This window comes from Agarivorans sp. 1_MG-2023, assembly GCF_030548385.1.
Taxonomy (GTDB): domain Bacteria; phylum Pseudomonadota; class Gammaproteobacteria; order Enterobacterales; family Celerinatantimonadaceae; genus Agarivorans.
In genome coordinates this window covers 1-103463 of sequence record NZ_JAUOSJ010000016.1, presented here as the reverse complement: position 1 = coordinate 103463, position 103463 = coordinate 1, and the positions used below count along the sequence as shown (strand labels likewise).

The 103463-nt window shown below is 44.6% G+C and carries 104 protein-coding genes and 1 riboswitch; of the genes, 62 read left to right on the top strand and 42 right to left on the bottom strand.

Annotation, left to right across the window (positions count from 1 at the left end; all coding sequences use genetic code 11):
- The first annotated feature begins 131 nt into the window (after nucleotides 1-131).
- The 3 genes from Q4592_RS19575 to Q4592_RS19565 all read left to right on the top strand — a co-directional run bounded on the left by Q4592_RS19575 (nucleotide 132) and on the right by Q4592_RS19565 (nucleotide 1889).
- Complete coding sequence (locus Q4592_RS19575; RefSeq protein ID WP_303516339.1) at nucleotides 132-1013, top strand: YwqG family protein; 882 nt, start codon at nucleotides 132-134, stop codon at nucleotides 1011-1013.
- A gap of 58 nt (nucleotides 1014-1071) precedes the next feature.
- Nucleotides 1072-1449 (top strand): GFA family protein, encoded by a 378-nt coding sequence (locus tag Q4592_RS19570; RefSeq protein ID WP_303516338.1) that lies wholly within the window; start codon nucleotides 1072-1074, stop codon nucleotides 1447-1449.
- A 101-nt stretch (nucleotides 1450-1550) separates the two neighbouring features.
- Entirely contained in the window at nucleotides 1551-1889 is a 339-nt protein-coding gene (locus tag Q4592_RS19565; protein ID WP_303516337.1) for a hypothetical protein, read from the top strand.
- A gap of 180 nt (nucleotides 1890-2069) precedes the next feature.
- Here Q4592_RS19565 and Q4592_RS19560 read toward each other — a convergent pair whose 3' ends face one another.
- Nucleotides 2070-2246 carry a hypothetical protein gene (locus tag Q4592_RS19560; RefSeq protein ID WP_303516336.1) on the bottom strand — a complete coding sequence of 59 codons (177 nt, stop codon included), beginning with the start codon at nucleotides 2244-2246 and terminating at the stop codon, nucleotides 2070-2072.
- A gap of 343 nt (nucleotides 2247-2589) precedes the next feature.
- On the opposite strand from Q4592_RS19560, the gene Q4592_RS19555 reads away from it, so the two are divergent.
- The gene (locus tag Q4592_RS19555) at nucleotides 2590-3135 is read left to right on the top strand and encodes a DUF1287 domain-containing protein (protein ID WP_303516344.1); all 546 of its coding nucleotides are present in this window, start codon (nucleotides 2590-2592) and stop codon (nucleotides 3133-3135) included.
- A 17-nt stretch (nucleotides 3136-3152) separates the two neighbouring features.
- Here the strand turns inward: Q4592_RS19555 and Q4592_RS19550 are convergent, their stop codons facing one another.
- Nucleotides 3153-4049 (bottom strand): LysR family transcriptional regulator, encoded by an 897-nt coding sequence (locus Q4592_RS19550; protein WP_303516335.1) that lies wholly within the window; start codon nucleotides 4047-4049, stop codon nucleotides 3153-3155.
- 106 nt (nucleotides 4050-4155) lie between these two features.
- Here Q4592_RS19550 and Q4592_RS19545 point away from each other — a divergent pair, with 106 nt between their 5' ends.
- Complete coding sequence (locus tag Q4592_RS19545; protein WP_303516332.1) at nucleotides 4156-4725, top strand: NADPH-dependent FMN reductase; 570 nt, start codon at nucleotides 4156-4158, stop codon at nucleotides 4723-4725.
- A gap of 53 nt (nucleotides 4726-4778) precedes the next feature.
- On the opposite strand, the gene Q4592_RS19540 is transcribed toward Q4592_RS19545, so the two are convergent.
- The 4 genes from Q4592_RS19540 to Q4592_RS19525 form a co-directional block, all read right to left on the bottom strand.
- On the bottom strand, nucleotides 4779-5735 hold the full coding sequence (locus Q4592_RS19540; RefSeq protein WP_303516331.1) for a peptidoglycan-binding protein: 957 nt from the start codon (nucleotides 5733-5735) through the stop codon (nucleotides 4779-4781).
- A gap of 12 nt (nucleotides 5736-5747) precedes the next feature.
- The gene (locus Q4592_RS19535) at nucleotides 5748-6248 is read right to left on the bottom strand and encodes a hypothetical protein (RefSeq protein WP_303516329.1); all 501 of its coding nucleotides are present in this window, start codon (nucleotides 6246-6248) and stop codon (nucleotides 5748-5750) included.
- 97 nt (nucleotides 6249-6345) lie between these two features.
- Nucleotides 6346-7131, bottom strand: a complete 786-nt coding sequence (locus Q4592_RS19530) for an ABC transporter permease (RefSeq protein ID WP_303516327.1) — start codon at nucleotides 7129-7131, stop codon at nucleotides 6346-6348.
- Nucleotides 7132-7239: 108 nt separating this feature from the next.
- A complete protein-coding gene (locus Q4592_RS19525) occupies nucleotides 7240-8364 on the bottom strand; it encodes a GGDEF domain-containing protein (RefSeq protein ID WP_303516326.1) in 1125 nt (374 codons plus the stop codon).
- A 289-nt stretch (nucleotides 8365-8653) separates the two neighbouring features.
- On the opposite strand from Q4592_RS19525, the gene Q4592_RS19520 reads away from it, so the two are divergent.
- A complete protein-coding gene (locus tag Q4592_RS19520) occupies nucleotides 8654-9301 on the top strand; it encodes a YceH family protein (protein ID WP_303516324.1) in 648 nt (215 codons plus the stop codon).
- A 57-nt stretch (nucleotides 9302-9358) separates the two neighbouring features.
- Here Q4592_RS19520 and Q4592_RS19515 read toward each other — a convergent pair whose 3' ends face one another.
- Both Q4592_RS19515 and Q4592_RS19510 read right to left on the bottom strand, forming a co-directional pair.
- Nucleotides 9359-10501 carry an HlyD family secretion protein gene (locus Q4592_RS19515; RefSeq protein WP_303516322.1) on the bottom strand — a complete coding sequence of 381 codons (1143 nt, stop codon included), beginning with the start codon at nucleotides 10499-10501 and terminating at the stop codon, nucleotides 9359-9361.
- On the bottom strand, nucleotides 10501-10887 hold the full coding sequence (locus Q4592_RS19510; RefSeq protein WP_303516320.1) for a DUF3302 domain-containing protein: 387 nt from the start codon (nucleotides 10885-10887) through the stop codon (nucleotides 10501-10503). The genes Q4592_RS19515 and Q4592_RS19510 overlap by 1 nt, the downstream gene beginning before the upstream one ends.
- A gap of 183 nt (nucleotides 10888-11070) precedes the next feature.
- Between Q4592_RS19510 and Q4592_RS19505 the strand changes: the two genes are divergently transcribed.
- Nucleotides 11071-11997, top strand: coding sequence for an exo-alpha-sialidase (locus Q4592_RS19505; protein ID WP_303516318.1), 927 nt, complete (start codon nucleotides 11071-11073; stop codon nucleotides 11995-11997).
- A gap of 59 nt (nucleotides 11998-12056) precedes the next feature.
- Here Q4592_RS19505 and Q4592_RS19500 read toward each other — a convergent pair whose 3' ends face one another.
- The 4 genes from Q4592_RS19500 to Q4592_RS19485 all read right to left on the bottom strand — a co-directional run bounded on the left by Q4592_RS19500 (nucleotide 12057) and on the right by Q4592_RS19485 (nucleotide 15199).
- Nucleotides 12057-13058, bottom strand: coding sequence for a DUF2860 domain-containing protein (locus tag Q4592_RS19500; RefSeq protein ID WP_303516316.1), 1002 nt, complete (start codon nucleotides 13056-13058; stop codon nucleotides 12057-12059).
- 278 nt (nucleotides 13059-13336) lie between these two features.
- Nucleotides 13337-13795, bottom strand: coding sequence for an aspartate carbamoyltransferase regulatory subunit (gene pyrI, locus Q4592_RS19495; protein ID WP_303516314.1), 459 nt, complete (start codon nucleotides 13793-13795; stop codon nucleotides 13337-13339).
- Nucleotides 13795-14727 carry an aspartate carbamoyltransferase gene (gene pyrB, locus Q4592_RS19490; protein WP_303516311.1) on the bottom strand — a complete coding sequence of 311 codons (933 nt, stop codon included), beginning with the start codon at nucleotides 14725-14727 and terminating at the stop codon, nucleotides 13795-13797. Before pyrB ends, pyrI begins: the two co-directional genes overlap by 1 nt.
- Before the next feature lie 112 nt (nucleotides 14728-14839).
- Nucleotides 14840-15199, bottom strand: a complete 360-nt coding sequence (locus Q4592_RS19485; RefSeq protein ID WP_137674849.1) for a TraR/DksA family transcriptional regulator — start codon at nucleotides 15197-15199, stop codon at nucleotides 14840-14842.
- Nucleotides 15200-15517: 318 nt separating this feature from the next.
- Here Q4592_RS19485 and Q4592_RS19480 point away from each other — a divergent pair, with 318 nt between their 5' ends.
- On the top strand, nucleotides 15518-16600 hold the full coding sequence (locus Q4592_RS19480; protein WP_137674857.1) for an extracellular solute-binding protein: 1083 nt from the start codon (nucleotides 15518-15520) through the stop codon (nucleotides 16598-16600).
- Between the two features lie 65 nt (nucleotides 16601-16665).
- On the opposite strand, the gene pckA is transcribed toward Q4592_RS19480, so the two are convergent.
- From pckA to hslR, 3 genes are all read right to left on the bottom strand, one after another.
- Nucleotides 16666-18291 carry a phosphoenolpyruvate carboxykinase (ATP) gene (gene pckA, locus Q4592_RS19475; protein WP_137674848.1) on the bottom strand — a complete coding sequence of 542 codons (1626 nt, stop codon included), beginning with the start codon at nucleotides 18289-18291 and terminating at the stop codon, nucleotides 16666-16668.
- Between the two features lie 179 nt (nucleotides 18292-18470).
- Nucleotides 18471-19352: an Hsp33 family molecular chaperone HslO gene (hslO, locus tag Q4592_RS19470; RefSeq protein WP_303516308.1), complete on the bottom strand. Its 882-nt coding sequence runs from the start codon at nucleotides 19350-19352 to the stop codon at nucleotides 18471-18473.
- 12 nt (nucleotides 19353-19364) lie between these two features.
- Complete coding sequence (gene hslR / locus Q4592_RS19465) at nucleotides 19365-19760, bottom strand: ribosome-associated heat shock protein Hsp15 (protein WP_137674846.1); 396 nt, start codon at nucleotides 19758-19760, stop codon at nucleotides 19365-19367.
- 318 nt (nucleotides 19761-20078) lie between these two features.
- On the opposite strand from hslR, the gene gspC reads away from it, so the two are divergent.
- From gspC to Q4592_RS19405, 12 genes are all read left to right on the top strand, one after another.
- Complete coding sequence (gene gspC / locus Q4592_RS19460) at nucleotides 20079-20903, top strand: type II secretion system protein GspC (protein ID WP_303516306.1); 825 nt, start codon at nucleotides 20079-20081, stop codon at nucleotides 20901-20903.
- 19 nt (nucleotides 20904-20922) lie between these two features.
- Nucleotides 20923-23022, top strand: a complete 2100-nt coding sequence (gspD, locus tag Q4592_RS19455) for a type II secretion system secretin GspD (protein ID WP_303516305.1) — start codon at nucleotides 20923-20925, stop codon at nucleotides 23020-23022.
- A gap of 65 nt (nucleotides 23023-23087) precedes the next feature.
- On the top strand, nucleotides 23088-24560 hold the full coding sequence (gspE, locus tag Q4592_RS19450; RefSeq protein WP_161985205.1) for a type II secretion system ATPase GspE: 1473 nt from the start codon (nucleotides 23088-23090) through the stop codon (nucleotides 24558-24560).
- Nucleotides 24561-24568: 8 nt separating this feature from the next.
- Nucleotides 24569-25786 carry a type II secretion system inner membrane protein GspF gene (gene gspF / locus Q4592_RS19445; protein ID WP_137674842.1) on the top strand — a complete coding sequence of 406 codons (1218 nt, stop codon included), beginning with the start codon at nucleotides 24569-24571 and terminating at the stop codon, nucleotides 25784-25786.
- A gap of 40 nt (nucleotides 25787-25826) precedes the next feature.
- A complete protein-coding gene (gspG, locus tag Q4592_RS19440) occupies nucleotides 25827-26255 on the top strand; it encodes a type II secretion system major pseudopilin GspG (protein WP_303516304.1) in 429 nt (142 codons plus the stop codon).
- A gap of 1 nt (nucleotide 26256) precedes the next feature.
- On the top strand, nucleotides 26257-26850 hold the full coding sequence (gene gspH / locus Q4592_RS19435) for a type II secretion system minor pseudopilin GspH (protein WP_303516302.1): 594 nt from the start codon (nucleotides 26257-26259) through the stop codon (nucleotides 26848-26850).
- Entirely contained in the window at nucleotides 26843-27205 is a 363-nt protein-coding gene (gspI, locus tag Q4592_RS19430) for a type II secretion system minor pseudopilin GspI (RefSeq protein WP_137674839.1), read from the top strand. The genes gspH and gspI overlap by 8 nt, the downstream gene beginning before the upstream one ends.
- Complete coding sequence (gene gspJ / locus Q4592_RS19425) at nucleotides 27205-27924, top strand: type II secretion system minor pseudopilin GspJ (protein ID WP_303516299.1); 720 nt, start codon at nucleotides 27205-27207, stop codon at nucleotides 27922-27924. The genes gspI and gspJ overlap by 1 nt, the downstream gene beginning before the upstream one ends.
- Nucleotides 27924-28913: a type II secretion system minor pseudopilin GspK gene (gspK, locus tag Q4592_RS19420; RefSeq protein WP_303516298.1), complete on the top strand. Its 990-nt coding sequence runs from the start codon at nucleotides 27924-27926 to the stop codon at nucleotides 28911-28913. The genes gspJ and gspK overlap by 1 nt, the downstream gene beginning before the upstream one ends.
- Nucleotides 28910-30112, top strand: coding sequence for a type II secretion system protein GspL (gspL, locus tag Q4592_RS19415; protein ID WP_303516296.1), 1203 nt, complete (start codon nucleotides 28910-28912; stop codon nucleotides 30110-30112). Before gspK ends, gspL begins: the two co-directional genes overlap by 4 nt.
- The gene (gspM, locus tag Q4592_RS19410; protein WP_137674835.1) at nucleotides 30109-30579 is read left to right on the top strand and encodes a type II secretion system protein GspM; all 471 of its coding nucleotides are present in this window, start codon (nucleotides 30109-30111) and stop codon (nucleotides 30577-30579) included. The genes gspL and gspM overlap by 4 nt, the downstream gene beginning before the upstream one ends.
- The gene (locus Q4592_RS19405) at nucleotides 30576-31331 is read left to right on the top strand and encodes a type II secretion system protein N (RefSeq protein WP_303516294.1); all 756 of its coding nucleotides are present in this window, start codon (nucleotides 30576-30578) and stop codon (nucleotides 31329-31331) included. The genes gspM and Q4592_RS19405 overlap by 4 nt, the downstream gene beginning before the upstream one ends.
- A 36-nt stretch (nucleotides 31332-31367) precedes the next feature.
- Here Q4592_RS19405 and yrfG read toward each other — a convergent pair whose 3' ends face one another.
- Nucleotides 31368-32030 carry a GMP/IMP nucleotidase gene (gene yrfG / locus Q4592_RS19400; RefSeq protein WP_137674833.1) on the bottom strand — a complete coding sequence of 221 codons (663 nt, stop codon included), beginning with the start codon at nucleotides 32028-32030 and terminating at the stop codon, nucleotides 31368-31370.
- A gap of 75 nt (nucleotides 32031-32105) precedes the next feature.
- Between yrfG and nudE the strand changes: the two genes are divergently transcribed.
- The 3 genes from nudE (at nucleotide 32106) to Q4592_RS19385 (ending at nucleotide 34033) form a co-directional block, all read left to right on the top strand.
- On the top strand, nucleotides 32106-32669 hold the full coding sequence (gene nudE, locus Q4592_RS19395; protein WP_137674832.1) for an ADP compounds hydrolase NudE: 564 nt from the start codon (nucleotides 32106-32108) through the stop codon (nucleotides 32667-32669).
- Between the two features lie 4 nt (nucleotides 32670-32673).
- Nucleotides 32674-33489 (top strand): 3'(2'),5'-bisphosphate nucleotidase CysQ, encoded by an 816-nt coding sequence (gene cysQ / locus Q4592_RS19390; RefSeq protein ID WP_303516289.1) that lies wholly within the window; start codon nucleotides 32674-32676, stop codon nucleotides 33487-33489.
- A 136-nt stretch (nucleotides 33490-33625) separates the two neighbouring features.
- Nucleotides 33626-34033 carry a cytochrome c5 family protein gene (locus tag Q4592_RS19385; RefSeq protein ID WP_303516287.1) on the top strand — a complete coding sequence of 136 codons (408 nt, stop codon included), beginning with the start codon at nucleotides 33626-33628 and terminating at the stop codon, nucleotides 34031-34033.
- Nucleotides 34034-34124: 91 nt separating this feature from the next.
- Here Q4592_RS19385 and ylqF read toward each other — a convergent pair whose 3' ends face one another.
- Nucleotides 34125-35069, bottom strand: coding sequence for a ribosome biogenesis GTPase YlqF (ylqF, locus tag Q4592_RS19380; protein WP_303516286.1), 945 nt, complete (start codon nucleotides 35067-35069; stop codon nucleotides 34125-34127).
- Between the two features lie 232 nt (nucleotides 35070-35301).
- On the opposite strand from ylqF, the gene Q4592_RS19375 reads away from it, so the two are divergent.
- From Q4592_RS19375 to Q4592_RS19365, 3 genes are all read left to right on the top strand, one after another.
- Complete coding sequence (locus tag Q4592_RS19375) at nucleotides 35302-36000, top strand: hypothetical protein (protein ID WP_303516285.1); 699 nt, start codon at nucleotides 35302-35304, stop codon at nucleotides 35998-36000.
- 128 nt (nucleotides 36001-36128) lie between these two features.
- Complete coding sequence (locus Q4592_RS19370) at nucleotides 36129-37253, top strand: M14-type cytosolic carboxypeptidase (protein WP_303516284.1); 1125 nt, start codon at nucleotides 36129-36131, stop codon at nucleotides 37251-37253.
- 305 nt (nucleotides 37254-37558) lie between these two features.
- Nucleotides 37559-38329 carry a PEP-CTERM sorting domain-containing protein gene (locus Q4592_RS19365; RefSeq protein ID WP_303516282.1) on the top strand — a complete coding sequence of 257 codons (771 nt, stop codon included), beginning with the start codon at nucleotides 37559-37561 and terminating at the stop codon, nucleotides 38327-38329.
- Between the two features lie 53 nt (nucleotides 38330-38382).
- Here Q4592_RS19365 and gltS read toward each other — a convergent pair whose 3' ends face one another.
- The 3 genes from gltS to Q4592_RS19350 form a co-directional block, all read right to left on the bottom strand.
- Nucleotides 38383-39606 (bottom strand): sodium/glutamate symporter, encoded by a 1224-nt coding sequence (gene gltS / locus Q4592_RS19360; RefSeq protein ID WP_137674856.1) that lies wholly within the window; start codon nucleotides 39604-39606, stop codon nucleotides 38383-38385.
- A gap of 197 nt (nucleotides 39607-39803) precedes the next feature.
- Nucleotides 39804-41153 carry a glutathione-disulfide reductase gene (gene gorA, locus Q4592_RS19355; protein ID WP_303516280.1) on the bottom strand — a complete coding sequence of 450 codons (1350 nt, stop codon included), beginning with the start codon at nucleotides 41151-41153 and terminating at the stop codon, nucleotides 39804-39806.
- Nucleotides 41154-41213: 60 nt separating this feature from the next.
- Nucleotides 41214-43217: an ATP-binding protein gene (locus Q4592_RS19350; protein ID WP_303516278.1), complete on the bottom strand. Its 2004-nt coding sequence runs from the start codon at nucleotides 43215-43217 to the stop codon at nucleotides 41214-41216.
- Between the two features lie 188 nt (nucleotides 43218-43405).
- Here Q4592_RS19350 and prlC point away from each other — a divergent pair, with 188 nt between their 5' ends.
- From prlC to glpG, 9 genes are all read left to right on the top strand, one after another.
- Complete coding sequence (prlC, locus tag Q4592_RS19345; RefSeq protein WP_303516277.1) at nucleotides 43406-45439, top strand: oligopeptidase A; 2034 nt, start codon at nucleotides 43406-43408, stop codon at nucleotides 45437-45439.
- Between the two features lie 65 nt (nucleotides 45440-45504).
- Nucleotides 45505-46587 carry a mechanosensitive ion channel family protein gene (locus tag Q4592_RS19340; RefSeq protein ID WP_303516274.1) on the top strand — a complete coding sequence of 361 codons (1083 nt, stop codon included), beginning with the start codon at nucleotides 45505-45507 and terminating at the stop codon, nucleotides 46585-46587.
- A 509-nt stretch (nucleotides 46588-47096) separates the two neighbouring features.
- Nucleotides 47097-48215 carry a branched-chain amino acid ABC transporter substrate-binding protein gene (locus tag Q4592_RS19335; protein WP_303516272.1) on the top strand — a complete coding sequence of 373 codons (1119 nt, stop codon included), beginning with the start codon at nucleotides 47097-47099 and terminating at the stop codon, nucleotides 48213-48215.
- Between the two features lie 96 nt (nucleotides 48216-48311).
- Nucleotides 48312-49238 carry a high-affinity branched-chain amino acid ABC transporter permease LivH gene (gene livH / locus Q4592_RS19330; protein WP_137674820.1) on the top strand — a complete coding sequence of 309 codons (927 nt, stop codon included), beginning with the start codon at nucleotides 48312-48314 and terminating at the stop codon, nucleotides 49236-49238.
- On the top strand, nucleotides 49235-50506 hold the full coding sequence (locus Q4592_RS19325) for a high-affinity branched-chain amino acid ABC transporter permease LivM (RefSeq protein ID WP_303516270.1): 1272 nt from the start codon (nucleotides 49235-49237) through the stop codon (nucleotides 50504-50506). The genes livH and Q4592_RS19325 overlap by 4 nt, the downstream gene beginning before the upstream one ends.
- Entirely contained in the window at nucleotides 50503-51267 is a 765-nt protein-coding gene (gene livG, locus Q4592_RS19320) for a high-affinity branched-chain amino acid ABC transporter ATP-binding protein LivG (RefSeq protein WP_137674818.1), read from the top strand. Before Q4592_RS19325 ends, livG begins: the two co-directional genes overlap by 4 nt.
- Before the next feature lie 19 nt (nucleotides 51268-51286).
- Nucleotides 51287-51988: an ABC transporter ATP-binding protein gene (locus Q4592_RS19315; RefSeq protein ID WP_303516267.1), complete on the top strand. Its 702-nt coding sequence runs from the start codon at nucleotides 51287-51289 to the stop codon at nucleotides 51986-51988.
- Between the two features lie 138 nt (nucleotides 51989-52126).
- Nucleotides 52127-52453: a thiosulfate sulfurtransferase GlpE gene (glpE, locus tag Q4592_RS19310; RefSeq protein ID WP_303516265.1), complete on the top strand. Its 327-nt coding sequence runs from the start codon at nucleotides 52127-52129 to the stop codon at nucleotides 52451-52453.
- A complete protein-coding gene (gene glpG, locus Q4592_RS19305) occupies nucleotides 52450-53298 on the top strand; it encodes a rhomboid family intramembrane serine protease GlpG (protein WP_137674815.1) in 849 nt (282 codons plus the stop codon). The genes glpE and glpG overlap by 4 nt, the downstream gene beginning before the upstream one ends.
- Before the next feature lie 60 nt (nucleotides 53299-53358).
- On the opposite strand, the gene Q4592_RS19300 is transcribed toward glpG, so the two are convergent.
- Nucleotides 53359-53760: a flagellar basal body-associated protein FliL gene (locus tag Q4592_RS19300; RefSeq protein WP_137674814.1), complete on the bottom strand. Its 402-nt coding sequence runs from the start codon at nucleotides 53758-53760 to the stop codon at nucleotides 53359-53361.
- 228 nt (nucleotides 53761-53988) lie between these two features.
- Here Q4592_RS19300 and Q4592_RS19295 point away from each other — a divergent pair, with 228 nt between their 5' ends.
- Nucleotides 53989-54552: a chorismate lyase gene (locus tag Q4592_RS19295; RefSeq protein WP_303516264.1), complete on the top strand. Its 564-nt coding sequence runs from the start codon at nucleotides 53989-53991 to the stop codon at nucleotides 54550-54552.
- Entirely contained in the window at nucleotides 54533-55414 is an 882-nt protein-coding gene (ubiA, locus tag Q4592_RS19290) for a 4-hydroxybenzoate octaprenyltransferase (RefSeq protein WP_303516263.1), read from the top strand. The genes Q4592_RS19295 and ubiA overlap by 20 nt, the downstream gene beginning before the upstream one ends.
- Here ubiA and plsB read toward each other — a convergent pair.
- Nucleotides 55411-57804: a glycerol-3-phosphate 1-O-acyltransferase PlsB gene (gene plsB / locus Q4592_RS19285; protein ID WP_303516261.1), complete on the bottom strand. Its 2394-nt coding sequence runs from the start codon at nucleotides 57802-57804 to the stop codon at nucleotides 55411-55413. The genes ubiA and plsB overlap by 4 nt on opposite strands.
- Nucleotides 57805-58048: 244 nt before the next feature.
- Between plsB and Q4592_RS19280 the strand changes: the two genes are divergently transcribed.
- Nucleotides 58049-58738 carry a hypothetical protein gene (locus Q4592_RS19280; protein ID WP_303516259.1) on the top strand — a complete coding sequence of 230 codons (690 nt, stop codon included), beginning with the start codon at nucleotides 58049-58051 and terminating at the stop codon, nucleotides 58736-58738.
- 31 nt (nucleotides 58739-58769) lie between these two features.
- Here the strand turns inward: Q4592_RS19280 and Q4592_RS19275 are convergent, their stop codons facing one another.
- Nucleotides 58770-59252 carry a GNAT family N-acetyltransferase gene (locus Q4592_RS19275; RefSeq protein WP_303516257.1) on the bottom strand — a complete coding sequence of 161 codons (483 nt, stop codon included), beginning with the start codon at nucleotides 59250-59252 and terminating at the stop codon, nucleotides 58770-58772.
- A 116-nt stretch (nucleotides 59253-59368) separates the two neighbouring features.
- Here Q4592_RS19275 and lexA point away from each other — a divergent pair, with 116 nt between their 5' ends.
- The 5 genes from lexA (at nucleotide 59369) to Q4592_RS19250 (ending at nucleotide 64452) form a co-directional block, all read left to right on the top strand.
- Nucleotides 59369-60013 carry a transcriptional repressor LexA gene (lexA, locus tag Q4592_RS19270; protein ID WP_303516255.1) on the top strand — a complete coding sequence of 215 codons (645 nt, stop codon included), beginning with the start codon at nucleotides 59369-59371 and terminating at the stop codon, nucleotides 60011-60013.
- A 328-nt stretch (nucleotides 60014-60341) separates the two neighbouring features.
- Nucleotides 60342-61409: a cytochrome c oxidase subunit II gene (gene coxB, locus Q4592_RS19265; RefSeq protein ID WP_303516341.1), complete on the top strand. Its 1068-nt coding sequence runs from the start codon at nucleotides 60342-60344 to the stop codon at nucleotides 61407-61409.
- Between the two features lie 11 nt (nucleotides 61410-61420).
- Entirely contained in the window at nucleotides 61421-63010 is a 1590-nt protein-coding gene (gene ctaD, locus Q4592_RS19260; protein ID WP_137674805.1) for a cytochrome c oxidase subunit I, read from the top strand.
- 1 nt (nucleotide 63011) lies between these two features.
- Entirely contained in the window at nucleotides 63012-63593 is a 582-nt protein-coding gene (locus Q4592_RS19255) for a cytochrome c oxidase assembly protein (RefSeq protein ID WP_137674804.1), read from the top strand.
- The gene (locus Q4592_RS19250) at nucleotides 63577-64452 is read left to right on the top strand and encodes a cytochrome c oxidase subunit 3 (protein WP_303516253.1); all 876 of its coding nucleotides are present in this window, start codon (nucleotides 63577-63579) and stop codon (nucleotides 64450-64452) included. Before Q4592_RS19255 ends, Q4592_RS19250 begins: the two co-directional genes overlap by 17 nt.
- On the opposite strand, the gene Q4592_RS19245 is transcribed toward Q4592_RS19250, so the two are convergent.
- Entirely contained in the window at nucleotides 64453-64656 is a 204-nt protein-coding gene (locus Q4592_RS19245) for a DUF2909 domain-containing protein (RefSeq protein WP_303516250.1), read from the bottom strand.
- Here Q4592_RS19245 and Q4592_RS19240 point away from each other — a divergent pair.
- The 5 genes from Q4592_RS19240 to dinF all read left to right on the top strand — a co-directional run bounded on the left by Q4592_RS19240 (nucleotide 64649) and on the right by dinF (nucleotide 69288).
- Nucleotides 64649-65377: an SURF1 family protein gene (locus tag Q4592_RS19240; RefSeq protein WP_303516249.1), complete on the top strand. Its 729-nt coding sequence runs from the start codon at nucleotides 64649-64651 to the stop codon at nucleotides 65375-65377. The two genes, Q4592_RS19245 and Q4592_RS19240, sit on opposite strands and share 8 nt — an antisense overlap.
- Nucleotides 65374-65877: a hypothetical protein gene (locus Q4592_RS19235; protein WP_137674800.1), complete on the top strand. Its 504-nt coding sequence runs from the start codon at nucleotides 65374-65376 to the stop codon at nucleotides 65875-65877. The genes Q4592_RS19240 and Q4592_RS19235 overlap by 4 nt, the downstream gene beginning before the upstream one ends.
- A gap of 16 nt (nucleotides 65878-65893) precedes the next feature.
- Entirely contained in the window at nucleotides 65894-66910 is a 1017-nt protein-coding gene (locus Q4592_RS19230) for a heme A synthase (RefSeq protein WP_303516246.1), read from the top strand.
- Nucleotides 66888-67802, top strand: a complete 915-nt coding sequence (gene cyoE / locus Q4592_RS19225) for a heme o synthase (RefSeq protein ID WP_303516244.1) — start codon at nucleotides 66888-66890, stop codon at nucleotides 67800-67802. Before Q4592_RS19230 ends, cyoE begins: the two co-directional genes overlap by 23 nt.
- Nucleotides 67803-67953: 151 nt before the next feature.
- A complete protein-coding gene (gene dinF, locus Q4592_RS19220) occupies nucleotides 67954-69288 on the top strand; it encodes an MATE family efflux transporter DinF (RefSeq protein WP_303516243.1) in 1335 nt (444 codons plus the stop codon).
- A 10-nt stretch (nucleotides 69289-69298) separates the two neighbouring features.
- On the opposite strand, the gene trmL is transcribed toward dinF, so the two are convergent.
- From trmL to Q4592_RS19205, 3 genes are read right to left on the bottom strand one after another with little or no spacing between them, the layout of a single operon-like run.
- Nucleotides 69299-69763 carry a tRNA (uridine(34)/cytosine(34)/5-carboxymethylaminomethyluridine(34)-2'-O)-methyltransferase TrmL gene (gene trmL / locus Q4592_RS19215; protein ID WP_303516239.1) on the bottom strand — a complete coding sequence of 155 codons (465 nt, stop codon included), beginning with the start codon at nucleotides 69761-69763 and terminating at the stop codon, nucleotides 69299-69301.
- Between the two features lie 27 nt (nucleotides 69764-69790).
- Complete coding sequence (locus Q4592_RS19210) at nucleotides 69791-71125, bottom strand: ATP-binding protein (RefSeq protein WP_303516237.1); 1335 nt, start codon at nucleotides 71123-71125, stop codon at nucleotides 69791-69793.
- Between the two features lie 2 nt (nucleotides 71126-71127).
- A complete protein-coding gene (locus tag Q4592_RS19205) occupies nucleotides 71128-71835 on the bottom strand; it encodes a response regulator (protein WP_303516235.1) in 708 nt (235 codons plus the stop codon).
- Nucleotides 71836-71974: 139 nt separating this feature from the next.
- Here Q4592_RS19205 and Q4592_RS19200 point away from each other — a divergent pair, with 139 nt between their 5' ends.
- Genes Q4592_RS19200 through cysE form a run of 3 tightly spaced genes read left to right on the top strand, consistent with a single transcriptional unit; the run spans nucleotide 71975 to nucleotide 74203 of the window.
- Complete coding sequence (locus Q4592_RS19200; protein WP_303516234.1) at nucleotides 71975-72442, top strand: Spy/CpxP family protein refolding chaperone; 468 nt, start codon at nucleotides 71975-71977, stop codon at nucleotides 72440-72442.
- Nucleotides 72443-72484: 42 nt separating this feature from the next.
- Nucleotides 72485-73387, top strand: a complete 903-nt coding sequence (locus tag Q4592_RS19195; protein ID WP_303516233.1) for a cation diffusion facilitator family transporter — start codon at nucleotides 72485-72487, stop codon at nucleotides 73385-73387.
- Nucleotides 73388-73396: 9 nt separating this feature from the next.
- Nucleotides 73397-74203, top strand: coding sequence for a serine O-acetyltransferase (gene cysE, locus Q4592_RS19190; protein WP_201798769.1), 807 nt, complete (start codon nucleotides 73397-73399; stop codon nucleotides 74201-74203).
- 16 nt (nucleotides 74204-74219) lie between these two features.
- Here the strand turns inward: cysE and Q4592_RS19185 are convergent, their stop codons facing one another.
- Nucleotides 74220-74441, bottom strand: coding sequence for a DUF1653 domain-containing protein (locus tag Q4592_RS19185; protein WP_303516231.1), 222 nt, complete (start codon nucleotides 74439-74441; stop codon nucleotides 74220-74222).
- 126 nt (nucleotides 74442-74567) lie between these two features.
- Here Q4592_RS19185 and Q4592_RS19180 point away from each other — a divergent pair, with 126 nt between their 5' ends.
- Nucleotides 74568-74840, top strand: a complete 273-nt coding sequence (locus Q4592_RS19180; protein WP_336622631.1) for a cell division protein ZapB — start codon at nucleotides 74568-74570, stop codon at nucleotides 74838-74840.
- Nucleotides 74841-74857: 17 nt separating this feature from the next.
- Here Q4592_RS19180 and rraA read toward each other — a convergent pair whose 3' ends face one another.
- From rraA to priA, 8 genes are all read right to left on the bottom strand, one after another.
- Nucleotides 74858-75346: a ribonuclease E activity regulator RraA gene (gene rraA, locus Q4592_RS19175; protein ID WP_137674790.1), complete on the bottom strand. Its 489-nt coding sequence runs from the start codon at nucleotides 75344-75346 to the stop codon at nucleotides 74858-74860.
- Nucleotides 75347-75526: 180 nt separating this feature from the next.
- Complete coding sequence (gene hslU / locus Q4592_RS19170; RefSeq protein ID WP_303516227.1) at nucleotides 75527-76858, bottom strand: HslU--HslV peptidase ATPase subunit; 1332 nt, start codon at nucleotides 76856-76858, stop codon at nucleotides 75527-75529.
- A 19-nt stretch (nucleotides 76859-76877) separates the two neighbouring features.
- A complete protein-coding gene (gene hslV, locus Q4592_RS19165; protein ID WP_303516225.1) occupies nucleotides 76878-77408 on the bottom strand; it encodes an ATP-dependent protease subunit HslV in 531 nt (176 codons plus the stop codon).
- A 169-nt stretch (nucleotides 77409-77577) separates the two neighbouring features.
- Complete coding sequence (locus Q4592_RS19160; RefSeq protein ID WP_303516224.1) at nucleotides 77578-78231, bottom strand: division plane positioning ATPase MipZ; 654 nt, start codon at nucleotides 78229-78231, stop codon at nucleotides 77578-77580.
- A gap of 107 nt (nucleotides 78232-78338) precedes the next feature.
- Nucleotides 78339-78641 carry a PilZ domain-containing protein gene (locus Q4592_RS19155; protein ID WP_137674786.1) on the bottom strand — a complete coding sequence of 101 codons (303 nt, stop codon included), beginning with the start codon at nucleotides 78639-78641 and terminating at the stop codon, nucleotides 78339-78341.
- Nucleotides 78642-78959: 318 nt separating this feature from the next.
- Nucleotides 78960-79520: an SPOR domain-containing protein gene (locus Q4592_RS19150; RefSeq protein ID WP_303516223.1), complete on the bottom strand. Its 561-nt coding sequence runs from the start codon at nucleotides 79518-79520 to the stop codon at nucleotides 78960-78962.
- Nucleotides 79521-79522: 2 nt separating this feature from the next.
- Complete coding sequence (gene argS, locus Q4592_RS19145; protein WP_303516221.1) at nucleotides 79523-81277, bottom strand: arginine--tRNA ligase; 1755 nt, start codon at nucleotides 81275-81277, stop codon at nucleotides 79523-79525.
- 188 nt (nucleotides 81278-81465) lie between these two features.
- Nucleotides 81466-83670, bottom strand: a complete 2205-nt coding sequence (gene priA, locus Q4592_RS19140) for a primosomal protein N' (RefSeq protein WP_303516220.1) — start codon at nucleotides 83668-83670, stop codon at nucleotides 81466-81468.
- A gap of 241 nt (nucleotides 83671-83911) precedes the next feature.
- Between priA and rpmE the strand changes: the two genes are divergently transcribed.
- The gene (gene rpmE / locus Q4592_RS19135; RefSeq protein WP_248713801.1) at nucleotides 83912-84124 is read left to right on the top strand and encodes a 50S ribosomal protein L31; all 213 of its coding nucleotides are present in this window, start codon (nucleotides 83912-83914) and stop codon (nucleotides 84122-84124) included.
- A gap of 154 nt (nucleotides 84125-84278) precedes the next feature.
- On the opposite strand, the gene Q4592_RS19130 is transcribed toward rpmE, so the two are convergent.
- Nucleotides 84279-85160 carry a LysR family transcriptional regulator gene (locus Q4592_RS19130; protein WP_303516217.1) on the bottom strand — a complete coding sequence of 294 codons (882 nt, stop codon included), beginning with the start codon at nucleotides 85158-85160 and terminating at the stop codon, nucleotides 84279-84281.
- 411 nt (nucleotides 85161-85571) lie between these two features.
- On the opposite strand from Q4592_RS19130, the gene Q4592_RS19125 reads away from it, so the two are divergent.
- Complete coding sequence (locus Q4592_RS19125) at nucleotides 85572-86615, top strand: arginine deiminase family protein (protein WP_303516216.1); 1044 nt, start codon at nucleotides 85572-85574, stop codon at nucleotides 86613-86615.
- A 659-nt stretch (nucleotides 86616-87274) separates the two neighbouring features.
- The gene (locus tag Q4592_RS19120) at nucleotides 87275-88318 is read left to right on the top strand and encodes a dimethylarginine dimethylaminohydrolase family protein (protein ID WP_303516214.1); all 1044 of its coding nucleotides are present in this window, start codon (nucleotides 87275-87277) and stop codon (nucleotides 88316-88318) included.
- 122 nt (nucleotides 88319-88440) lie between these two features.
- Here the strand turns inward: Q4592_RS19120 and Q4592_RS19115 are convergent, their stop codons facing one another.
- Both Q4592_RS19115 and metJ read right to left on the bottom strand, forming a co-directional pair.
- Nucleotides 88441-88881 (bottom strand): hypothetical protein, encoded by a 441-nt coding sequence (locus tag Q4592_RS19115; RefSeq protein ID WP_303516213.1) that lies wholly within the window; start codon nucleotides 88879-88881, stop codon nucleotides 88441-88443.
- 264 nt (nucleotides 88882-89145) lie between these two features.
- Nucleotides 89146-89445: a met regulon transcriptional regulator MetJ gene (gene metJ, locus Q4592_RS19110; protein ID WP_303516212.1), complete on the bottom strand. Its 300-nt coding sequence runs from the start codon at nucleotides 89443-89445 to the stop codon at nucleotides 89146-89148.
- A gap of 153 nt (nucleotides 89446-89598) precedes the next feature.
- On the opposite strand from metJ, the gene metB reads away from it, so the two are divergent.
- Together metB and metL are read left to right on the top strand one after the other, a co-directional pair.
- Nucleotides 89599-90756 (top strand): cystathionine gamma-synthase, encoded by a 1158-nt coding sequence (metB, locus tag Q4592_RS19105; RefSeq protein ID WP_303516211.1) that lies wholly within the window; start codon nucleotides 89599-89601, stop codon nucleotides 90754-90756.
- 29 nt (nucleotides 90757-90785) lie between these two features.
- Entirely contained in the window at nucleotides 90786-93197 is a 2412-nt protein-coding gene (gene metL / locus Q4592_RS19100; protein WP_303516209.1) for a bifunctional aspartate kinase/homoserine dehydrogenase II, read from the top strand.
- A gap of 153 nt (nucleotides 93198-93350) precedes the next feature.
- Here metL and Q4592_RS19095 read toward each other — a convergent pair whose 3' ends face one another.
- Entirely contained in the window at nucleotides 93351-95420 is a 2070-nt protein-coding gene (locus Q4592_RS19095; RefSeq protein ID WP_303516207.1) for an alpha-amylase family glycosyl hydrolase, read from the bottom strand.
- Nucleotides 95421-95697: 277 nt separating this feature from the next.
- Here Q4592_RS19095 and fabR point away from each other — a divergent pair, with 277 nt between their 5' ends.
- Entirely contained in the window at nucleotides 95698-96318 is a 621-nt protein-coding gene (gene fabR / locus Q4592_RS19090) for an HTH-type transcriptional repressor FabR (RefSeq protein WP_137674776.1), read from the top strand.
- A 9-nt stretch (nucleotides 96319-96327) separates the two neighbouring features.
- A complete protein-coding gene (locus Q4592_RS19085; protein ID WP_137674775.1) occupies nucleotides 96328-96666 on the top strand; it encodes a DUF1422 family protein in 339 nt (112 codons plus the stop codon).
- 553 nt (nucleotides 96667-97219) lie between these two features.
- Here the strand turns inward: Q4592_RS19085 and trmA are convergent.
- Nucleotides 97220-98323, bottom strand: a complete 1104-nt coding sequence (gene trmA / locus Q4592_RS19080) for a tRNA (uridine(54)-C5)-methyltransferase TrmA (RefSeq protein ID WP_303516205.1) — start codon at nucleotides 98321-98323, stop codon at nucleotides 97220-97222.
- 146 nt (nucleotides 98324-98469) lie between these two features.
- Between trmA and Q4592_RS19075 the strand changes: the two genes are divergently transcribed.
- The 3 genes from Q4592_RS19075 to murI all read left to right on the top strand — a co-directional run bounded on the left by Q4592_RS19075 (nucleotide 98470) and on the right by murI (nucleotide 102680).
- Nucleotides 98470-99645 carry a DUF5610 domain-containing protein gene (locus tag Q4592_RS19075; RefSeq protein WP_303516203.1) on the top strand — a complete coding sequence of 392 codons (1176 nt, stop codon included), beginning with the start codon at nucleotides 98470-98472 and terminating at the stop codon, nucleotides 99643-99645.
- A 56-nt stretch (nucleotides 99646-99701) separates the two neighbouring features.
- A riboswitch (cobalamin riboswitch) is annotated at nucleotides 99702-99928 on the top strand.
- 35 nt (nucleotides 99929-99963) lie between these two features.
- Nucleotides 99964-101814, top strand: coding sequence for a TonB-dependent receptor (locus Q4592_RS19070; protein ID WP_303516202.1), 1851 nt, complete (start codon nucleotides 99964-99966; stop codon nucleotides 101812-101814).
- 80 nt (nucleotides 101815-101894) lie between these two features.
- A complete protein-coding gene (murI, locus tag Q4592_RS19065) occupies nucleotides 101895-102680 on the top strand; it encodes a glutamate racemase (RefSeq protein ID WP_303516198.1) in 786 nt (261 codons plus the stop codon).
- Here murI and Q4592_RS19060 read toward each other — a convergent pair.
- The gene (locus Q4592_RS19060) at nucleotides 102677-103138 is read right to left on the bottom strand and encodes an RNA-binding protein (protein ID WP_303516197.1); all 462 of its coding nucleotides are present in this window, start codon (nucleotides 103136-103138) and stop codon (nucleotides 102677-102679) included. The two genes, murI and Q4592_RS19060, sit on opposite strands and share 4 nt — an antisense overlap.
- Nucleotides 103139-103463: the final 325 nt, after the last annotated feature.

Below are 103463 nucleotides of genomic sequence, written 5' to 3'. Positions count from 1 at the left end.
ATCTCCTGTTCTGTTATGACTTTGCATCTAACAGTGTGGCTCTAGTTTGACTAACCCACGATAAACGCAGGAGGTCGACTCTTTCACCGGGGATCATTATGTCTATACCCAAATAGTTACTTCGAGAATCTATGACTACTTTCCTTACTATATGTATAGCGCTCGTTGTTGCTTTTATTGTGTATAGAATATTTTTTGGCGATCAAACTCCCCAAATAGATCCAGAAGAATTTGAGAAAGAGCTGAGAATGGTAGACGAGGTGGTTCAGAGAAATGTTCTGGAAAGTATACGGATACTTCCAGGCACAACCTCGCCAGCTGGATCACAATCCAGTAAGTTCGGTGGCTATCCTATTTGGCCGAACAAACTGGAATATCCAGTAGACAAAAAAAACAAGCCTCTACGTTTGTTGGCTCAATTCAATTTATCTGAACTACCAGAAAATGGATTTCTTCCCAAGGTGGGAATCCTTCAGTTTTTTATATCTGACCAAGGGAGCCTTGGTCTTGAGTATGAAAGTAAAGGTCGCTCCATAAACGATATCATCGAAGCACCGACCGAATATCGTGTTTTTTATCATAAAACCGTAGATGAATCTTTTAGGGACCTAGAGGGAGAATATCCATTAGGAAAGAAAGTGATATTTCCTTTTAAAGGGGAGTATTCCTTGAGCTTTCTCGCAGAAGATAGCGAGCCAAGTCCAACAGACTATAGGTTTGAAAAGATTATTGGAGATACTGACGATCTCCATGACGATACCATGGATGCTCTATTTGAAAAATACGATTCAAGTGGCTGTAAACTTGGCGGGTATGCAAATTTTACTCAAGACGATCCAAGATTGGCAATGGAAAACGAACAATGGTTACTACTGTTTCAGATGGACACTGTCACCGCCAATGGTGTGGACATCATGTGGGGAGATGCCGGTGTGGCAAATTTCTTCATTCGTCCGAAAGACTTGGAGAAAGAACATTTTTCGGAGACCTGGTTTAATTGGGATTGTTGTTGATTCGCCAAAAAAGGTATAACAAGGCGTTATAACTTTCGCATTTATAGGCGTTTACGAAATGGATATTCGGAAGGTTCACAAAGCTTCTTGTCATTGTGGTGCGGTAAAATTTGAGTTATCTCTACCTAATGGGTTAGTTGAGCCTCGTCGGTGTGACTGTTCTTTGTGTAGAAAGCGCGGTGCGATTGTAGCTTCAGTTCCTCTTGATGGAATAAACATTACCAAGGGCGCTGAACTATTGAGTCTCTATCAATTTAATACTAAAACTGCAAAACACTATTTTTGTTCGGTATGTGGGATTTACACTCATCACCAAAGACGTTCAAACCCAGAACAATTTGGCTTTAATGTTGCGTGTCTTGAAGGTGTTAATCCATTGGAGTTGGAAAATGTTCCAACATATGATGGTGTTAATCATCCCGCAGATCGCCAATAAAAGTTTTAACAAGGCGCTTAAACGGAATTTGTAGTTGATCTGATTACGTAGACACTTCATTCAAACAAGATCAGGCGTTCAACTTCACCATAAGGTAGCCAATGAGACTTACTATCATCATATTCAGTATCGTGTTTATTTCGCTACAAACCGCTACGTCTATTCTATGGGTGCAAACTAAGGCTATTGAACAGTTTCGCAGTGCTTTTTTAGCTTTTTACAGCAGTGGTATTCCTATGTGGAGTGATTTAGCATTTTCGTTGGGTGATTGGTGGTTTTTGCCGTCTTTTATTGCTTTGGCTTTTTTAGTTTTTGGCTCTATTTTTAATAAAACGTACTCCGTTACCATTCTCGCGTTGGTTATTTCAGGCCTTTCTTTTTTTGGAATGCTTTATGCGATGTACCCTGTTGATTTAATGCTAACTGATGTGATGTTCTAAGGGCTTTGTTGGTTTATTTGTCCGTGGTGGTTTACACAAGCTGAGTGTGTCACTGGTCTACTAGATTCCGCAGTAATTTTTTTGCTGAAATAAGGTAACCGTAGTCAGGTAAATAGCTAAGCGTTGAGTACGCGCCATATTGAGCGGTTCTACTCGGTTCTGTTGCTGGCTTAATAAATGTTACCTAGATAGTAATTCTATTAGCTCGTTTTCGGTTGCGGGAATACTTTGCAGCTCAATACCTGCTGGTGAGCCACCTTTAAGCATGTAGGCGTTAGTGCTGCAGTGGTCGTAATGAAACCATTGGCCGTCTATGCATACGTTGGTGTAGCAACGTGGATCTTGTATTAATTCCATCTTCATTCCCTTACTGAAATTGTTAACACAGCTTTAACATAAACCATGTTGCTAGAAATTAAATATGATCTACATCAATTCAGCTTGCGAGCTACCTCTAAGGTGTAGTGAATTATTGTTTAAAGAGTGAGCTGGATCTGCTCGTGCACTAAATAGTAACAACGCGCTTGGCCATTTTAGGCCAACCAGCCAATGAATAGTGTTTACCCGCGGTTTCGCTGAGAAGGGGTTAATGATCATCTTCTGCTTATTGTTTATTATGTTTATTAATTTTGGCGAGTTTAAAGAGTAAATAATGAAAAAAGCTTGGTGGGTTTTGGCTGTGGTAGTGTCGCTACAGGCTATGGGGCAGCCTTTTCCGCAAGATTTAGTTGAGGCCGCTTTAGCACGTACCGAACATACCGTTATTTACGATGGCACCTATGTAGCGCTGGATTACCCAAACGGCGACGTACCTAAACATCTGGGCGTATGCACTGATGTAGTGATTCGCTCTTATCGAGCAATAGGGGCAGATTTACAAGTATTGGTACATGAAGATATGCGCAACCACTTTAGCCTTTACCCCTCGCAGCGAATTTGGGGCTTGAGTGGCACCGATAGGAATATTGATCATCGTCGTGTACCTAATCTACAGGTGTTTTTTGCTCGCCATGGCGAGTCGTTCGCGCGTAGCCAGCAAGCCAGCGATTACCAAGCCGGTGATATAGTCACCTGGATGCTACCGGGCAATTTGCCACATATTGGTATTGTGAGTGACCAGTTATCAGCCGCTGGAGTGCCTAAAATAGTGCACAACATTGGTTTGGGGCCTCAACTAGAAGACATGCTATTTAGCTACCAAATTACTGGCCATTATCGGTATCAACCCAGTGAAAGTAACCAGTAGTATTCGCCACATTCTGGCTAATTGGCGTTTGTTAAGGTACTAAAACGTTGCTTTAAAAACTGAGTAAAGGCCTGTACTTTACTGGTGCGGTGGGTGTCTACGTGAGTACTGAGCCATTGAGGTATCGCCCACTGTGCAGGGGGAGAAATAAGTGGTTCTAGTTCTGGATGCAATTGCGCTAAGCGACAAGACAAAGGCGCTGCGCCAAAGCCTGCCTTTATAGCAGGAACAAAGGCATTAAAGTCATTCACCTTCAAAGCAATTTGCTGCGGTTCGACTTGGCTATTCAGCCAATGAATAAAGCTAATTTGCAAATAAGGCTCGATGGTTGAGATAAACTTATGACCTACCACCTGCTCTAGTGACGCAATTTTCCCGTACCGTTTTACATAGTCTTTAGAGCCATACAAAGTGACGGGTATTTCCCCCAGGCTTTGCACCACATAATCAAGGTCTTTAGGTTTTTTACCTGGACGAATGCTTACATGGGCTTCGCCATGTTCCAGTTTTAAAATGCGACTGTCGGCCGCATATTCCAGTTTTATTTGCGGGTACAGTGCTTGAAACTCGGCCAATATTGGCAACAAAATATCTGCCATATTGTTCACGGTGGTGAGCACCAAAGTCCCCGATAGTTGGTTGTCGGTGCCTGCTAACTTACCTAACAAGCGGCTAAAGTCGTTTTGCGTACTTTCCGCGGCTTGGGTTAGCATTATGCCGGATTCAGTTGGCTGATAACCGCGAGCATGGCGATGAAACAAGCGGGTGCCTAGCCGCTCTTCTAAGGCATTAATTCTACGCAGTACCGTACTGTGGTGAACATCCAAGGCTTCTGCCGCGGCTGTAAGTGTGCCTAGCTTAGCCACTTGGTAAGCAATATGGATGTCGTTCCAATCATTCTTATGTGCATTCATGCACAGAAGTGTTGCACGTATGTTGTTTTTCTTCAAATTTGCTTATGCAACAATGTTCTCAAATCGACAATAACTTCATCTAGAAGGCAATGCTGAGGAGCATAAAATGACTAAATTAATCGCACTTGCAGGTAGCTTACGCGCTCAATCATTTAACAAGAACTTAGTAAAAATTGCCGCTCAAGGTGCCGAAGAAGCTGGCGCAGAAGTACGCTACGTTGATTTAGCCGATTTTGCTATTCCACTTTACTCAGAAGATTTAGAAGCCGAAGGCACACCGGCATCGGTAAATGATTTAAAGCACTTATTCGCCCAAGCCGATGGTATTTTGTTGGCTAGCCCAGAGTACAACGGTTCTATTTCTGGGGTGCTAAAAAATGCCTTAGATTGGTTGTCGCGTCCGTCTAAAGACGCTGATATTGGGTCTGCCTTTCAAGGTAAGGTCGCTGGTATTATGGCTACCTCGCCAGGCGGTTTAGGCGGCATACGTGGCTTAGCCCATACGCGCGATATTTTGTTCAACTTAGGTGTGTTGGTTAGCCCTAAACAAGTGGCGGTAGGCTCGTCTTACCAAGCCTTTAACGCCGAAGGCCAGTTAGCTGATGCAGATATGGAGCAACGGGTAAAAGCGTTAGGGGTAGAAGTTGCGGCTATAGCGAAGCAATTGGTTAACTGAGCCAGATAAGGCGGATTTAGCTCTTGGTTAAATCCGCTAGGTCGCTTATAAACTTAAGGTAAAGTAGGCAATTGCAGGTTTGTTTGAGGGAGTTCAACATGCCAGCAGCTGCGTTCAACAATTACTTTTTCAATTGGCTTTTGAACCGCGGTATAGCTTGTAGTATTACCTTTTGAAAACTTTCGTTTATTAAACTTTGCACTATAAGCGAGCAGAATTGATTCAAACTCTGCCTGTTTAGAGCTTGCTATGCTTGAGTACGGAATATCAAAAATATTATTGCTCTGATAAATCGCTTTTGTTACACAATGCCTTGATGTTCTGCTGCCGGTAGCAAGTTTTTCTTTAATTTTCGCTACCATCAACGCTTTAATTTGCTCCGATGTTTTTCCAGCTTTGTTATCTGTATAGACTTTATCTACAAGTTGCCCGGTTGGACCATATGAATAACCCCGGTGTGTTTTAACTGATATTCCATTCTTGCTCGCAGTTAAATTATCATTGAGCATAATTCTAGCTTGGTCTTCAGGGGTCCGAAGCGTGCTTGAAATGTCGATACTATCTACGTTTGAAAGTTGCATTATTTGTTTCAAAACAGACATAGTGTAAGCACTTAGCACTTTTTTTGCGTTAGAGCGGTACAGAATAGATTTTGGCTTACTGGAGTTCGTGGTTGATGCTTTTTGTGTACGTGTAGTTGGTTTAGCTGCTTTTAAATAAGGCATTGGTGTGTATTTAAATGAATGCCTAGTAGCACTTTTTTGTGCGTATGAGTTGATGATGCTGGAAGATCGGCCATTAGGATCAATTCTTCCATCTGGGTTGATCATCTTAACAATGGTACGTTGAAACTCCTCTATCATTAATTGAGTATTTTTCCCCATTTTCCCATCTTCAGCTAATATTTTAAAAGGACCTTTAATAGGGACTGTATTTAGACCTTTTTGTACTGCTAATACATCGCCATATAAGTTTTTACCCTGTCGACCGACACTTTGTTTTAACTGCATTATTTTACTCCTTTAAAATTCTTCAGGGCCAAACCATCGATAAGTTGTTGAACTATTGAAAATATTTGCAGGCCCAACTTCTTCACCAGCTAAGGTCTCCCATTGCAATTCCAATATTGCGCCGTGTTCTTGGTCGATTCTGAGAAAGTTAGAGTTAGCATTAGATTTGATGGTATTTTCTATTTGCTCCCTGCTTACTCGGTTGTCACGAAAAAGGCTATCTAGCCATTGAGCATTTTTGATGCGACTTTCCAAATCTTTGCTCGAATCTAAGCTGAAATAATAGAGGTCAATGCCTATTTGGCATTCTTCCCATTGTGCAATCAGTAATGAGCCATCTTTGAAGTGATAGAGCTTCCTTTTGTCTCCGTTTACTGAGGTATCAATAGGAGTAAAAGAAAGTTGCTCGGCTTTAGAGCTAGATAGCTCAGGAGGAGATTGAGATACGAAGCACTCTTCAGCATAAGAAAAGTACGATGTACTTAGTATTGTTATATATACAAGAAACTTCATTGTTGTCGAACCTCAGTACAAGTCTATGATTAAAAGCATAAAAACTAATCACGCAATAGTATAGAGATGTTTTTATCAATAAAAGCTTTGTAAGAAATTATTTTGTGAAATTACCGAGTTTAACCAAGCCCGTTTGGCCAATGGCGACACGAATACTCAAGCTAAGGGTGGTGGCGATAGAAATGCTGAGCATGACAAAAATGGCGATAAGGATCACCAGTTGGTACTTAACGGCCACCATTGGGTCACTACCTGCGAGGATTTGACCGGTCATCATACCGGGTAGGGTAACTAAACCAACGGTACTCATAGAGGCTAAAACCGGCGCAAACGCTTGTTGCATCGCCGATTGTACAAAACCTTGGGTGGCTTGTTGGCGGCTAGCACCAAGGGCTAGGTAACCTTGGTACTCAGAGGTTTTTTCGTTTAAGGCGCTAAATAGCCGTTGTAAGGCTACAATGTTGCCACTAAGGCTGTTGCCTAAAAGCATTCCGGCTAAAGGAATGAGGTATTGAGCGCTATAGGCTGGGGTGGGGTTGAGTAGGGCCAGTAGCAAAATTACCAGTAGTGGGCTTAAACCCAATGTTAAGCCACTTAATACCGGAAAAAATAAGGCTTTGCGTGGTAATTTGGCTTTGCCAATAATGGCGCTGGCCCCTACTAACAACATGACCGTTAACCATAGTAGGTTTACCCACAGGCTGTTTAGCTCAAAAAGAAATTGCAGATACACACCAAGCAGCGCAAGTTGCAACAGCATGCGCATTAGGCTGATGCCAATGTCTTTACCCAAGGCTAAATTAAAGCGCCAGTTAATAAACACTGGAATAAGCAATACTAGGCAAAATAGCCCTAGGGCCGACCAGCTAATGTCTATTGTCATGAGGAATTCCAGCGTTAAAACAAACCATCGAGCAAGCCCTTAGCCCTGCATGCTATTAGTGTAGCGCGGGGCTTTGGTTGAGTCTTATGCTGATTAAGGTCTAGCGGCTTAACAGGCTTGTTTGCTGGTGTTGTGTTTATACAGTCTTACGCAGTTTTTACCCTCGGCTTTGGCTTGGTATACCGCTTTGTCTGCGGCTTTCATCATGGCTTCGTGGTGTGGCATTTTGGGGCTGCGACTAGCCACGCCAACACTCACACTCACCTGATATTTTTGATGATTTAGTTGCATATTCTCGATGCGTTCGCGAATTGATCCACCTAAGCGATATGCACCTTGCTCGTCGGTATTAGGGCAAATAAGCAAAAACTCATCGCCCCCTAAACGAGCCACAACGTCGTCGTTACGCACCGATTCGCGCAAGGCTCTTGCCAGCAGCATTAATACTGCATCACCAGCATCATGACCGTTGCGGTCGTTAATCTGTTTAAAGTGGTCTGCATCAATCATCATGCAAGCTAAAGGGGTATCGTTAGCTACTGATTGTTTCCATAGCTCCATGAGTTGGATCATGGCATGGCGGCGATTAGGTAAGCCTGTAAGCACGTCGGTATGCGCTAAAGACTGTAAATGCTGGTTGGTTTTTTGCAGCGCAAGGGTACGCTCTTGCACTTTTTGCTCAAGGTTTTGATTTAGCTTTAATAGCTCGTGGTTACGCACACTCACTTGATGAAATAAGCCACGCAAGGCGGCAATGAGCGGCTCGGTCGCTAAATCATTGGGCTGTTCTGTTTGGCAGTAGGCGTGCTCTGGGCTATCGCCTTGCTCAATAAAGTGCAGTTGTTTAGCCAATACTTGGTCAATGCCGAGAATGTGGTAAGCCAGCCATTGAATCAAGTAGTCGAGTAGGTGTTTTACTTTGCTTTGTTGACTGTTGTGGTTGAATTGGCTGAGTTTAGCCACTTCATCTAGAAACTCCTGATGGGCTTTTACATGTGCGCGGCGATGGCGAGCATCTACCTTATGCTGAGCCATTAGCATCTCTTCTTCTTGAAAATGCTCTTTTACGTAGGTATCCAACTCTTGGCTAAGTTGTTGAATAGCACCTTTAGGGGCTTGGTTTTCGGTAAGTAAATCGCCAATTTGATTAATAAGATCAATCAAATGCCGGTGTTGATCGTCAACAACAGAGATACCTGTTTCAAAGTCTGCAGTCCAACGAAATGATTCCATACTATAGCGTCCAGCAAGTCCCTACTTAAGCGTTTCACGTGGTGGCAGTGCGCGTTTAATCGCTCGTGTTGAGCGGACGCCTACCTTAGCGGGTAATCAGACCTGTTAAGCTAATCTACATCAAAAAAACATCAAATAAGAGGCTTTATTAAAAGAAATTTTAACGCTGAAAATTTTGTTTAATTTAGCGTACGAAAATGTGCGAGCAAGAGCTGCTTAAGCAAGCCATTTAACGTATTCTAAATGTCATAATTCTAGCGTAAGCCTAGTTGATAATGAGAGGTGTAGAGTGGAACAAAATTTAAGTGTAGAACAAACGCGAGTGATAGGTGCGTTGTTAGAGAAAGAAACCACCACGCCTGACCAATACCCTCTGTCGTTAAATGCACTCACCTTAGCGTGTAACCAAAAAAGCAATCGTGAACCGGTAATGGCCTTAAGTGAAGCCGAAGTTCAAGATATTTTGGTGGAGTTACAAGATTTACGAATTGTTACCGAAGCGCCCATGTCGGGGCGAGTAGTCCGTTACCAACACCGTTTCTGTAATACCCAATTCGGCGGCTTACAGCTAAGTGAAGGTGAACGCGCTATTGTGTGTTTAATGTTTTTACGTGGCCCACAAACCCCCGGTGAATTGCGTACTCGCAGCCAGCGCTTAGCTAATTTTGCTAGCGTGCAAGAGGTAGAGCAAAGCTTACAAGCACTTGCTGATCACGAAAGCGGTAAGTTGGTTCTTAAGTTAGAGCGAGAACCCGGTAAACGTGAGTCTCGTTATGCGCATTTATTCTCTGGTGAGCCTTCGTTTGCCGCCGCAGCGCCAAGTGCCGCTAGTGCGGCTGTTGCGCCTGTGCAACAAGCCGAACTTCAACAGCAAATTGATGAGCTACGCCAAGAGTTGGCTGCTCTCAAACAACGCGTTGTTGAGTTAGAACAATAAAGAAATCTAGTCCCAAAAAAGGCCAGCAATTTGCTGGCCTTTTTTGTTAGCGGGTCATTAATGGAAGGGGAAAATGTAGTTCACCCAACCTTGCATACGTAACAGTACTTTTCGAATCACCGATACATGATGGAAATGTTCGGTATAAATCGCCACTTGGCCGCTGATCCCTATTGGAAAGTCGAAGTCGTCAAAGCGCGGCTCAGGATCAATTATCACTAAACTACGGCTGTGTTTAAACAAGGCATCTGCACCACGTAAGCTGCCATTGGCTTGAAACTCACCTTCGGCAATGGTTGGCATAACTTGGCGAACGGTACCTTTAAACACAATACCTGGTTGAGCGGTGACAATAAATTCGGCCTCGTCTCCTGCTTTTAAACGCTTGATAGAGTTTTCCCAAAAAGCCCCTACAAAAATACTTTCTTCTTTAGGAATAAAGGTCATTACCGGGCGTAGCGGCATGGGTACTGCCACCATGCCTTTGCGCAAACCCACTTGGGTTACATAGCCGTCGGTAGGGGCGTGTACTACCGTTTGCTCTAGGTCGAATAAGGCTTTATCTAACTGGCTTTGCAAGCGAGCTACATTGGTATTTACCCCGTTTATTTGCGAGTCGTAGGCCAAACGTGCATTGGTTTCATTGGCTTCGGCTACTTGCAGTTGCGCCTCGGCCGCTAAATAAGCTTGTTGGCGGTTTTCTACTTCTAGCTCGGTAAAGGGACTGTTTTTACCGCCTTTTTTGCGGCCTTCGGCATAACGTTGGTAAGCTTTTTGAGTACGGTCTCGTTCGGCTTTAGCGGCATTGGTGGTGGCTTGAGCGCTGGCCAATTGTGCCAATAGTTGTGGTACTTGTTGTTGCGCTGCTGCAACTTCCGCTTCACGTTGTGCTACCACCGCTTCAAAAGGTTCTGGGTCTAACTTGAACAGTATATCGCCTTCTTTAATCAGCTGATTTGGCACTACCGGTACATCTATAACCTTACCTCTTACTAGAGGCATAATTGGCACCGAAGTATATATTTGTCTCGCTTGGGCGGTAAACGGATGGTTGTAATTCATTAATATGAGCAGCACCCCAATAATAACAATGCCGCCAAGCACTGCGGTAGGTACTGTCCATTTAGTGAGTGGAATATTGAATATTTTGAACACCGCAATGCAAATGCCGGTGTAAGTGAGAATGAGCAATAAATCCATTATTGATTCTCCTGTTGTTCTAGCTGCTGTACATGTTTGCTAATAATGGCAACTTGCCGTTTTAGCTTGGCCACTTCGGCAGCAAGTTCATCTTCGCGAGATTCTAGTTGCTGTTCTTTTTGCTCTATGGCTTGTTCTTGCTGTTCGAGTTGCTTAAAGCCCCAGCCACGATCCTCTCGATATAAGGTGGCCCATATCCATAAAAAGGGCCAAATAACATGTAAGGTAAACAAGCTTATCCAGCCAGCTACGTGAATGGCGTCTTGATGGGGGTGATTACGGTGTTTAGATATTTCATAGGGAATATCGTGAATGGCGATAATTCCGTAAAACAGCGTGAGGCCAACAAAAAACAGTAGCCCTAAAGCGAAAAAATCCAAAAACATAGTCCCTCCTTGGGATATTTTTGCGATTAACTAAAACTGTTATTCAGCTTAAACGATATTCGTCGATAAAGGTATTAAGTCACGGCGCTTTAACTTGGTGTGCTTGTTAAGTTACTTTGCCATTTAAATCATTAGCTTAAAATTGTCAGCTTAGAGGCTGGATTAATCACTCAGAGGGTGTTTATGAAGTTATGTTCGGTAGAGCGGGTTTGGGATGAAGGGGAACACAATGCCTTTACCGATCTCTGCGAGTTTAAACAGGCCCTGTGGTTATGCTTTCGCGAAGCCGAAGGGCACGTGAGTGATGAAGGCGATATTCGTATTCTTCGTCGAGGCTATGATGAAAACGATTTTAGCTCAGCAGCCTTGATTCACATTGATGGCATAGATCTACGTGACCCAAAGCTAGTGCAAAGCCCCGATGGCCGATTGTTATTAACCTGCGCGGGGGTTAACCGCAGCAGCGAAAGGTTTGATCTACAAAGCTTCACAGCCTGGTCTGATGATGGTAGTAGTTGGACTGAACTATGTGCCCAAGGTGATGCCAATATGTGGTTGTGGCGAAGCCGCTATTTAGCCGATGGTGCTTACTCGGTGGCGTATAACTACAGCTTAGATAAAGTGAGCCTATATAAAATGGATGCTGCCGGTGATTACCAAATGCATTTAGATCCGCTATTTAGCCTAGCCCAAAACGGCTTGGCTTACCCTAACGAGCACGACTTGAGTTTGTTAGACGACGGCGCTGCTTTGTGTTTACTACGTCGTGACAAAGACAGTGGCACCGGCCAGCTAGGTTATGCCAAACCGCCTTATTTGGATTGGCAGTGGCAGGATCTAGGTATTCCTATTGGTGGGCCAGCCATGCTTAAACTAGACGATGGGCGTTTGTTATGCGCGGTACGTTTATATCAACCGGTGCGTACCAGTTTGTGTTGGTTAGATGCCGACCAAGGAAAACTGAATGAGGTACAAGTGCTGCCATCAGATGGCGATACTAGTTACCCCGGCTTGGTGCAGCAAGGTAATGCAATATATTGCAGTTACTATTCTAGCCATGAGGATAAAACAGCCATTTATCTGGCCGAATTAGATTTAAGCCAAGATTAACGCTTACCGCAATGAACAAAAAAGGCAGCCCTAGGCTGCCTTTTTTAGTGCTAGTTTGCTTAAAAAGTATAACCGAAACCGAAGGCTGCAATACCACCTTTGCTGTCGTAAAAGGTGATGTTTGAGTCGGTATTGTTATAACCACCTAATACGTTGAACATGGTGTTCTTCCAACCAAAAGGTTCGTTGTAAACGTAAATACCAAACAAGGACACTTTGTCATCTTTTTGGGTTTGATTATCAAACACTGGGTTAGCACCAGAAAATTTAGTTTGGCCGTATTCAGCATTTAAGGTGAATACATTAGGGCCAGAGCGGTAAATACTGGTTAAGCGCAGAGTGTATTGGTCAAAGTCGTTAGCGTCACCGTCGGCTTTGGCGGTGGTGTAAGCCACCGCAGGTGCTAAGAACCACTTGCGAGACAGCGGAACAAAGGTTTCGGCAATGATACGGTGTAAATTGGCATTTCGCTTAAGGGCTTCTGCTTCTGCTGAACCCGCTCCAAATAAATCAACACCACTTTGCTCGTTGTCTACAGTACGTTTTGCGTACACGTATTCAAGCGTTAAGGGACCATCGGCTATGGCTTCATATCGAACTCTACCACCTTGGTAGTTCTCATCGGTTTTTTGGCGAGCTGCGCCAACCAAATAAGGGTCTGCCCAAGTGTCGTTAAGTAAGGGAAGTTCTGGGAAGTAGGCGGCAGTAATTTTGCTGCGGTCGCTAATTGCGCGGGTATACCCTAATTCGTATTGGAATTGTGCTCGACCTAAATTCTCGCGGCTGTTACCTAAGAAGAATTGGTTCTTTAGATCTTCGGTGGTGTATTCCACTCGTAATAGCGGATAAACAATTGCCGAGCTAGAGTTCTTACCATTGTTCGTTAAATCATCGGTTATTTGATTGTCGTCGTCAGTTGAGAATTGGTTCTGACCACTAACATAACCCACGTTGAGGTTAATGGTGGCAGACCAACCCGGTTCTTCAGCTAAAGGGCGAGCATCGGCAGTGAAACTAAACAACATACTACAACAGAGCAGCGAGCTTACTCGTTTAAACATTAGTCACATCCTTGTATCGGGGCATTAGAGTTAAATCATTAATGTGGATTAACTCTGTTTACGCGTCAAACCGTTAAATAGATCAGTAATTTGTTACTCTACAATAACTTAAGCTAACAGCTTTGTAACAGCAATATTTGTTGAGCTTGTCATTAGTGTATTAAATATAGATGAACTGCCGTAGCACGTTGGCTTTTTTATTACGGGGTGAGTCACTAAGTGCAACAAACAAAAACAGAGCGGCTGGCGCTCTGTTTTTTATCGCTAATTAGAAGTGGTTAGTCGAGTTCTGAAAACAAGCCACGGTCGAAGGCTTTTTCACAGTAATGGCATTTTAACTTAATATCTTGCTGCTGATGGCGGACATAAAAGTTGCTGTCGATAGGCTCGTTATGGCTAATGCAATTGCTATTAGGGCAGGCAAACACACCTTTTACTTGCTCAGGTGTAGAAACATGAAATTTACGTACTACTTCAAAATCTTCAATTAAGTTAATGGTCGCGTTGGGCGCAAACAAGGCTAGCTGATTGGCTTGGTTCTCATCAAATACGGTGTTCTCTACCTTAATTAAGTCTTTTTGCTGCTGCTCGCCGCTTGGCAGGTTAAGCCCTACGGTAATTCGTTCTTGAGCGGCCGATAGTTGGAAAAACTTAAGAATTTTGATGCCTTGACCGGCTGGTACGTGATCAATAACGGTGCCGTGAGCAATGGCTTCTACTTGCAACTTCTTCTTCATTATTGAGCTCCAAATTCGTTAGTCATCACCAAGGCGAGTAGCGCTTGTCGAGCATAAACACCGTTTTCTGCTTGTTCAAAGTAGTAAGCGTAAGGAGTGGTGTCTACATCGGTGGTAATTTCATCCACGCGTGGCAAAGGATGCAAGATTTTTAAGTTGTCTTTCACTTGTTTCAGCATGTCTGCGCGCAAGATGAAGCTTGATTTCATATGCTGGTATTCGGTTTCGTCAAAGCGCTCTTTTTGTACTCGGGTCATATACAAAATATCGAGTTCGTCTACCACTTCTTCAATGCTGTCGTGCAAGCTGTATTTGATTTCACGGGCATTTAATTCTTCAATAATGTAGTCAGGCATCGCCAGCGCTTTGGGCGCAATAAAGTAAAACTCGCAACCAAATAGCGATAAAGCTTGAGTGAGGGAGTGTACAGTGCGGCCATATTTTAAATCGCCAACAAAAGCGACTTTTAAGCCTTCTAATGACCCTTGGGTTTCGTAAATGGTGAATAGATCGAGCAAGGTTTGCGTAGGGTGCTGGTTAGAACCGTCGCCGCCATTAATTACCGGAACACTGGAGAATTCACTGGCTAAGCGTGCTGCGCCTTCTTGGGGATGGCGCATGAAAAAAGCATCACTATAAGAAGAAATTACTTTTACTGAATCAACCAGGGTTTCGCCTTTTTTACCCAGCGAGGTATTTCCACCATCGGCAAAGCCGATTACGCTGCCGCCTAAACGTTGTACTGCGGTTTCAAAAGATAAACGTGTACGAGTCGAAGCCTCAAAAAAACAGCTAGCCACCACTTTGTTTTTTAGTAGCTCGGGACGGGGTTGTTGTTTAATGCTTTGGGCGGTGTCGACGATTAACTCAAGTTCCTGACGGGAAAAATCAGGGATAGAGATAATGTGCTTTTGATAAAGCGGGTTGTTCATGCTCGCAGATCCTAATCCGATGTGAAATCGGAACGGAATTATATCAGCGAGCAGAGCCAGTGAATATGATCTTAATAAGGAATACTAAGATTATTTGCAAATAGCGCCCAGATTAGGCGTATTGGCTGCTTTTACGCTCGCGATAATCTTGGCAATCAATGCAGTAACGCGATTCTGGTCGTGCATTTAATCGAGCTGAGCTAATGTCTTCACCACAACCTTCACAAAAGCCATAGTCTTTTTCTTCGATACGGCGTAGCGCATCTTTAATGCTTTTAACGTGGGCGATGTCGTGCTGACGACGATTTAGCTGCAGTTGCTGAGACTCTTCTTGGTTGGCACGATCGACATCGTCGCCAGAATCTTCTTTGTCTTTAAATAGCTGACTGTCTTGCTCTAGGCGCTGTTGAGTTTCGTTAAGTTGCTCGACGAGCTGCAGACGAATGGTCTCTATTTGTTGATCGCTAATCATTGTTTTGAATGTCTTCCTTCCTATTGTGTTAAACGCGGTCCTTACCTTGTTGCCACGTGATTAACTCAAAAAATTAGTTAATCGCCAATTTTACCGAGGTGTAAAGGCTTTTCAAAGAGCTTTTTTGGATAATTGTTAGCCAGCTAGCACTTGGGTTTCAATTAATTACCCGTTACTATCGCGCTCAGTTTCTTTACTGAGCAGAATCGAGAGTTTTGTCAGTGATAAAACGGCATCTGCACTAAACTAATAAATAGATAACCACTGTGATTTAAGTATCACGCCATAATGAGGATTGCATGAGTGAATAGAATAAACATGCTGCTAGTTAGCCTATTAGCTTTGGCCACCAGCGGAGTAATAGCTCAAGAAGAGAAAGTACTAAATGTTTACAATTGGACTGAGTACATTGCTGAAGACACTATCGCCGAGTTTGAAAAAGAAACCGGTATTAAGGTGGTTTACGATGTATTTGATTCCAACGAAGTATTAGAAGCCAAGTTGCTATCGGGCAGCACCGGTTTTGATATTGTTTCACCATCGCATGACTTTTACGGTCGCCAAATTACGGCAGGAGTTTATCAAAAACTAGACCGCAGCAAGTTAAGCAACTGGGATAATTTAGATCCTAAACTACTGGCCACGCTAGAAAGTTTTGACCCAGGTAATCAATACGGTATTCCTTATATGTGGGGAACTACGGGTATTGGTTACAACGTAAATAAAGTAAAAGAGATTTTAGGTGAAGATGCCGACCTTAATTCTTGGTCCTTAGTCTTTGACCCAGAGAACGCCGCTAAACTTAGCCAGTGTGGCATTGCTTTCTTGGATGCACCTAGCGAAGTTGTGGCCGCGATGCTTAATTACATGGACAAAGATCCAAACAGTGCTAAGCAGAGTGATTACAAAGGCGAGATTGAAACGCTGATGGAGCAACTTCGCCCCAGCATTCGCTACTTCCATAGTTCGCAATACATTAATGATTTAGCCAGCGGCGACATTTGTGTGGCGATTGGTTGGTCTGGTGATGTGTTAATGGCCGGTGATCGCGCTGCTGAGGCCGACAACGGCGTAGAGCTTGAGTACATTATTCCTAAAGAAGGCGCTGGCGTGTGGTTTGATATGTTTGCCATTCCAAAAGATGCTAAACACCCAGAGAACGCTCATGCCTTTATTAACTATGTATTGCGCCCAGAAGTAATTGCTAAGGTGACCGACTTTGTTTGGTACGCTAACCCAAATACTAAAGCTACCGCCTTAATTGACCCTGAGATTGCCGCTCACCAAGGGATTTACCCTAGTGAAGAAGCTTCTGAGCATTTATACGGTTTTGTGGCTGTGCCACCAAAAGTAGAACGTACTCGTACGCGTTTATGGACCAAGTTTAAATCTGGCCGTTAAGTTTTAGTGATGTGTAAGTATAAAAAAACCAGCCCTTAGGCTGGTTTTTTTATTGCGGGAAGTACTTAGTCTAGCTGAGGGCCAGCAGCAACCAGTGCTTTACCTTCGGCGTTATCAGTGTACTTATCGAAGTTATTGATAAAGCGTTGGGCTAGGTCGTCTGCTTTGCTTTGCCATTGCAGAGGATCTTGGTAAGTATCACGAGGATCCAAAATCTCTGTATCTGCGCCGGGTAGGCTAGTAGGTATTTCCAAATTAAATACTGGCAATTGTTTAGTTTCTTGTTGCTCGATAGAGCCGTCAAGAATGGCGTCAATAATTGCGCGAGTATCTTGAATGGAAATACGTTTTCCTGTGCCGTTCCAACCGGTATTCACTAGGTAAGCTTCTGCGCCGGCTGCTTCCATGCGTTTAACCAGTACTTCTGCATACTTAGTAGGGTGCAAGGTAAGGAAGGCCGCACCAAAACATGCTGAGAAAGTCGGTGTTGGCTCGGTAATGCCACGCTCAGTACCGGCAAGTTTGGCGGTAAAGCCAGACAAGAAGTGGTACTTAGTTTGCTCAGGCGTTAGCTTAGCAACGGGCGGTAATACGCCAAAGGCATCAGCGGTTAAGAAGATCACTTTTTTAGCATGACCCGCTTTGGAAACAGGCTTAACAATGTTCTCAATGTGATTGATAGGGTAAGACACCCGAGTATTCTCGGTTTTAGACCCATCATCGTAGTTCACACTACCATCATTGCGAACGGTGACGTTTTCTAACAATGCGTCACGTTTAATGGCATTGTAAATGTCAGGCTCAGCTTCTTTGCTTAGTTTAATGGTTTTAGCGTAACAACCCCCTTCAAAGTTAAATACGCCTTCGTCATCCCAGCCGTGCTCATCATCACCAATTAGCTCGCGCTTAGGATCGGTAGACAGGGTTGTTTTACCAGTACCAGATAAACCAAAGAAGATAGCGGTGTCACCGTCTTTGCCAACGTTGGCAGAACAGTGCATTGACGCCATGCCATTAAGAGGAAGGTAGTAGTTCATCATGGCGAACATACCTTTCTTCATTTCGCCGCCGTACCAGGTACCACCAATCACTTGCATTTTTTCGGTCATGTTGAAAACGGTAAAGTTTTCTGAGTTTAGACCCTGTTCTTTCCATTTCTTGTTGGTGGTTTTAGAACCGTTCATTACTACAAAGTCAGGCTCATAGTCTTCTAACTCTGCGGCAGTAGGACGAATGAACATGTTGGTAACAAAGTGAGCTTGCCAAGCAACTTCAACAATAAAACGTACTTTTAAGCGAGTATCAGGGTTAGCACCACAAAAGGTGTCTACCACAAATAAACGTTTGCCAGAGAGTTGATCAGTAACGGTTTTTTTAAGGTCGGCCCAAACCGAAGGATCAATGGGTTTATTGTCGTTCTTGGCTTGTTCAGAGGTCCACCACATGCTGTCGCGGGTGGAATCATCAAGCACAATGTATTTATCTTTTGGGGAACGCCCGGTAAAAATCCCGGTATCAACGGCAACGGCACCTGATTCGGTGACAATTCCACGTTCGTAGCCGGTGAGTTCGGGGCGAGTTTCTTCCTTGAAGAGTTGTTGGTATGAGGGGTTGTACACCACGTCCGACACGTCTTTGATGCCGTATTGAGCCAGGTCGATAACCTGATCTTTTTCTGCAACGTCAAGCATAGCAGTCTCCTGTAGGTAGAGAGGTAAGATTTAATTTTATATTTTTATTGGTGTTGGTTTCGATTCTATCCCTTTAGTGGTACCAAAAAGAGAGGGTCGTCAAATTACCAGCACTTTTCTTATGGTTATTAGAGTTGTATCTAGGAAATGCGATTGACACCGCATTTCCTGAGGTCAGTTTAATGAATTTTGGCAGGGTTTGTCGATATATTGCGCGTGAAAATGTTTTCAACGTCGGCTTCGTTAAATTTATAGTCATGTCCACAGTAGTCACAATGCATCGAAATATGGCCGCGTTCATGGCAAATTTCGAGTAATTCTTTGTGGTCGATGTTACTTAATGCTGTTTCACAGCGCTCTTTTGAGCAGCTGCATTTAAATATCACATCTTGTGGTTCATACACACGTACCTGATGTTCGTGGTAGAGGCGATACAGCAATTGCTCGGCGTCTAATTCAAAACTTTCTTGGGCGGTGGTGGTTTCACTGAGGGTTTTAATTAACTCAAAGTGTTCTGCGTCTTCATCTTTGCTGGCTGGCAGCGCTTGCAGGAATAAGCCACTGGCATGTGGGCGGCCATCAAACATGCCGGTGAATAACCAAATGCGGGTGTTTAACTGCTCTGATTGCTGAAAGTAACTTTCGATACTGGCCGCAACACCTTGTGGGTCAATTTCTACAATGCCTTGGTAACGTTCGCCCTTCGCTGGGGTAATCGTAATGACAATATGGCCATTGCCCACTAAGTCGATAAAGCTGATTTGTGGGTCGATGTTATCGCTGTAACGCGCTACGCCACGCATCTCTTGTTGGTCGGTGCCGCTGACTGCAAGCACACTTAGCGGACCATCGCCTTGCAGTTGCACGGTAATGTCGCCTTCAAACTTAAGTGTGGCGGTCAGTAAGCAAGTTGCCGCGAGTAATTCACCTAATAGGTTTTGGATTGGCGCTGGGTAGTTTTGTTGTTCGACGATTTCTTGGTAGCTTTGCTGCAACTGCACGAGTTCGCCACGTAGATTGTAATCTTCGAATAAGTAACGATTGAGTATGTCTTGCTTCATGTTTAGGCCTGACTATTGTTGTTTAAACTGAATGATCTTCCGACGCTGTTTTTTATCAGGTCGACGTTCTGGGCTAGTATTCTGCGCCATGAGTTTTCGTTGCATTGCAAATTGTTCGCGTTTTTTAACGCTGTCTTCGGTTTCTAGGTAAAGCAATTGTGCTTGTGGCGCGGGGCCTCGTTTGTCACTGAGTTGCTGTACTAGCACTTCTATTTGTTGCTGGCCTTGCCATAAAGTTATGGTTGCGCCAACTTCGACGCTGCGGCTGGGTTTACAACGTTGCTGGTTATAGTGCACTTTGCCACCCATCACCATGTCGCGTGCAAGCCCTCGGGTTTTGTAAAATCGAGCCGCCCATAACCACTTGTCAATGCGCGGTTGTTGCTTGTTAGAGTTTTGTGAATTCATGCTAAGTCTTAGCTGGCTTATATATTATCTATTAAATTATATCAGTTTTATGCGGGCTAGCTATGTCTTGGATTAGTGCGTTATCCAGCAGAAAACTGATAAAAGTGCAATTAAATGCAAAATTTACACTTGCAGCACTTGTTCTACGCATAACTCCCTTTAGAATGAAGAACCCTCTAAATGAGGCGGTTTGCCATAGTTTTTTCATAAGGATGATCGAGAATCGGTTAACGATGACAGATGTATTATAACGAATAAATGGATATTAACTCTTTTTCAGCTCAGTTTGCTCGATACGTTCCTTCTCAAAAGAGCAGCGTGTTTATCACATTATTATTGATGTGTTTAGCCGCTTATCAGTTGGCTTCAATTACGTGGTTATTAGTGCCAACTAAATCGCAATCCTTTCGCTGGGTTCCGCAGCCAGTTGATACGGTTAGCACTCAGTCTAAAGTTGATCTGGACAGCTTAACTAAACAGCATTTGTTTGGTGAATACCAAGCAAAGAAAACGGTTAAAAAGGTGGTTACGCCGTCTTCGACTGATGCACCTAAAACCTCATTAAAACTTACCCTTTCTGGATTGGTGGCGAGTAGCGACCAATCAAAAGCCTTAGCGATTGTAGAGCACAAAGGCAAGCAGCAAACCTACGGCATCGAAGAGTCGATAAAAGGGACTCAGGCTGTCATAAAAGAGATCCAAACCGACCGTATTATATTGTTGCACCGTGGTGTCTATGAGAGTTTGTTACTTGATCCTGAAATCAAACGCTCGCAAGCCCGTGCAAATGCAAATAATGCCAAGCGCAACACCCGTAAACCTAGCGATGAGACAGCCAAGGTTGATGTGAAAGAAGTATTAAAAGACCCTTCTAAATTAACCGATTACATTCGTATTTCGCCGGTTCGTAAAGATGGTGCCTTAAGCGGTTACCGGGTTAATCCTGGTAAAAATGCTGCCTTATTTAAACAAGTGGGTTTAAAAGCTAATGATTTAGCGGTTGCCCTTAATGGATATGACCTGCGTGATAACGCGCAAGCAATGCAAGTGATGCAAGAAATGGCCGAGTTAACGGATATTACGGTAACCGTAGAACGTAACGGCCAGTTGCAGGATGTGTTGTTCAGCCTGCCAGATGAATAGTACCGGAGATTTATTTAACATGAAGTTGCAAGCATTACGCTTTGTTCGCCGCAGCCTTGTTGGCCTAATTGGATTAGGTCTTTGCGGAATGGTGAGTGCCACCGAGTATTCGGCAAATTTTAAAGGCGCAGATATTAGTGAGTTCATCACCACGGTTGGGCGTAATCTCAATAAAACCATTATTGTCGACCCGGCGGTGCGCGGTAAGGTTAACGTTCGCAGTTACGACTTACTTACCGAAGAGCAGTACTACCAATTTTTCTTAAGTGTTTTAGATGTTTACGGCTTCGCGGTGATTGACATGCCTAATGGTGTCACCAAAGTCGTTCGTGCTAAAGACGCTAAAGCTGGTGCGATTCCGGTTGTTGATCGAGACGATCAAGCGATTGGCGATGAAATGGTGACGCGTGTTGTTGCGGTTAAAAATGTGTCGGTACGAGAACTCGCTCCGTTATTACGTCAGCTAAACGATAACGCGGGTGGTGGTAACGTGGTGCATTACGACCCTTCCAACGTCATTATGCTTACCGGTCGTGCTGCAGTAGTGAATCGCTTGGTGGAAATTATTCGTCGCGTGGATAAAGCTGGTGACCAAGAAGTTGATATTATTCGCCTTAAATTCGCCTCAGCCGGTGAGCTTGTGCGAATTATTGAATCATTAACCGCGAGTACTGGCGGCAAAGGCGCAGCAGCAAGTTTGCTGATTCCTAAAGTTGTCGCCGATGAGCGTACAAACAGTATTGTTGTTTCAGGTGAGCCAAGTGCCCGTGCCCGTATCGTCCGTTTAGTCGCTAAGTTAGATAGCGAGTTAGAAACCTACGGCAATACACGGGTGTTTTATTTGAAATATGCCAAAGCCGCCGACCTTGTGGACGTACTAAAAGGTGTGAGTGAAACTGTGGCTGCTGAAGCTGCTGGTGGTGGTAAGAAAGCCAACAGTAGTAGCTCGCGCGGCAATTTCTCTATTGAAGCGCATGAAGACACCAATACCTTGGTGATTACCGCTCAACCTGACAACATGCGTACTTTGGAAGGGGTTATTAATCAGCTTGATATTCGCCGTGCCCAAGTCAATGTGGAAGCGATTATTGTTGAAGTGGCCGAAGGTGACGGTGTTAGCCTCGGTGTACAGTGGGCTACCCAAGCCGGTGGTACTCAATTTAACGACGCTGGTGTATCAATCAGTGAAATTGGTGCCGGTATCTACGATGCCCAGCCTACAGACGGCAGCACAGTATGTACTGGTGAAACGTGTACCGTAAACCCAGAAACTCCTGGTGATATCTCTGGTTTAGCCAGCGCATTGGCTAAAATCTCTGGCGCAGCCTTTGGTTTTTATGGCGCCGATTGGGGGGTATTAGTTCAAGCAGCGGCTAACGACTCGCGTTCTAACTTACTAGCAACGCCGTCTATTACCACCTTGGATAACAAAGAAGCCTTCTTTACTGTAGGTGAAGAGGTACCAGTACTAACCGGCTCAGCGTCAAGCAGCAGTAACGATAATCCTTTCACTACGGTTGACCGTAAAGAAGTGGGTATCAAACTAAAAGTAACCCCACAAATTAACGAAGGTAATGCGGTTCAACTTACCATTGAGCAGGAAGTCTCAAAGGTACAGGGGCAAACTTCAGTAGACGTTGTATTTGCTAAACGCCAATTACAAACCACAGTGTTAGTAGACAGCGGCGATACGATTGTTTTAGGTGGATTGTTAGACGACCAAATTGAAGAGAGTGAATCAAAGGTACCACTACTGGGTGATATTCCAGTATTGGGGCACTTGTTCCGTTCAACTAACTCAAAGAAAGTTAAACGTAACTTAATGATTTTCATTCGCCCAACTATCATTCGTGACTCAGTGACGATGCAAAATATTAGCTCGCGCAAGTACAGTCAAATTCGCGCTCAGCAGTTGTTGCGTGAAGAGCTAGGTGTAGCGTTAATGCCAGAAACCAAAGTACCGGTATTACCAGAGTTTAACTCGGTTGATGATGTATCTCCTGAAGTACAAGAATACATCGACTTTTTGAAAGAAAAGAATGAGCGCTTAAAGAAAGAAGAAGCCGATAAAGCCGCTAAAGAGGCTGAAGCAAACAAAGAGCAAGTGAGTGCCGAGTAATGGACTTAGATGCTGAGCTAAATGTATTAGAAGATGAGAAAGCGTTAGTGTCAGACACCCCGCATATGGAGGGTGTTGAAGGCTGGCAGCTGCCTTATGTATTTGCTAAGTCTTACGGTGTAATGCTTGAGAAACAACAAGATGCTTGGCGGGTTTATCATAATTCTAAGGTTGAGCTTGAAGCTTTGCTGGAGATCCGCCGAGTATTAAAGCAAGAGTTTGCCTGTGAAGCCTTGTCTGATGATGATTTTGAACAGCGCCTTACAGAAGGTTATCAACGAGACTCTTCGCAAGCACGTCAGTTAATGGAAGATATCGGCAACGATATGGACTTTTATACCTTGGCGGAAGAGCTACCAGAAAACGAAGACTTGCTAGAAACTGAAGACGACGCGCCAATCATTAAATTGATTAACGCGATGTTAGCCGAAGCGATTAAAGAAGGGGCCAGTGATATTCACATTGAAACCTTTGAAGCTGCTTTAGTGATTCGATTCCGTATCGATGGTGTATTACGAGAAATTTTGCGCCCTCATCGTAAACTAGCCGCTTTGTTGGTTTCTCGTATCAAAGTAATGGCGCGTTTAGACATTGCTGAAAAACGGGTGCCGCAAGATGGCCGTATTTCTTTGCGTATTGCTGGTCGCGCTGTTGATGTACGTGTATCTACCATGCCATCGAGCCATGGCGAGCGCGTAGTTCTGCGTTTATTAGACAAGAATAACTCGCGACTGAAATTGGAAAGCTTAGGTTTAGCCGAGAACTACCGCGATATTATTAGCGATTTATTGAAAAAACCGCACGGCATTATTTTGGTTACTGGGCCTACCGGTTCCGGTAAAAGTACCACTTTGTACGCTGGCCTAAACGATATTAATACCAAAGACCGCAATATTCTTACCGTAGAAGATCCGGTTGAATTTAACATTGAGGGTATTGGTCAAACTCAGGTAAATACTAAAGTTGATATGACCTTTGCGCGTGGCTTACGTGCTATCTTGCGTCAAGATCCCGATGTGGTAATGATTGGTGAAATTCGCGATTTAGAAACCGCGCAAATTGCTGTACAAGCCAGTTTAACCGGTCACTTGGTATTATCGACACTTCACACCAATACCGCGATTGGCTCGGTGACCCGCTTACGCGATATGGGTGTAGAACCTTTCTTGTTATCTTCTAGCTTATTAGCAGTATTAGCCCAGCGCTTAGTGCGAACCTTATGCCGTGATTGCTGTGAAGCTCATGTAGTGAGCGAGCATGAGCATCAGCTGTTAGGCATTGCTAAAGATGCCACTGTATATCGTCCAGTGGGTTGCGAAAGTTGTAACAATACCGGCTATCGAGGTCGAACTGGTATCCATGAGCTATTGCCCGTCACTGACGATGTTCGTGACATGATTCACTCGGGCAGTAGTGAACAAGAAATTGAAAATGCAGTGCGCTCATCTTGTCCTAGTATCCGCCAAGATGGGGTAAACAAGGTATTGAAGGGCATTACTAGTCTTGAAGAAGTATTGCGTGTTACCCGCGAAGGATAGTTAAAGTAATGCCAGCATTTGAGTATCAAGCCTTTAACCCAAAAGGCAAAAAGTCTACTGGCGTTCATGAGGCCGACACCGCGCGTCAAGTGCGGTCTTACTTACGTGAACAGGGGCTCACTCCTCTTAAAATTGAGCCCGTGGCAGAAAAAGCCAAAAAAGAGAGTAGTGGATTTCGTTTTAAGAGCAAAGTTAGCACCTCAGATTTGGCGCTGCTTACTCGCCAACTCGCCACCCTTGTTGCCGCAGCAATGCCTATTGAAGAATCGCTGAAAGCGGTAGGGCAGCAATGTGAAAAGCCCAAACTTAAAAGCATTATCTTAGGGGTTCGCTCTAAAGTTGTGGAAGGTTACAGCTTGGCCGACAGTATGGCTGAGTTTCCCGATGTCTTTGAAAAACTCTATTGTGCCATGGTGGCCGCGGGCGAAAAGTCGGGCCACTTAGACAAGGTACTTGATCGTTTAGCCGACTATACCGAGCAACGCCAAGCCATGCGCATGAAAACCATGCAAGCGCTCATTTACCCTGCGGTACTCACCTTTGTATGTTTAGCCGTCATCGCCATCTTACTCGTGTCAGTTGTACCAAAGGTGGTGGCTCAGTTTGAACACATGGGGCAAGAGTTACCCAATGCTACTAAGTTCCTCATTTACGTTAGTGAATTGGTGAGTGACTACGGTTTGGTGTTTGTTTTGGGCAGCATGTTTGCCATGGTTGTGTGGCAGCGAATGCTGCAAAAAGACAAAGTACGCATGAAATGGCATCAGCGTATTTTAGGCATGCCTGTTGTGGGTAAAGTTAGTAAAGGTTTAAACACCGCGCGTTTTGCTCGTACTTTAAGTATTCTAAATGCCAGTGCAGTACCGTTGTTAGAAGGTATGGGCATTGCGGGCGAAGTACTGACTAACGATCATGCGCGTGCTCAAGTATTAGACGCAGCTTCTAAAGTTCGAGAGGGCAGCAGCTTGCACTCATCCTTAGAAGCCACCAAATTGTTTCCACCGATGATGTTACATATGATCGCCAGTGGTGAGCGTTCTGGCGAGTTAGAGGGTATGTTGGAGCGGGCTGCCGACAACCAAGACCGTCAGTTTGAAATGCAAGTAAACATAGCATTAGGGATATTCGAGCCTGCCTTGATTGTTACCATGGCAGGTATCGTGCTATTTATCGTAATGGCAATTTTATTGCCAATTTTGGAACTCAATAACATGGTTGGGCTATAGGCTTAACTGGTATTTCGGAGTAAGAACAATGCAAAAATCGATGCACACACAAGCAACTAGCAAAGGTTTCACCTTGCTGGAAGTGATGGTGGTGATTGTTATTTTGGGTATTTTAGCGGGTTTGGTGGTACCAAACCTACTGGGTAATAAAGAAAAAGCTGATATTCAAAAAGCCAAAACCGATATCATCGCCTTGGAAAACGCCCTCGACATGTATCGTTTAGATAATTCGCGTTACCCAACGACCGATCAAGGCCTAGATGCTTTGGTTAGTAAACCAAGCTCAAGCCCAGAGCCACGTAACTACCCTGAAGATGGATACTTACGTCGTTTGCAAAAAGACCCATGGGGTAACGACTACATTCTTATCAGCCCGGGTGAAAAAGGCCGCATCGACATCTTTAGTGCGGGTTTTGATGGTGAAGAAGGCACTGCCGATGATATTGGCAACTGGAATTTAGACCAGTAAATTGCTCAAGTCTCACTTAAGTCTACGCTCACGCCAGCAAGGTTTTACCTTGCTGGAAGTGATTTTAGTATTGCTGTTAATGTCGATAGGGATTTACTCGGTCGTCATGTCAGTGTCAGGTTCAAGTGAGCAAAAAATTGTAGAGCAACAAGCCAAGCGTTTAGCTGCCTTGGTGCAATACGCGCAAGAGCAAGCCTTGCTCACCGGTTATGATTACGGCATTTATAGCGATGCTGAGCGTTACCAATTTGTGCGTATGGAGAAACAACGTTGGATAAAACTCGACGACAGAATTTTTAAAGAGAAAGTATTTGAACAACCTTACTTTCTCGAGCTAAGCCTTGAAGATGCCGAGCTAGAAGAGCAAGGCTATGGCAGTGGTAGTTTAGGCTTTGAAGAAGGTGATTTGTTTGAAAAAGACTTTATCACCGAAGAAGTTAAACAAAGCATTGTTCCACAAGTGTTGCTGTTAAGCAGTGGCGAAGTCACTCCCTTTAAGTTGATATTTGCTTACGAAGACAGCCAAAACCGCTGGCAAGTAAGCAGTGATGATCTTGGTCAGCTTACCATTGAAAGGGACGATGAAGATGAATAAGCAGCGCGGTATGACGCTGCTTGAAGTAATGGTGGCGCTGGCGGTGTTAGCCATTGCGGGCACCGCTGTTATGAAAAGTGCTTCAGAGAATTTACGCAGCCTCAGTTATATTCAAGAAAAAACCTTTGCCCTGTGGATAGCCGACAACCAAATGGCTGAGCTTAAACTCAGCAATACATGGCCTGGTACCTCTAGCCGCAAAGGCACTACCACATTTGCCGACACCGAATGGCAGTGGCGCTCGCAAGGCGTTGCAACGAGTGATCCTAATTTTGTGGCGGTCACCATTTCGGTCTATCGCAATGCCGAAGAAAAAGCCGCCTTGGCCGAAATCACCAGTTATGTGAGCCGCTAATGAAGCAACGCGGTTTTACCTTATTAGAAATGCTGGTAGCGATTGTTATTTTTGCTTTGCTTACGATGGCTGCGTATCAGGTACTGCAAGGTGTTATGCGTAGTGATGAAATCTCCCAAAAACACGGAGAACGTTTACGCGAAGTGCAACGCGCTATGTTTTTAATGCAACGTGATTTTACCCAACTCGCTCCACGCTCTGCGCGTGACGAAACTGAAGAACAGCGCCCTTTAATCATGTCTGAAAAGTACTTGCTGGAAAGCGATGATATGGGCATTGAAATGATGGTGCTAGGCTGGCGTAATCCGCAATCAGTGATTCGCCGTTCACAGCTGCAGCGGGTTGCTTACCTCGTGAAAGACGAGAAATTAATTAAGCGTTTTTATGCTCATCCTGATGCGGTGGTAGGTTACGAACCACGTGAAATGGTGATTTTGAATGACGTTGAAGAGCTGAGTTTTCGTTTTCATGGCTCTAGTGGATGGAGCGACCAAGTCTCAGACAGTAATCAATTACCACGCGCCATTGAAGTAAAACTCACTCACAAAGATTTTGGCGAATTGCGCCGAGTGTTTTTAAGCCCTGAAGGCAGCCGAGCGCCCGTGGCTAGCCAAGCGCAAGAAGATGCAAACAATAATACCAACCAAGGTGATAGTAGCAATAGCGGTAATAGTGGCGGTAACAACTCTGGCAGCCAGCCTGATCCGGATGCTTCATAATGGTTAACTTGCCTCGCTCTCTTCAGCGTCAACGCGGCGTAGCCCTGCTTACTGTGATGCTTATTTTGGCTGTTATGGTGGTAGTAGCCGCGCAGTTTAGTCAGCGTTTACAACTCGATTTAGCCCGTGCCAATAACTTGCAGCATTCGTTACGCGCCAATTGGTTATTATCGGGGGCTGAGGCCTTTGCGATTAAAGTAATCAAACAAGATTTGGAAGATGATGATCGTGTGCACCTTGGTCAATACTGGGCAACCGAGGGCATGGTTTTTCCACTAGAAGATTCTATTATCAAAGGCCGTATTCTAGATATGCAGGCCTGCTTTAACTTGAATGCCTTAGGCCAACCAAATAAGCGTGATGGTCAGCCGCCTAAAGTTGCCGATCAATTTACCGGTTTGTTAGTGGCCTTAGGGGTTGATGCCTATACCGCAGAGCAAATTACTGACGCGACTCGAGATTGGATTGATGCCGATACTATTCCTCTGCCACAAGGTGCAGAAGATGGGGTGTACGAAGGCTTAAATCCTGGCTATCTGCCGGCGAACATGCCAATGGCAGATCGCAGTGAGTTTAGAGCGGTTTATGGGGTTACTGCTAGCATCTACCGCAAAGCAAAGCCGTTTATCTGCGCATTACCCGAAACCAGTTTGGCGGTTAACGTGAATACCATTGCGGTTGACCAGCCCCAGTTATTAGAAGCACTGTTTTATCCTGATCTGGATAACACTGGTGCACAGCAGGTCTTGAATGACCGTCCCGATGAAGGGTATCGTTTGTTGGATGAGATGATGACTCACCCAGCGTTAGCCGGTATTCCTTTAACTCAAGCGGGTTTACAACAAACGCTTGCGTTGCGCTCTAACTATTTTAAAGCGCAGCTGTTAGTAGAAAATGAACAAGGACAAGCACAAATGACTAGCGTTATTCAGCGCAGTGGTACTTCTGATCTTAAAATGATCCGCAGAAGTTTTGGAGACGAACTGTGAACGAACAACTCATTATTCGCCTACCCAGCACTGGCAAAGAAGTCATTAATTGGATGGTATGGTCTGACAACGAGCAAGAGGTTATTGCCGCTGGTGAGTTAACGGGCAGTGCTGAACTGGAAGTATTGCAAGACAAAGCCGAACATCGCCGAGTGATTGTATTGGTACCCACCAGTGATGTAAGCCACCATCAGTTAGAGTTACCAAAAACTGCGCAGCGTTCATGGCAGCAAGTCGCTCCTTTTATGCTAGAAGAGCAACTCGCCCAAGACCCAGATAGTTTACATATTTGCTTATTAGATAAAGGCAAAGAGACTATTGATGTGGCTTGCGTGAGCCATCAGCAGATGGACAGCTGGCAGGATATGTTAGAAACCGCGGGAATTTACAGCCAAACCTGGTGTGTAGAGGGATACTGTTTACCCAAGCCTGAAGAAGGCCAAGCGTCAGCGCTGCAAATAAACCAACAATGGTTGTTTCGTTTTAGCGATGGTCGAGCCATGAGCATTGACCAAGCGTGGTTAAGTGTTGCACTTCCTTTGTTAGCCAAACAATATCCAGAATTAGTGGTTCAGCATTACAGCCCATCACCGAAGATAGATGTTGAAGGCATTGAGTGGCAAGCTCGTGCGCCAGAGTTAGCCATGAAATTGCTGGCTGACGGCGCTAAAAAAGCCAAGCTTAATTTGTTACAAGGCCAATATGCTAGTGCTAACCCACTGACTAAAATTTGGCTACAGTGGCGCAAAGTCGCCATTGCTGCTGGGGTGTGCTTTGCATTAGCGCTCACTTATCAGGTAGTTGATACCTATAAAACAGAGCAGCAAATTGCCGAGGTAGATAGCAATATTCGCACGGTGTATAAAAAAGTATTTCCTGAAGTATCGCGGATTCGCGATAGTCGAATTCGTAGTGATTTTCGTAAAGCTTTAGCAGGAATTGGCCAAGCGCCAGAACAAGATTTCTTGATGATGATGGTACACCTTGCGTCAGCCATGGATAAAAATACTGGATTCCAACCGGTTAGCCTGCGCTTCGATCAGAAAAAAGGCGAAATTCGTTTGCAAGCAGAAGCCAAAAACTTCCAGAGTTTTGAACAATTTAGACAAGCTGTTCAGCCCTTTGAAACCGAGCAAGGCACGCTAAGCAATAAAGCGGGTGCGGTAGTTGGCACCGTGGTAATAAGGAAAGCGTCATGAAGCAGTGGTGGCAAAGCTTAAATAAGCGAGAGCAAAACCTAGTAATGGCTGCCGCAGCGGTGGTGGCCCTAGCGATACTGTATTGGGGCATTTGGTCGCCGATTGCTAATGCGAATGAAACCGCCAAGCAGCGATTGCTTAATCAGCAGCAAACCTTGATATGGGCGCAGCAGCAGGGTGAGTTAATTATTGCTAGTGGCCCATCGCAAAAAAATGCTGGTAAGGTGAATGTTAGCCAGTCAGTAAGCAGTAGCGCACGCCAACAACGTATTACCATTAGCCGAATTCAGCCTAAAGGCGATGAAGTGGAAGTATGGATTGAAAACGTGCCGTTTAACCAATTAATGACTTGGCTAAAAATGCTGAGTCAGCGCTATGGCATAGTGGTTGAAAACGTAGATTTAGATGAAGGCAAAGAGCCAGGCATTGTAGGTGTGCGTAGGTTACGTTTAGGTAAAGCAGAATGAAGAAGTACATTGGTGTAGCACTGTTATTAGTTGCCGTTTACCTTGTGAGTTTGGTGGCTACAACGCCACTAAGTGTTGCACTTAATTATTTACCTATACCAAAGCAGCTAAAGTTAAATCATCCAAGTGGTTCAGTTTGGCAAGGTGAGTTATTGAGTGTAGACACGCCTAACCTTACCTTACATGACGTGAGTTGGAGCTTTAAACCAGCCTCTTTATTGTTAGGCCGACTGGCGGTAGATATTAAGCTAGGAAAAGGACAACAATTGCAGGGCCAAGGCCAGGCAGGTTTGAATTTTTCGGGTTGGTTTTTGAAAGATTGGCAGCTTGAAGCGCCGGCTAGCTGGGTTGTTGAGCAAGTACCTATGCCTTTACCTATTTCGGTTGAAGGCGATATTCAACTCGCATTGACCGATGCTAGCCAAGGCAGCCCCTGGTGTGAACAGCTACAAGGGCAGTTAATATGGTTAGGCCCGCTAGTGGGAACACCACTGGGCGAACTGGATTTAGATAATGCCAAGGCAGACTTAAGCTGTAATGAAGGCCAACCAAGCATAGCGCTAAAACACAGTGATAAACAATTGGAGTTAGAGTTACTGGCTTCAGTTGGTCAACCTAATTGGCTTGCCGAAGGTAAGATAAAAGCTGGGGCAGACATGCCAAGTAGCATAAGTAACAACCTTAAATATATTGGCCGACCTGATCCGCAAGGCTTCTATCGCTTTAAACAGCAAGGCCGCTTGCCGCGATAAACCGACCAAAGCTAGCGACTCCGCTAGCTTTTTTATTTATCCCAACAGCTCTTTAGTGAAGTGATGGTAATCATCAATGGAAGGGTAATGAGTAAACTCTTTGCTGGCTTGTTTTGAATCGGGGTTACGAATACCCAACAAATACTTAATGCCAAATAGATGTGCTTGCTCTAGTACATGTTCATTGTCGTCAATAAACAAGGTGCGCTCGGGGTCAAAAGGATGATGCTCAATTAAGGCCTGCCATAACTTTGGGTCTTCTTTGGGGAAACCAAACTGATGAGTACTAAATAAGGTATCTAAATATTGGTTTAGCCCAGTTACTTTTATCTTTGTTGCCAAACCATCGGGATGGCAATTGGTGAGCAGTACCCGGTTTTTACCCGCAACGGCGAGCGCTTCAAGAAAGGGTTTAACGTCGTCTCGCCATTGAATTTTATGTTCTACCTCGGTTTTTAGATGTCGAATATCGATATTGGTTTTGTTGCTCCAATAGTCAAAACAGTACCAATCTAAGGTGCCCGATACGGTTTCATAATCTGCAAATAAACGCTCGCGCGCTTCATCTAAACTTAAGCCATTTTGATGAGCAAAAGAGATGGGAAGATAATGCATCCAGAAGTAATTATCGTAATGCAAATCTAGCAGCGTGCCATCCATATCCAATAAAACGGTGTCTATTTTAGTCCAGTCAAACATTCTTGGTCTCTAGTCCTTGAGTGCTTCTAACAGCAATGTAACAATGACAATAACTTAATGATAGCAGGAAGATAGATGAGCAAACATCATCCGCCTCGATTATTAGACAGCGCCATAGCTGCCGAAAGTCGCTTCTTCAAAATTGAAGAGTTACATCTGGAGTTCAGTAATGGCGAAAAAAGAATTTATGAACGTTTAGTTGGATCAGGCCAAGGCGCGGTAATGATTTTGCCGATCACTGAGCAAAATGAACTGCTGCTTATTAGTGAATATGCCGCCGGAACAGAACGTTATGAACTAGGCTTTGCTAAAGGCTTGGTAGATCGTGGCGAAACAGCCCTTGAAGCAGCTAACCGCGAGCTGCAAGAAGAAATTGGATTTAAGGCCAATAGCTTGCAGTTGCTTACCGAGTTGTCGGTAGCACCCGGTTACTTTTCTAGCCATATGTCGGTGTTTGTTGCCCAAGGCCTAGAACCAAGCGTACTAGAAGGCGATGAGCCTGAACCGCTTGAGGTGATTAAGGTTCCCTTAAACCAAATAGACAGTTTATATGCCCGCAAAGAGTTTTCTGAAGCCCGCAGTGTTGCGTCATTGTTGCTATTAGAGAAATGGTTAACGCAGAACAAAGTGAGAAAGTAATAGGATGTTTGACCCTGCTAGTGTGTTACCTGAGGTAATTGAAATAGCCCGCGGTGCTGGCGAGATTATTCGTAATATTTACGAAAAAGGCGATTTTGTTAGTGAGACTAAAGACGACGCTACACCAGTAACGTCGGCAGATTACGCAGCCCACCATTTTATTATGGATGCCTTAACTGCGCTCACGCCTGACATTCCCATTTTATCTGAAGAACAAGCCGATATAAGCTTGGCTGAGCGCGAAGGTTGGACAACTTACTGGCTGGTCGACCCTTTGGATGGCACCCAAGAGTTTGTCTCTGGTAGCGGTGATTTCGCTACTGAAATTGCGTTGGTTGACAATAATCAACCAGTACTTGGGGTAGTTTATGGGCCTATCGTACAAATTCTTTACGCAGCGGTTAAAGGGCATGGCGCATTTAAAGAACAGAATGGTGTACGCAGTGCTATTCAGAGCCGTCACTATCCTGAGAAGCCAGAACATATTCGAGTGGCGACTAGCCGAGTACAACGCCCTGCTTTACTGCAAGCCATATTAAACTGTAATTACCATTACAAACTTTACCCATTGGGGAGTGCTAGCTTAAAAAGCTGCATGGTGGCCGAAGGTGCAGCCGATTGTTACATTAGGGTTGGACCAACAGGGGAATGGGATACGGGTGCTCCACAGATTATTTTACAAGAAGCCGGCGGTACTTTGCTCGATTTACATCTGCGTGAATTAAGCTATAACCAGCGAGAGTCTTTAGAAAACCCCAATTTTATCTCATTGGGCGATCCGCAATTACCGTGGCGCGATATTCTAAAAAATCCTAGCTAACTAACAACTCGGATACATCAATCTAATATTCGTTTTTACAATGGTTTAACCTCAAGGTAATAGCGGGTATAATTTTGCCAATAATGACAAGGATGCCTAATACTGCGGTCAGTAGGCACGACGAGGAGAGATAAGGGTGAAGCTTTTGAACTGGAAAACACTGGTACTATCTATTTGCTTAACAATTGTGCCTAACGCGTTTGCGGCAGACATGTCTGACGAAGCTATTGCTGAGCGTATTAAGCCAGTGGGTGAAGTTTACCTAGATGGTGAATTAGAGGTCGCCAAAGCGCCAGCAGCTTCAAGTGGCCCACGTGATGGCGAAACGGTTTACAATACATTCTGTACTGCTTGTCATAGTACTGGGGCGGCAGGTGCACCTAAGAAAGGTGACAGCGCAGCTTGGGCTCCGCGTATTGCTCAAGGTGAACAAACCTTGTTTGACCACGCCTGGAAAGGCTTTAACGCTATGCCAGCAAAAGGGACTTGTGGCGATTGTAGCGAAGACGAAATTAAAGAAGTTATTGCTTACATGATTAAGTAAGTATTTGGCTTTATAGAAAAACACCACGCCTTTGCGTGGTGTTTTTAGTTGCGGGCTAGCAAAACTCGTTCACTCAATACTTACTCAAGGCTTAACTGTTTTTACGACGGCGCTGGCGCTTTTTAGTTTTCTGTAACTCTTCCACCATTTTTTTACGCTCTTCTTTCTCAGCTACAACCTTAGCGGTTTCTACTTTCTCAATCGCAACCATCGCGGGCGTTTCTAAGCTTATTTTCCCAATCGTTGCATCGCGTAATTCGTTGAGAATAATAGTGGCCACTTTTACATAATCAACGTGTCCACCACGTACTAAACAGCCGCGACGACGGCCTATTTCTTCCATCAAAACCACTTCTGAATCAGGCAATTCTTCAAGCTTGTAACGGGATTTTAGTTCTTCTGGGTAAGCTTGTAGCAAATACTCACAGGCAAAGGCTGCTACGTCATCGTAATCCATAGCCGTATCTTTAACTGCGCCGGTAGTGGCTAAGCGGTAGCCGCTGGCGACATTATCAAACTTTGGCCACAAAATTCCAGGAGTATCGGATAAGATAATATTGCCTTCTAAGCGGATCCGCTGTTGAGCTTTTGTCACTGCGGGTTCGTTACCGGTTTTAGCAATTTGTCGGCCGGCCAAGGCGTTAATTAAGGTGGACTTACCTACATTTGGAATACCACAGATCATGGTATGAATAGGTTTATCTACACCGCCCTTGTTAGGCAGCATACTGCGGCAAAGCGCTAACAAATCTTGAGTTTGATTACCTTGAATTGTACACAAAGGAATCGCCTTAACTCCTTGCTCTTGTTCAAAATATTCTTGCCACAAAGCGGTTACTTTAGGATCGGCTAAGTCGCTTTTATTGAGTACCTTAATGCAGGGTTTATCACCACGTAAAGTGGCTACTAAAGGGTTTTCGCTACTGTAGGGGATCCGCGCATCCAATACTTCGATAATTAAATCGATTTTTGGCATCACTTCTTTAATCTGCTTTTGGGCTTTGTGCATATGCCCTGGATACCATTGAATGGCCATTTCATCCCCACTTATTGTGCAATTTGGCGCTCATTGTACTCACCACACGGGTAAAGTGTAGTGCTTTGTAGTGTGAACAAACGATTTACACTACCAATTACAGTACATTTATTAAGCATATAGATGATTCTTACGGTAGAGTTTGCATCTAGCTGCTATGTTGATAGGGTTACAAAAATATTTAGTGATGACTTAATCACTAAATCAATACTTAGACAATCTTAGGGAAGAGATGATGTCTGCTCATGATATCGAGAGCAATATAGTGGCAGAGCCGCCTAAAATCACTGAAGCCAATGCTTCCAATCAGCGAATGGGTCACTCAGGCGTGAGCTTGCAGGCGCGCTACGAGCACCATAAAGCACGCCATCAGTATTATAAAAAAGCCTATAAACATGTGCGTAAATACCGCTGGATAAGTGTCGGCTTAGCCATAGTAGCCTTTAGCGCAGTGTTTTTTCTTATCGCCTTATTACCTTCGTATAATCAGCTAAAAGATGATTACGCAGACATGCACACCGATGCGCAAATTACTCAGGATCAAAATCGTCAGCTAAAAGATGCACTGCTGATTGAGCGCAGAAACAACTTTGACTTAAATAAAGAAAATCACCCCGAGTTACGCGTGTTTGCTTTTGATACCTTGATTGCTACCGACCAAGCTCAAATTCGCTCAGCTTTTTTTGAAGCATCTGACCATATTGGTAAGCATATGGAAGTTAGTTACCAATTGTTGGCCGAAGGGCCTATTGAGCAGTCATTAGCGATTGTATTGGTTGATCAAACAGGCCAGCAAGTGCATCAGCAAACCATCGATTTTGGCGAGTTACAGCTAAAAGAAGGCGAGTCGCGAACGGTAGAGAGCACGATGTCTTTAGCGAAAGACTTAGACGTACGTTACTTTAAGGTGATGGCCTTAAAAGAAGATTAAAGCGGTGTTTAGCGTTGTTAGTGAAAGGAGCCTAAGGCTCCTTTTTTAATCCAACAAATTGTTGTTTAGCGACTTAGTTAAAGCGCTATACTGGCTGCATATCCATTTATTATTCTGGTGAGAACACAATGTACATTACAGATCGTTTTGATAGTGGGAATATTCGAGTAATTTCTTTAGAGGAACCGCAGAATATCCAGTTAGAAATAAAACATGACAATCAATCTGAGTTTTTCCAGTGGTTTCATTTTCGCTTTGAAGCGTCACTTGAGCAACATTATCGTTTTAGCATCACCAATGCAGGGAAATCTGCTTATGCTAAGGGTTGGAAAGACTATCAAGTAGTGGCTTCTTACGATCGAGAAGAATGGTTTAGGATTGATACTGAATTTGATGGAGAACAGCTAAATTTCTCATTATTGTTAGAGCAACCCAGCGTGTATTTTGCTTACTTTGCTCCTTATAGCTACGAGCGCCATCAAGACTTGTTACATACTATGCAACAAGATTACCGAGTAAACCTTAATACGCTTGGACAAACCTTAGATGGGCGCGATATGAGCTTACTTACCATTGGCGACCCTGAGCAGGCCAAACACAAAGTGTGGGTAATGGCGCGGCAGCACCCGGGTGAAACCATGGCAGAGTGGTTTGTGGAAGGCATGTTGGGTAACCTACTGGACCAAGACAACCCCTTGTCGATGAAGTTATTGGAAAATACCGTTTTCTACGTAGTACCAAATATGAATCCCGACGGTTCGGTACGCGGTCACTTACGCACCAACGCGGTAGGTACAAACTTAAACCGCGAATGGCAAAACCCCAGTATGGAACGCAGCCCTGAGGTGTACTTGGTACGCCAAAAAATGTTGGAAATGGGTGGTGATGTATTTCTAGATATTCACGGAGATGAAGATCTCCCCTACAATTTTGTGGCAGGCTGTGAAGGCGTTCCCTCGTACGATGCCCGCCACAAACTGTTAGAAGATACTTTCAAGCACGCTTTTATGGCGATATCACCTGATTTTCAAGACACTCATGGTTACGAAAAAGACCAAGCTGGTCAAGCCAATTTAAGCATTGCTGCCGCTTGGTTAGGTGAGCAGTTTAAAACCTTGTCTTACACAATTGAAATGCCTTTTAAAGACAATGCAGATATGCCTGACGAAGCGTTTGGTTGGTCACCAGAACGCGCTATGCAACTAGGCTGCGATGTACTATTTCCGATTAAGCAGGCCTTAGAAAAGCTTTAACTAAAATGGCACCAGTATTAGATTACAACGCTGGTGCCGCTGTCAGTTAGTTTTACAAATTGGCTCCAACAATAATCATAAAACTTTTCATCTTGTCCCGCCTATAGGCGCAAATAGCACTAAGGTTGTGAGGCACCTCCCATCTCTCGACAGGCTGCTTTGTCAATTATTTATACAATTTTTCGCTTATTGTTCGTAAACATAATTTGCCATTTATCATATGCTTTTGAAATAAAGGATGATTTTTATCAAGGAATGAAATATGCACGCTTTTTGAGCGACTAGGCAAGCGCATGGAGTGCTAAATGAGAATAATAAAAGCAAAATCAGTGTTGGCAGGAGTTGGGTTACTAATGGTAGCCACAACAGCATCAGCAACTATTATGTATGATCAGAACGTTACTGGAGATGTGATTTTTGGTAGTGGTAATGCTAATGGTGGATTTACCACTGATCGCCAAAATGGCATTGAACTCGGTTTAAGAGCCAAGTTACGTTTTGATGAAACTAACCAGCCGCAAAATGTGTTTAATAGTAACGGTGATGGAACCTATCAATTTGATAATATCCTCCCTCCTTCGGGCTTTAGTTTTGCGCCTAACTCTCCATCAACAGCTATTTGGAACTTTGAGTGGTCGGTAAATAGCAGCTTTGATGGTAGCGGTGGATTTTTAGATAACTTTTCTTACCTGCTTGAAATTGATTTTGATCCTAGTGCGGGTACTAATTTCATTGGCCTTGATCCAGTAAATGTACCAAGCTCCGACAATGCTTTAGGTAACAACAGTACGCCTAATGGCGGTGGCTTGGTTGATGAAGCCAACTACGGTTCTAATATTGGCGTGAATAACTTAGCGCAAAATTCTTGGAATATGGAATTTGCTCCTTTTGACTTTAACGCATTAGATGTCGGTATTTATGATTTTGTATTAAGTGCCTTTGACTCGCAACAACAGCTATTGGCCAGTACCTCGATTCAAGTGATTAACGCCCGAGTACCTGAGCCCCAAACCTGGATTCCCTTTAGCTTCGCACTGTTAGGTTTAGCTTGGTTAAGGCGCAGAGCTAAGCAATAGCAGCCAACTGGCTTTATCAAGAACGGCGCTTTCTGCGCCGTTTTTATTTAGTGTTAATTTAAAAAGCTAATGTAAGTCTGCAGTACAATTAAATTCACAATGTCGATAAAAAACGCCCCCACTATAGGTACCACCATAAAAGCGGGCGGCGAAGGCCCGTTTCTAGAGACTAATGCGCTCATGTTCATTACTGCTGTGGGGGTTGCCCCTAAACCAAATCCACAATGGCCACCTGCTATCACCGATGAATCGTAGTCTTTGCCCATTAATCTAAAGCTCACAAGACTGGCAAAGACCGCGATCATTAAGGTTTGGCATAGTAAGATGATGATAAGAGGCAGGGCCAAATCGAATATCTCCCATAATCTTAAACTCATCAAAGCCATGGATAAAAACAGTGACAGTGAAAGCGTACCTAATAGATCAACACATTCGTGGTTAATCTCGTAGCGTCCGCTAAGTTCGCAACTGTTAGCAATAATTACCCCAAAAAACAGCGCGTAAACAAAGTCTGGCATTTTTAGCCAGCTTAATGCGAGTTCTACTTCTAACTGCTTAGTAAATTTTGCTGCAACGACGCAAAGCAATAATAAAAATAGCACTTCAATTACTGAAGTCGGGGTAACTAAGTCTTCCTCTTTACGGCTGTAGGTGACAATGTCTGGATGCTTTTTATGGTGATCTTTACCTTTTGAGAAAGGTGATTCTAAATTATGTTTGTTAATTAACCTCTGGCCAACCGGACCGCCAATTATCCCTCCCATTACTAGGCCAAAGGTGGCGGCTGCCATAGCAAACTCCAAGGTTTGAATATTGTATTCTTCAGCAAAAATTTGTGACCAGGCTGCGCCGGTTCCATGGCCACCAGACAAAGTGATAGAGCCGGCAAATAATCCCATCATGGGCTCTAAACCTAAGGCGCTGGCGAGCATAACCCCAAGACCGTTTTGCAGAACGATATACAGTGAAGCTATACCTAAAAATACAAATACCTTTTTACCGCCTTTCACTAATAACTTGTAGTTGGCTGCTAGCCCTACGGTGCTAAAGAACATCAGCATTAAGGTATCTTGTAAGGGCAGCGCAAAGGTGAGTTCAATACCACGGAATTTGAGTAGGGTGATCACAATGGCTACCACTAATCCGCCCACAATAGGCTCGGGTATATTGTACTTTTTAAGAATTGCGACATAGTTGCAAATGATTCTGCCGATAAACAGCACTGTTAAGGCGATAAGGAATGATTCAAGCTCAGCAATCGCATACACCGTATCCATACTCATGAGATCCTAAGAACTAAAGGAGACTGATTTATTGAGTGTAGTTGGCGTAGAGCTAAGCGTTAAAAATATAATGAAAACAAGGCTGTTTAATTTTGACTGAGGAGGAGCTAGGAAGCTTAACTTGGGGCTGTTTAAAGAGAAGCGAAAGAAAAAGCAACTAAACGGGTATCCATCTAGTTGCTTATATCTGACTAACGTAGAGTTACAAACTCCTCACCGCTAGTTGGATGAATGGCGACACAGGCATCGAAATCTGCCTTGGTTGCTCCCATCTTCATGGCTACGCCAAAACCTTGTAGGATTTCGTCCATGCCTAAACCAATACCGTGCAAGCCAACTACTTTTTCATCTTCGCCAGCACAGATAAGCTTCATTTTAGTCACCTGACGATGTTGAGTCACTGCGGTGTACATCGCGCCAAAGCTTGAGTTATACACTTTTACATTGGCTTCACCATATTGCGCTATCGCCTCTGGCTCGGTTAGGCCAATGGTGCCGATGGCTGGGTGACTAAATACTACGGTAGGAATTAAGTCGTAATCCATTTTAGCGTTGGTTTGGCCATTAAATAGACGTTCAGACAATAAACGTCCTGCTTTAACCGCTACCGGCGTAAGCTCTACCTTACCGATATTGTCGCCAACCGCATAAATACCTGGCGTAGAGGTATTTGAGTATTCGTCGACTTTAATGTAGCCCCTGTCATCTGTGTCTACACCAACGGCTTCTAAGTTAATGTTATCGTTGGCTGGCTCGCGGCCAATTGCCCAAATAACAGTGTCTACTTGTAAGCTATTTCCATTCTCAAAACTAACGACTAAGCTGCCATCATTTTGCTTTTCAATGGCTTTAGGTGTGCTTTGTGTATGCAAAGTAGGGCCGTCTTCAGCCATGATCTCTACCAAGGTTTCACTTAGCATAGGGTCGAAGTTACGCAGAGGAGCGTGTTTACGTACCGCTAAATGCGTTTCACTACCTAGTGAATGTAATACACCGGCTAATTCTACTGCGATGTAACCTGCACCAATCACCAGCACACGTTTAGGTTGCTCGGTAAGTGCAAAGAATCCATCTGAATCTATGCCCAGCTCTGCGCCAGGAATATTAGGAATACTTGGGCGACCACCGGTAGCGATAAGAATGTGCTTGGCACGGATTTGCTCGCCGTTTACCTCAACCGTATTCGCATCTACAAATTTTGCAAAGCCGTTTATTAAGGTAACGCCATTGTTGCCCAGTACACGGTCGTAAGAACCATGAATGCGCTTAATGTAGGCTTCGCGGCTGGCCACTAAGGTAGACCAATCAAATTTATTTACTTGTACATCAAAGCCGTAATCTGGGGCGTAACGGTGAATAGCTTCTGCAACTTGGGCACCAAACCACATGGCTTTTTTAGGGACACAACCCACATTCACACAAGTGCCGCCAACATGGCGAGCTTCAACCAAGGCCACTTTCTGGCCATGCATAGATGCACGGTTCGCAGAGGCAATACCGCCGCTGCCTGCGCCGATGCATAGGTAGTCAAATTCTTTCATTAAGGTACTCCGTAAAGGGCCGAAAACTTGCAGCAGTATAGCCTGTACTAGAGACAGATGTTAATCAGCTTTTTGCGCTTGGTAGGGCAAGCGAATCGAAAAGTGCACCCCTTCGTTGGGTTTACTGTCGAAGGCGATATGTCCTTTAAGCAGTTGTACCACCAAGTTGTAAACAATATGGGTGCCTAGCCCGCTGCCACCTTGGCCGCGTTTAGAGGTAACAAAGGGGTCAAAGATGCGGTTAGCAATCTGGCTATCTACGCCTCGGCCAGAATCTTGGTAATCGATATGCAACTGGTCGTTTTCTCGATGAATTGAAATGTCGATACGTTTAACACCATCCCAATCATCAAAACCGTGTTTTACCGAATTAAGGATAAGGTTGGAATAAATTTGGGTAAAGCTGCCAGGGAAGCTATATAGCTCTAAGTCGTCTGGGCAATCTACAATAATTTCGCAGCCAGAACGACGTACTTTGTGCCCTAGTGAGGTGATCACTTGGTTTACATTTTCTTGTAAGTTAAAGGTGTAACATGCTTCGGAGCTTTGATCGACGGCTACCTGTTTAAAGCTACTGATAAGGTCAGATGCGCGGCGTAAATTACTTAGGAGCAAGTCGGTAGACTGATTAAGGTTTTGAATCAAATCTTCCATAAACTTACGGCTTAGCTTGCCGCTTTCAATGTTCTTCTCTAGCTGATTACCTTGTTCTTGAAGATAAGACGCGGCGGTCACACTAATACCAATGGGTGTATTGATTTCGTGAGCTACACCGGCTACCAAGCCACCGAGTGAAGCCATTTTCTCGGCTTCTACCAAAGATTGCTGGGCATTTTTTAGTTTGTCGAAAGCACTAGCCAGTTGTAGGTTACTTTCTTCTAAACGTTCGGTACGCGATTGCACTTTTTGTTCAAGTTCGTCGTTGAGGGTTTTAATCTCATTCTCTACCCGTTTAAGGGGGGTAATGTCGTAACCAAACGCAATCATGCGGGATACGTGGTTGCCTTCGTAAAAGGGCACGAACGTCCACAATAAGGTGTACTGGTTATTGGCTTGGTCGGTAAGCGTAAGCTCTTGATCTTGAATCACCCGCAGTTCACGTAAATCGGTTTCGATTTTTTGGCGCATATCGTTATCAATAAATACGCTTAACCAGTTCTGCCCCTCTAGTTCCTCTTGATGAAAACCGGTGAGCATTACCCCTGCTGGGTTGGCAGTGAGTACGTTTAACTGGTTGTCTAGGGTGACAATAACCGCATTACTGGCGTTAATTACGGTGGCTGAAAAGTCTCGCTCGTGGGCTAATTGTTCGGTTGCTTTGAGTTTTTGGTCGAACTCGTGATCAATCTTTTGGGTCATTTGATTAAGGGTATTAACCAATTCCCCCAGCTCATCGTTACGCTGTTTAGCGCCAGTATCTATTTTAAGGGGGGCACCTAAGTTATCTAGGTCTAGGTTACGGGTGTACTCCACAATGGTGTTGAGGTGGCGCACAATCACATAATAAATGATGAACAAGATGCCGATGGAGACCACGAGGGTTTTAACGGTTTGACTAATTAGAATTAGCATGGCTTTTTGCCACAATCGCTCGTAAACCTGCTCTAGAGAAGCGGCTACAAACAGTTTACCTACCATCTCACCTTGGTAAATAAGTTCAAATTCTTGGGATAAATCGTAGCGATCTGCTGAGCGACCACGGGCTAACAAAGGCACTTCAGATGATCCGAGAATTTCTTTTACCAGCACATATTGCATATTAGGCAGGTTCATAATGCCTTCTATTTGCACCTCTACTTGCTCTTCGTCGAGGTTCCAAAGGCTGGCGGCAATAGGCTGCAAGAAGCTGACTTCAATTTGATCGATGCTTTTTTCAATCACTTGTACGTCTTGCTTGTAGTCGTAGCGTAATTGAATAAGGGTGATAATTAAGGCAAGTAAAGTGGAACAGATGAGAATATAGGACAACATGCGCAAGGAAAGGCTATTAGTGCCTTTGTTTAGAGCTAATTTTTGCCACAACCCTGGATTATCATTAACCGGGGTATTGTTGTTATTGTCCATTAATTAACGAGTCCTGTTGGTCTAGGTTATTGATAAACCGAGAAACCAAAATAATCCCTAAGGAAATCATAGTCTAAATCAAGGCTATGTAAACTGCCCAAATCACTAAACGTGGGTTGATTTACAAAATTTTAGCCCCAGATTATGGTATTCATAGATATCGTTTCTTCAGTCTTTAAGGATTCTGTATGAGTAACCCATTACTTGATTTACCCGGATTACCTCCGTTTAGCAAAATTAAGCCAGAACATGTGCAACCTGCGGTAGAGCAAGTGATTGAGGAATGCCGCACGACGATTGATGAAGTGCTTAAACACAGTACCGCGACTTGGCAAAACTTCATTCTGCCTTTAGATGAAGTGAATGATCGTCTCGGCCGCCTATGGTCACCGGTCAGCCACTGCAATTCAGTCATGAATAGCCCTGAGCTGCGCGAAGCGTATGAAGCCTGCCTGCCCATTTTATCTGAATACAGCACCTTTGTAGGTCAACATAAAGGTTTGTATCAGGCCTACAAGCAATTGGCTGAAAGTGACGCGTTTGGTGGCTACAACCTTGCCCAACAAAAATCGATCAGTGATGCCTTACGTGACTTTGAGCTCTCAGGTATTGGCCTAGAAGCTGAACAACAAGGCCGCTACGGTGAGATTGTTAAGCGCCTTTCAGAGTTGTCTTCTCAGTTTTCTAATAATGTATTAGACGCCACGTTAGCTTGGCAAAAGCACATTACAGACGAGGGTGAACTAGCTGGCTTACCAGAGTCTGCGCTAGCAGCAGCAAAACAAGCAGCTGAATCTAAAGAGTTAGATGGCTACTTATTAACTTTAGAGTTTCCAAGTTACCTGCCAGTAATGACCTACGCGGATAAACGCGAACTACGCGAAGAAATGTACCGCGCATTTAGTACTCGCGCGTCTGAACAAGCCAGTACTGACCAAAAATTTGATAACACCGCGATTATTGATGAAGAGTTGGAGCTGCGTACCGAGCTAGCCCAACTGCTTGGTTTCGACAGTTATGCCGATAAATCGTTGGCCACCAAAATGGCTGAGTCGCCAGCACAAGTACTGGGTTTTTTGAATGATCTTGCGGGTCGTTCTAAACCACAAGCAGAGCGCGAGTTGGCCGAGTTGAATGCTTTTGCTAACGAACATTATCAAGTCGCCGAATTAGCTGCGTGGGATATGGCGTATTACTCAGAGAAGTTGAAACAACATACTTACGCGATTTCAGATGAACAGCTGCGCCCTTACTTCCCTGAAGATAAAGTGCTGAGCGGTTTGTTTGAAGTCGTTAAGCGCCTGTTCAATGTTAGCGTTACCGAGAAACAAGGCATTGATACATGGCACTCAGACGTACGCTTTTTTGAGATTAGCGATGATAGCGGTGAGCTGCGAGGCTCGTTCTACCTAGATTTGTATGCTCGTGAGCACAAACGCGGTGGTGCCTGGATGGACGGCTGTATTGACCGTCGTGTAGACGCCGATGGCAAACTGATTAAACCAGTCGCTTACTTGACATGTAACTTCAATAAACCGATTGGCAATAAACCTGCGCTGTTTACTCATGATGAAGTGATTACTTTATTCCACGAGTTTGGCCATGGTATTCATCATATGTTAACTAAAGTGGATGAAGCGGCTGTGTCTGGTATTAATGGCGTAGCTTGGGATGCAGTAGAGTTACCGAGTCAGTTCCTAGAAAACTGGTGTTGGCAGAGTGATGCCTTAGCCTTTATCTCTGGGCATTTTGAGAGCGGAGAACCTCTACCGCAAGCCTTGTTAGATAAAATGCTGGCGGCACGTAACTTCCAATCGGCAATGACGATGGTTCGTCAGCTGGAGTTTTCTATTTTTGACTTCCGCTTACACCATGAAGCAGCCAATGGCCGCAGTGTGCAACAACGTTTAAACGAAGTGCGTGAATTAGTATCGGTAATAAAAGCGCCAAGCTTTAACCGCTTCCAAAACAGCTTCAGCCATATTTTTGCTGGTGGCTACAGTGCAGGATATTACAGCTATAAATGGGCAGAGGTATTGTCGGCTGACGCTTTCTCAAAATTTGAGGATGAGGGTATTTTCAACGCGCAGACTGGCTTACACTTCTTGAGTAACATTCTAGAAAAAGGTGGCTCACAAGAGCCAATGGAATTGTTTAAAGCCTTTAGAGGAAGAGAGCCTAAAGTGGATGCTTTGTTGCGTCACTCTGGCATTGCTGCGTAATGTTACGCGTGTAACTCACACTTAATAACGCGGCTTAGGCCGCGTTTTTTATAAGAGATGGATCGATGTTTGAAGAATTTTCCCTGTGGTTAGAGCAAGAGCAAGCTCAGTTAGCCACATCTAATTGGTTGTTTGATGTATTTGTAGTGCTAAGTATTACCTTGGTTGCGTTTATTGTGTGGCGATTACTGGCCTCACGTTTAAGCCGTTTAACCGAGAAAACCAAAACCGTATGGGACGACGCCATTTGGTTTTCCCTTTGGAAACCGATTAACTGGATGATTGCAGTGGTGGGTTTGTCATTGGTGGCGGTGGCCTTTGCCAATGCTCTCGATTCTGAGTTTAAACCCTATATCGCGGTTATCCGCCAGGTAATGATTGTATTCATGCTGGCGTGGGTAGCGATGCGTTTTGTGCGCCGCGTAGAAGAGCAACTCATTACAGTGGGTAAAGACAAAACCACTGTGCAAGCAGTGGCTAAGCTATGCCGGGCGGCGGTGATTATTTTGTTTTTGCTGGCCGTGTTTCAAACACTAGGTTTTAGTATTTCTGGCGTATTGGCATTTGGTGGTATGGGCGGGCTAATAGTGGGGATGGCAGCAAAAGATTTGCTGGCGAACTTCTTTGGTGCTTTGTTGGTGTATTTTGATAAGCCCTTTAAAGTGGGCGATTGGATCCGTTCCCCCGATCGTAGCATTGAAGGCACAGTAGAAAACATTGGCTGGCGAGTGACTAAAATTCGTACCTTTGATAAACGTCCTTTATATGTGCCTAACTCTATTTTCTCGAGCATTGCGGTAGAAAACCCAAGTCGCATGAGTCATCGACGCATCAAAGAAACCATCGGCATTCGTTATGACGACGCCAGTAAAATGAGCAAGGTAGTAACAGAAGTCGAGCAGATGCTGCGAAATCACCCCGAGATAGACACTACTCAAACCTTAATGGTGAATTTTGATAGCTTTAATGCCTCGTCGTTAGACTTCTTTATTTACACCTTTACCAAAACCACTAACTGGGTGAAGTACCATGAAGTGAAGCAAGATGTGCTGAACAAAGTGGTGGAAGTGGTTGAAGCAAATGGTGCTGAGTTTGCATTCCCTACACGTACTTTACACATGACCTCTCAAGTGGAGCCTAGTGTTTAGTTAAACAAAAAAGCTGGGGTAAGTAGTGTGCTTACCTCGGCGCTTCGCACTGCACTTTGCCTTTATTTTCCTGCATATTTATTCTCTATCTAAGCCTAAATCTTCACAATATAAGCCGAGTTAAATAGTCTAATCTTGGGCATTCTTTACAATAAACTTTATTATTATGCTGAAAAACCTAATTTAACATTATCAAAATTTAGTTATTCAGCAGTGTAGTAGCATATTTAGAAAAAATAAGATGAAAATGCTTAATTTTGATCCAGTTATGGGTGTATTGCTCGCCTGTGTCGATTTTTGTGCTGGTTAAGTGAGGCTGGTTACATTTATTGCAGTTAAATAGTTTGTTAAAACTAACTGTGCTTGGGCCTGTTCAGCTAGGTCGACTTGTTAAACACAGTGGACTTAAGGTAAAACATCAGCCAATGAGGTGATAACTGCATTATGGATTAATGCGCACTTCTGCAAACACACACAAACTATAACAAAAAGCTAACATGGAGTTTTCAATGACTAAATGGACAAAATCAGCTTCAGGGGTAGCGGTATCGCTAGCACTATTTGGCGCAGTATCTGTCGCGCACGCTGCAGACACAATTAAAGTTGCTATTGCAGGACCGGTAACCGGACCAGTAGCCCAGTATGGCGACATGCAATTTGCCGGTGGCGGTATTGCGGTTGAGATGCTTAATCAAGCCGGTGGAATTGACGGTAAATTGATTGAAGCAGTGGTTTACGACGATGCTTGTGAGCCGAAACAAGCGGTGGCTGTAGCCAACAAAATCATCAACGATGGGGTGAAATACGTCATCGGTCACTTATGTTCAGGTGCTACTCAGCCTGCGTCAGACGTATATGAAGATGAAGGTGTATTAATGATTACACCGGCATCAACCAATCCAGATATTACTACCCGTGATTACCAGTTAATTTTCCGTACTATTGGTCTTGATAGTGACCAAGGCCCAACGGCTGCGCGTTATGTTATTAACTCAGTTAAGCCGAAGCGTGTTGCTGTTATTCACGATAAGCAGCAGTACGGTGAAGGTATTGCGACCTCTGTAAAAACTGAATTAGAAGCCGCTGGTACTGAAGTAGTGGCTTTTGAAGGTGTGACTGCGGGTGATAAAGACTTCTCAGCACTGATTGCTAAATTGAAAAAAGAGAATGTAGATTTTGTTTACTACGGTGGTTACCACCCAGAGCTAGGCTTAATCCTTCGTCAGTCAGCAGAAAAAGGCCTTAAAGCCACCTTTATGGGTCCAGAGGGCGTAGGTAACAAAGACATTTCAGCAATTGCTGGAGAAGCCTCTGAAGGCTTATTAGTAACGCTTCCTAAGAAATACGATTTAGATCCTGCCAACAAGCCAGTGGTTGATGCGCTAGTTAAAAATGGCGATGACCCAACCGGCCCATTTGTTTGGACTGCGTTTGCAGCAATGCAATCTATTGTTGCTGGTGTAACTGCTGCGGGTGATGATCCTGAAGCTGTCGCTGAATATCTGCGTAGCAACCAAGTTGATACGGTAATGGGCCCGCTACAGTGGGATACTAAAGGCGATCTTAAAGGCTTCGACTTTGGTGTATTCACTTGGCACGCTGACGGTTCTTCATCGGCCGCTAAGTAATTCCGCAATAAAACACCGACTAACACCTTGTTAGTCGGTGTTTTCCGTTTTAAAAGACACTAATTAGTGGCCAAGAGCCGCTAGATTGGGGCAGCTATGTCTGAGCAATTTTTCTATTTCTTTCAGCAGTTAGTCAATGGATTAACCATTGGTAGTACTTATGCGCTGATCGCCATTGGTTACACCATGGTATACGGCATTATCGGCATGATTAACTTCGCTCACGGCGAAGTCTATATGATTGGTAGTTACGTCGCGTTTATTGTGCTCGCTGCACTATCCCTAATGGGATTAGACTCTTTACCTATTTTATTGTTTGGTGCGTTTTCCATAAGCATCATTATTACCAGTACCTATGGCTGGACCATCGAAAAGATCGCCTATCGGCCGGTTCGCGGTGGCAACCGACTTATTGCGCTGATCTCGGCGATTGGTATGTCGATTTTCTTGCAAAACTTAGTGCGCCTTTCACAAGGTAGCCGAGATATTGCGATGCCAAGCTTAATCACTGGCGGTTGGACCTTTGGCCCAGAAGATGGTTTTAATCTCACCATCTCTTACATGCAAGTAGTGATATTTGTGGTGACCTTTGTTGCCATGATTGTATTAACGACTTTTATCACTAAATCTAGAATGGGACGCGCCTGTAGAGCGTGTTCTGAAGATATCGGCATGGCTAATTTGTTAGGTATTGATACCAACAAAGTTATCTCATTAACCTTTGTTATTGGTGCTGCGCTAGCCGCTGTAGCCGGTGTTTTACTCGGTATTTATTACGGCGTTATTAACCCTTACATTGGCTTTATGGCCGGACTAAAAGCCTTTACCGCAGCAGTATTAGGTGGCATTGGTTCTATTCCTGGTGCAGTAGTGGGTGGTTTGCTACTGGGTATTACTGAGGCGATAACCGCTGGTTACTTTAGTACTGAGTACAAAGATGTGGTGTCATTTGGTTTGTTATGTTTTGTTTTACTATTCATGCCAACCGGCTTACTGGGTAAACCGGAGGTAGAAAAAGTATGAAAAAACTTAATCTATCAGGTGCGCTAATCTCAACCATTACCTTTATGTTATTGGCTGGTTGGTTGCTCGGTATTCGCATGGAACCAAGCAGCAGCGGCTTGAAATTAGCCTTGGCTGATGAGCAGCATTTAAAGTGGTTGTTTATCGGAATGGCCGCGGTGTTTTTAAGCCAGCTATTACACCCGATTATTTTTGGAAACAGAAAAGCCAAGGCACCGAGCAAAAAGTTTAGTTTTAAATTACCAAGCCCAGAGCAAAACCCTAAGGCCTACCGGTTGGTAGTGTCGTTTGCGCTTGCTGCCGCCATTGTGTGGCCATTTATGGTGAGCCGCGGCTCAGTTGATTTAGCCACGCTAACTCTTATTTACGTTATGTTGGGTTTAGGCCTAAACGTAGTGGTGGGTTTGGCCGGTTTACTCGATCTGGGTTATGTAGGCTTTTACGCGGTAGGTGCCTATACCTATGCATTGTTAAGTGCCGATGGGTTTGGCTTTTGGATGTGTTTGCCTATCGCTGGCGCTATGGCAGCCTTGTTTGGTTTTTTACTTGGGTTTCCGGTATTGCGCTTGCGCGGTGATTATCTAGCGATTGTAACCTTAGGTTTTGGTGAGATTATTCGCCTATTGCTAAATAATTTAACCCACCTTACTGGCGGCCCTAACGGGATTAGTAGTATTCCAAAACCGACGTTGTTTGGCTTAGAGTTTAACCGCCGGCTAAAAGGGGAGGGTTTTGATACCTTTCATAACTTCTTTGGCATTAGCTACAACTCGCAATACAAGGTTATCTTCTTATATCTAATGGCGCTGTTGCTGGTGGTTCTCACAGTGATTGTGATTAACCGCTTGTTAAGAATGCCGATTGGTCGCGCTTGGGAAGCCTTGCGAGAAGATGAAATTGCTTGTCGCTCATTAGGGTTAAATCCAACCGTGGTTAAGCTAACAGCCTTTACCATTGGTGCAGGTTTTGCTGGCTTTGCCGGAAGCTTTTTTGCCGCTCGCCAAGGCTTTATTAGCCCCGAATCATTCACCTTTATTGAATCGGCGATTATTTTGGCGATTGTGGTATTGGGCGGAATGGGCTCGCAGGTTGGAGTGATACTCGCAGCAATTATCATGACTGTATTGCCAGAAATGGCGCGCGAGTTTAACGAATATCGCATGTTAATGTTTGGTCTAATGATGGTGTTTATGATGGTTTGGCGACCACAAGGTTTACTGCCTATGTCTCGTCCTCATATTGAGTTAAAAGAGGAGGCCAAAGCATGAATCCATTATTAGAAGTGAACGGCCTTACTATGCGCTTTGGTGGCTTGTTAGCGGTAAATAACGTTGCCTTAAGCCTCAACGAAAAAGAAGTGGTATCGGTGATTGGCCCCAATGGTGCTGGTAAAACAACAGTGTTTAACTGCTTAACGGGTTTCTATAAACCTACAGCAGGGCAAATTCTTTACCGTGGCGAAGCGCTGCAAGGTTTAGCAGGTCATCAAATTGCGCGTAAGGGCATCGTGCGTACTTTTCAGCATGTGCGTTTGTTCAAAGACATGAGCGTGATTGAGAACCTGTTAGTGGCTCAGCACCGCCACCTCAATACTAACTTTTTGGCGGGTTTGTTAAAAACACCTGCTTTTAAGAAAAGTGAGTCTGATGCCTTGGCATTTGCCGAGTATTGGTTAGACAAAGTGGATCTTAAAGAGTTTGCTAACCGTAAAGCGGGGAACTTGGCTTATGGCCAACAGCGCCGTTTAGAAATTGCTCGCTGTATGGTGACTCGTCCAGAGATTTTAATGTTAGACGAACCCGCCGCCGGTCTTAATCCTAAAGAAACTGACGATTTAGACAAATTAATCATTGATTTGCGTGACAACGAGTCGGTATCAGTATTGTTGATTGAGCATGACATGAAACTGGTAATGGGTATTTCTGACCGCATTTATGTGGTGAATCAAGGTTGTCCGTTAGCCAATGGTAAACCGGAAGACATTCGAAATAACCCAGAGGTGATTAAAGCCTACTTGGGCGAGTTTTAGGGCGAGGGAAGAGATAGCAATGTTAGAGTTAAAAAATGTTTCGACCCACTATGGCCCAATTCAAGCCTTACATGATGTAAGTGTTACGGTTAAGCAAGGTGAAATTGTTAGTTTAATTGGTGCCAACGGTGCGGGTAAAACCACTTTGTTGATGACCTTGTGTGGTGACCCTCGCGCCAGCAGTGGCCAAGTGTTGTTTGACGGAAAAGACATTACCCATAGCCAAACTCACGACATCATGCGCGGTGATATTGCGGTTGTACCAGAAGGGCGACGAATATTCTCCCGGCTAACGGTGGAAGAGAATCTGAGGATGGGCGCTTTTTTCGCGACCAAGCAAGAAACCGAAGAGCGGATCCAAGAAATGTACAGCTTGTTTCCGCGTTTGCTAGAGCGAGTAAGCCAGCGAGCAGGCACAATGTCGGGCGGCGAGCAGCAAATGCTAGCCATTGGTCGAGCGCTAATGAGCAATCCGCGTTTGTTATTGCTAGATGAACCATCGCTAGGTTTGGCGCCCATTATCATTCAACAGATCTTTGATATTGTTGAACAATTACGCCAGCGCGGCATGACGGTATTTTTAGTTGAACAAAATGCTAACCAAGCTTTGCGCTTAGCTGACCGCGGTTACGTATTGGAAAATGGCCGAATTGTTCTGGAAGATACCGGCGATAATTTATTGGTAAATGAAGAAGTGCGTAAGGCCTATTTGGGCGCGTAATCTTATTACCCTTAATCCAAAAGCAAGCTTAGGCTTGCTTTTTTTATGCGTGAGCTAAGGCCCTCCCTACAAAGTGTGTGACTTTTTCTTTAGGGCTAAACCAGTTAAAGTGGGTCAAAAATAGCGATAGTGAAAACCATGGAACAGTTTGAACAAATTGATGTGAGCGGCGCTCAGCAAAAAATTGCCGAAAGTGGCGCTGTATTACTCGATATGCGTGATCAGCAGTCATTTTCTCAAGCCCACCCAGTGAATGCGTTTCACTTAAGTGATGGCAGCCTTAACCAGCTAATATCTGATACCGAATTTGATACCCCGCTGATTGTGATGTGTTACCACGGCATCTCTAGCCAAGGTGCGGCGCAATACCTAATTCATCAAGGTTTTGAAGAAGTGTATAGCTTGCAAGGGGGTTTTGAAGCCTGGCGAACGGTTGCACCGATTGAGTCGGGTGATGCTGAGTGAAACAATTAATCGTGATGGGGAACCCGCGGGTGGCGCAAGCTTACGTGGATTACATGGCCGTATTAAAAATTGAATGCCAGTTAGCGGCAGCGGATCAAGGTGTAGCGGTATTTCTTAAAGATGAGCAGCACCTTGAAAAAGCTGAATATGAGCTTAAACAGTTTTTAGAAAACCCCAATGATGAAAAGTATTTGGCAGCGTCGTGGACTGTTGCCGACAGCCGCAAAGCCTCTTTTTCTTACGGTGGTAAAGGCATCGTAAAAAGTGCCTTCTTTGCCCATGCGGGGCCTGTGACCTTAAGTGTATTGCTGATTGCAGGACTGGTGTATTTGCTGATGAATATCGGCTTTGACCGTTACATGATGCAGCACTTAACCATTACGCCGCAGCTCAGTATGTTGGCTTCTGAGCAGTTTTGGCGAGTAATTACACCGATTTTTTTACACTTCTCGGTGATTCACATTGTGTTTAATGGTTTGTGGTGGTGGCAACTAGGCGGCGAAATTGAGCGCCAGTTGGGCAGCTCCAAATTGTTGCTGATTACTCTTGTGGCGGCGGTGATCCCCAACGTGGCACAACTTCTAGCCACCGGCCCTTATTTTGGCGGCTTGTCGGGAGTGGTTTACGCCTTGTTAGGTTATTGCTGGTTTACCGGCTGGTTACGGCCACAGGCTGGTTTACAGCTAAGCCCTGCCATTGTTGGGTTTATGTTGGTGTGGTTAGTGATTGGCTTTATGGATGTAATCGGTCCGTCGACCGCTAACTTAGCCCATTTATTTGGTTTGTTTGTTGGCTGCGCTCAAGCTGTGCTCGATAGGTTTGTTGGTAAGCAAAAGCAGGCTTAGTCTAAAAAGCAAAAAAGCCCATTTAAAATGGGCTTTTTTATTGTGCAGAGTAAGTGTTGCTTACTGGTAGAGGTATTTAGTAAATAGCAATTTACTCACCAATTTTTTACCCGTTTCTTGTACCAGCAAATCATTTACCGCTTCTTGGCACATCATGCGTATTTCTTCGCGGCCTTTCAGAGACTTAATATCTTCTTCACGTTGGTGGCCTAGAATCTCGATGATGGCATCGCGAATAAGCGGCGCGTGATGCTCAATACTGCTTAGCGCGCTTTGGTTTTCTACCATCACTTCGGCAGTAATGCGCACATAGCCAAGCTTTTTACCGGTGCTAATGTAATTGGTAATAATGTCTGGCTCAAAACCAAAGTAGGCATAATTAGTCCCGCCTGCTTCCTGACTAGAGGCAAAAGATGAAAAAAATAAACTTACGCAAAACAGCAGCGTGGGTGCGAATTTCATGTGGCTTTATAGTTCCTTGGTAGTCCTAGCTTTATTGTTTCTGTTAGTTGCCATTAGGTCAAGCAACCATCGTCAAATATTCCAAGTGTTTGGTGTTAGAATAGCCAGTGACTTAAGTGAGCGAATTAGTACTTTGAGTGTAGCATGAGCACAAATAAGCTTGGTCGAGTTTACTTTAATTAGCCAATTGCCGGATAATGAGAACCTAACTTTGAAGTATGTGAACGCGTGAATTTGAATCAAGCCCAACCGTGTGGAGCCAATGGACATTGGCAGCTGCCTGAAGCCTTACCTGTTTATTCCGCCACCCTACAGGATTGGTTAGTTTATCCCGGATCGCTAACCGCTCGTTTACGCCAGCATTGCCAACAGTTTTCTATTAAGGTGTTGTTTGAAGGGTACGCAGAGATTGCTGAACATGAGGCCAAGGCTGTTGCTTGCCAAGGACCTTATTGGGTGCGAGAAGTGTTGTTGTGCTGTGATGGACAAGCGTGGGTTTTTGCTCGGAGTGTGATTCCTAAGAGCTCATTAGAAGGGGATGCTGCTGCGATAAGTCGGCTAGCAAATAAACCCTTAGGCGAGTTGTTGTTTACCGATAAAGGGCAGCGACAAACCCTGGAACTGTGCCAAATTGAGCAGAACTCACCGATTTACCAACATACACAAACTCAGCAAGCGTTGTGGGGTCGCCGTTCACGCTTCCTTCTTGCTAGCGCGCCGTTATTAGTCGCCGAAATCTTTTTGCCCAACAGTTTGGCTTATCAAGGAGAAGATGGTGTTGCAGCTAGCTAGTATTCGCCCTTATTGGCAACTTATGCGCGCAGATAAACCTATTGGTACCTTGTTGTTGTTGTGGCCAGCGCTGTGGGCACTTTGGTTGGCGGCTGAAGGTTTACCTAGTTTGTCGGTGTTTGTGGTGTTTGTTTTGGGCGTGTTTTTTATGCGTTCGGCGGGCTGTGTAATTAATGATTATGCTGATCGTAAGGTGGATGCGCATGTTAAGCGTACTGCGCAAAGGCCATTAGCGACTGGTGAGGTGAGCGAAAAGAAGGCGTTAGCGCTATTTTTCGCCTTGGTCGGTGCGTCATTCTTGTTGGTGCTAACCCAAAATACGCTGACTATTTTATTGTCTTTTGCCGCGTTAGTTTTAGCAGCGATTTACCCCTTTATGAAGCGTTATACCCACTTGCCTCAGCTGTTTCTTGGCTTGGCTTTTAGTTGGTGCATTCCCATGGCTTATGCGGCTCAAACTGGCAGCGTGCCTAGCGAGGCCTGGCTGTTACTCGTGGCTAATGTGTGCTGGACAATAGCTTACGATACCAAGTATGCAATGGTGGATCGTGATGATGACTTGCTGGTGGGCATTAAATCTACTGCCATTTTGTTTGGTCGCTTCGACAAGCTAATCATTGCCTTGTTGCAGTTAAGCAGTTTATTGTGTTTTGCAGCATTGGCTTACCTAAAAGATTTAAGTTGGGCTTTTGATTTTGCTTTGTTAGCTGCTGCTGTGCTGTTTGTGTATCAGCAAAAGCTGATTCGATATCGTGACCGTGATGCTTGTTTTCACGCTTTTTTGAACAATAACTACGTAGGTTTGGCTATCTTTTTAGGTATCGCCAGCCATTACGCGTGGCTGGCGTGGTTTGCGGTTTAAGCGTCTAGTTCAAGTAACTCACTGATAGAGTCATACACTCCGTCTGCTAACAATGGTGATAGCTGAGCGAATAGCTCGCCCGCCGCTTGTGTCTGTGTGTATCCCTTTTCTCGCATTAGCGACAACAGATTAGTAGTAATGCGTTTGTCGTAATACTCTGGTGCATCAATATTATGCAGTTTGGCTAAGCGCTGGGCTCCTGCTAATGCTTGCAGTTCTAGCTCTGCGCGTTCTAAATGCGGATATTTTGCTAATAAGGCAGCCACAATCGCATAGCGATGCAAGCTCTCTTGAGCTATTTGAGAAAGCAGCAATAAACGACCTCGGCGGTGATTATCAATAATAAAACAGTCGCCGTTTTCGCTAATCAGTTTTAATGCTACAAACTCTTGTAAGTACTGCTCGGCGAGATCGCTCATATCATTCACTTGATAGCGCAAGAACAGCTCGCCTTTTAATAGCGGGTATAGCTGTTCAAGTAAGCTAACCAACTGGTTACGACAAAGGCTGCGATGCTGGAGTAAAGCAGTAGCAATAAATGCCGGAATAATCATTAAGTGAATAATGTTATTGCGGTAAAAGTTAAGCAGCACTTGCTGTTTCTCATCAAGGCCGATTATTTCGCCTAAATAATCACTTCTTATTTCAAACTTATCTAAGCTGATGGTTTGGTCTAGTAAGGCCTCTGCGTCCAGCTCTGGAAGGGTAACGTGGTCACTGTAAGGCACGTTTTTAATCAATGAGGTACATAAGGTTATTTGCTTAACCAACTGCTTGCGCGGCAGTGCACGATTTTCTGCAGCGAGCAAAATAATGGCACTTAAGCACAAGCCATTCACTGCGGCGGCACTGTTGATGTTTTCCATCAATTGGTTAGAAATATCATTAACCGCAGGCACCAACCAAGTGGGCTTTAATCCATCTTCTGGATGCTCTCGCCACTCGGGTGCGAGTTTGTTTAAGCTTTGGTTTACGTTGATAGGCTCGCCAAAGTTTACGTAGCCATGGCCAAAATTACGCAGTTTACGCAGCATGCCAAACAGAGAAAATAGTGATTCTTTGTCTTTGGATTTGCCCTTTAACTCTTTGTAGTAAGTGCCTACTTCCATTACGTGTTCGTAACCAAAGTAAATGGGCACAATAGTGACGGGTCGCTCTAGTCCTCGCAGCATTGCTTGTACCGTCATGGCTAACATGCCGGTTTTGGGTGGAAGCAGGCGACCGGTGCGGCTACGCCCACCTTCGGTAAAGTATTCAACTGAATAACCGCGACTAAACAATTGGCCGAGGTATTCGCGAAAAACGGTTGAGTAGAGTTTGTTGCCCTTAAAACTGCGGCGAATAAAAAATGCACCGGCACGGCGAAAAAACGGTCCCGCTGGCCAAAAGTTAAGGTTTACACCTGCTGCAATGTGCGGTGGTACCATGCCCTGATGATAGAGCACATAAGACAACAGTAGGTAATCCATATGGCTGCGGTGGCAGGGGGCGAATACAATTTCGTGGCCCTCTTGAGCTAGCTGACGCACCTTTTCTGCGTGGTTAACTTCTATGCCTGAGTAGATTTTATTCCACACCCAACTTAACACCGACTCACCAATGCGAAGGTTACGATACGAAAAGTCGGCAGCAATTTCCTCTAGGTATTTTAAGGCTGCTTGGCGCGCTTCAGAATGGCTAATTTTTTTGGCTTTGGCTTCTTCAGCTATCGCTTCACGAATAATGGTTGAGGCGAGCAGTTGCTCAAACATATGACGACGGTTTGGCAGCTTAGGCCCGGTAGCGATCATTTGCATACGGCTAAAGTGGATTCGCGCTACGCGCGCTAACTTATGGCCAATACGCTTATCAGAACCTTGGCGCTGTGCCATATCCTTCAGTGATACCGGACGACTGAAGCGTATTAGGTTTTCGCGTCCTTTAAAAATCACTTGCCAAGTTTTCTTCAGAATGCCAGCTGGGCGTTCAGGCTTGCCGCCCATTAAGTCGTTAACACTCTCTCTGCCAGGGTAGCGATCCCAAAACAATTTAACAGGCACTAATTGTGCGTTATGGCTTTCATCGCTGCGGTGAATACTGAGAGCCGCGGTAAATTGGTCGATGGTCGCTTCTAGGGTTTCACCTTTACCATCCACTAAAAAGGCTACCCCTTGGTGGGCTTCACCGGCAAACATCACTGGCTCGAAGGGATCGGGCAGGCCAAGCTGTTTACAGGCAAGTTGTAAAGTAAGCACGTCAGCTAATGAGTTACTAGGAATGACGTAAATGATCGGTTGGCTTAGATCTAGATCGAACTCAGCAATCGGGTTTTGAGGGACAAACTTGCCGCGAGTAAAAAAGCCAATGATAGAGCGCAATATGGCCAATATTGGAGAGGGTAAATGTAACATCTCAAAGAGCTTATAGTGGTGAATGAATACAGGGCATAGAGTAGCAGACTTATCAAAATTTGGCTTTGATTTGATGCAAAATCTGCGTAAACAGTGGCTTGGAATATACTGCTGCTCCAAGCGAGAAAACTTACTCAAAGTAAGCTAGTTTTGCTGTGAATCTTTGCCTAATTAGAATTGGCTGCTATCGTTAAAATTGGTCACTCATGGTTTAGATTAGGCTTACCCGGCTAAGGAACCCATCATGAAATTGTTTACACGTGCGGCTATTTTTGGCATTTCACTACTTACCACTCCCTTTGTTCATGCTGCTTTTATTACTACTCAAGAAGCCGCTCTTGATAGCATTTATTCTCAAGCGACTTTTGGCCAAAACATCATTGATATCCGCATTGGTACCGCCACCGAATTGGTCTTTCCCGAGCTATTGGATATCACTACCCGCGCGGAGGTGAGCCAACTTTTTAGTCAGCATGTTGGCCCCTCTAATGTGGTCAATTTTTATTTTATCGACACAATTAGCGCCTGCGGCTCGCAAATCAATCGAGGGATAGTGGGTTGTGGGGAGTATTTTGGAAACGATTTTGTGGTTGAATCTAGTTACGCCGCCGGCAGTTTAGGCGGAGAGTTGCTTGCTCACGAGTTAGGCCACAATTTAGGCCTACCGCATTTGTCTGGCGCTTACCTAATGAATCCAAGTCTCAACAATCGCACATTAATTACCGAGCCAGAAGTTGAGCGCATCTTCCGTAGCCCTCTCGTTCAAAATGATAACGATTATTTCTGGATAGACATTAACCCTGTACTGATTGTTGCAGAGGCGACAAGAGTGAGTGAGCCAGCTTCGGTATTTTTATTTGCGGGGATGCTGGGAATGCTAGCTTGGCGTAAGCGAGAAAGGCGAACCCTAAGTTCGATTGGTTTTAGTCGATAATACTGTTTTTTATTGCAGTACTATTTTGCGCTTAAAGTTGCTTTAGCATCCAAACATCGCAGCCATTATGGGCTGTACCTTGTAAAGGTGCAGATAAGTGCTCAAAACCGAGGCTTTCGTAGAGTTTAATCGCTGCCGACATATTGCTAAGCGTGTCTAGGTAACAGCGAGTAAATCCCTGCTCTAAGGCAAATGCTAAACAGGCTAACGAGAGCTGTTTACCTAGACCTTGGCCTCTACCTTCTTCCAGCAAAAATAGTTTTTTTAACTCACTGGTATCTTTACTATCGGTAAAAGGCGCAATGCCGCAGCCGCCAACGACCATGCCATCTAACAAAGCGACCACATATCTACTTCGATTTTGCTGTGTATAGTGCTGACTCATGTTATCGACTTCAGCATCAGAGGGGCCAAAGCCTTCACCTACCGCGCCATATTCTTGGCCAACCTGTTTTATTATTCGCTGTAGATCTTGGTCATATTGGGCTGATATTTCGACTATCTCAATGGTCATTATTGCCTCCTATCACTTTGAATCAACAGTAACAAAATCAGAATTAATATAAAACCTTGCGTCAAAATGTATGCTGTATATACTAACAGTGTGCTGTATAAACTTACAGGTAGACTATGAAGCCCTTAACGCCCCGCCAAACAGAAGTGTTTGAACTTATTCGCCGCCATATTAACGATACTGGTATGCCTCCAACGCGTGCCGAAATTGCTAAAGAGCTAGGATTCCGCTCGGCTAATGCAGCAGAAGAACACCTTAGAGCTTTAGCTAAAAAAGGTGCGATTGAAATGATTCCTGGTGCGTCGCGAGGGATCCGTATTAGCGAAGCGTACTTGCCGGCTAGTGCAAATGAAGCCACTGTAGAGCCTGAGCCAGGCTTGCCGTTAATCGGTCAAGTTGCTGCGGGTGAGCCTATTTTGGCGCAGGAGCACGTTGAATCTCATTATGCCGTAGATGCTAACTTATTTAATCCGCATGCCGATTATTTACTGCGAGTACAGGGCATGAGCATGAAAGATATCGGCATTATGGATGGAGATCTATTAGCCGTGCATAAAACTACTCAGGTACACAATGGACAGGTGGTTGTGGCTCGTTTAGATGAAGATGTTACGGTTAAACGTTTTGAGCGTGACGGTAAGATGGTGTACTTACATCCCGAGAATGAAGAGTTATCAACCATTGAAGTTGATCTTGAATATCAGAACATCGAAATAGAAGGTTTAGCGGTAGGTATTATTCGCACTGCCGATTGGATGTAAGCCTTATTCAACAATAAGTTCCCCCATTTTGAAGCCCAAATCACTCTGATTTGGGCTTTTGTCGTTAACATCACATCTTTTGTCTTTATCCATAAAAATCTCAACAATGTATTTACATTTCTTTAACTTAGAGGTTAATTTATAAACAGTAGGTTGTATTTAGCTGTAATAGCCTATGCTTTTGGGGTGGGGATTTTCCCTTTATTCGCAGCTACTTTCCTAGCATGGAAAGTTGTTGTCGTTGGCTACTGCAAAGGAGAGCGCTGTGGGCCGATGGATTCAGCTATTAGTGCTGACATTTTTTTCGCCGCATTTGTTTGCGCAAGAGATGTCTTTCAATTTACGTCCTGGTGTTACTGCCATCAGTGAGCAAGTTTATGGCTTGCACATGACAATTTTTTATATTTGTTGTGCCATTGGTGTCTTGGTATTTGGCGCTATGTTTTGGTCGATTTACCATCACCGTAAATCCAAAGGAGCGGTTCCTGCTCAATTCCACGAAAGCACTAAAGTGGAAATAATTTGGACCATCATTCCCTTTATCATTTTGATAGGCATGGCGATTCCAGCCACTAAAACCTTACTGGCAATGGAAGATCCTTCCGATGCCGACATTACTATTCAAGTGACGGGTTCCCAGTGGAAGTGGCACTACAAGTACTTTGATCAAGATTTAGAGTTTTACAGTGTAATGGCGTCTGATTGGGATGAAGTAAACGGCAAACTGGAGAAGCGCAAAAACTATTTGCTTGAAGTCGACTACCCCTTAGTACTGCCAATCGGGAAAAAAGTCCGCTTCCTCATGACTTCAGAAGACGTTATTCACTCTTGGTGGGTGCCTGACTTTGCAGTTAAAAAAGATGCTAACCCGGGCTTTATTAATGAAGCATGGACCATCATTGATAAACCCGGCATTTACCGCGGCCAATGTGCTGAGCTATGTGGAAAAGACCATGGCTTTATGCCCATTGTTGTTATCGCCAAACCTCAAGCCGAATATGATGCTTGGTTGGCAGAGAAAGAAGCTGCTTATTTAGCCAAGCAAGCCCAAGAGCTTGAACTGGTGGCCATGACTATGCAGCAAGATGAGCTGATGTCATTAGGCGAAAAAGTGTATGAGAAAAGCTGTGCTGCTTGTCACCAAGTTAACGGCCTAGGTTTACCTGGCGTGTTCCCCGCTTTAAAAGACAGTCCAATCGCGTTAGGTGATGTGACTAAACATATTGAAGTAGTGGTAAATGGCGAGCCTGGCACAGCCATGCAAGCCTTTGGTAAACAGCTTGGTTTGAAAGAGCTAGCTGCGGTGATTACTTATGAGCGAAATGCTTGGGGTAATGATACGGGTGACTTAGTGCAGGCCAAGGATGTTGTGGCCGTTCAAAACGCAGCGCAGTAGGGAGACAGACAATGAGCACGATTAGTGACGTTCACTCAGACCATGAAGAACACCACCATGCCCCTCGCGGATTAATGCGTTGGGTACTAACCACTAACCATAAAGACATTGGTTCAATGTACTTATGGTTCAGCTTTGCCATGTTTATTGTTGGTGGAGCCATGGCGATGATTATTCGCGCCGAGCTGTTCCAACCAGGCTTGCAACTGGTTGAGCCTAATTTCTTTAATCAAATGACTACGGTGCATGGCCTTATCATGGTATTTGGTGCGGTGATGCCAGCCTTTACGGGCTTAGCTAACTGGTTAGTTCCAATGATGATTGGCGCGCCAGATATGGCATTGCCACGCATGAATAACTGGAGCTTTTGGATTTTACCCTTTGCTTTCAGCATTTTGTTGGCATCGCTGTTTATGGAAGGCGGCGGCCCCAACTTTGGTTGGACTTTTTACGCTCCGTTATCAACTAAATACAGCCCAGACAGTACCGCCCTATTTGTGTTTGCGATACACATTATGGGGATAAGTTCGATCATGGGAGCGATTAACGTGATTGTTACCATTATGAACTTACGCGCCCCAGGTATGACCTACATGAAGCTGCCGTTGTTTGTATGGACTTGGTTTATTACTGCCTTTTTGCTGATTGCGGTGATGCCAGTATTGGCGGGGGCGGTGACAATGGTGTTAACCGATAAATACTTTGGAACCTCCTTCTTTGACGCCGCGGGAGGGGGAGACCCAGTGTTGTTCCAGCATATTTTCTGGTTCTTCGGCCATCCTGAAGTTTACATTATGATTCTGCCCTCCTTTGGCATTATCTCGGCAATTGTTCCCGCGTTCTCTCGCAAGCCGTTGTTTGGTTATTCTTCGATGGTTTACGCCACTGCGTCTATCGCAGGACTAAGCTTTGTGGTGTGGGCGCACCATATGTTTACCACTGGAATGCCGGTGGAAGCAGAACTATTTTTCATGTTCTGTACCATGTTGATCTCGGTTCCCACAGGGGTGAAGGTATTTAACTGGGTCGCCACTATGTGGAAAGGCTCTTTAACCTTTGAAACCCCCATGTTATTTGCGATTGCCTTTATCGTACTGTTCACCATTGGTGGTTTCTCAGGTTTGATGCTGGCTATTACTCCGGTAGATTTTCAGTACCACGATACCTACTTTGTGGTGGCGCACTTCCACTATGTATTGGTGACAGGAGCCATCTTCTCTATTATGGCGGCGGCTTATTATTGGCTACCCAAATGGTCGGGCAGAATGTATGACGAAGGCTTAGGTAGATTGCACTTCTGGTGCTCGCTGGTATCGGTAAATGTGCTGTTTTTCCCTATGCACTTTTTAGGATTGGGAGGAATGCCTCGCAGGATCCCTGACTACGCTCTGCAATTTGCTGATGTAAACGCAATAGTGAGTATTGGTGGTTTTGCCTTTGGTTTATCGCAGTTCATTTTCTTGTACTTGGTGATTAAGTGTATTCGCAGTGGAGAGCCTGCCCCAGCTAAACCGTGGGAAGGTGCCGAAGGCTTAGAGTGGGATAACCTGCCTTCGCCAGCGCCTTATCACAGCTTCACTACTCCACCGGAGATTAAATAAGATGCTTGGCCATCGCCGCTTAGTTGTGCGACTGCTGTTGGTAGTGGTGGCTATGTTTGGCTTTGGTTATGCCTTAGTGCCTTTGTACGACGTATTCTGCAAAGTCACCGGCATTAACGGAAAAACCGCCAAAACAGCTAGCGAAGTAAGTATGGCTACCGACGAGCAGCGTATTGTTACGGTGGAGTTTATAAGTTATGTACCGCAGGGACTTAACTGGAAATTTGGCCCCAAGGTCAACCGGGTGAAAGTTCATCCAGGTGAAACCTTACAAGTCGATTTTAGCGCCAGTAACTTCACCGCTCGCCGAGGAACAGTGCAAGCAGTGCCTTCGGTAAGCCCTGGTCTCGCGGCCAATCATCTTAAAAAAGTGAGTTGTTTTTGTTTTGAACAACAAACCCTCGCTCCGGGTGAACAACAAGACATGCCTTTGTTTTTTTATGTCGCCCCCGAATTACCTGAAGATATAAACACATTAACCTTAGCTTACACCTTATTTGCGGTAGAGGGTGCTGAGCTAAATGAATCTGAAACTGCACAAACACGTGCTGATGGAGAGGTGAGCAATGACGCAGCCTTATGATAAGTATTACGTACCTGCCCAAAGTATTTGGCCAATTGTTGGCGCGGTAGGTTTATTCCTCATCGCTATGGGCGCGGGTTTTAGCGTTCAACAAATGGGTAGCGAGCAAAGCTACGGCCTATGGGTATTAACCTGTGGTTTTGTGGTGATTATTACCATGCTATTTGGTTGGTTTGGTAATGTTATTCAAGAAAGTATGAATGGTTTATACAGCGCCCAAATGGACCGTTCATTTCGTCAAGGCATGAGCTGGTTTATTTTCTCGGAAATTATGTTCTTTGGTGCATTTTTTGGTGCACTATTTTACGCCCGAATGATCGCGGTGCCATGGTTAGGTGGCGCAGGCAATAATGAAATGACCGGGGCTGTGTTATGGCCCGAATTTGAAGCCATTTGGCCACTGATTCAAACCCCCGGCGGTACTACCACCGAGGCAATGGGTTGGTACGGCTTGCCACTACTTAACACCGTTATATTGGTGATCTCTTCATTCACCTTACATTTTGCTCACGTGAGTTTGGAAAAAGATAAGCGCGGCCCGCTAAAATTATGGCTAGCTATTACCTTGGTACTGGGCTTTGCATTCTTATTTTTCCAAGTAGAAGAGTATGTGCACGCTTACCAAGAAATGGGGTTACGGCTTGATTCAGGTATTTACGGAAATACCTTCTTCTTATTGACGGGTTTTCATGGTTTACACGTAACGCTGGGCGCAATCATGCTAACAGTGATGTTTTTACGAGTATTAAAAGGTCATTTTACCGGGAAGAGCCATTTCGCCTTTATGGCTTCTAGTTGGTATTGGCACTTTGTAGACGTGGTGTGGTTGTGTCTATTCTTGTTTGTATACGTGCTGTAACTAATAAGGGCGAGGGTTGGGTTGAATGTATCCCAACGACATGGCGAGTAACACAACGAAGAGAACTAATGCGCTTATCATTAAGCGCCTAGCTAAATAATGAGTCATTGGTTTCTCGCCGCCTTTAAGCATAACGCGAAGTGCTAACACCATATTTACCACAACAAACAGAACGAGTGCGGTAATCAGTATTTTAATGAACATAAGCAAGCTCTCTCAACAGACTGATAAAAAAACAGTTTCCTACCGCTTGATACTGTTTGTATTGCTTATGGTTGCGTTGATAGCGCTAATGGTCAAGCTTTCATTGTGGCAATGGCAACGTAGCGAACAAAAACAGCAATTATTGGATCAGTATCAACAGCAGTCGCTAGTAGAAACAAGTCTAGACAAGGTTCAAATGAATGGAGCAGTGCCTTTTCAGATAGTGAAAGTTGCAACAATTCGCGCAGTGGGCACCAACCTTTGGTTAGACAACCAAGTAGAGCAGGGAAAAGTGGGTTACGACGCCTATACCTTGGCTACCACTCCGCAAGGCAATGTATTAGTGCGCTTGGCTTGGCAACCTGCTTCTTATCATCGCGCTGAACTGCCACAAACGTTAAATACCGATGCTTTGCCAAATCGATATCGCTTACGCGAGGTGAGTTTACCGGTGGTGTTGGATAAGCAACTTTGGTTAGAAGCGTTTCCGCAAGGTTTACGGGTTCAGCAAGTCAATATCGATGCCTTAGCTGAGTACTGGGGCATTGATTTATTACCTTTTGTATTGGATAGCCAATTAGAGCATTCACCAGAGCAATTGGTGTCTATATCTCCTGAAAAACATAAGGGCTACGCTTTGCAGTGGTTGTTAATGGCGTTAGTGGCTAGTGGGCTGACGGGCTATTTTTGTTGGCAAAATAGAAACAAGGAAGGTTTATGAGAAGTCACCAAAAAACCATGCTGTTACTTGCTTCAGTATTTTTAGTGCCATTAATTCTGGCCTGGGTAGTACTTAAAATGGGCTGGTTTGAACGGGGGGCTTTAAGCCATGGCCAATGGTTAGAGCCGCCAATGCAATTAGAAAATTATCAAGTCGGTAAGTGGTCGATTGCTCAAGTCATAAAAGATGATTGTTTGGATGTGTGCAGCGACAACTTAGCGCGTTTGAATACCGCTTGGTTAGCACTGGGCATTGCCAAGCAGAAAACACAGCGTTTAGCGTTAATCAGCGAGGCTAAAGAAGCCAACATTGATGCAGGTTATGCTCGGTTGGCAATAACCCAAAGTAATCAAGGTTTAGCGGGATACGACCAACAATGGTTAGTGGTTGATCCTACCGGCTGGGTCATTTTAAGTTATCAGCCGGCTCAAGGAGATGAGCAAGTGAAAGGTTTAATCACAGACGTAAAACGTTTAATTAAAAACTCGCGGTTTCAATAAAGGCTAAGGGAAGCATATGCAAAAAGGATTAATTGCTGCCATGTTACTTGCCGTTGTGGTGATCGGTTTAGGCGCGTTCACGCGATTAACTGATGCTGGCTTAGGGTGCCCAGATTGGCCGGGTTGTTATGGCCAGCTCGCAGTGCCTCAAACTGAAGAGCATATCCAGCATGCCGCGACTGCTTTTCCTGAACGCCCGCTTGAAGCGCAAAAAGCCTGGAATGAAATGATTCACCGTTACTTTGCCGGCAGTTTAGGTTTGCTGGTGGTGGCGCTAGCCGGGGTAGCGGTTTCGCGCAAACAACATCGATTTATTGCTATTGCTTCAGTGGTGCTGATCATATTTCAAGCCGCCCTTGGTATGCTCACGGTGACTCTAGGGTTAATGCCTATTGTGGTGATGGGGCATTTGTTGGGCGGTTTTTCAATGCTGGCATTGTTGTTTACTTGGTTTATGTTGCGGCAACGGCCCATTACCAAACCGCAACGCAGTGGTCGCTGGTTGTGGGTTGGCTTGTTAGTACTAAGTATTCAAATTGCCTTAGGCGGTTGGACCTCTGCTAATTATTCGGCCATTTCCTGCCAAGGTTTGCCCTTATGCCATGAAGCGTGGAGCGATGATTATCAAATAGATGCTTTTCATCCCTTACCAGAACGAACAGGCAGCAATTACGAGTTTGGTGTATTGAGCCACGAGCAGCGTAAAACGGTGCATGTAACTCATCGCATTTGGGCCGGAGTGACTGCCCTATACTTATTCATTTTGGCCTTGAGTTATATACAGCGACGCCATAGCGACATTGAGCGCGGGCGAGCTTCTCGGCTTATTTTTGTATTGTTTACCCAAGTAGGGCTAGGCGTAGCGAATGTACTTTGGCAGGTGCCTTTGGCTGTTGCGGTGGCCCACAACTTAATAGCGGCCATGCTGCTGCTATGTTTAATTAGCTTGATTTTGGCCCACTACCAAAGTGCCACTAAGTTAAAACCACTTGTGCAAAAGGAGACGCATTATGGCGAAGTTGAACACGCTTAACCCGCCTAGTTCATTGAACAAGGGAATAAATTGGCGAGCGCTATACAAATTAACCAAACCTAAGGTAGTTGCCCTAATAGTACTTACCGCAGTGGTGGGTGCTTGTTTGGCAACGTCTGGCCTTCCACCTTGGCAAGCCTTGCTCATAGGTAATTTGGGTATTGGGCTAATGGCGGGTGGGGCAGCAGCATTTAACCATTATATTGATAGCGAAGCGGATGCAGCCATGGCGCGCACCCATAATCGCCCGTTACCCACAGGGGCAATTGCCAGTTGGCAGGCATTATTGTGGGCGTCGCTATTGTCGCTGGCTGGATTTGCCATGTTGTACTGGTGGGTGAACCCACTGACTGCTTGGCTTACTGCTGCGAGCCTAGTGGGGTACGCGGTGGTTTATACGCTATGGCTAAAACGCGCTACGCCACAGAACATTGTCATTGGTGGCTTAGCGGGTGCAATGCCGCCATTGCTAGGATGGACAGCCGTAAACAATGCGGTATCGGCTGAACCTTTGCTGCTGGTTATGTTGATATTCACTTGGACACCACCGCACTTTTGGGCGCTGGCGATTGCTCGTAGAGATGATTACGCAAAAGTGAATATTCCTATGTTGCCAGTGACACATGGCATTAGCTTCACCAAAAAGCTGGTGGTGCTGTACTCGTTGTTACTGTTTGCGGTTTGTTGGTTACCGTTTTTAGTTGGCATGAGTGGATTGGTTTACTTGGCCGCTAGTTGTGTACTTAACTTGCGCTTTATTCAATTGGCATGGCGTTTATACAATGGTGATAACCACAAAGATGCCATGAAGTTGTTTGCTTATTCGATAATGTATTTGATGCTGTTGTTTGTGGCTTTGTTGGCTGACCATTGGTTGTTTGCTTTGCTATAGGTGAGTTACTTTTTTTCAGCTTGTTGTTTCTGTTTATGATCGGTGGCTGGCAGACCATTATCTGATAGCTTTGTTGTAAGCCAGTCATTGCTATTGCCGAGAGTGTATTGAACTCTTACACTCTCGGTATCAACCTCTAACTCTCTCCTACATGTCTCATTCGCGTTTCTCTGCTATTGCCGCCATTGCCATCCCGATGATTCTGTCGAATATCACTATTCCTTTATTGGGTTTGGTGGATACCGCTGTGATTGGCCATTTAGACCACTCTTATTACCTCGCAGGTGTGGCCTTAGGGTCAATGATGATTACCTTGGTATTTTGGTTGTGTGGTTTTTTGCGTATGTCTACCACCGGCTTAACTGCGCAAGCATCGGGCGCAAACGACCGGTCAGAGTTACAACGTATAGGGTTTAACTCAGCCTTACTCGCCTTAATATTAGGTTTTATTTTACTTGCCTTGCAGGCACCTATTTTACGTTTAGGTTTAAGTTTGGCGGGTGGTAGCGAGCTTGTTCAATTTTATGCCGCAGAGTACTTTTCGACGCGAATTTGGGGCGCTCCTGCAGCTTTGTTAAATTTTGTATTGTTAGGCTGGTTGCTGGGCATGCAAAATGCTCGAGCACCTATGTTGTTACTTATTTTAACTAACAGTTGCAACATCGGCTTAGATGTTTTGTTTGTAGTCGGCTTTGATTGGAAGGTACAAGGTGCGGCCTTAGCCACGGTGATTGCTGATTATCTGGGATTATTGTTAGGTTTGTATTTGTGCCGACAGCAGTTTCTAAATCGTTTTAAACAACTTCCTAGTTTCTCTGAGTGTTGGCAGGGATTTAGCCGCAAGCACTTAAGCGGATTGTTTTCCCTGAACAGAGATATCTTTTTACGCTCATTATCTCTGCAGCTGTGTTTTGCTTTTATCACTTTTCAAGGCTCACTACTGGGCGATAACATTGTTGCAGCTAACGCGGTATTGCTAAACTTTTTGATGTTTGTTTCTTTTGCTCTCGATGGACTCGCTTATGCAGTAGAGGCTTTGGCGGGTAAAGCCAAAGGAAAACAAGATCGTGGTTTGTTTGTAGACGTTATAAAGCAATGTTTGTGGTTAGCGCTGATGGCTGGGTTAATGTTTAGTCTTATGTTTGGGGTATTTGGAGAGCATTTAGTTGCTCTACTTACCGACATTCCAGAGATCCGAGTAACCGCAGCCTTGTATTTACATTGGATGATCGTGCTACCGCTAGTGGCGGTGTGGTGTTTCATTTTAGATGGGGTGTTTATTGCGACCTCGGAAGGGCGGATTATGCGTAACTCTATGCTACTGGCCAGTTTTGGTGGCTTTTTTCCTTTATGGTGGTTGTTTCAGGGCTGGGGGAACCATGCTTTGTGGCTAGCTTTATGTGGCTTTATGGCCCTAAGAGGATTGAGTTTGGCATGGGTATATAAGCGCGCCTTAAGTCAACAGCGTTGGTTTAAGGCGGCTTAAAGGCTTTGCGTTATACCGCGTCAATATAACCGAGTTGGCGCCAAGCTTCGTAAGCAAATACCGATACTGCGTTTGATAGGTTCATGCTGCGGCTATCGGCTAACATAGGAATGCGTAAACGGAACTTACTGTCGATTTCAGACAACACATCATCGGGCAAACCACGAGTTTCCGGGCCAAACATTAAGTAGTCACCAGCTTCAAAGCTAAAATCGCTATGAAAACCGCTGCCTTTGGTGGTGCAAGCCAACAATCGGGCGGGCTGTTCGGTGTCTAAAAATGCTTGGTAGTTGGCATGGCGCTTTACCTCAGCAAATTCATGGTAGTCCAAGCCTGCACGTTTAACTTTTTTATCATCCCAAGCAAAACCCAATGGTTCGATGAGGTGTAAGTTACAACCGCTATTCGCCGCTAAACGGATTATTGCGCCGGTATTTTGTGGTATTTCTGGTTGATAAAGCACAATGTTAATCATGATAAGTCCAAGTCGCTGCGAAAAGCGCTATTGTAGTGGCAAGCGCAGGCTAACTTCTAGCCCTTTAGCCGAATGATTGCTCGCGCGAATGCTTCCACCGTGTTGGCGAACCGCTGATTCGGCAATGGCCAAGCCTAAACCCACTCCGCCGCTATCGCGATCTCGCGCTTCTCCGCTGCGATAAAATGGCCGGAAAATGCTTTCTAATTCGCCTTCATTTAAGCCTGGCCCATCATCACGAATAACCAGCACTAGCTCATTGTCTTGCTGAGTTATTTGCAGGCTGACATGCTGTTCAGCGTATTTTAAAGCATTACGGCAAACGTTCTCTAAGGCCGAGGCCAAAAGCTGTGGGTAACATACCAGACTAACGTTTGGTGGGTAGCTTGCCGTAAAGGTTTTGTTTAACTGCTCTGCCTCAAACTCGCAATCGTTAACGATGTCGTCGATTAGGTCGGGTAATTCAAGCTGTTGTTGCTTGGCATTTACCTGCATACGCGAGAGTGATAACAGTGCGTTTATCATCTCTGCTAAACGTTGTGACTCTCGTTCAATGCGTTCTATTTCTGGGCTCGGTTCTTGGCGTTTTTTATGAATAGCCAGCGCCATATTCATTCGTGTAAGTGGCGAGCGTAGCTCATGGGAAATGTCACTCAGTAAGCGCTGCTGGTTGCTAATAGCCTGGTTGAGGGTATCTACCATGCGTTGCAAGCTATCAGACAGTTGACCAACTTCGTCGCCGCGATGGATCTCGGGCAGTTGAGTGTCTAAGTGACCAAGTGATACTTTGTTAGCCGCCGATTGCAGTTTTTTGAGTGGCCTGACAATGTGGCGAGTAAGCAAGAAACACAGGGCTAAGCTAAGACCAATAGCCACCAGACTTAAAAAAACCGGTGATACACCAAAGTTACGAATGGCATGCATTTGCTCAGGTTTAGCGCGTCGCTCTACATAGAGTAGGTAGCTTTGGTTATCGAGCGTGACTTGCTGAGGGCCGATAAGAATGTGCTTTTTATCGAGAGTGATTCTTGGATCTTCAAGGTTGTCGTGGTTCGCGATTAAGCGGCGCATATCGCGACTCACATCGGTTTGGTTAATCACTTCGCCATTTGCATTTACAATAAAAGGTTTACCAAATCGCCCCTTAAAGCGTGGTTCTAGTTTGGGATGGAGCATTTTCTGGGGATTGTTCTCAATCCGCTTCGCAAATTCTTGCAAGCTTTTTAGTGCCCAAGAGGGCGCTCTAAAATTATCCTCGCTGACCATTTTCGATAAGTTGATTGAGACAAAAGCCGTGACCAACAAGATCATCCAAAATGAGATGAAGATTTTTACAAATAAGTTGTTAATTAGACGCTTCATTACTACCACTCTAGCCACATATAGCCTTTACCACGTACTGTTTTAATCCGAGGAAGTTGATCTTTACGTGCAGGGATTTTTTTACGTAAGTTACTAATATGCATATCTAAGCTGCGGTCAAAGGCTTGTAGGCGCTTGCCTAATACTTTTTGATTTAGAGCGTCTTTTTCCAATAACTTGCCAGGTTGTTCTAGTAAATGCTGCAGAAGCAGTAACTCAGTGCTGGTGAGTTCTAGCTCTTGGCCGTCACAATGCACTTGCTGTTTGGCTACCGATAGCTTCAAGTCTTGATGGCAAATCAGTTCTTGATTTGCCTCTGTTGGGCTCGCGCTTTGAGTGCGGCGTAAAATTGCCCGGATCCGCGCCAGTAATTCACGCTCACTAAAAGGTTTGGCTAAGTAATCGTCGGCGCCTAGCTCTAAGCCTAATACACGGTCTATTTCATCACCTTTTGCGGTAAGCATTAGCACTGGCTGTTGGTTGTCTTTGCGTAATTCTTTTAATACTTCAAAGCCATTTTTACCCGGCATCATTACGTCTAACAGCACCAAATCATAGCGCTGCTGCTTTAGCTTTTCTAAGCCACTTAAACCGTCGTTGCATACCTCACAACTAAATCCTTCTAGTTCTAAGAGTTCGCCTAACAATTCGGTCAGCTCTTTGTCATCATCAATTAATAATAGCTTCACTGGCGTTTCTCTTTTCAACATTTATACGCAAATTGTACAAAACTAGGGCGGCTTTGCGGGGTTTAATTTGTGGCTTTTACATAGCTTTACACTTTGCTGCGGTTACTTTGCATTCACTTTTGTAGACTTAAATGGACTTAACAGACCTCAGGAAAATATGATGAAAAAGCTACTTGTTACTACCCTCGTTGGTGCTTTAGTTATTGCACCGGTAGCCTTCGCTGCTAAAGGCAACATGCAAGATGGCATGAAGCGTGGTGGTCATCCTGCAATGAAAATGATGAAAAAACTGGATTTAACTGATGAACAAAAAGTTCAAGTTAAAGACATTATGCAGCAATACAAGCCTCAAGGTGGCGATAAAGAACAGCGCCAAGCGATGCATGAACAGCGTATGGCAATTATTACGTCGGCCACTTTTGATGAAAGTGCAGCGCAAGCCTTGATTGATATCCAACAAGCTAAGCACCAAACGCGTATGTTAAACATGCTGCAAGCTCAGCAAGAGATCTACCAAGTATTAACGCCGGAACAACAGCAAAAATACACCGAGATGAGCAGCAAAAAAATGGAAAAGCAGCAAAAACGTATGGATAAAGCCAGCAAAAAAGCTCAGTCAGAGAGTTAACTAGCCGTTATACTTTACAAAACTTGAGAAAGAATTTGTGAAGTGGAAAAACAACGCTATCAACGTTTGGTCACTTTGGCTACATGGGTCGCAACCTTTGTAGCAGTGGCCTTGCTTGTCATTAAAGGCGCGGCATTTTTATATACTGGCGCAGTGAGCATTCTTGCCTCTTTGATTGACTCACTAATGGACATTGCCATGTCGTTAGTGAACCTCCTCGCGGTGCGTTATGCACTGCAACCTCCCGATAAAGAACATCGCTTTGGCCACGGCAAAGCGGAACACTTGGCAGGTGTTGCGCAAGCTGCGTTTATTACTGGCTCAGCTATTATGCTGTTGTTTGGCGGATTTACTGAATTATTAAACCCTAAAGCTATTGAGCACAGCCGCTTAGGCATTACGGTAATGATTATCTCCACACTAATTACCATTGGTTTAGTAATATTCCAACGTTATGTCATAGCCAAAACCAATAATAGCGTGATTAAAGCTGATTCGATGCACTACGCCATGGACATTTACATGAATGCCGCAGTGCTGGTTGCGCTGCTGCTAAGCCAGTATGGCTGGTATTGGGCCGATGGTTTGTTCGCGGTGCTAATTGCGGTTTACATTTGTTATGGCGCTTATGGCATTGGCAAAGAATCGGTTCAAAACTTATTAGATAGAGAGTTGCCTGAATCTTTTCAATTACAGGTGTATAATTGCGCGCTGGCTATTCCAGGGGTACTGGGCGCGCATGATATTCGCACCCGCCAATCTGGGCATACAAAATTTATTCAGCTTCATTTAGAGCTAGATGATAAGCTTATCCTCTACGAGGCACATAGAATTGCCGATGAAGTTGAAGACGCTATGTTAGCGCAATGGCCTGAGGCCGATGTATTGATCCACCAAGATCCTCAATCGGTGGTTCCTCAAGAGAAAAAATTAGAGCTCGAATAAGGTGAAGGTGTGGCAAAGGTAAAGGACTATCAGATCAAACAAACGTTAGCTGAAACGGTATGGTTACAAATCCGTGATGAAGCCCACCGTATGGCTGAAGACGAACCGATGCTATCGAGTTTTTTCTACTCGACTATTTTGAATCACCACACCTTGGCTTCGGCGTTAAGTTTTCAATTAGCCAGCAAACTGGATAGCTCTACCGTACAAGCTATTTTGTTGCGTGAGTTTATTGAAGAAGCCTTGAAGGCGGATCCGTGCATACTTGAAGCGGCTGCCGCAGACATTGTCGCGGTAAAAGACCGCGACCCTGCGGTTAAGTACTACGCTATTCCATTGTTGTATCTAAAAGGCTTCCACGCCCTGCAAGGACATCGCGTAGCCAATTGGTTATGGCATCAAGGGCGTTTGGCATTAGCCCGTTACATGCAAAATCAAATCTCGGCGGTATTTGCGGTAGATATTCACCCTGCGGCTACCATTGGTAAAGGCATTATGCTGGACCACGCTACGGGTATTGTGGTGGGCGAAACTGCGGTAATCGAAGACGAAGTATCGATTTTACAATCGGTTACCTTAGGTGGTACGGGTAAAGATCGTGGTGACCGTCACCCTAAAGTTCGTCAAGGCGTATTGATAGGCGCTGGTGCTAAAATTTTAGGCAATATTGAGGTAGGTCGCGGCGCCAAAGTGGGCGCCGGTAGTGTGGTTCTAGAAGATGTTCCACCACACACCACCGTAGCAGGCGTGCCTGCTAAAGTAGTTGGTACGCCTAGTTGCGCCACTCCTGCAACAGATATGGGACAAAATATTTAGTCCTAGCCAGTTAGGCTTAATCTTCAAGTGCTTCGATAAATGCAAATCGGGGCACTTGCTCACCATCTTGCTCTACTTTCTCGAAAAACATCTCATAAGGTCTCACCCATAGTTTTCCTTCGCCATATAGCGGGCGGTAAAGGACTAAGTGTTCGTCGGTTTCAGAATGTTGTACGGTATCGATAACTTGATATTCTGGGCCTTTATAGTGGCGGTAGCGGCCTTTTTTTAGATTCATGACTATTTATTCAACAACTAGTTAGGGAAATACTGTTCTACGCTTGTTGGCTATAGATGACAAGAGTATGCTGCTTTAAAAGCAGTCATCATCAATATGTGAACGCTGAGCTGGGTTCATTTATCCATGATGACTGATTCAACTCAAATAAGAAGAGTTGGCTTAGAAACAGAATTAACGGGAGAAATATCGATGTCTTTTGACGTATTAGAAAAATTGGAAGCAAAAGTTCAGGTTGCAGTTGATAGCATTGAATTGTTGCGTATGGAAATTGATGAGCTGAAAGAGCAAAACAGCCAATTGAATGACGAAAATGGCCGTTTATTGCAAGAACAGCAAGCTTGGCAAGAACGCCTTAAAGCCTTGTTAGGCCGAATTGAAGACGTTCATGCCGAATAAGCTGCTAGCTTGAGCGCTTATTCTATATCAAGTGGCTCAGGCGATAAGATTACCCCAGTGGTATCTGCATAGATGTGATCTTCTGGAAGGAAGGTCACGCCGCCAAAGTTTACCGGAATATTTACATCCCCTGTCTCATCCTCGGCATCTGCGCCAACGGGAATAGACGCTAAGGCTTGAATGCCTATATCCAAATCTTCAATGGCATCTACATCGCGTACACAACCATAAACAATAATGCCATCCCACTCGTTTTCGGCAGCGGTTTCGGCAATGCTTACATCAACCAATGCGCGGCGTAACGAACCACCACCATCAATAAGCAATACTCGACCCGTTCCAGACTCTTGTACAACTTGGGCGATTAAACCTGAGTTTTCGAAGCACTTAATGGTAGTGATTTCGCCCCCAAAAGCATTTCTGCCACCGTAGCTGGCAAACATGGGTTCAACAACGTCAACCGTATCTGCGTAAAGGTCACAAAGTTCAGAGGTATTATATTCCATGGTCTGGATCCTAAAATTGGCCCGAGTGTTCGCTACCAGTATAAACCCTAAGTTGCCGTTTTCAATTAAGAAATATCAAGTAATTAAGAATTGCATCTAGCCTATGTATAGTGGGCTTTGCATTCCGCGCAGATACAAAAAAGCCGCCAAAGTGGCGGCTTAAGAGCAGGCCAACAGCGCTTATAAAATAAAGCGGCTTAAGTCTTCGTCGGCTACTAGGTCGTCTAAAGACTCGTTAACATACTTAGCGTCAATCACAACGGTTTGGCCAGCGTTGTCAGAAGCGACAAAGCTTAGCTCTTCCATCAGCTTTTCCATTACCGTGTGTAAACGGCGAGCACCAATGTTTTCGGTACGCTCGTTTACTTGCCATGCTGCATCGGCGATACGGCGAATACCATCTTCGGTAAACTCTATATCTAAGCCTTCGGTAGCCATTAGAGCTTTGTACTGCTCGGTTAGTGATGCGTTGGGCTCGGTAAGAATACGTACAAAATCGTCGGCACTTAAGGCGCTTAAACTGACGCGAATTGGCAAGCGACCTTGTAATTCCGGAATAAGATCGGAAGGTTTTGCTACCTGGAAAGCGCCCGATGCAATAAACAAAATATGGTCGGTTTTAACCATGCCATGTTTGGTACTAACGGTTGAGCCTTCTACTAATGGCAGCAGGTCTCGCTGAACGCCTTCGCGGCTTACATCTGGACCTGAGGAGTCTCCACGCTTACAAATTTTGTCGATTTCGTCTAAGAATACAATGCCATTGTTTTCAACCGCATGAAGGGCTTTTTCTTTTAGCTCTTCAGGGTTTACCATTTTAGCGGCTTCTTCTTCAATAAGTAGCTTAAGGGCTTCTTTAATCTTAACCTTTCGTTTCTTGGTATCTTTATTTCCAGACAAGTTTTGGAACATGCCTTGTAGCTGATTAGTCATCTCTTCCATACCAGGAGGAGCCATAATCTCTACACCCACTTGTGGCTGGGCAATATCAATTTCAATTTCTTTATCGTCTAGCTTGCCTTCGCGTAGTTTCTTGCGGAAAGTTTGGCGGGTAGAGCTCTCTTCGCCTTTTTCCTCATGGCCAAAGGTATCTTTAGCGGGTGGGAGTAGCGCGTCTAGAATGCGGTCTTCAGCTTGGTCTTCTGCACGAAAACGGAATTTTTCGGTTTCTTGTTCGCGAGTAATTTTGAATGCTACATCGGCCAAATCACGAATAATAGTTTCAACTTCTTTACCCACATAACCCACTTCAGTGAATTTTGTCGCTTCTACTTTAATAAATGGTGCGTGAGCAAGCTTAGCTAAGCGGCGGGCAATTTCTGTTTTACCCACACCGGTTGGGCCAATCATTAGAATATTTTTTGGGGTGACTTCTTGGCGCAACTCGGCATCAAGTTGCATACGACGCCAGCGGTTACGTAGTGCTATCGCTACTGCACGTTTTGCGTCTGCTTGGCCAATAATGTGGTTGTCTAACTCTGAGACGATTTCTCTTGGGGTCATTTCCGACATGATGTTTTCCTGCAAAGCCTTAGGCTTTAGCGTCTAATTCTTCGATGGTGTGATTTAAGTTAGTAAATACACAAATGTTACCAGCAATGGCCAGGCTTTTTTCTGCGATTTCGCGCGCGCCTAGCTCGGTATTTTCTAATAGGGCTAATGCCGCCGATTGGGCGAAGGGTCCACCCGAGCCAATGGCAATTAAGTCGTGTTCTGGCTGAACCACATCACCATTACCAGTAATGATTAACGAGGCCTCGCCATCAGCTACTGCAAGAAGTGCTTCTAGTTTGCGTAACATGCGGTCGGTTCGCCAATCTTTGGCGAGTTCTACAGCGGCTTTAGTAAGATGGCCTTGGTGCATTTCAAGCTTGGCTTCAAAGCGTTCGAATAGGGTGAAAGCATCGGCTGTGCCGCCAGCAAAGCCGGCGAGAACTTTACCGTGGTATAGGCGGCGCACTTTTTTGGCGTTGCCTTTCATCACAGTATTGCCAAGGGAGACTTGGCCATCGCCAGCAATGATCACTTTGCCGTTGCGGCGTACGGAGACGATAGTAGTCACGTTATTTCCTCAATTGGTTGAGCTAACTGTATACATTAGCTTAGCTATACTTTTGAAATGGGGGAGGCTAAGGCCTTTTTCAAGGTATTTACCGAAAAACAGCGGCTAATCGCAGTTTAACTCGCCGCATTTTAGGCCGTGATTTGGTTTTCTTAGAAGAATGTCGCGTTTAATTGGTGAGTGAGACCTTAAGAAATTCTTTAATGATCGCGTCAAGCTCTTTAGCTGCTTGGCTATTGGGTTCTATTTCATTAACTGAATGGCCTGTTTCTTCGGCTTCATCATAGGCGGAGTGATGGTGGCTTACCGTTTCTAATACATGCAAGCTAAGAGCTTGGCACTGCTGCCTCGCATCGTTAATTCGTTGTGTCTGTTCAGCTGAGGCTGTGCATTGACTTAGCACGATGCTCGCTGTCATGTTCGGATTCACTAACCGGCAAGTGCTTATTGCGTCATCTAAGAAACTGAGGTTTTTTAAATCGCGCTGTTTAGGACGGACAGGTAGCAGCACTTTCTGAGAAACCGACATGGCAGCGCCTAAGGCCAAATTGTCTAAGCCTCCGCAGTCAATCACTACATAGTCATGACGGCTTTTTAGGTTCAGCAAATCATTACGAATTTTGCCAAATAAACGAATGCCATCAATATGGCTAAGTGCGGTGTTTGTAGCGCGGGTATTAATCCAGTCAAGGCTCGACTGATGGTCATCGCAGTCAACGATTAAGACTTTGGGGTGTTCAGTAGTGGTGAGGTGAACCGCAATGTTCTGTGCAAAGCTGCTCTTGCCGTTGCCACCTTTTTCTCCGCCAACCAGTATTAACATGGCTGCTCCTTCTTATTATCACTTGTGGCCAAATGTGCTTTTGGCCGCCAATCAAGTCCTAATAAGTATAAGACACTCCACGGATATTGCTTGGAGCGTGATTTTTTTTACAACAATAACAAAAACATATGGTAACTGGTGAAGTTCTTACGATGGCAACGAGCCACCTTGGCTTTCATTTCTGTGGCGTCAGCATGTTCAGTGGCAAATTTTATTATAAGTTTGGTGCCAATCTGTAGATCATCACTGTGCATAATTAACAAGCCGCGACGTGATATGTCTATGCAAGTTGCTTCTATGCTTTCAGCTTCTCCATCGCTGTTTTTCCACATAAGTTTTACTGGCTCATTTTCTAGATCCAGTCGCATTGAGCGCCGACGATCTAGCTGCTCTAGTTCGGTGTTTTCCATTTCATCGCGTTCCTATTACGAGTCGCGGATTTAAAGCTTATAAATATTCCGCATTTTAACTGTTATTAACAATATAGCGTAGCTACATTTTTATAACATAGTTGAGAACCAGTTCAAATAACTAATATTTTTAATTGCTTAGCGTTGTTTTTTTAACAAAGCTTAACTAATGACTAAGAATATTTAGCTACAAACTTGACGATACCCAGCATTATTTTTGGTTATAAATAATACAAGATTTAAATAGAATGAAAAGTCTAAGTGGTTAAAATATAAGCCGAATTGCATTTATTCGGCTTAAAGAGGATTTTTGACTTGTTAGAAGTTCCAGTGCCAGATTTGGCAGCCATTTATCTTGGCACGTTGTAGTACGTGTCGAGCACGTTCTGCATCGCGTTTAGTAGGAAATGGGCCTAAAACAACGCGATACCAAGCGCCATTTTTACCTTCGGTACGTCTTATTTGGCTTTCTAAGCCTGCAAAAGCGATTAAGGCTTTGCTCTCTTCTGCTTTATCGCGGCTGCGGAAAGAAGCGCATTGCATTTGATAAGGTTTAGCCGGTTCAGCTGATTTTTCAGCTAACTCTACTTCTACCTTTTTCTCTTCCAATTCTTTTACGTAAGTGCGCTCTTTAGGTGGTTCAGGAAGGCTGGCTTTAGGCTTAGTTTTGGTAGCCTGAGGTTTTACTATCTCGCTGAGCTCTGGCGCAGGAGTTGGTGCAGTGCCTTTAATATTAAACAGCAAAACAGAAAAGCCAACAATTGCTGCCACTACGCCAAGGGCGAGCGGCAGCGGAAAGCGCTTTTTATTGCTTACTGCACGGCTAGGTTTAGCCGTGCGTTTTTTGGGCTTACTGCGCCCAACGTAGTCCTTAGCCATGCTTACATGCGTTCCAGGGTGTCAATTCCTAGTAGTGATAAGCCTTGGTCAAGCACCTTAGCGGTAAGTGCCGCTAAACGTAAACGGCTGCACTTAGTGTCGCTGTCTACTTCGTCTTTAAGGATTGGGCACGCTTCGTAGAAGGTCATGAATGCGCCGGCTAGCTCATAGAGGTAGTTACACATCATGTGTGGCATACCTTTGTTGGCCACATTATGCACTGCATCGCTAAACTGAATGAGCTTTTGCGCCAAGGCGATTTCGGCTTCTTGCTCTAGCTTAATAGCTTGTTGCAAGTTAGCTACGTCAATCTCTGAGCGGCGAATAATTGATTGAATACGGGTGTAGGCGTACTGCAAGTAAGGAGCCGTGTTGCCGTTAAAGGCCAGCATGTTCTCCCAATCAAAGATGTAATCGGTAGTACGGTTCTTTGATAGATCGGCGTATTTTACTGCGCCCATGGCAATTGCTTTAGCAGCCACAACTTGTTGCTCGGCATCTAAATCGCGTGATTTTTCGGCCACAATAGTTTGCGCGCGTTGCTCAGCTTCTTCTAGTAAATCGACGAGTTTAACGGTGCCACCACTACGGGTTTTGAATGGGCGACCATCTTTGCCAAGCATCATGCCAAATGCATGGTGCTCTAAAGGTACTTCTTCAGGCACGTAACCCGCTTTACGAACAATGTTCCACGCTTGCATAAGATGCTGATGCTGACGTGAATCGATGAAGTACAATACGCGATCGGCATTTAGGTTTTGGTAACGGTATTTGGCACAGGCGATGTCGGTGGTGGTATACAAGAAACCGCCATCTTTCTTCTGAATAATAACGCCCATAGGGTCGCCATCTTTGTTCTTGTACTCGTCTAAGAACACCACGGTTGCGCCGTTATCTTCTACTGCTAATCCCTGTTGTTTAAGGTCGCTAACAACTTCGTTCAACATAGGGTTGTACATGCTTTCGCCCATCACATCGTTTTTAGTTAACGATACGTTTAAGCGATCGTATACCGCTTGGTTATGGCTAAGGGTTACATCGACTAACTTGCGCCACATGGTATTGCAGTATTCATCGCCACTTTGCAGTTTAACCACATAGTTACGGGCGCGTTCGGCGAACACTTCGTCGCTGTCGTAACGTGCTTTTGACTCGCGATAGAAGACTTCTAAATCGGCTAGCTCAATGTCGCCAGCGTCAGTGCCGCGCGCTTCAACTTCTTCAAGATTAGCGATAAGCATGCCAAATTGTGTCCCCCAATCACCAATGTGATTAGCGCGTACTACTTTATGGCCTAAAAACTCTAGAGTGCGAACAACCGCGTCGCCAATAATGGTTGAACGTAGGTGGCCTACGTGCATTTCTTTGGCTACGTTTGGTGCAGAGTAATCCACCACAATCGTTTGGGTTTGCTCGGCTGGCTTAACGTTGGCAGTTGCAGAGGTGGCCATGGCTTCAACTTGCGAAGCTAACCAATCGTTATTTAGGTAAAAGTTAATGAAACCAGGGCCAGCGATATTGGTTTTTTCTACCAATGTAGATGCTGGCAGGTTGTCTACGATTAGCTGAGCCAGTTCACGCGGGTTTTTACCAGCAGGTTTGGCGGCCATTAGCGCAAGGTTGGTGGCTAAATCCCCATGAGCTTTATCTTTGGTTCGGTCTACTTGGATCTTTGGTTCGAATCCTTCAGGAAGCACCTGTTGTTGTTTCAGGGCTGTGACCGTTTGTTCCAGAAGTTGTTGAATAAGCTCTTTCATGTAGGTTGATACCAATCTCGCGTAAATAGAATGTACAAAGCGGGCATTTTACCGACAATTTGTGATGAAAACTATCTCTTATCTTGGCTAATTAAGCTTGGTTTTCAACATCAAGGGAAATAGTCGCTAATCCTAGCTGTTACAGGTTGCGAGATAGATCCTTGCCGCTTGGTGAAACACCTGCTTATTTATTGCATGTCGTAGGGGTCAATATCTAGCGACCAACGCACTTTTCGGCTCAATTTTAAGCGTTCTAGTTGTGGTAATAAGCGATACACCAGCTGATGCAAGTTAGGTCTTTGTTCTGCTTGCACCAGTAGCTGCATGCGGTATTTACCGGCTCGGCGAGCTTGTGGTGCAGGAGAGGGCGGAAATACCCACGTATCGCCTTGTTGCAATGGCTGAGCTAGCTGATAAAGCTGTTGGCTTAGTTCGTTAACGGCATTGCCGTCGGTGGCTTCAAAGCGAAATAATGCTTGAAAGCTAAAAGGTGGCAGCTCGGTATCTTTGCGCTCGTTTAAGGCAAAGCGAGCAAAGTGTTGGTAACCATTGTTGATAAGATCTTGCAGTAACTCATGTTCAGGATGATGTGATTGCAGCATCACCTTACCTAACAGGTTCGCTCGCCCAGCACGCCCGGCTACTTGCACGTACAGCTGAGCTAAACGCTCGGGAGCCCGAAAGTCAGAGCAAAACAGCGCGTGGTCAATGTCTAGCAGCGCGACCAAGGTCACGTTAGGAAAGTGATGACCTTTCGCCAACATTTGGGTGCCAATAAGAATTTGATATTGGTTGCTATGAATATCGTCGAGCAGCTGCTCTAGGCTGCCTTTGCGGCGCGTGCTGTCACGATCAATTCGCGCCACTTTGTATTCAGGGAAGATTTCCAGCAGGGCTTCTTGTAATTGCTCGGTGCCTAAACCGGTGGTGACTAAGTTGGTTGAACCACACTTCTCACATTGCTGTGGTACAGCTTTTTGGCTACCACAGTGGTGACAGGCTAAGTGTCGCGGTTGCTGGTGATAGGTAAAATAAGCCTCACAGCGATCACATTCACACACATGGCCACACTCATGGCAAAGCAGGGCTGGTGCATAGCCACGGCGGTTAAGAAACAGCATAACTTGGCGACCCGCTTTTAACTCGATGCGCATGGCTTTAATCAGTGCTGGTGACAAGCCCGATGACAGCGGCTGCTGGCGAATGTCTAATAGCTCTTGTTCGGCCAAAGCGGCGTTACCAGCGCGCTGTTTGAGTTCTAAATGCGAATAACGGCCACTAAGGGCATTGTGCAAACTCTCTAATGAAGGCGTGGCCGAACCCAGAACAATCGGCGTTTTTTCCATGCGAGCGCGCACGATTGCTAAATCACGCGCGTGGTAGCGAAAACTATCTTGCTGTTTAAAAGAGCTGTCGTGTTCTTCATCGATAATAATCACACCGGGATTTGCCATAGGCGTGAACACGGCTGAACGAGTGCCAATAATAATTCCCGCTTCGCCGCTTTTGGCTTTTAACCAAGCGCTTAAACGTTCGTTGTCGTTCAAACCTGAATGAATTGCAAATACCGGTACTTTAAAACGTTCAGCAAAACGGGCCAGTGTTTGCGGGGTGAGGCCAATTTCCGGCACCAACACTAAAGCTTGTTTGCCTTTAGCCAGCACTTCAGCAATCACATTTAAGTAAACTTCGGTTTTGCCCGAGCCAGTAATGCCCTCAATCAAAAAGGCCTGAAAGCTGCCGATGCTTTGATTGATGGCCGCCACTGCAATGGCTTGCTCTGAATTCAGCTGTAAAGATGCGCTTTTATTGGTGTCGTGTTTTGACCACGTTTTTACTTCAGGGCTAATGTCGATCTTCTTAAGCAGGTCTTTATCCAGCAACGCTTTTAAGGCGGTGCGAGAAAGCTCTTGCTGCTTGCATTGCTCGTCGCTTAGTTGGCCATTGGTCTGCTGTTGTAAATGGCCTAGCACTACGCCTTGTTTTGGCGCGCGGCTAAAGCTACTTAAATCGGCTTGTTTACCCTGGTCTGTCAGCTGCCAAGCAATCACGCTTTTAGGTTTGGCGGGGTCACCCTTACGCAGCAGTGCCGGAAGCGCTTGGCTAATCACGTCGCCTAAGCTGTGATGATAATAAGAGCTGGCCCAATTCAGTAACTTAAATAGGCTTTCTGGCAATAGTGCTTGTTGGTCGAGCGATTCAGTAAAAGCCTTGAGTTTGTCTTCTGCGATGTCGCTGTCGCTTGGGTGTTCAATCACCAAACCTACTTTTTCACCTTTACCAAAGGGTACCTTTACGCGACTACCAATCACTGGCAAAGGAGTACCATCAGGTACGCTGTAATCAAATAGGCGACGCAGCGGAATGGCTAAGGCAACACGAACTATGGACACTAATGAATGAACTCTAGGAAAAAACCTGTCTCATTCTACTGGCAGAGTGTGCAAAGGGGCAAATGGCACGTGAGGTGATTTTTTAAACGCTTATTGTTATATGTTGCTTGCTAAGCGTGTTGGCTTCTTATATGATCCGCCACCTGAAAATTTATAGGCTCTGATAGAGTTGCTTTCGTATGGTGTTTGGTGTCAATTGTGACGACCAGATGGCGATACGGCCCAAGTATTGAGGTAATCCATGAAAACTGATATCCATCCAACTTACGAAGTACTTACTGCTACTTGTTCTTGCGGTAACGTAATCGAAACTAAATCTACTCGCACTGGTACTATGTTCCTAGACGTATGTGACAAATGTCACCCGTTCTACACTGGTAAGCAACGTAACGTTGATACTGGTGGTCGTGTTGATCGTTTCAACAAGAAATTCGCTGTATTGGGCAAAAAATAAGCCAGTCTTATTTACGCTCTACAGTAATAAAAAAGCGCCTAAGGGCGCTTTTTTTGTGTCTAAATACTTGGATAGGTTTAATGGGCTATGGAACACTAAAGAGGCCAAAGCCTACGGTCTAGAATGTGCCCCAAATCAGCTTTTCTCATTCATCTTACACTTCAATTGCTTGCAGGCTTTCGATCAAAAAGGTTTCCACCGGCCCGCGTTGGCTTGCGGGGGCGGCAAGTAAGTCGATTAAAATACTTTGTTCAGTGTGGCTAAATTCAGGCTTGAAGATCTTCAAGGTGCCCATTGCTGCGCGTTCTTCTGCAAGCACTTTTGGTACACCAGCCCAACCTATGCCTTGCTCTACCAACTTCAGCATATCTTCTTGATTGGTTATCTGCCAGGTATCAGGTGACACACTGCCATAGTTTCTCAATGAAGGATTATTTAGCATACTGGTGCACATGAGCTGTCGAGAGGATAGTAGTGTTTCATTGTCTACTATTGGCAAGTCGGCTAAGGGTGAATCTGGCGAGCATATAAAGGCGAGTGGCAACTCGGCGATAGAAAAGAAGTCAACGGATCGTGTAGTACCTTGAGAGCAACCGGCTACCACTAAATTTAGCTCTTTGTTTTCTAGCATGTCGACTAGAGTAGCATGCTCGTTACGTACCACGCTTAAGCGTGTATGGGGAAACTTGCTTGCGGTTTTCTCTAGCACGGTTTCAACCATAGCAAAGGGCACTAGCTCACCTAGGCCAATTCGAATCAATTGTTCAACTTGATCAATTGAACTTTGCGCGGCAGCTTGCATGCGTTCAACTTGGCGTAAAAGTAGCTGAGATTGATTATAAAAGCGCAAACCGTCTTCGGTTAGGGTGGGAAACTTAGTGCTACGATCGAATAACTGAACCCCTAAGTCATCTTCTAAATTGTTAATGGCAATGCTCACCGCACTATGGCTTTTCCCCATGCTACGCGCGGCTGCGGAGAATGAGCCCAAATCGGCGGAAGCCACTAATACTGTTACTTGTTCAATGGAAAACACGCTCAAACCCTACCAATATCGACTAAGTGTAAAATTAATATACATTAAATCCTTCATTCTTACTCAAAAACAGAAAGGTAATACGTAATACAAAGGTTTAGCTGCTTGAACCTAAGATTGGTTTGCTCAACTCTGCGCTGCGTTCTTATCGCTTCGCGCGGTATTTCCTATTAAATCCACTTTAGTGTTAACCCGCCAAGTTAAGGGAATAGTGAGATTTTCAATGTGTAAAAAAAACTGTCAGGTACTGATTTAATCTATTAATAAAATTTTGGTTTAATACATCCATCAACGCAACAGACCAAGCAGAAATAGAGTCACTTTGCGTTAAAGGGAAATGTCTACAACAGGAAAATAAACCACTGGCAAATGCCATGAAATAACCAAAATTTAATGACAGGAAAAATGATTATGAGTAACGTAACTTTAGCTAAAACCACCAACAACTCAGATGCTATTACTAACAATGCGACTAGCAATAAAGTAGAAGTGAATCACGAGTGGGGGGCTTTAAAAGAAGTCATTGTTGGTCGCCCTTACATGTACATGCCTAAAGAGCTACCTAAGTATCTAACTGATTTTTTAAGTGATGATGCGCTAAAGGTATACGCAAAAATGGACGGCAAAACACTGGAAGAGGTTTATCCAGAATTGTTTCAAAAGCAGGTAGAGCAAACCAACAACGTTATTCAAATTTTGCAAGAACGCGGCGTAAAAGTGCACGTAGTAGAGAGCCTACTTGAGCACGAAAAAGCCTTTATTACCAATCAGGTAGACTCGTACCAATCGCTTAACTATATGCGTGACAGCATGATAGTCATTGGTAACCACTTTATTGAAACCAATATGTTTGACCCAGGCCGACGCCGTGACCGCTTTGCCGTGCGCCGTACCATTGGTGAGCGCATTAAAAACAGCAATGCAAAAATTGTGGCCATGCCAGAACCTGCAGTAATGATGGATGAAAGCGGCTTTGGCCCCGGAGCATTTCTCGAAGGTGGCGATACTTTTGTGTTGGGTAAAACCATTCTTGTGGGTAATACTGGAAACGCTAGCAACAAAGAAGGCATAGAGTGGTTACAGCGCTACTTAGGTGAAGAGTATGATGTTATTGAAGTAAGACTAGATAGTAACTTTGTTCACCTAGACTGTGTATTGTGTACTCTGCGCCCTGGTCTAGCGATGATTGTTGAAGAAGCATTCTTAGATGGCATACCAGAAGTACTAAAAGGTTGGCAGTTTGTACATGTGAGCGCCGAAGATGCAGAAGTACATTTAGCGGCTAACGCTTTGGTTATTGACGATAAAACCGTAGTGATGCTGGATACTCTGCAACATATTACGTCTGAGATTAGAGCGACAGGCCACGAAGTGATTGAAGTACCTTTTGACGCAATTAACTGGCAGGGCGGTTCTTTCAGATGTTGGCATCACCCAATTGTTCGTGAAAGCTAAGCCTTAACACGTGATTATAAAGCCTGCTCTTAGCAGGCTTTTTTGTATTTGGAATAAAGCTCACGGCAACGACTATGTCTCTTTGAATCGTCTTCTATACCCGTTGCGCAGCGTCAGTATGTGACCAGAGATCTCTATTGTCACCTGATGAGTCAAACACCTTACTCAAAGCAGTGCTGTCAGCTGGTATTAGAGAAAGCTGAGTATTACTTTCTAACCCACAGCCAATCAATACAATACTTAGCGCTTTACAAATAACGGCTACTTGCTTCACCTTCAGCTAATCAACGCCAGGAGTTTTCTCTTTTGAGTTATGCGCCAAGGCATTTTTATTCGCTCTACTCATTAAACTCTCTAAGATGATGTAGCTAATTATGCTGCTCACCACTGCAATAACAACGTCGTACTGAAGCAAAGTGCCTTATCTGTGTCTTTAACGTCATATTAATTCCGTTCATCTTTTTACAGTTCTAATGTGTTAAAAAAACTTACAGTAACTGATTTAACCCATTAATTAAATTTTGGTTTAATACACCCAACAACGCAAATGCAGACCAGGAATCTAGTCACCTTGCGTTAAAGGGAAACGTCTACAACAGGAAAATAAACAAACGGCTAGTGCCATAAGCCATAAAAATTTAATTACAGGAAACATCATTATGAATAATGCAACTTTAGCTAAATCAACGAATAACTCAGATACTCTTAACCAACAGGCTACTAGCAACAAAGTAGAAGTAAACCACGAGTGGGGCACGCTAAAAGAAGTGCTTGTAGGTCGTCCATTTGTTTACATGCCTAAAGAGTTACCAGCTTACATGAGAAGTTGGCTGAACGATAAAGCCCTTGCTGTTTATGATGAACTTCAAGGCCGCTCTATTGAAGAAGTGTTTCCAGAGCTTCACCAGAAGCAAGTAACACAAATCAATAACGTAATTAGCGTACTAGAAGAAAATGGCGTGAAAGTTCACCAGGTTGCTGAGCAAACACAAGATGAACATGAGTTTCTAAAAAACCAAATAGACTCTTATCAATCTTATACTTACATGCGCGATGCTGTAGTGGTTATTGGTAATCACTTTATCGAAACCAATATGTTTGACCCTGGCCGACGTCGTGACCGCTTTGCTATCCGTCGCACCTTAGGTGAGCGACTAAACAACAGCAATGCAAAAATTGTATCAATGCCAGAGTCACCGATTATTGTTGATGACAATGGTTTCGGCCCAGGACCTTTCTTAGAAGGTGGCGATACCTTTGTATTGGGAAAAACCATTCTTGTGGGTAACAGTGGCAACGCGAGCAATACCGCGGGCATTGAGTGGTTGCAGCGCTACCTCGGTGAAGAGTATGAGGTAATTGAAGTTAAGCTAGATAGCAAGTTTGTTCACTTAGACTGTGTATTGTGTACTTTGCGCCCAGGCCTAGCGATGATAGTGAAAGATGCGTTTTTAGATGGTATCCCTGATGTACTTAAAGGTTGGGATTTTATTAACGTTAGTGCAGAAGATGCTAAGTTACATTTAGCGGCCAATGCCTTGGTCATTAATGACCAAACAGTAATGATGCCTGATAGTCTGAAGCATATTTCTACTGAAGTGCGAGCTAAAGGTCACCAAGTAATTGAAGTACCTTTTGATGCGATTAACTGGCAGGGCGGTTCATTCCGTTGCTTCCACCACCCAATTGTTCGTGAAAGCTAAGCCTTAACAAGCAATAAAAAGCCTGCACTAAGCAGGCTTTTTTGTTTATGAACATGCATGCACCATAAGGTTGGTTGAACACTTTCTATTGGTGCCTGAAATTATCCGTTGCTGGCATCAACTCAAGTTGGGTTACTTAAGTTGTGATTGTTGGCTTTAGCTAATGTCCAAGTATCATAATCACGCAACAAGTAAAGCGCTAGACAGGCGGCGAGCATTGGCCATGCAGCGAAAAATAGTAGATTGTTGAATGGGTCTAAATACTTCGCGAAAGAAGAGAATGTAGAGGCGGCATGCAGTACTAATATGGCTAAATAGGTAACGTTTCTCCATAAACCCAATACAAAGGCAGCAATGAACGCCAATTGCGCAAGCCCTAAACCAATAAGTACGTTACTGGATAAATTCAAACCGTAGAAACCAGAGAATACTTTTATCGCGTGTTCTGGAACCAATACTTTATCAAGTGCCCACATGGTGAACACCAAGCCAATACTTAACCTTAAGCAGAATAAGCCAATAGAAAGGCTTTTTGCTAATGGAGTTTGAGATGAAGAGGTCATTCTTTTTCCTTAAATAAAGATAAGTGCCTGAGTACAGACCGATAAGGCTCAAGTTTGATTGCAGTTTTAATTAAGCAAATGACTTAGATTAAGGCGGTGGTTTGTTATCGCAGTTTACTTGTTAATACTCCTTGTTATCAGGGAGCTATTTTTAGTGAGAAGCAACAAGTTTGGGTCTATTTAGGATGAGAGAAACGTTAAAGTGTCAGGGTTGAGAATATAAACAAAGAAAAAAACCGCTCAATGAGCGGCTTCCTAAAAATATTAATCTTCTTTATCTATCTCGGCTTGCGCCGCTTTTTCTAAGGCCGGGTCCGGCTTATCTTTTTGTAAGTCGGCGTCATCAGGCAACGGTTGACCCGTATAGGCATGAAGGAAAGCCTCGCAAAGTAGTTCGCTATTGGTGGCGTGGCGCAGGTTATTAATTTGTCTGCGGGTACGCTCGTCAGTGAGTATCTTTAATACCTTAAGCGGAATTGATACTGTGATTTTTTTAACTTGTTCGCTTTTTTTACCGTGTTCAGCGTAAGGGCTGATCCACTCACCGTTCCATTCTGTCGACATACTACAATACACACCAAACCAAAGAGACCCTATTGTAACGGGGGAAATGCGACTTAGCAATCCAACAGCAAAGACATTTAGACGTCTAGAAGTGTTGACGTCTTTTTTGCTGGTGGTAAAGTGGCAGGATGAATTGAGGGAGTAGATCAGCAAATGTCTTTAAAAGATCTTCAAGCTGCCACTATAGCAGTGCGCAGCGGTATAGAAAGTGACAGCCAACACGGCGCAGTAGTGCCGCCTATTTATTTGTCTAGCAATTATAGCTTTGCTGATTTTAATCAGAAGCGTCAGTTTGATTACAGCCGCTCTGGTAATCCAACCCGTCATATTTTGGCTGAGGCTATCGCCAACTTAGAGCATGGCGCGGGTGCGGTGATTACTAACACCGGAATGTCGGCAGTTAATTTGGTTACCGCTTTGCTTGAGCCCGGTGATTTGTTGGTAGCACCTCATGATTGTTACGGCGGCAGTTACCGTTTATTCGACAGTCTTGCTAAGAAAAATGCCTTTGATGTGGCTTTTGTTGATCAAAATGACCAAACACTATTGACCGAGTTATTGGCTAAAAAGCCTAAAATAGTGTGGTTAGAAACCCCCAGTAATCCACTATTACGCATTGTTGATATTAAAACTATTGCCGAACAAGCACATGCCGCTGGTGCTTTAGTGGTAGTGGATAACACCTTCCTTTCACCGGCTTTGCAGACCCCGATTTTATTAGGTGCCGACATTGTGGTGCATTCGGCCACTAAATATATTAATGGCCATTCTGACGTAGTGGCGGGTATGGTGGTTGCGGCCACCGAAGAACTTGCTGAGCAACTGGCATGGTGGGCTAACTGTTTAGGGTTAACTGGTTCGGCCTTTGATTCTTACCTTACTTTGCGTGGTTTGCGCACACTAAAAGCCAGAATGAATGTGCATCAAGAAAATGCTCAAGCCATTGTGGCTTGTTTGCAGCAGCAAGGGGTTGTGGGCAACATCTATTATCCTGGATTACCAGAGCACCCAGGGCATGCGCTGGCGCAAAGTCAGCAACGCGGTTTTGGTGCTATGTTGAGTTTTGAGCTGGAACTTGAAGAAAGCCAAATGGTTAAGTTTCTTAAAAACCTACAATTGTTCTCTTTGGCGGAATCTTTAGGTGGGGTAGAGAGTCTAATTGCTCACCCTGCTACCATGACTCACGCCGCGATGTCGGCTGAAGCCTTAGCGGAAGCGGGAATTTCTAACCAGCTATTACGGGTATCGGTGGGTTTAGAAGACGCCCAAGATTTAGTTAATGACTTACAACAGGCCTTTGCCTCGCTTTAAGCGGGCTAAAAGTTGTAGAGAGGTATTCGGTGTCGGTAAATAGACATGTTCACAAATTTGGTGGTAGCAGCTTGGCTGACGCAGGATGTTTTAAACGCGTAGCCAATATTGTTGCCCAGCATTCGCAAGCCCAAGATTTGATTGTGGTATCTGCCGCAGGTAAAACCACCAATCGCTTAATCAACATTATTGAATTGGCTCAGCAAGCTGACGACGCCACTGCTGAAGCGCTACAAGCGTTGATTGAGTTTCAGGGTAAGTTAGCCAATGAGTTGCTTAGCAAGCTTACCGCGCAATCGCTCGTTCAAGCCTTAGACACTGAGCACCGTTACATTGCCAGTATTTTAGAGGGAGAGTTAGACACCTTTAATACCAATGAGGTTTTGTCGTTTGGTGAGCGCTGGTCTGCTCGCCTATTAGCGGCTTTACTTAGCGAAAGTGATTGCCAAGCCGAATGGTTAGACTCTCGCGAGTTTTTCAAGGCCGAGCTATCGGCGCAGCCGCAAGTAGATGTTAGCCAAAGTACACCATTGTTAGCTAAATGCTTGGCGGCGAAACCTGCATGCCGAGTGGTGGTTACCGGCTTTATCTGTAGTGATAGCCAAGGCCGAACCGTCACCTTAGGGCGTAATGGCAGTGATTATTCTGCCACTGAATTAGCCGCTTTAGCCGACGCAATATCAACCACGATTTGGAGCGACGTTGCTGGCATTTACAGCGCTGACCCACGCTTGGTGAAAAATGCTCACTTGCTCGAAAATTTAGCCCTAAAAGAGGCGGCTGAGTTATCGCGTATTGGTAGCTCAGTATTACACGCGCGCACCCTAGAGCCACTTGCGCGATCTAAGCAAAAAGTGAGTTTGCGCTGCAGTTATGCGCCGAATGATGGGCAAACTCTGATTCATCGCAAAGGCATTAAGAACAATACTGCGAAAATTGTCACTTCTGTAGACGACATCGTATTACTTGAGCTTACTTTCAGCCAAGATTTTTCAAACAATGCCACTGCGCTACTGGAAGCCTTAGCAAAAAGCCATTTAGCGCCGGCGACTCGCCACAAACATAGTGAAACGGGTTCTTTGCGAATGGCATATACCCGTGAGCTGGTTGATGAAGCCTTGAGCAGAATTGACCAATTAGCCGAGCAGTTTCAGCTTAAACAAGTTGAGCGCAGCGAAGGATTCTGTTTGGTTGCGTTGGTTGGAGCTGGAGTATGTGATAACCCGCAACAGTGCTATCAGTTTTTCCAACAGCTAGCTGAGCAACCGCTTGAGTTTATTCATTCAAGTGCCGACAAGCTCAGCCTATGTGCCGTGGTAAGAAAAATTACCTTAGAGCCTTTGCTTAAAGAGTTACACACTAATCTGTTTAAACAAAAAACCAAGCTAGGCCTGGTTGTGTTTGGTAAGGGCAATATTGGTAGCCAATGGCTGAGTTTATTTGCCAAACAACAATCACAGTTGCAACAACAATACGGATTGGAATTGAGCTTAGCTGGAGTATTTTCTAGCCAAGCTGGTCATTTAGATTTTGCAGGTTTACATGCTGACGAGGTTTTAAGTATTGAGGCCGATGTGCCGCTAATTTGGCCTGAACTGTTCGATAAGCTGAGTCGTCATCCCTATGACGAGCTAGTGGTGGTAGATATTACCGCTAGCGAAGCGCTCAGTGCATATTATCAAGAGTTCGCGCGCCGAGGTTTTCATCTTATCACTGCGAATAAACATGCTGGGGCTAGCGAACAAGCAAACTATGCGGCTCTGACAAAGGCCTTTGCCGATCACTCTTGCCACTGGTTAAGTAATGCCACCGTTGGTGCGGGTTTGCCGGTGCAATCTAGCATTCAACAGTTACGCCAAGCCGGTGACAATATTGAGTCTATATCGGGGATATTTTCTGGCACCTTAAGCTGGCTCTTCCAACAGTACGATGGTTCCTTAGCATTTTCTGAATTGCTAGCGGATGCGCTTAATCAAGGCTTAACAGAGCCTGATCCTAGAGAGGATTTATCGGGTAAAGACGTACAACGAAAGCTTCTGATTTTAGCGCGCGAAGCCGGTTTGGAGTTGGAGTTGAGCGATATTAGCCTAGAGTCTTTGGTGCCCGAGGATTTAGCTCATTTAGACCTAGAGGCCTTTCTAGATGCCATGTCTGAGTTAGATGAGCCAATGTTGCAAGCGTTTAACGATGCTAAGCGTCAAGGAAAAGTGATTCGCTTTTTAGCTAAAGTAGATGCTAAAGGCCAAGCAGAAGTAGGCTTAGCGGCAATAGATGCTCAGCACCCTTTCGCAAATTTAAAACCCTGCGACAACGTATTTGCCATTGAAAGCCAGTGGTATAAGCAAAATCAACTCGTTATCCAAGGCCCTGGCGCTGGTCGAGAAGTGACGGCTGGAGCAATACAAGCCGACCTTGTGAACCTGTGTCAGTTAATGAGCTGAGAACAAAAAAAGGCCTCTTAAAACTTAAGAGGCCAAACAGGATATTAAGGGTGTTTACAAACGTTTGAAGGCAAACCTTCAGTCTAGTTTTAAGGGTTGCTAGAAAACCTTTCTTACAGTAAGAAATGGCCCTAAGGGCCACTTCCCTATCTTTTACTCACATTTGCTAACCATCATCGTACCCGAGGCTGATTCTGGTTCTGCATTGTCAAGTTTCAGGCTATAAACGTATTTTCCAGCCTCAGGAATAGTCACATTCATTTCTTTTCCTGAACCTTCAATGCGCGATACTGGAAGCGTGGTTCCTAACACAACCGTTTGAGTCGGCGTAGAAACTTCGAATCGCTTAGTACTGTCGTCACTCCATTCCGCTACCGCGTATTTGAAACCAAAGGCAGTCTCACTTGGTTCATCAAATACTAGTTGGTATAGGTTGTTACCTTTGTAACTCAGCTTGTGAGTATCAACGGCAGCCCAACCATTGTGAGAACCGCGGGCAAAAACGTCTTCGCCAATTGGTCCAGTTTCACTTGAATTAGGTAGTGTACAATCGGCTAGTTCACCTTCACCAATGATTCCACCTGTATCAGGGCCTTCTGGAGATGGGTCAATAACTTGGAAGAAGCGTGACTCTAAAGAACCAAGAGTAATTTCATATTGACCTGATGCCTGAGCAATCACGTCTTCAGTAATAAGGTCGCGTAAGTCTCCATTACTACCAATTTGAGTGTCACTTACGGTAATTGTTTTTGGTGTGGTGCTAGTGTTTGCAAGGTATAGCGCGACATTATCACCTGATTGTTTATGGTCAAAGTAAACACTAGTCGCTTCGTCGGTCACAATGGCCGTGCGTTCACCTTTGTATAAGGCCGCGTGCTCAGAACGAATTTGCATCAGTTTGGCAATGTAATCGCGAAGGTCTGCTTGATTAGCATTAGCACTAAACAGTTCATTGTTGGTGCGATCGCCGGTTGGCAAACCTTCTACTTTGCCGCTGTTACGAGCGACGTGGTCATCACATAAACCTGCTGCTGCACAAGTAGAGTTGTCTTCTTGATCGGCAAAGCCAGGAACTTCATCACCAATTTCTTCACCATAGTAGAAAGTAATTGGCCCAGAGTAAGCTGCCAAGAAGGCATTAGCGGCTTTATGGCGTAACCAATATTCAGCTTGATCAGGCTCAGCAATATTGCCACGTTGTTGTAAGTCACCAAGGCGAACTAAGTCATGGTTAGAGATAAAACCATTAGGAACAGCGTGGTCAGGGTAGGCTGAGTGAGTACTAAACACACTGGCTAAGTTGCCCGCGCTATGGTTATTGCTGCCACTCTCTTCAACAGCATATGACTGAACAATGCGGTAACGACCTGGGAAGTCAAATGCTGAACATAAGCCCGGTTGCTCGGCAGTACCATAAGCTTGCTCTGCAATCTCTGATTCACCTCTCCAAATTTCGGCTACTAGATAGCCCATAGGATTAACGGTTTCGCCATTCATAGTGTAAGTTTTCGCTTTAGAAGCATCTTCCACTGTTTTACGGATCTCACCCCAAGCACCAACCGGAACTTGATACGCTTGGTCTAAACGCCAACCGTCAATGCCCAGTTCGGTGATCCAATAAGACGCCACTTCTTTATAAAACTCTAAAGTGTCGTTATCAGTACCCGGGTAGCTCACCGGGTTGTCGCTTCCTGACGGAGTTAAACCGTTCGGAGAAGGTGTAACGTTGCCTTTGTGATGACCAAATACGCCATCAAATATCACGTACATGCCACGAGCGTGAGCTTCATCAACTAAAGTGCGCGCTTGTTCCATGGTGCCAAAATTTGGATCAATGGCGAAGTAGTTGCGTGTGAAGTAGCCGGTAGCATCTAGTTTCGAATCACCTTGAGAATCAAAGATAGGTGTCATCCAAACGGCGTTCATGCCAAGGCCTTGAATGTAATCTAGAGAATCAATAATACCTTGTAAGTCACCTTTGTGGTGGCTCGTGCCGTAACCGTCATTATAGTCGTGGCTAGAATCACCATCGATAAATGCTTCGGTCATTACTTGGTATATACGTAGTTCTTTGGCTTTTTCATAAATAGCAGCATCACAGGCGTATGCTTGGTATTCATAATCTGGAACAGAAGGTGTGCCACCGCCGTCACTACCACCGCCGCCACAAGCGCTTAAACCGAATACTACTGCCATTGAGATGGCGCTTTTCGACCAATTCATTATTCATCCTTGCTAGGTACGTCTTATATAGATTGAGTTAATCACAGCGCAGCAAGGCTGGATACTTGGTATCGTTTTCAGGTTGATGGAATATTGACCTAGCTCGCATCTTTGGTTTTATTGAGATTATTGTTTTTTTATGAAATGCTTTTCAGTGAAAAATTCCTGAGTTGTATCATTTTGTGGTTAAAAGCTTGGTTTTAAGTTAAAGCTAATCTTCGATTTGGGTTTTATTCAGCTCGCGGTATGATGGTGCGGTAAAAATAAAGGGATAACTATGAGTGGCGTTAGAGCGCAGCAAAAAGAAAAAACCCGTAGATCAATTATTGATGCTGCGTTTAGCCAACTAAGTGCTGAGCGCAGTTTATCGAGTCTGAGCTTACGCGAGGTGGCAAGAGAAGCAGGAATTGCACCGACGTCTTTTTATCGCCATTTTTCCGATATGGAAGAATTAGGCCTAACCTTAGTTGATGAAGGGGGCTTAACTCTGCGACAACTTATGCGCCAAGCACGGCAGCGCATTATTGCCACTGGGGGGAGCGTTATTGGAACCTCGGTAGATACTTTTATGGAGTTTGTTTATAACAATCCCAATATTTTTCGACTGTTGCTGCGAGAGCGCTCTGGAACTTCACCAGCGTTTAGAGCTGCAGTAGCACGAGAGATTGCCCATTTTATCGCGGAACTTACCGATTATTTAGAGCACCAATATAAGTGCCCGCGAGATGATGCCCAGATGCAAGCCGAAGCGATGGTGATTTTAGTCTTCAATGCCGGGGCATCGGCTTTAGATCTTGCCGAGTTCGATAGGCAAGTGTTGGCAGACAAAACGGTTAAGCAGTTGCGTATAGTGGCTAAAGGTGCCGCGTTATATAATCGTACTCAAGCATTAAGCTAAGAGGTATATATGAAGGTAAAAAAGTGGCTATTGTTATTAGCGTTTATCGCAGGTTTGTGTGGTAACGCTAGTCTGGCTTTACTCACAGTACCGGAATTGACGTTTTCAGTATTTCCGATTATTGCCTTTGTGCTGTCAATAATGCAGCTTTATCAGCTTTATATGGAAAAAGATCTTAGCGAAGACTCTCCGCTGATGGGAGTCGCGGCCTTTTTGTTAGGTGCATTAGGCTATTCGGCTATGCTACGGGCGCAGTTTCCAGACATAGGTAGTAACTTAGTGTTGTTGCTGATTTGCCTGTTTATTGGCTTGTGGTTAATGTTCAAACTCGGCGGTTTTAAGCGTTAGTCTAGTTTTGATTGCTTGGCTTTATTGGTTTGTTGTAGGTAAGGCTACCAGTTGCTTTGTAATCAGTATAGCCTGCCTTATGAGCATAGGGTAAACCCGTTCACAACCCAAATCTCTGGTACTTTGCCGTTGGTGGCTACCAAGCCTTCACCTATTGATAAGGCAGTGGAGCAGCAACCGTTTTAACGCGCTTGCATAGCTGCTGGCTGTTTAGCTAATTTATCGGCGCTTTGTTGGTTACCAATGTACTAATCGGCATTATTCCCGCGAACCAAGTATTTCTTCCTTCGAGGCCCCGGTGGTCTTGTTGTGCATGGCTCAAACTACCCAATCTATCTTCTGCTTTGGCACTCCAATATAGGGTGTACTCGCAGGTTCTGTCGCTAAGCAAAAAAAGCTGAATATAGTGAGCAGAGTAGCAAAAGGGCAAGGGTGCATAAGCAATCCTTACTTAAATGAACCTTTTTACTGTGGGATAAGCGGAGGGAGTTGGCTTTTTCAGTATATAAAGCAACAGCGATTAAGATGCATTAATCGCTGCTGTTGGCTGGGTTTAGCGGCGTTGTAAGTAAACGCCAACCTCTATGTGGTCGGTATAAGGGAACTGATCGAACAAAGCCCAATGGCTAATCTGGTGAGTTTTACTGAGTTCACTAAGGTTGTTGTACAAGGTATTAGGGTTACAAGAAATGTACACAATGTTGTCGTAAGCTTGCACCATGCCTAACGTAGCGTCGTCTAGTCCGGCACGTGGTGGGTCAACCAAAATGGTATCGCATTGATAACTACTTAAATCCACATCGGCTTCTTGTAAGCGGCGAAACTCTCGCTCACCCAACATCGCTTGGGTAAATTCTTCTGCAGACAAACGTAAAATTTTCACGTTATCGATTTGATTCACTTTTATATTGTATTGCGCAGCCTGCACCGAGGGTTTGGCGATTTCGGTGGCCAGTACTCGATTAAAGTTTTTAGCCAGCGCCAGTGAGAAGTTACCGTTGCCGCAATACAGCTCCAGCAAGTCACCTTGGCTAGCGCGAGTGGTGTTTTGCGCCCAATCTAGCATGTGCTGATTCACTACTGCATTAGGTTGGGTGAAGCTATTTTCTATTTGTTGATAAACAATCTCTTCGCCATTCACGCGAAGCACTTCATCTACACGATCATCGCTTAAGCACATTTTTTGTTTGCGTGAGCGGCCAATTAGCTGAATCGAAAACTGTTGGCTAAGTTCGGCTTTAAGCTGTTCTGCTGCTGTGCGCCAGCTTTCATCAATGGGCTTATGGTAAAGCAGACTTACGATCGCCTCGCCGCTCAAGGTTGACAGAAAATCTACCTGAAACAACTTGTGGCGCAATAGCGTGTTGCTTTTTAGCTTTTCAACTAATAAAGGCATCAGCTGATTGATGATTTCACTCGCTGGTGGAAAAGTGTCTACTCTAAACTTCTGCTTGGTCTTTTGATCAAACATAATGTAATAGAGGTCGTCGCCCTCGTGCCATACGCGAAACTCGGCGCGCATACGATAGTGTATAGTCGGAGATGCGAACACACTTGGCTCGGGTGGAGAAAACTCGGCAAATTGTTCGCGACGTTTAGCGACTTTCTCGGCCAAGAGTTCTTGGTACTGTTCTGGGTAGTATGCGATAGCGCTCATGGCCGCTCCTGTGTTCTAGCAAGGAGCGCAATTTAAAGGCGCGTGGCTTGCTTGTCCAGTTTATCTACAATAATAGTGATAAAATTTCTAAAGTTTTAAATTTGGTCGCCGATAAGCTGTGACTAGGGTAAATCCATGGAGGCTTTATGAACGAACTAAATGGCTTGGGTAAAACACCCGTGCAGCAATATGCCGAGCGCTTATTGCAACAGTCTGCGCCGGCGATCGAGAAAAGGAATAATCTCGCCGACGACAAGGCAAGCCTAAATCAACAAGGTGCTGTAGCCAGCCATGTATTGTTGAGTTCAATAGAAAAACACACTTTGTCGATGGCCACGGGCGGCGTTAGCTTACCTAAGCCGCAGCAAGTGAGTGTGTTTGATGCCGAAGAAGTGGCGAGAAATGTACTTAACTTTGTTGCCAGCTCTTTATATAGCGCAAAGCAATCTGGGATGTCGGAAGATAAATTGGCCGAGATGATGGCTCAAGCCCGTAAAGGTGTAGATATTGGCTTTGAAGGCGCTCGAGAAGAGCTAAGTGATGCGGGGATCCTTAACGAAGAGCTCGAGAAAGGCATCGATAAAAGTTACGACTTGATTCAAGACGGCCTAGAAAAAATAGAAGAGGGTGATTACGAGATTCAATCAGCACCTATTGCCAGCCAATTAGCAATGTCTAGTTCACAATCTGCCAGCATGCAGTTAGAAACAGCGGAAGGCGATAAGGTCACTATTAGTTACGGCTCGCAATTAGCAGCAAGTTATAGCGAAGGTGGTTCGTCCTATCAGGCATCATTTGCGTCTCAGCAGCAATTTAGCTTCTCTGTTGAAGGTGATTTAAATGAAGATGAACTGGCAGCGATAGCCGATCTAATTAAGCAAGTCGACGAAGTAGGTCAGCAGTTCTTCTCTGGCGACTTAGATAAGGCTTTTGATCAAGCGCTAACGATTGGCTTTGATGAGCAGCAGCTAGTGGGGTTTGCGGTTAACTTTCAGCAGCAACAAAGTGTCGCGGTGAGCCAAGCTTATCAGCAGGCCGATGACAAAGCGGCTGGTGGCTCCGATTTAGTGCCCGATCTCAGCCAGTTCTTAAGTTCTTGGCAAGATATTCAAGCTAAAGTGAGCGCGTTGTTTGCTCAGCCTGAGTCTACAACAGAAACCTTACTTGCTGGTATTTTACCGGTGTCTAGCCCAAGTGAAGAGAATGACAAACAAGCTGATATAGAACGCTTTAAAGGTTTCGCCGACAGAATGGCTGAGGCTTTGGCGATGTTTAATAACACTTCGCCTAATCAAGCGAACGAAAACGCCAATATTAGTTAATTTCATGTAGAGAAAAAGCCAGCCATTTTGTGCTATTAATCACATTAATGCTGGCTTATAATCTCGCCCGCTGTGGTGCTTAAGTAAGCGAAACTTAGGCTTAATAGGGAATCTGGTGAAACTCCAGAACTGACGCGCAGCGGTAAAGAGGAACGAAAGCTCAAGGATTGGCCCTTTCCAAGGATCACCAGACACTGCTTGTTTAGCCAAGCGGGAAGTCGTAGCCGTAGTACATGTAACCTGCCTCTAAGTCCGAATACCTGCCACATCGCACATGCTTACAATAGCAAAGTACTACGCGACGATTAGGATACATCGATGAAGAAGTTCATATTACTGGCTGCAGTTGCGCCAGCTTTTGGCTATGCCCAAGAAACCCCTCAAGAGGCTGCTCAAGAACAACAAGCCACCATGGTAGTTACCGCTAACCGTATGGAGCAAACTGCGGCTAGCGTTATTGCCCCCCTCACGGTGGTAACTCGCAGTGAAATAGAAAGCAGTGGCGCCCAAGACATTGTGGATGTACTCAGCCAGCAAGTAGGTATTAGTGTTAGCCGTAATGGTGGTAAAGGCCATAGTGAAAGCGTATTTATTCGTGGTTCGGGTTCTTCGCAATCGTTGTACCTTATTGATGGTGTACGAATTAACACCGCAACTTTAGGTGGTGCTCAGTTAGGCTTGCTGCCTCTTGAGTTTGTCGAACGAATTGAAATTTTGCGCGGAGCACGCGCTTCTGTTTATGGTGCTGACGCAGTAGGTGGTGTTATTAACATCATTACGCGCCCAGAGTTTGGCAGCGAGTTCCACGGGCTTAAAGCCAGCTTAGGCTCTCAGGAAACAGGAAAGGTAGCTGCTAGAGCCAGCGGACAGATAGATGAAGATACTCAGTATAACATCGTGTTTAGTCGCGATAGAAGTAATGGCTATGATATTCGCCCACAAGACGATTTAGATGAAAGCTATGGTTATGAAACTTTTGGAGGGTTGCTTAGCTTAGATCATCGATTTAATCAGGATTGGCGTGGTCGCGTATTTTTCCTGCACAATGATAGCGAATCAGAGTTTATTCAAGGTGTGAAAACACTAAATAAGCACAAGCAAACAGTATATGGTGCGAGTGTTAACTATGCTTCAAATCAATGGACAAGTGAACTTGGGCTGAGTTACCACAAAGACCAGTCTGATACAGCACCTCTCGAAAACTATACTAACCCAGATCGTTACACCACAGAACGCAATAGCGCTGACTTGTTGCTAGGCTATAAACTTAACAGTAACTGGTTATTGCAAGGTGGTCTTGATTACCAAAATGATGATATTTCCGGGTCTAAGAGTGTCTATAAACAGGAAAGTCGTGACAACAAAGCCGCGCATATTGGTGCTCGAGCAGATTATTTAGTGCATATCTTAGAAGCTAGCGTTCGTTATGATGACAATGAGCACTATGGTGACCATACCACCTATAACTTAGGATGGGCATGGCAGCTTCAATCTGATCTGCGTTTTAACGCCTTACATGGTACTGCGTTTAGAGCGCCCACTTTTAACGACCTTTATTATCCTGGTCTTGAAAACCCAAGTATTAAGGCAGAAACTTCTACTAATACTGAATTTGGTTTTGCTTTAGATTTATTGCGTAGCCAGTGGCAATTTAATGTGTTCCGTAACGATGTAGAAAACCTCATTGCTTGGGGCTGTGTAGCTCGTTGTGACAATGACTACAGCGGCCCACCTGAGACTCATCCTCTTTGGACACCAGACAATGTTAGTGATGCGCGTATTCAAGGTATCGAAATTCAAGGTGACTTTTCTACTGCTTGGGTAAACCATAGAGTGATTGTTGAATACCTTGATCCAAAAGACCGCAGTACCAATAAAAACCTTATTCGTCGCTCTGAAGAGCAAGTGAAGTATAAAGCAGATGTTTATTGGTCTGACTTACAAGTGGTTGTCGATTTCCTATGGAGTGGTGAGTCTTATGAAGATGCGGCTAACACAAAAACCTTAGGTAGCTACTCGGTATGGGACCTTAGCGCTAACTACCAATTCCAAAATGGGCTGCGTTTAGATGCCAAACTACGTAACTTATTCGACCAAACGTATTCTACAGCACAAAACTATCAAGCCCCTGGCCGCACGGTAGAAGTGGGTGCGAGTTACAAATTTTAAGCTAAACGCTTAACAATGGCCGTCAGCCCTAGCATTGGTTACACTAGGGCTGATTTCTATTGAGGCTTATTGGTACAACAATGCATGTTCTTGTTTTTGATTCTGGTGTCGGCGGGCTGTCTATTCTCGAAGAGCTTCAGCAACTTAATCCAGAACTGCAATATAGCTATCTATTCGATAATCTCTATTTCCCCTATGGTGAGTTAGCCGACAATCAACTCGTGGAGCGAGTCTTGAGCTTGCTAAAGTTAGCTGTTCATCAACTTAAACCCGATATCATCGTCGTTGCCTGTAATTCTGCTAGTACTTTATCTCTTCCTTATTTACGAGAAACATTAACTATTCCGGTGGTGGGTGTTGTGCCTGCGATTAAGTCAGCGGCTAAGCTAAGCCAAACTAAGCATTTTGGCTTATTGGCCACGCCGGGAACGGTAGAGCGGAGCTATACCGCGCAATTGATTAATGACTTTGCCGCAGATTGCCAAGTAGAACTGGTAGGGTCTACATCATTGGTGCAGTTAGCTGAGCAAAAACTGGCAGGCGAACAAATTACACTAGAGGCTATTAAAGCCGTTGTAGAGCCGTGGCTATCGATCAAGACATTAGATTGCGTTGTGCTGGGCTGTACTCATTTCCCGCTATTAAAAGAAGAGTTACAACAGGTATTAGGAGAGAAAGTTAAACTTGTCGATTCTGGCCCAGCTATAGCCAAGCGAGTACAAAGCCTACTTATAGATGCTAGTAAACCGAATTTAATGCAAAAAAAAGCGGAAACCCATGCATATTGCACAGAGCATTCCGCTAATTCTGATTTACTTAAGCAGCTACAACACTATGGCCTACATAGTTTGCAGCTATTAACTTAAGCCTCTTTACGTTCGTTTGCTTCACGTACCTTCAAGGTGCGTTGCTGAAACTCTTGCTCGTTTAATGCTTCTACAGCTTTAGGTGCGTCTTCAGCTGCCATTTCAACAAAACCAAACCCACGGCGTTTGCCGGTTTGCTTGTCTTTTAATAAGCGAACGGAAACAACTTGCCCGTAGTCAGAAAACAACTTACGAATCGCCGACTCGTTAGCACGGTACGGCAAGTTACCTACGTATAGTGTTTGGGTATCAATAGTGTCAGCTGAATCGCTAGCAGATGAATCTGAATTCGACTCTTCGCTAGAGGCTGAACCCGAGCTTAATAATACGATGGCGCCACCTACTATTACTGCAACAGACAGATAGATAGGCTCAAGAGATGCTACAGCGCCAGCGACAAAGTATGCAGCTATAGCTACTGCTACTAAAATGACAATGGATAAACTGGAATTTTTCATAATAAATTCAATGCTCAATGTATTCGGAATAATGGAAAGCAACTTTTTAACAAAATTGCGACATCATGTTAGCCAGCTTTTTATCGATAAGCTAGAAAATGTACAATTTCTCTTTCAGAAATTTGCTAAAAGACACAATTACTTTTAATTCATAGGTTTGATAGGGCTCAAAACGTCATTTTTGTGGATAAGTTTGTGGGTAAGGTGTGGCTTAGTTGGGGGCTGTTTAGGAACCTCAATTTTATTACGATTTTCTTCAAAAAACGCTTGCACCAAAATCGCGGATCCCTATAATGCGACTCCACTGACACGGCAAGCGGCGCTG

Coding starts and splice junctions, on each gene's coding strand:
- gspI (WP_137674839.1), top strand. CDS start 26,843: ATGAATAAGCAGCGCGGTATGACGCTGCTTGAAGTAATGGTGGCGCTG.
- Q4592_RS19210 (WP_303516237.1), bottom strand. CDS start 71,125: ATGAAGCGTCTAATTAACAACTTATTTGTAAAAATCTTCATCTCATTT.
- Q4592_RS19275 (WP_303516257.1), bottom strand. CDS start 59,252: ATGACCATTGAGATAGTCGAAATATCAGCCCAATATGACCAAGATCTA.
- gorA (WP_303516280.1), bottom strand. CDS start 41,153: ATGAAAGAATTTGACTACCTATGCATCGGCGCAGGCAGCGGCGGTATT.
- plsB (WP_303516261.1), bottom strand. CDS start 57,804: ATGTTACATTTACCCTCTCCAATATTGGCCATATTGCGCTCTATCATT.
- gspJ (WP_303516299.1), top strand. CDS start 27,205: ATGAAGCAACGCGGTTTTACCTTATTAGAAATGCTGGTAGCGATTGTT.
- dinF (WP_303516243.1), top strand. CDS start 67,954: ATGTCTCATTCGCGTTTCTCTGCTATTGCCGCCATTGCCATCCCGATG.
- nudE (WP_137674832.1), top strand. CDS start 32,106: ATGAGCAAACATCATCCGCCTCGATTATTAGACAGCGCCATAGCTGCC.
- Q4592_RS19155 (WP_137674786.1), bottom strand. CDS start 78,641: ATGGAAAACACCGAACTAGAGCAGCTAGATCGTCGGCGCTCAATGCGA.
- gspG (WP_303516304.1), top strand. CDS start 25,827: ATGCACACACAAGCAACTAGCAAAGGTTTCACCTTGCTGGAAGTGATG.
- Q4592_RS19280 (WP_303516259.1), top strand. CDS start 58,049: ATGAAATTGTTTACACGTGCGGCTATTTTTGGCATTTCACTACTTACC.
- coxB (WP_303516341.1), top strand. CDS start 60,342: ATGTCTTTCAATTTACGTCCTGGTGTTACTGCCATCAGTGAGCAAGTT.
- murI (WP_303516198.1), top strand. CDS start 101,895: ATGCATGTTCTTGTTTTTGATTCTGGTGTCGGCGGGCTGTCTATTCTC.
- Q4592_RS19555 (WP_303516344.1), top strand. CDS start 2,590: ATGGGGCAGCCTTTTCCGCAAGATTTAGTTGAGGCCGCTTTAGCACGT.
- Q4592_RS19325 (WP_303516270.1), top strand. CDS start 49,235: ATGAAAAAACTTAATCTATCAGGTGCGCTAATCTCAACCATTACCTTT.
- Q4592_RS19115 (WP_303516213.1), bottom strand. CDS start 88,881: ATGACCTCTTCATCTCAAACTCCATTAGCAAAAAGCCTTTCTATTGGC.
- Q4592_RS19150 (WP_303516223.1), bottom strand. CDS start 79,520: ATGGCTAAGGACTACGTTGGGCGCAGTAAGCCCAAAAAACGCACGGCT.
- Q4592_RS19565 (WP_303516337.1), top strand. CDS start 1,551: ATGAGACTTACTATCATCATATTCAGTATCGTGTTTATTTCGCTACAA.
- trmL (WP_303516239.1), bottom strand. CDS start 69,763: ATGATTAACATTGTGCTTTATCAACCAGAAATACCACAAAATACCGGC.
- Q4592_RS19125 (WP_303516216.1), top strand. CDS start 85,572: ATGAGTAACGTAACTTTAGCTAAAACCACCAACAACTCAGATGCTATT.
- hslR (WP_137674846.1), bottom strand. CDS start 19,760: ATGAATTCACAAAACTCTAACAAGCAACAACCGCGCATTGACAAGTGG.
- fabR (WP_137674776.1), top strand. CDS start 95,698: ATGAGTGGCGTTAGAGCGCAGCAAAAAGAAAAAACCCGTAGATCAATT.
- Q4592_RS19230 (WP_303516246.1), top strand. CDS start 65,894: ATGCAAAAAGGATTAATTGCTGCCATGTTACTTGCCGTTGTGGTGATC.
- Q4592_RS19500 (WP_303516316.1), bottom strand. CDS start 13,058: ATGTTTAAACGAGTAAGCTCGCTGCTCTGTTGTAGTATGTTGTTTAGT.
- Q4592_RS19370 (WP_303516284.1), top strand. CDS start 36,129: ATGTACATTACAGATCGTTTTGATAGTGGGAATATTCGAGTAATTTCT.
- cysQ (WP_303516289.1), top strand. CDS start 32,674: ATGTTTGACCCTGCTAGTGTGTTACCTGAGGTAATTGAAATAGCCCGC.
- gspD (WP_303516305.1), top strand. CDS start 20,923: ATGAAGTTGCAAGCATTACGCTTTGTTCGCCGCAGCCTTGTTGGCCTA.
- Q4592_RS19300 (WP_137674814.1), bottom strand. CDS start 53,760: ATGAAATTCGCACCCACGCTGCTGTTTTGCGTAAGTTTATTTTTTTCA.
- Q4592_RS19095 (WP_303516207.1), bottom strand. CDS start 95,420: ATGAATTGGTCGAAAAGCGCCATCTCAATGGCAGTAGTATTCGGTTTA.
- gspE (WP_161985205.1), top strand. CDS start 23,088: ATGGAGGGTGTTGAAGGCTGGCAGCTGCCTTATGTATTTGCTAAGTCT.
- metJ (WP_303516212.1), bottom strand. CDS start 89,445: ATGTCGACAGAATGGAACGGTGAGTGGATCAGCCCTTACGCTGAACAC.
- Q4592_RS19550 (WP_303516335.1), bottom strand. CDS start 4,049: ATGAATGCACATAAGAATGATTGGAACGACATCCATATTGCTTACCAA.
- Q4592_RS19560 (WP_303516336.1), bottom strand. CDS start 2,246: ATGGAATTAATACAAGATCCACGTTGCTACACCAACGTATGCATAGAC.
- Q4592_RS19575 (WP_303516339.1), top strand. CDS start 132: ATGACTACTTTCCTTACTATATGTATAGCGCTCGTTGTTGCTTTTATT.
- livG (WP_137674818.1), top strand. CDS start 50,503: ATGAATCCATTATTAGAAGTGAACGGCCTTACTATGCGCTTTGGTGGC.
- Q4592_RS19375 (WP_303516285.1), top strand. CDS start 35,302: ATGATGTCTGCTCATGATATCGAGAGCAATATAGTGGCAGAGCCGCCT.
- yrfG (WP_137674833.1), bottom strand. CDS start 32,030: ATGTTTGACTGGACTAAAATAGACACCGTTTTATTGGATATGGATGGC.
- Q4592_RS19160 (WP_303516224.1), bottom strand. CDS start 78,231: ATGTTAATACTGGTTGGCGGAGAAAAAGGTGGCAACGGCAAGAGCAGC.
- Q4592_RS19350 (WP_303516278.1), bottom strand. CDS start 43,217: ATGGACAATAACAACAATACCCCGGTTAATGATAATCCAGGGTTGTGG.
- lexA (WP_303516255.1), top strand. CDS start 59,369: ATGAAGCCCTTAACGCCCCGCCAAACAGAAGTGTTTGAACTTATTCGC.
- argS (WP_303516221.1), bottom strand. CDS start 81,277: ATGAAAGAGCTTATTCAACAACTTCTGGAACAAACGGTCACAGCCCTG.
- rraA (WP_137674790.1), bottom strand. CDS start 75,346: ATGGAATATAATACCTCTGAACTTTGTGACCTTTACGCAGATACGGTT.
- Q4592_RS19570 (WP_303516338.1), top strand. CDS start 1,072: ATGGATATTCGGAAGGTTCACAAAGCTTCTTGTCATTGTGGTGCGGTA.
- pyrI (WP_303516314.1), bottom strand. CDS start 13,795: ATGAAGAAGAAGTTGCAAGTAGAAGCCATTGCTCACGGCACCGTTATT.
- Q4592_RS19535 (WP_303516329.1), bottom strand. CDS start 6,248: ATGAAGTTTCTTGTATATATAACAATACTAAGTACATCGTACTTTTCT.
- gltS (WP_137674856.1), bottom strand. CDS start 39,606: ATGGATACGGTGTATGCGATTGCTGAGCTTGAATCATTCCTTATCGCC.
- trmA (WP_303516205.1), bottom strand. CDS start 98,323: ATGAGCGCTATCGCATACTACCCAGAACAGTACCAAGAACTCTTGGCC.
- Q4592_RS19070 (WP_303516202.1), top strand. CDS start 99,964: ATGAAGAAGTTCATATTACTGGCTGCAGTTGCGCCAGCTTTTGGCTAT.
- Q4592_RS19235 (WP_137674800.1), top strand. CDS start 65,374: ATGAGAAGTCACCAAAAAACCATGCTGTTACTTGCTTCAGTATTTTTA.
- Q4592_RS19255 (WP_137674804.1), top strand. CDS start 63,012: ATGCTTGGCCATCGCCGCTTAGTTGTGCGACTGCTGTTGGTAGTGGTG.
- Q4592_RS19335 (WP_303516272.1), top strand. CDS start 47,097: ATGACTAAATGGACAAAATCAGCTTCAGGGGTAGCGGTATCGCTAGCA.
- Q4592_RS19545 (WP_303516332.1), top strand. CDS start 4,156: ATGACTAAATTAATCGCACTTGCAGGTAGCTTACGCGCTCAATCATTT.
- Q4592_RS19075 (WP_303516203.1), top strand. CDS start 98,470: ATGAACGAACTAAATGGCTTGGGTAAAACACCCGTGCAGCAATATGCC.
- Q4592_RS19530 (WP_303516327.1), bottom strand. CDS start 7,131: ATGACAATAGACATTAGCTGGTCGGCCCTAGGGCTATTTTGCCTAGTA.
- Q4592_RS19480 (WP_137674857.1), top strand. CDS start 15,518: ATGCTGCTAGTTAGCCTATTAGCTTTGGCCACCAGCGGAGTAATAGCT.
- hslU (WP_303516227.1), bottom strand. CDS start 76,858: ATGTCGGAAATGACCCCAAGAGAAATCGTCTCAGAGTTAGACAACCAC.
- rpmE (WP_248713801.1), top strand. CDS start 83,912: ATGAAAACTGATATCCATCCAACTTACGAAGTACTTACTGCTACTTGT.
- Q4592_RS19515 (WP_303516322.1), bottom strand. CDS start 10,501: ATGGATTTATTGCTCATTCTCACTTACACCGGCATTTGCATTGCGGTG.
- ubiA (WP_303516263.1), top strand. CDS start 54,533: ATGGTGTTGCAGCTAGCTAGTATTCGCCCTTATTGGCAACTTATGCGC.
- ylqF (WP_303516286.1), bottom strand. CDS start 35,069: ATGGCCATTCAATGGTATCCAGGGCATATGCACAAAGCCCAAAAGCAG.
- cyoE (WP_303516244.1), top strand. CDS start 66,888: ATGGCGAAGTTGAACACGCTTAACCCGCCTAGTTCATTGAACAAGGGA.
- Q4592_RS19060 (WP_303516197.1), bottom strand. CDS start 103,138: ATGAAAAATTCCAGTTTATCCATTGTCATTTTAGTAGCAGTAGCTATA.
- Q4592_RS19205 (WP_303516235.1), bottom strand. CDS start 71,835: ATGTTGAAAAGAGAAACGCCAGTGAAGCTATTATTAATTGATGATGAC.
- metB (WP_303516211.1), top strand. CDS start 89,599: ATGTCTTTAAAAGATCTTCAAGCTGCCACTATAGCAGTGCGCAGCGGT.
- livH (WP_137674820.1), top strand. CDS start 48,312: ATGTCTGAGCAATTTTTCTATTTCTTTCAGCAGTTAGTCAATGGATTA.
- gspM (WP_137674835.1), top strand. CDS start 30,109: ATGAAGCAGTGGTGGCAAAGCTTAAATAAGCGAGAGCAAAACCTAGTA.
- Q4592_RS19200 (WP_303516234.1), top strand. CDS start 71,975: ATGAAAAAGCTACTTGTTACTACCCTCGTTGGTGCTTTAGTTATTGCA.
- gspK (WP_303516298.1), top strand. CDS start 27,924: ATGGTTAACTTGCCTCGCTCTCTTCAGCGTCAACGCGGCGTAGCCCTG.
- Q4592_RS19250 (WP_303516253.1), top strand. CDS start 63,577: ATGACGCAGCCTTATGATAAGTATTACGTACCTGCCCAAAGTATTTGG.
- hslO (WP_303516308.1), bottom strand. CDS start 19,352: ATGAAGCAAGACATACTCAATCGTTACTTATTCGAAGATTACAATCTA.
- pckA (WP_137674848.1), bottom strand. CDS start 18,291: ATGCTTGACGTTGCAGAAAAAGATCAGGTTATCGACCTGGCTCAATAC.
- Q4592_RS19525 (WP_303516326.1), bottom strand. CDS start 8,364: ATGGAATCATTTCGTTGGACTGCAGACTTTGAAACAGGTATCTCTGTT.
- Q4592_RS19185 (WP_303516231.1), bottom strand. CDS start 74,441: ATGAATCTAAAAAAAGGCCGCTACCGCCACTATAAAGGCCCAGAATAT.
- Q4592_RS19540 (WP_303516331.1), bottom strand. CDS start 5,735: ATGCAGTTAAAACAAAGTGTCGGTCGACAGGGTAAAAACTTATATGGC.
- prlC (WP_303516277.1), top strand. CDS start 43,406: ATGAGTAACCCATTACTTGATTTACCCGGATTACCTCCGTTTAGCAAA.
- Q4592_RS19085 (WP_137674775.1), top strand. CDS start 96,328: ATGAAGGTAAAAAAGTGGCTATTGTTATTAGCGTTTATCGCAGGTTTG.
- Q4592_RS19505 (WP_303516318.1), top strand. CDS start 11,071: ATGAAGTTATGTTCGGTAGAGCGGGTTTGGGATGAAGGGGAACACAAT.
- Q4592_RS19245 (WP_303516250.1), bottom strand. CDS start 64,656: ATGTTCATTAAAATACTGATTACCGCACTCGTTCTGTTTGTTGTGGTA.
- Q4592_RS19510 (WP_303516320.1), bottom strand. CDS start 10,887: ATGTTTTTGGATTTTTTCGCTTTAGGGCTACTGTTTTTTGTTGGCCTC.
- pyrB (WP_303516311.1), bottom strand. CDS start 14,727: ATGAACAACCCGCTTTATCAAAAGCACATTATCTCTATCCCTGATTTT.
- Q4592_RS19485 (WP_137674849.1), bottom strand. CDS start 15,199: ATGATTAGCGATCAACAAATAGAGACCATTCGTCTGCAGCTCGTCGAG.
- Q4592_RS19405 (WP_303516294.1), top strand. CDS start 30,576: ATGAAGAAGTACATTGGTGTAGCACTGTTATTAGTTGCCGTTTACCTT.
- Q4592_RS19340 (WP_303516274.1), top strand. CDS start 45,505: ATGTTTGAAGAATTTTCCCTGTGGTTAGAGCAAGAGCAAGCTCAGTTA.
- glpE (WP_303516265.1), top strand. CDS start 52,127: ATGGAACAGTTTGAACAAATTGATGTGAGCGGCGCTCAGCAAAAAATT.
- Q4592_RS19365 (WP_303516282.1), top strand. CDS start 37,559: ATGAGAATAATAAAAGCAAAATCAGTGTTGGCAGGAGTTGGGTTACTA.
- gspF (WP_137674842.1), top strand. CDS start 24,569: ATGCCAGCATTTGAGTATCAAGCCTTTAACCCAAAAGGCAAAAAGTCT.
- Q4592_RS19240 (WP_303516249.1), top strand. CDS start 64,649: ATGAACATAAGCAAGCTCTCTCAACAGACTGATAAAAAAACAGTTTCC.
- Q4592_RS19315 (WP_303516267.1), top strand. CDS start 51,287: ATGTTAGAGTTAAAAAATGTTTCGACCCACTATGGCCCAATTCAAGCC.
- ctaD (WP_137674805.1), top strand. CDS start 61,421: ATGAGCACGATTAGTGACGTTCACTCAGACCATGAAGAACACCACCAT.
- Q4592_RS19180 (WP_336622631.1), top strand. CDS start 74,568: ATGATGACTGATTCAACTCAAATAAGAAGAGTTGGCTTAGAAACAGAA.
- Q4592_RS19120 (WP_303516214.1), top strand. CDS start 87,275: ATGAATAATGCAACTTTAGCTAAATCAACGAATAACTCAGATACTCTT.